Genomic DNA, 114,715 nt, shown 5'->3' on the forward strand with positions numbered 1-114,715 from the left:
TCGGGCGGCGCAGCTTCGGGCGGCGCAGCCGCCTTCGGATTACCGAAGCCGGCGAGGGCGCGCTCGAGGCGCGACAGCGCGGAGGGGGCCTCTTCGTCGTCGGGGGGAGTCATGGCTGCTCGCGGCGGGTTAACACGGCGCCACCAACGTAGTGGGGAGCCGGCCCGTCGCCGTGGCTACTTCTGATGCGACCCGGTCGGAGTCCGCTTTTCCTTGATCTTGGCGGCCTTCCCGATGCGGTCACGCAGGTAGTAGAGCTTTGCCCGGCGCACGTCGCCCCGGGTGACGACCTCGATCTGGGCGATAATCGGCGAGTGGACGGGGAACGTCCGCTCCACGCCCACGCCGAAGCTCACCTTGCGGACGGTGAAGGTCTCACGGACGCCCGAGCCCTGCCGGCGGATGACAGCTCCCTGGAACACCTGGACGCGCTCGCGGGTGCCTTCGACCACGCGGACGTGGACCTTCAGCGTGTCGCCGGGGAAGAACTCCGGGATGTCGTCGCGCAGATTGGCGCGGTCGACGAGATCGGTCGGATTCATGGCGTGAAGACTCCTGCGACAGGCGGGATACGGCGGACCGTCAATCGTACTCGCCGGGCGCCCACCGGTCCAAGAGCGACCGCTCGGCGTCGGTCAGCCCGCCCCGCCGCTCGATCAGATCGGGGCGGCGTCGCAGCGTGCGCACCAGCGCAGTCGCCTTGCGCCACGCGGCGATGGCGCCGTGATCGCCCGAGCGCAGCACGTCGGGAACATCCCAGCCCCGGAACGACGGCGGGCGCGTGTACTGCGGGTATTCGAGCAGCCCGTCGTCACCGAAGGACTCCTCGTCGGGCGACGCCGTGTTGCCCAGCACGCCCGGAACGAGCCGGGCAACAGCCTCGATGACGACGAACGCCGCCGGCTCGCCACCGGCGAGCACGAAGTCGCCAATGGACAGTTCACCGTCGACGAGGTGATCGGTGATGCGGGCGTCGAAGCCCTCGTAGCGGCCGCACAGCAGCGAGAAGCCGTCTCCGGTGGCCAGCGTGCGGGCAAGTGCCTGGTCGAACACGCGGCCCGACGGCGTGAGGGCGAACAGCGGCCGGGGCGGCGCAACCGCTTCGATGGCCGCGAACACCGGCTCGGGCATGAGCACCATGCCCGCTCCTCCGCCGTAAGGGGCGTCGTCGACCGATCGGTGCACGCCGCTGGCCTGGGCGCGCAGGTCGTGGACACGCAGGTCGAGGACGCCCTCGGCGCGGGCTTTGCCGATCAGGCTGGCGTCGAGGTACGCATCGACGACATCAGGGAAGAGGGTGAAGACGTCGACGCGCACTACAGCCCAGTGTGGTCGCTCCCGGCGCGCAGCCCAAACGAGAGGCCTTTGAGGAACAGATCGGCGTCGCGCTGGCGCGGAAAGCGGTTGGCCAGCTCGTAGAACTCGGCGCTGTGATCGCTGTGCACGAGGTGGGCCAGCTCGTGTACGAGGACGGCGTCGACCACGAACTGCGGCGCCCCCTGCAGCCGCGCACTGATGCGGATCGAGCCGTCCGCCGCGGTGCAACTCCCCCAGCGCGAGTTCTGCCGCGTCGACCACTGCACCGAGGTCGGACGCGCCGCGTTACGCAAGTACGTGCGTGACAGGTACACGGCCCGGGCGTGGAGTTCGGCGTCGGTTGGACGCGCCTTGGCGCGGCCGGCGATGAGCTTGGCTGCCAGTTCGTCGACGTAGACCTGCCGGTCGCGCTTGGGCACTCGCTGCGGGAACACGATCACGATGCGCTCGCCCTCCCAGTAGGCCGCCACCGTCTTGCGCCGTTTCGTCGAGACGCGCACCTCGATGTCAGGTCGCGGCGGTGGCTCTTCCTCGAAGAGCGACGCCTGCATTGCCTCCACGCCGTGAAGGTAGATGTACTGGCGGCCGCGAACGCGGATCGGTTAGGCGCAGGGTTTGCCGCCGACTCCAGGTGGGTTCTTGATGGTCGGGTCGTCGACTTCCATGTGCACGTGGGGCCACACGGGCGCCACGCTGTACTGCTCGACGTCGGAGACGAACGGGAGTCGGTGCGGGCTCTCGGCGACCTTCGTCTGGCCGGCGACGACGCGCTCGCCGGCGCGCACGTCGAGCCCGGCGACGTGGAGCAGCTTCACTTCCCAACCGGGGTGATCGTCGGGTGCGATCACGAGGAACGAATCGGTGTACTTGCAATACAGCGTGTAGGTGCCGCCGCGCTTGATCACGCCCGAGACGGGCGCGCGCACTTCACCATTGGGATCGGATTCGACGTCGGCGGCGCTCTGCGGATCGGTGTTGCGGTCCCGCGTCGGCATCACGACCGTGTCGGTGATGCCCGGCAGCGGGACGAGATGACGGGCGCCGGCGAGGTTCGACTGGTGGAAGCCCACGACCTCGACGCGCGCCGTCGGGAACGAGAGGGTGAGGCCCTGGGCGTCGAGGAACGGCCGGTATCCGGTGTCCAGCACATGGCGGACCGGTGCGGCGGTGGTGCTCGTCGTCGGCGGCAACGTGGTCGGCGGCAGTGTCGTGGTCGTCGCCTTCGGGGCGGCTACCGGCGCCGCGAGCGGCGCGGCGTTTGACCTCGCGGAACAACCTGCGCCCAGCGCAAGCACAACCAACAACCAACGGCGCATTGCACCGAGGAGGGTACAGGCTTATCCGGACGGGCAGCGCGCGGCGATCTGCGCGCGGTAGGCGTCGATCAGCGCCGCGTTGTCGTGCGCGCCGCTCATCAGTTCGTCCATCTTCGCGGCGGCGTCGAGTGTGCCGGCGAGGAAGGCCGTCAGGTCGTCGAGGAACTCGTGATAGCCGGCGCAGAAGCCAGGGCGCCACGCGGTACCGGGCGCCGGGAGGTCGCCGCCCGGATAGTCCATTGGCGCTTCGTCGGGCGCCGGCAGGAAATGCAGCGTGAACACCAAGCGGGTGCTGTCACCCTCGGACGAGAGGTCGAAGCGCATGAAACTGGCGTCGCCCTTGTGCGCGCTGGCGCCGTCGAAGGTGTACTGGACCGTGGTCGGCGGCTCGAAGACGGTGACGGTGCCACGCGTCGCCGCGGGATCGTCAGCGGGGCTGCCCCACCCGAACGCGCACGCGCCGCCCTCGAAACGCTCGACCCGCGACTCGGGCAGCATCCACGCGTCGAGGTGCTCGCCGGTCGAAACCGCCTCGAAGACCACCTCGATCGGGTGGGGGTAGCGACGCTCCCATACCAGCGTGTGGCGGTCGGCGAACTCGCCCAGCGGTTGATCAACGGGCACGGCGCTGCTCCTTCATACGATCCAAGTGGTCGCCGAGCGCGTCGAAGCGCGCTTCCCACGTGCGCCGGCAGCGATCGGTCCAGTCTGTGACGTCGTGCAGTGCCGCGGGGTTGAGTCGGTACACCCGAAGCTTGCCGTGCGCCTCGGACGCCACGACGCCGGCCTCGCGCAGCACCCGCAAGTGACGCGAGATCGCCGGCTGGCTGATGGGAAACAGGTCGACGAGTTCACCGACGGTGTGGTCGCGCGCCGCGAGCGCTTCGACGATGCCCATGCGGGTGTCGTCGGCGAGCGCGGCCAGCGTGTCGGAGGCGACGGCGGAGGCGGGCACGTGCACAACATATAACAGCACGGTTATACGTGCAACAAGTACCGTGCGTGGCGAGGCAGTACCTGACATCGGGGAGGGCGCATGACGCGGTCCACGAAGTACGCACGCACGGCAGCAGTCGCTGTCGTCGCTCTGCTCGGGGTGCTGCTGGCGCCCACCTCCAGCCGCGCCGACGGCGCGTCGACCCCGCTGATCATCACGTCGTCGCTCGGCGTGCCCGACCGCGGCGACACGGCACGCGCCATCGACAACGACCTGACGACGGAGACCTATACGACGCCGTCGAACAACACGCAGGAACCGAGCTACCTGGAATTCGGGTTCGCCAGCACGGCGATGAATCGCATTCGCTTCATCAAGGACAACTACGTCGGGCCGTTCGACCTCGCGATCCAGTACACGACCGACACCGCGAGCGACCTCTCGGCACGCACGTACACCAACGTGTCGGGCCTCACGAACGGGTTCCACGGCACGGAGTTGCTCAACGCGACATCCGTGAACAGCGACGGCACCGTCACCGGCGATGCGCAGAACGACTCGACGGCGTGGGCGTCCCTCAGCTTCAACCGGGTGACGGCCACAGGCGTGCGCATCGCGTTCACCAACACGAACCCGTGCTGCAACCACTACCACGTGTACGAGTTCGCCGCCTACAACGACATCGAGCCGTCGTCGATCACCGTCACGTCACCCAACGGTGGCGAGTCGTGGGGCGCCGGTTCGGTGCACTCCGTCACGTGGTCCTTCAACGGTGAGCCGAGCACCGCGACGGTGAAGATCGAATTGCTCAAGGGCACGTCCAGCGCATCGACGATCAAACCCAAGCGCGCCATCGGCAAGCACGGCGCGGGCTCGTACGCGTGGACGGTGCCGGACAAGCCGGGCACGCGCTACCGGATCCGCATCACCGTCAACGGCACGAGCGACACCGACACGAGCGACGCCAACTTCGCCATCACCTAGAGCGCGATGCGGTAGCGGACCTCGTCGAAGCTTGCGTTGCGCCACTCCTGATGCTTGCGGCCACCGTCGGCGCGCCAGCCGGCGATCTCGTAAAAGCGGCGCGCGCGGGGATTGGTGTCGAGCACCCACAACGTCGCCTCGGCAAAGCCCATCGCGCGTAACTCCTCGATGGCGCGCGCCATGAGCACACGCCCGACGCCGGTCCCCCACGCTTCGGGTGCGGCGTAGAACGTCATGACTTCACCGACATACGCCGGTGCATCGTCGTCACGGGACGCGCCCACGTAGATGAAACCCGCGGGCGCGTCCGACGGCGCGATGAACACCACACCGTCGTCTTCGGCCAGCACGCGGCGCCACAGCGCAATGCGCTCCTCGTCCACGATGGTTGCGAGGAACGCCTCGCCGAGTTGCGCGTATGCGACACGCCACGACGCGGCGTGCACGCGGCCGACAACGTCGGCGTCCGCCACCGTCGCCCGCCGAACGGCAATCAATCGAAGAGGCCCTCGGGTACTTCGACGGTCACGGTGTCGTCGGTGGTCGAGGTGACGAATCGCATCGGTACGAGCGCGCCGGACTCGAGCACCAGCAGATCGGATGCGGGATTGGCCTCGACGGCGGTGACCTCGCCCCGATCGGTGCCGGACTGGTCGAAAAGGCGCTTGCCCACCAGCTCGTGCACCCACAGGGCGTCGGGGTCGTCGAGGGGTTCGGCGAACAGGTCGCGATGCGCGATCGCCTCGGACGCGTTGCGGTCGAATACGCCGTCGAAGGCGACGATGTAGCGGTGGCCGAACGGGATCGACGTCAGCACGGTGAGCTCACGTCCGTTGTCGAGCGACAGCACCGCGCCCGGCGCGACGCGCTCGGCGCGGTTGGTCGTCAGCGAGACGACGACCTCGCCGCGCAAGCCGTGGGGCTTGTCGATTCGCCCGACGGCGAGCAGCATTTAGTCGACGATGTCGACGGAGGCTTCGACACCGGCGCGGGCGCCGGCGGCGCGTACGACGGTTCGAATCGCCTGGGCGTTGCGGCCGCGGCGACCGATTACGCGGCCCATGTCGTCGCTGCCGACGGAGAGGCGCAGGTCGACCGCGCCCTCGCGGGCATCGGCCTCGATCTCGACGGCTTCGGGATCGTCGACGAGCGCGTTGGCGATGTAGGTGAGGACGCGCTCGGGGGTGTCGGCGTCAGGCTGCGTCTCTTCCTGGGCCATCGCTACTTCGCGCCACCCTTGAATTCGTCCCACGCGCCCGAGATCTTCAGCAGCTTCTGGACGGTCTCGGTGGGCTGCGCACCCTTCTTCAACCAGTCGACCGCCTTGGCGTTGTCGAGGTTGATGACCGACGGTTCGGCCCGCGGGTCGTAGTTGCCGAGGATCTCGATGAAGCGGCCGTCGCGCGGCGAGCGCGCATCGGCGGCGACCACGCGGTAGGTCGGCTGCTTGGTCTTGCCCATCCGCATCAGGCGGAGCTTTACGGCCATTGGTCGGTTACTTCCTCTTCTTCTTTTTCTTGTTCATGCGGCGCTTCATTCCGGGAATGCCGCTCATTTGCTTCATCATCTTCTGCATCTCGTCGAATTGCTTGAGCAGAAGGTTGACGTCGCTGATCGTTGTGCCGCTCCCGTTGGCGATCCGCTGACGACGCGAACCGTTCACAAGCTGCGGTTTGGTGCGCTCCTCCCGGGTCATGCTGCGAATGATCGCCTCGACCTTGCCGACCTCGCGGTCGCCGATCTCGACGTTCTTCATCTCCTTGGGGAGCCCAGGCATCATACCGAGAACGCTGCTCAAAGGCCCCATCTTCTTGAGCTGCTGCATCTGGTCGAGGAAGTCGTCGAGGGTGAATTGGCCCTCTAGGAGCTTCTGCGCCGCAATCTCGGCCTCTTGCTCCTCGTAGACCGCTTCGGCCTTTTCGATGAGCGTGAGCACGTCGCCCATGCCCAGGATCCGCCCGGCCATGCGGTCGGGATGGAAGATGTCGAAGTCTTCGAGCTTCTCGCCGTTGGAGGCGAAGGCGATCGGGCGACCGACGACCTGCTTGACGGAGAGGGCGGCACCACCGCGGGCGTCGCCGTCGAGCTTGGTCAGGATGACGCCGTCGAGCTCGAGGGTCTGGTGGAACGCCTCGGCCGTCTCGACCGCCGACTGACCGGTCATGGCGTCGATGACGAGGAACGTGTACTTCGGCTCGACCGCGGCCGAGATGTTCTTGACCTCCTCCATCAACTCCTGGTCGATGGCGAGGCGGCCGGCGGTGTCGACGATCAGGACGTCTTTGCCAAGGCGCTGTGCTTCTTCGAGCCCGTGCTTGGCGACGGAGACCGGGTCGGTCTTCTCGCTGAACATGGTCACGCCGATCTGGCCGGCGAGCACGCCGAGCTGTTCGACCGCCGCGGGGCGCTGGAGGTCGGCACCGACGAGCATCGGGTTGCGGCCCTGCGCCTTGAACCAGCGCGCCAACTTGGCCGCGGTCGTCGTCTTACCGCCGCCCTGGAGGCCGGCGAGCAGGATGACCGTCGGCGGCCGCGACGCGTAGGTGATCTTGAGCGTCTCGCCGCCGAGGGTCTCGATCAGCTCCTCGTGGACGACCTTGATGACCTGCTGGGCCGGGTTGAGGCTCTGACTGAGATCGAGCCCGATCGTCTTTTCTTTGACCTTGGCGATGAACTCGCGGGCGACCGTGAAGTTGACGTCGGCTTCGAGCAGGGCCACGCGGATCTCGCGGCACACCTCGTCGACATCGGCCTCGCTCAGGCGACCGCGCCCGCGCAGGCGCGTGAATATGCCGTCGAAGCGGTCGCTCAGGCCCTCAAACACAGGGGTCCAAGGTTAAACCACCGAACTGGGCGCGCCCGATCTCGGGGCTACGGCGTCGTCGTGGCGACGGGCGGCGCCGGTTCGACGGAGCCCGGGTTACCGGTCGATCCACCGCCGCTGCCCGTGTCGCCCGGTTTGGTGTCACCCGTCGTCGGCTGCGTGGTCGTCGTCGGGAAGTACTTGTCGGCCGCCGCGGGCGTTTCTGCCGTGTTGTTGTCCTGATCCGTGGTGAAGATGTAGGCCGGCGTCAGCCACAATCGGTTGCCGTCTCTGTCGGGTTCGAGCGACAAGCCGACGCGCACCGCGGTGAGCAGGACCACCACCGGTTGCGCCGGAGCGGGCTCGTCAACGGCGATCGCGGGCTCGGGGCCGCCGCGCGCCGGGTACGCAATCTGCGCGTTCATGCGCTCCACCGCACGCGTCACCGTCGCCAATTCGTAGCTACCCACCAGCTTCGGGACGCCGAGGATCCCCGACGCGTAGGCGACCGTGTCGTTGGCACCGAACGCGACATACAGCGCGTACCCGTCGACCGTGCGGCCGTCGAAGATCGGCCGGTACATGGCAGTGACCGCTGACTCGTTCGCGTCGACGCTGCTCTTCATTCCACTTACGTCGATGCCGGCTTGCTTGAAGATCGCTTCGGCATGCGCGCGCGCCTCCGTGCCGGTGGGAAGGCCCGGCACCGTGGTCGTGGTCGTGGACGGGCAGGGCTCGCCGCCAGCCGGCGACGCACACGCCACGCCTGACGACACGCTCCCGGAGCCATTCACCGTGAACGAGCCGTCCCGGGATACGAACAGGCTCGGCGTGGCGGGCGCGAGATCCGGTGGCGTGGTGTCCGGCGAGACGTCGTTCGGTTTGGTTGCGGCGCCGGACGAACCACTCGAACCGCTGCTCGTGCCTTCTTGCACTCCGACGGACCACCCGGACTCGTTCGCCTTAACGTCGCCGGCGATCGCGAACGCCGCGGCGAGGCGCTTCACGTCGTCCGCTGTCGCTGCGGGGAATTGGTATGCGTCGGCGTGATCGCGATCGGCCGTTACTCCGTCGGCGAGCCTGTAGGTGATCTGGCGATACGGATACAGAGCGTCCGCAGCGCCCGCCTTCTGACCGGTGCCCGTGGCGTTCAGCGGCAGTTGTGGCAGCGCGTTCTTGCCGGAACCGCACGCAGCCATCAGCAAGCCGACAACGCTGGCGACTACGAGGCGACGCATGTCTTTTGGACGACTCCCATCGCGCCTTGGTTCCGCGCTTCTGTGAAGGATCGCCCGCGCTCTGTACGGAGCAACCTTCACAGAACGCATTAGTCGTCCGAGAAGAGGGCGTCGACGAACTCTTCGGGGTCGAAGTCGATGAGGTCGTCGGCGCCTTCGCCGACGCCGACCAACTTGATCGGGATGCCGAGCTCGTTCTGGATGGCGAGCGCGATGCCGCCCTTGGCGGTGCCGTCGAGCTTGGTGAGCACGACGCCCGTCACCCCGGCCGCCTCGGCGAACTCTTTGGCCTGGGCAAGGCCGTTGTTGCCGGTGGTGGCGTCGATGACGAGCAGCGTCTCGGTCAGCGTGGCCGGGCCCTTCTCGGCGATGCGGTGGACCTTCTTCAGCTCCTCCATCAGGTTGACCTTGTTGTGCAGGCGACCGGCGGTGTCGGCGAGCACGAGGTTGGCGCCCCGCGCCGCGCCCGCGGCGATGGCGTCGAAGACGACCGAGCCCGGATCCGCGCCCTCGGCGCCCCGGATGATGTCGGAGCCCGTGCGCTCCGCCCACATGGCGAGCTGATCGCCGGCAGCGGCGCGGAAGGTGTCGCCGGCGGCGAGCATCACCTTGTGGCCCTCGCTCACCTCGCGGCGGGCGAGCTTGCCGATCGTGGTGGTCTTGCCGACGCCGTTGACGCCGACCATCAACCAGACGCTCGGCCCGTCGGGCGCCTTGCGTAGCGTGCGGTCGGCCGCGAGGCGCGCCTTGAGGTCGTCCTTCAGCGCCGTGAGGAGGTCGTCGGCGGTCTTGATCTTCTCGGCCTTCGCTTGGCCGCGGAGATCGTCGAGGATCGCCATCGTCGTCTGCACGCCCAAGTCGGAGCGGATGAGCGCTTCTTCGAGTTCGTCCCACGTGGTGGCGTCGATCGAACGCGACTTGATGCCCCCGACGAGGCCTGACATCGCGGCGCGAGCGCGGCCGAGGCGGTCACGCAGGCGCGGCTTGACGACGGGCTCTTCGACCTCGACTTCGAGTTCGGCCTCGCGCTCGGCTTCGGCGACGACGGCTTCGGCCTCGGCGACGACCTCTTCGAGCACCTCCGGCTCGATCGGCGCCTCGATCGTTTCGGTCGTGGGCTCCTCGACCGGTGGCGCCTCCGCTTCCGGTTCGGCGGGCGTCGGCCGCGTGCGCTCGAGCGTCGGCGGCGGTTCCGCCAGCTTGACCTGGGCGGCGGGCGGGCCGACCTCGGGCTGCTTCTCGCCCCGGCGCGAGATCGACAGGCGCGCCAGCGAGACGACGAGGAGCAGAACCGTTGCGAGGATGAGGACGAGCAGTACGACTTGCATGACCGCTTCAGCCTACGGGGAGTCCTAGAGGACTGCGGCCTCCGGCGTTTCGGTTTTCACCGTCTCCAGCTTCTCCGACACGACCTTCGACGAACCGCCCGGCACCATCGTCACGCCGTAGAGGCAGTCGGCGGCTTCCATCGTCCGCTTCTGGTGGCTGACGATCACGAGCTGCGCCTCCTGGCGGAACTCGTGGATGAGGTCGATGAAGCGATGCAGGTTCACGTCGTCGAGCGCCGCCTCGACCTCGTCCATCAGGTAGAAGGGCGACGGCCGGCTGCGGAACACGGCGAAGAGGAACGCCAACGCGGTGAGCGAACGTTCGCCGCCCGACAGCAGCGACAGGCGCCGCACGTTCTTGCCCGACGGGCGGGCTTCGACCTCGATGCCGGTGTCGAGCGGGTGATCCGGATCGGTGAGGCGGAGGCGACCGGTGCCACCGGGGAACAGCGTCGAGAACAGCTTCTCGAAGTTGTCGGCCACGTCGACGTAGGCGGCGGCGAACAGGTCGATGATCTCGGTGTCGATCGCCTTGATGACCTTGGCGAGCTCGCGCCGCGAGTTCTTGACGTCTTCGAGCTGCGACTCGAGGAACTCGTGGCGCTCGGCGAGCGCCGCGTGTTCTTCGAGCGCCAGCGGGTTGATCGGACCCATCAGCTTCAGCTCGCGCTCGAGTTCGCGGGCGCGGTTGGCCGGGTTGACGCCCGGGGCGAGGTCGGGCAGCAGCGCTTCGACCACCTGCTCGGGCTCGAGGTTGTGCTCGGCGCGCACGCTTTCGATGACGGTGTCGAGCCGGACCCGCACTTCGGCGGCTTCGAGCTCGGCGCGCTGGGCCCGCTCGCGGGTCTCGTTGAGGCGGCGCTCGGCGTCGGTGCGCTCGCGGCGCAACGACTCGAGACGGTCCAGCGTCTCGCGCCGGCCCGCGGCGTACTGATCGCGCTCGCGCCGGAGTCGGTCGCGGTAGTCACTCAGCCACGCGGCGCGGTCGGCCATGCGCGCTGCGATGCGTTCGCACTTGGCGATGCGCTCCTCTATGGCTTCGCGCCGGCTGGCGACGGCCTCGCGGTCGCCGGCGAGGCGAGCGAGGCGCGCCTCGACGTCGGACTGGCGCGCGACCAGCGCCTTGCGCCGCGACGCCAGCGTGCTGCGCTCGACCTCGAACTCGCTGAAGAGCCGCTGCGATTCTTCGACGCGCCGCGCCGTTTCTTCGAGGGGCGTCAGCGCGGCGCGCAGGGCGGCGAGGCGTTGGGTGTCGCGCTCGATCGCGGCCGTTGCTTCGGCGTGCGTCGTGGTGGCCGCTGCTAGCTCCGCCTCGCGCGCGGCCACCTGGGCGCGCAGCGCATCGCGGGCGCGCTCGGCGTCGCCGACCTCCCGGCTGGCGTCGGCAAAGGCGCGTCGCGCGAGTTCGAGTTGGCGGCTGCCGGCGCGGAACGCTTCGTCGGCCGCGGCGAACGCCTGCGCCGCTGCGTGCTCGCCGACCGTTGCGGCGTCGGCTTCGACGGCGGCGGCTTCGAGCGCCGCGCCCGTCGCACCGACACCGCCGGCGCCGACGCGCCAACCGGCCGATGAGAACCGGTCGCCGTGACGGGTGACGGCGATGACGCCGGGATGCGCTAGCACGACGTCGAGCGCGGCGGTCCAGTCGCCGTCGACGGCGACGGCGACGGCCAGCAGCACGTCGAGCAGGCGCTCGACTTCCTCGTGACGGGAACGCACGTGGGCGCGGACGGCTTCGGCGCCGATGGCGCTCGCCGCCAGTCCGAGGCTGCCGGGCACGCTCGTGGCCGACAGCGCCAGCACGGCGCCGCCGACGGACGCGTCGTCGCTCGCCTGCGCCAGCTTCAGCAGCGCGGCGCGCCCGGCGGTCTCGCTGTCGACGACGACGGCGGTGATCGCCTCGCCGATGGCGGCTTCGAACGCCGCCTGCCAGCCGTCTTCGACGTCGACGAGGTCGAGCAGCGTGCCGAGCACGCCGTCGAGGCCTTCGAGTTGCGCCGCGCCCGCCCGCGCCCGCGCCGTGTCGAGGGCGGCGGCGAGCGCGTCGCGCCGGCCGTCGGCGCGCGCCTTGCGCTCCTGCGCGCTGCGGTGCTGCGCCAGGGCTGACTCGCGCGCCTCGGTGGCGGCGTCGTTGCCCACCTGGGCCTGCGCAACCGCAATCTCAGCGTCGGCGACGGCACCCGCGGCGTTGGTGGCGCGATCAGTAGCCGCAGTGAGCCGCTCCGTCAGCTGCGCGTGGGCGGCCGTCGCGCTCTCGAGCTTGGCCGCCGCCGACGCTGCCTTACCGTTGGCGGCCTCGAGGGCGGCGGCCAACGCCGTGGCTTCGCCGCGCATCTCGGCGACGCGGCGGGGCGCGTCGAGTTCGTCGTCGCTGGGCGCCGCTTCGTCACCCGCCGACGCCGGCAGCGCCGCGATCGCAGCGTCGACCTCCGTCAGTTCGGACGCGATGCGGGCGCTGTCGGCCTCGAGGGTGGCGACGACGGTCTGGTCGATGGCGGCGGCCAACTCGGCCGCGGCCGTACGTCCGCGTTCGGTGGCCGTCGTGCGCAGCGAGTTGGCTTTGGACAGCGCGGACTCGACGCGGACCGCGAGGTCGGCCAGTTCGTCGCCGCGGGCCGCGTCGAGTTCGGTCTCCGACGCCGTGACGAGCGCGTCGAGGCGGAACAGCTCGTCGCGCAGGTCGCGGTCGTCCTTGGCCTGCGTGCTGCGGGCCTCGTCGGCCGCCTTGAGGCGGGCGGTCAGCGTGGCCACCTCGCGCCCGGCGAGGAAGATCTTGAGCGCCTCGAGTTCTTCGGCGACCGCACCGTGGCGGCGCGCCGCGTCGGCCTGGCGCTCCAGCGGCTTGAGCTGCCGGCGCACTTCGCGCAGCAGGTCGTTGAGGCGCACGAGGTTGCCCTCGGTCGACTCGAGACGGCGCTGCGCCTTCTCGCGCCGGCGGCGGAACTTGAGCACGCCCGCCGCCTCTTCGATGATCGCCCGGCGATCCTCGGGGCGGGCGTTGAGGACGGCGTCGAGTTGACCCTGACTCACGATCACGTGCTGCTGGCGGCCGACGCCGGAGTCCGACAGCAACTCCTGGATGTCGAGCAGGCGGCAGGGCACGTCGTTGATGGCGTACTCCGACTCCCCCGACGCCCGGAACAGCGTGCGCGAGATCGTCACCTCGGCGAAGTCGATCGGCAGGATACCCGCCGAGTTGTCGATCGTCAGGGTGACCTCGGCGCGGCCGAGAGCGGGGCGCTTGGCCGAGCCGGCGAAGATGACGTCTTCCATCTTCGTGGAGCGCACGGTGCGGGGGCCCTGGGCGCCGAGCACCCAGGCCACGGCGTCGACCACGTTGGACTTGCCCGAGCCGTTCGGCCCGACGACAACGGTGATGCCGGGCTCGAACACCAGGGTCGTCGAGTCGGCGAACGACTTGAACCCCTTCAACGTCAGCGACTTGAGAAACATTCGAGAAAAACCGTACCTAGGCCGCCGCGCTAGTTGGGGGATGCTTGACAGGTTGGGCAGACGTGGGTACCGCGCTGGGCGACGACCAGCTTGACGATCGTCGTGCCGCAGCGAACACAGGGGCGCTCGGCCCGGCCGTAGATCTGGGGAACGAACCGGCCGCGGCGGCCATACGCGTCGACGTAGGCGAAGTCGTCGAAGGTCGTACCCCGCGAGGCGACCGCGGCGCGCAGGATCCGTTGCAGGTTCGTGCGCAGCGACGCGGCGTCACCGGCGGTGACCGACGTCACTGGCCGCTGCGGGTGGATCCGGGCGGCGAAGAGCGCCTCGTCGGCGTAGATGTTGCCCACGCCCGCGACCGTCGTCTGGTCGAGCAGCGCCGCCTTCACCGTCGACAGACGCCGCTGGCCCACCAGCCGCTCGTGAAAGGCGCGATCGGTGATGCGGGCGATCGCGTCGGGACCGAGGTGACTTAGCGAGCGCGGCCGGTCGCCCTCCAACTCGTCGACGTACAACTCGCCGAACGTGCGCGGGTCGACGAAACGCAGCTGTGAGCCGTCGTCGAGGTCGACCACGACGTGGGTGTGCTTCACGACTTCGTCGGCGGGCGACGCGATGCGCAGCTGTCCCGACATCCGCAGGTGCCCGACGATCGCGTCGCCGCCGCCAAGGTCGAAGATGAGGAACTTGCCGTGCCGGCGCACCTCGTCGATGGTGCGGGCCCGCACCATCGCCACGAACTCGGCGTGCGGTTGGCGGCGCACGGCGCGGTCACGGGTGACCGCGACCGACTCGATGCGCCGCCCCGTGAGCGCGGGCGCCAGCCCGCGCCGGACCGTCTCAACTTCAGGGAGTTCAGGCAAGACGGCGCAGCGACTCCCATGCGGCGCGCGCGGCGGCCTGCTCTGCTTGCTTCTTCGAGCGCCCTCTCCCCTCGCCCTGCTCGTCCGGGCCGATGAAGACCCGGGCGTGGAACGTCTTGGCGTGGTCGGGCCCGTCGTCCTCGACGACGTAGCGCGGCAAGTCCGGGTAGTGCTGCGCCGCCAGCTCCTGGAGCCGCGTCTTGTAGTCCTGCCCGCCGGGCCCCGCCGCGGCCTCTTCGATCAGCGACCCGAGCATGCGCAGTACGAACTCCGACGCGGCTTCCCACCCGCCGTCGAGGTAGATCGCCCCGATGACCGCTTCGAAGGCGTCGGACAGGATCGAGGGCTTCTCCCGGCCACCCGAAGCGTCTTCGCCCTTGCCGAGGCGCACGGCGGCGCCGAGGTCGAGGCTCAGCGCCGCGTCGGCCAGGGCTTGGGCGTTGACCACCGACGAGCGCACCTTCGCCAACTCGCCCTCGGGCAAATCGGGATACGTCAGGTAGATGTGGTCGGTGACGACAAGGCCGAGGACGGAGTCGCCGAGGAACTCGAGGCGCTCGTTCGAGCGGGCGCCCTCGTTCTCGGCGCACCACGACCGGTGGAACAGCGCGGCCTCGAGGCTCTCGCGCGAGCTGAACGTGTAGCCGAGGCGGACGCCGAAGGCGCCAACGGGATCCGACGCCGTCGGGTCAGGTTCCAAGGCGGGCGAGGATGTAGTCAACGGCATCTCCGACGGTGCGTAGGTCCTCCAGGTCCTCGTCATCGATGCGGAAGCCGACGGATCGCTCGCCGAGTTCTCCTTCGAGTGCTTCGACGAGCTCGATCAGCGCCAAAGAATCGGCACCGAGATCGTCGACGAACGCGGAGGTGAGCTCGACCCGGTCGGGATCGATCTCGAGGATTTCACTGAGCTGGTCGCGGATGAGGGCGATGACGTCCTCACGCGACACGGGGTTCGTGTGGGAATGCGTCTCAGCAGGCATTACCCGGCAGAGGTTACCGATGCCCCCAGGGCGTCGAGTACGCGGGCGTCGGCCAGTTCGTGGGCGATGCGCACGGCGTTGACGACGGCCTTGGCCGACGACGACCCGTGCCCGATGAGGGCGAGGCCCTTGAGACCGAGCAGAGCGGCCCCGCCGGTGGAGTCGGGATCGAGGGCGTCGGCCGTCGGCGCCAGCGCCGGCAGCAGGACCTTGCCCGCCTCTTTCGCCTCGTCGCTCGACATGATCGCCTCGAACACCTTGCCGATGAGGAACTTCATGGCGCCTTCGAGCGTCTTGAGGGCGACGTTGCCGGTGAAGCCATCGGTGACCACGACGTCGACGTCGTCGGTGAGGATGTCGCGGCCCTCGACGTTGCCGATGAAGTTGATACCCGGCGTCGCCTTGAGCAGCTTGTGCGTCTCCTTCACCAGCGGCGTGCCCTTGGTTTCCTCCTCGCCGATCGACAGCAGGCCGACGCGGGGGTTGTCGATCCCGTAGCGCACACGGGAGAACGCGGCGCCGAGCTGGCCGAACTGCACGAGCCACTCGGCCTGGCACTCGGCGTTGGCGCCGGCGTCGACGAGGATCGTCGGGGTGGCGCCCGGCACCGGGATGGGGGTGGCGATCGCGGGCCGGGCCACGCCGCTCAGGCGCCCGCAGCGCAAAAGGGCGGCGGCCATGCCGGCGCCGGTGTTACCGGCGCTGAACGCGGCGCACGCCTGACCGTCGCGGACGAGTTCCATGACGCGGACGAGCGAGCTGTCCTTCTTGGTGCGGACCGCCTTGCCGGGCTCGTCGTCCATGGCGATGACTTCGCTCGCCTCGACGACGGGGATGTCACCGACGTCACCGATGGCGTCGCGCCGGCCGACGAGCGCGACGGCATAACCCGCAGCCGCGGCTTGGCGCGCCCCTTCGACGATCTCGGCGGGCGCTTTGTCGCCGCCCATCGCGTCGATGGCGACCGGCAGCGCGCTCATGGCTTAGACGTCGATGGCCTGGCGGCCGTTGTACCAACCGCAGTTGTTGCACACGACGTGGGGCACCTTGGCCCGGCCGCACTGCGGGCAGAGGCTGCGCGCCGGGGCCTCGAGCTTCCAGGCCGACGCCCGACGGCTGCGGGTCTTGGCCTTGCTGGTCTTCTTCTTGGGGACTGCCATAACCGGTTTCTTTCCCTTGGCGCTCTCAGTTTTGCTCGCCGAGCTCGCGGAGGGCGGCCCATCGAGGATCTCCGACGTCGACCGCGTGGCCGCAGTCGACGGTGTTTCTGTCGGCCCCACACTCGGGGCACAAACCCTGGCAGTCCGCCATACACAGCGGTGCCTGGGGTAATTCGAGGTAAATAGCGTCGCGCACGAGCGGTTCGAGGTCCAACCGATCGGCCCCGAGAGGATAGATGTCCTCGGCCTCCGGCTCGCGTTCGAACAGTTCACTGACGTCGACGTCGAGGTCGCCGGCGGCGGGTCCGAGGCAGCGCCGGCACTCGCCGACCCAGCGCGTGTGCACGTGGCCGCGCACGCGCGCCGCGGCCCCGTCGAGCGACTCGACGACCCCGTCGAAGTCGGCCGGCGCGCCCGGGGCGACCCGGCTGGCCGTCACGCGAATGTCGCCCAGATCACCGGACGCGGCGACGTCGCGGCGGGCGCCGGGATGGCGCAACAGGTCGGCGACGGGCACGACCCAGGCGGTGGTGGTGCGTGACATGGGGACGTCCAGTGTACGGGACGTCCGAATCGGTACGCGATTCGCCGGGTTAGTCGATGTCCTGGTCGAACACGCCGATCTCGGTCGTGTCGGCCACGTAGTCGATGTCGCCCTCGATCGCCTCGGGCAGCGGCGTGACCTGGAGTTTCTCGCGGCCGCTCTGCACGGTCTTGAGGGTGCGCTGGAGCACGATCTCGAACTGCGCCAGCTTCTGGTCGCAGTAGTCCTCGGCCTCGTTGCGCAGGCGGCTCGCCTCTTCGGTGGCCTTGTCGACGGTGCGCTGCGCGTACATCTGCGCTTCCCGGACAATCTCGGTCTTCTGCACCATCCGGGCGGCCTGGGTGCGCGCCACCTCGATGATCTCGTCCGCCTCGCGCTGCGTGCGAGCCAGGAACTCCTCGCGCTCCTTGAGCAGCCAGCGCGCCTGGCGCAGCTCGTCGGGCAGACGCGCCAGCGCGTCCTCGAGCAGTTCGATGACTTCGTCTTTGTTGTTGAGCAGGTGCGAGCTCGACAGCGGCATCGGACGCGTGTTGTTGATCACGTCCATCACCCGGCGCAGCAACACCTCGGTCCCGGGACCGCTGGCAGTCACGGGCGGGTTCTGGAACCGCTCCTCGTCGTCTTCCCAGTTGGTCATGACGGGAACTTCTCGCGCAGCGCCTCGAGCACGGCCGGGGGCACGAACTCGGCCACGCGTTCGCAACCGCCGAACTTGGCGATGTCTTTCACCAACGACGACGCGATGAACGAGTTGGACGAACCGCAGGGAATGAACAGCGTCTGGATGCCCGAGATCGCCTTGTTCATCTGCGCCATCTGCAACTCGAACTCGAAGTCGGCCGCCACCCGCAGGCCCTTGACGATGACGTCGGCCCCGGCGTCGCGTGCCACGTCGACGGTGAGCGTCTTGACCGGCGCCACGACTTCGACGTTGCCGAGCGGCGCGACGGTCTTGCTGATCATCGCCTCGCGCTCTTCGAGATCGAACAGCGGTTGCTTGCCCGGATTGCGGATCGCACCGATCACCACGCGGTCGAACAGGCGCGACGCGATCTCGATGATGTCGACGTGTCCGTTGTGCAGCGGGTCGAACGATCCGGGGAAGAGTGCAGTTCTCAAGTCGGTCTCTTAGATGTCGCCTGAAGGAGCGTGATAACCGTAGTGCCGTAACGGTCGGAGCGAACTAACTGCCACCCTTCAGGCGCCTCGACGGCGTGGCGGGCCTCGCACACGACGATCGTGGCCGGCAGCCCCCTGACCAGGGATTCCCACCCGTCCCAGGTGTAGGGCGGGTCCACAAAGGCAATGTCGACGGGGCTGGCGGGGCGGTAGGTCGACGCGTCGGCCCGCACGATCGTGGACCGGTCGGCAAAGCCCAGCGCCTCGAGGTTTTCCTCGATGGCGCGCAGCGACGCCGGCGCATTGTCGACGAAAATCGCCCGGGCGGCGCCGCGGCTGAGCGCTTCGATGCCGAGCGCGCCCGTTCCGGCGAACAGGTCGAGCACCACGGCGTCGGGCAGCACGCCCATGCTGGTGAGGCGGTTACCGATGGCCTCGCGGGCGCGGTCGGTCGTGGGGCGCACGTCGAGCCCTTTGGGCGAGACAAGTTTGCGCCCGCGTGCGGTTCCCGCCACGACCCTCATGCCGTGCATGCTTACCGCAATGCCCTTCGACATCGACATGGAGTGGTCGCTGGAGCCCCCGGGCCTCGTCGCCCGCTTCACCCCCGGCCCGGCCCACCAGGGACCGCACAAGAACCTGCACGGCGGCGTCGCCGCCTACGTGCTCGACGAGACGATGGCGGGCCTCGGCCAGACGCTGTACAAGGTGCACCTGGTAACGGGCACGCTCACGCTCAAGTACCGCAAGCCGGTGCCCATCGACGGCCGCGAGGTGCGGGTCGAGGCGTGGCGCGAGGGCGACGCTCGCCGCGCCATGAAGGTCTTCGGACGGATCGTGACGGCCGACGACGTCGTCGCCGTGGAAGCCAGCGGCCTGTTCATCCGCGTCGATGATTGAGTCCGTCATCGACTGCATCGACTGTGGCGGGCGCTGCCGCCTGCAGGTGACGTGGGCGCCCGACGACCCGCCCCAGCCCCTCGACATCGTCGCCTACCGTTGCGAGGACTGCCGCGACGTCTGGTACATCGAGATTCCCGAAGACGCTGACGAATAAGTTCACGCTGTGCAACGCGTGTTGGTGCTGGGACCCGGGGGCGCGGGAAAAAGCGTGCTGTCGCGCGAGCTGGCGTCGATCACCGGACTGCCGCTCATTCACCTCGACCGGGAGTTCTGGAAACCCGGCTGGGTCCGGCCCGAACCCGACGAATGGCGGGCCAAGCTCGACGAGCTGCTCGCCGCCGACGGCTGGATCGTGGACGGCACCCACGTCGACACGATCGACCACCGGCTGGCGCGGGCCGACGGCGCCATCGTGCTCGACTACTCACGCTGGATCGCGGTGCGGGGAGTCGCCAGTCGGCTGCTGCACCGGACCGGACGCCGCCGGCCCGATCTGGCGCCCGGCTGCCGCAACCGCCTCGACCGCGCCTACACCTCGTGGGTGTGGACCTACGACCGCGTGACGAAGCCGTTGGTCGAAGCCGCACTGTCCAAGCACGCCGACCACGTGCGCGTCGCCCGCCTGACCAGCCGCCGTCACACCGAGCGCTGGCTATCCGAATTGCGCGCCCGCGCCACGAGAGGAGTCATCAATGTCTGAGATCGCCTACCACCCGCAGGCCCAGACGATCATCGACATGATCAACGCCGGCGCCGCCGCGCAGAGCGGCCCGGCCGAGATGTCGGTGGAGTCGAGCCGGGCGGGCTACACGGGCTGGTGGGCGCTCAACGGCCCAGGGCCCGAGATCAGCGAGGTGCGCGACGTCGCCATCCCGGCCGAGGGTCACCGCATCCCGGCACGCGTCTACCGGCCGACCGAGAACGACGACGCGCCGATCATCGTGTTCTTCCATGGCGGCGGCATGGTCGTGGGTTCGATGAACGACTACGACGGGGTGTGCCGCCTCATCTCGGACGCCACCGGCGCGGTCGTGGTCAACGTCGACTACCGCCTCGCCCCCGAGCACCCCTACCCCGCCGCCGCCGACGACGCGTGGGTGGCGGTGCAGTGGGTGGCGGCCAACGCCGCCGAGGTGGGCGGCAGCGCGCATCGCCTGATCGTCGCCGGCGACTCCGCCGGCGGGAACCTCGCAGCGCTCGTGGCCCTGCGCGCCCGCGACAACGGCGGCCCGGCGATCGCACTGCAGATGTTGCTCTACCCGGTGACGGACTGGGCGGGCACCTTCGCGTCGATGGAGTCGAACGGCACCGGCAACTTCCTCACCAAGCAAACCATGGAGTGGTTCCGCGCCACGTACTTCGGCGACGCCCCGCAGAGTGCGTGGACCGACCCGGCGGCGTCGCCGTATTACGCGGACGTCGCCGGCGTCTGCCCGGCGTGGGTGATGACCACGAGCCACGACCCGCTGCGCGACGAGGGCGAGGCCTACGCCGCCAAGCTCGAAGCCGCCGGCGTGCCGACGACGGCCATCCGCGTCGACGGCGTGTTCCATGCCTTCTTCGGCCAGACCAACCTGCTCGAACTCGCCGTACAGGCGCTGGCGGACTTCGCCGCCGCCGTCAAAGGCGTGTAGTCAGCCCATCTCGGCGTCGTCGAGCACGCGATGCAACGCGTTGGCGACGTCGCGCTGCAAGGCCTCACGGGAGTCGGCCTCGCCGCGGACACGCTGCAGCGTGCGCGACATCACGAGCCCACCGAGCCCGATGGGGATGAAGTCGCCGATGCTCACGTGGGCCATGCCGCCAACTCCCGCCGCGACGAGGATGGCGGCGAACAACGAGCCTCGCACGAGCCGGCCGCGCTTCCAGGCGTCACCTCGCTCCTCGAGGCCGGCCATGTCGGCGGCCAGGCACACGTCGACGGCGCTGCCTGCGGGGGCGAAGGTGACGAGCAGCGTGTCCTTGCCGCGGAACATGGCGTTTTCGGGCGCGTCACGCGCCGCCCGGAACAACACGCCGTCACCCTCGTGCGAACGGTCGACCTCGAGGCCGTGCTCGACGGCGAAGTCAGTCAGCGCGTCGTTGAGTGCGTCCTGGTCCGCGTCGACGATGCGTTGCACATAGACGGTTCGGTCATCGCGGTTGGCAGGCAGCATGGCGTCAACTCTTGAAGAGGAACTCGGCCTCTTCGTCGTCGATCAACAATCGCACCTCGTCTTCCAGAATCGGGTGATCCTGCAAACCCCGCACCGGGTCGACGAGTTCGAACGCCACCTCGCGCGCCGCTTCGACCAGCTTCACGTCGCGGCGCAGCGAGGCCAGCTTCAGGTCGTTGCGGCCCTTCTGGCGCGTGCCGAGCACCGTGCCCTCGCCGCGGATCTCGAGGTCGACCTCGGCGAGTTCGAAGCCGTCGGTGGTGCGCACCATGGCCGCCAGGCGCTCCTCTCCGTCGGGCGTCGTCGTCTCGCCCAGCAGGTAGCAGCGCGACGCCGCCGCGCCACGCCCGACGCGGCCGCGCAACTGGTGCAGCTGGGCGAGGCCGAACCGGTCGGCGTTGACGATGACCATCACGGTCGCGTTGGGCACGTCGACGCCGACTTCGATCACGGTCGTGGCCACCAGCACGTCGATGTCGCCGGCGCGGAACGACGCCATTGTCGCCTCGCGTTCCTTGGCCGGGACCTGGCCGTGCAACAGCGCCAGCCGCAGGCCGTGCAACTCCCCCGCCGCCAGCTCGTCGTAGGTCTCGATGGCGGAGGCCGCCTGGATCTTCTCGGAGCCTTCGATGAGCGGGCACACGACGTAGGCCTGCCGGCCCGCCGCCACCTCGTCACGCACCGCCTTCCACGCCGCGGTCTCTTCCAACTCGCCGCGCGCCCACGTGGTCACGATCGGCGTGCGTCCCGGCGGCAACTCGTCGAGCACGGCGACGTCGAGGTCGCCGTAGACGGTCATCGCGGCGGTGCGCGGGATCGGCGTGGCCGTCATGACGAGCACGTCGGGATCGCTGCCCTTGCCCCGCAGCGCGGCGCGCTGCTCGACGCCGAAGCGGTGCTGCTCGTCGATCACCGCAACGCCCAACTCGCGGAAGGCCACGCCCTCGGTGATCAGCGCGTGCGTCCCGATGACGATGTCGACGGCGCCCGACTCGAGCCCGGCGACGATCTCGCGTCGCTCCTTGGCCGTCGAGCGTCCGGTGAGCAGTTCGACGCGCAGTGGCCGGCTGGAGAAGAGCGTGCCTTCCTCTGACGGCACTTCGAGGTCACGCAGCAGGGCGCGCACGCCGAGGGCGTGCTGCTCGGCGAGCACTTCGGTCGGCGCCATCAACGCACCCTGATAGCCGCCGGCCACGGCCGTCAACAGCGCCGTGACGGCTACGACCGTCTTGCCCGACCCGACGTCGCCCTGCAGAAGGAGGTGCATCGGGTGCGGGCTGGCGAGGAAGCGGTTGATCTTGTCGATGACGCGCTGCTGGGCGCCGGTCAGCGGGAACGGCAGCGACTTGACGAACTGGCGCACCAATTCGGAGTCGACCACGTGCTGCACGCCCTTGGCCTCGGCCTCGTACCTGCGCTTGCGCGCCACGAGCACACACTGGAGCCGCAGCAACTCGTCGAAGGCCAGGCGTTTGCGCGCCGCTTGCGCCGCGGCCATCGACTCGGGCGCGTGGATGGCGTGCATGGCCCACGTGCGGTCGACGAGGTCGAGCCGATCGCGCATCGCTTCGGGCAACGGGTCGGCGAGGTCGCCGCCGCGCCGCAGCGCTTCGGCAACGTATTCGCCGAGCTCCCACGTCGTCAGCTGCGCCTTCTCCGACTGCGGATAGACGGGAATGATCTTGCCGGTCTTGTTACCGATCAGGTCGACCACCGGATTCGCCATCTGGCGCTTGCCGCGGTACGCCGTGACCTTGCCGAAGAACACCGCCTCGGTGCCCGCCGCCAGTTGCTTGGCCCGCCACGGCTGGTTGAAGAACGACAGCGACAGGTAGCTCGATCCGTCGAACACGTCGACTTCGACCAGCGACTTGCCGTTGCGGGTGCGCCGGCTCTGCACCCGCTTGACGGTGGCGAGCACCATCGACTCTTCGTCGAGCTTCAGGTCGCGGATCGACGACTGCTGGGTGCGGTCGATGTAGCGGCGCGGGTAGTGCGTCAGCAGGTCGAGCACGTTTTCGATCTCGAGGATCTGCAACGACTCGCGCTTCTTGTCACCGACGCCGTTGAGCTGGCGGACGTCGATCTCCTGCAACCGGCGCAGGCTGGTGCTCACTCGATAGAGAGTAAGTAGGGATACAGCGGCTGGCCGCCATGGTGGACCTCGACCGTCGCCTTGGGGCGGTGCTCGGTGATCCACTCGGTGAGCCGGCGGGTGCTGCCGGCGGTGGCGCCCTCGCCTTCGATCAGCGTGATGATCTCGTGGTCGTCGGTGGCGAGCTTGTCCACGAGGCCGCATACCGCGTCGTCGAGCGTCGAAGCGATCACCGCGATGCCGTCGCGGCTGATGCCGAGGTAGTCGCCTTCGGCGATCGTGCCGGCGTCGGCCTCGCTGTCGCGCACGGCGCGGGTCACCTCACCCGAGATCACGCGGTCGGCACAACTCGTCATCGCCTGGGCGTTCTCGTCGGCGCTGGCTTCGGGGTCGTACTCCATGAGGGCGGCGAAGCCTTCGGCCACGCCGACGGTCTTCACCACGCGCACGGTCTTGTCGGTCAGGTCCTGCACCTGCTCGGCCACCGCGATGATGTTCTTGTTGTTCGGCAACACGATGACGGCGTCGGCCGGCGCGGCTTCGACCGCTTCGAGGATCTGGGCGGTCGAGGGGTTCATCGACTGGCCGCCGGCGACGATCTGCTGCACACCGAGGCTGCGGAAGATGCGACGGATGCCTTCGCCGGTGGCCACGGCGACGACGGCCGTCGGCACCGGCGTCTGATCGCCTTCCTCTTCGGGCTCCGCCTCGCGCACCCAGCGCTCCTCTTCGACCTGCTCCATCAGGTCGGTGACGCGGATGTTCTTGGGGCGGCCGGCGTCGAGGGCCGCTTCGATGGCGGCGCCGATGTTGTCGGTGTGGATGTGGCAGTTCCAGATGCCGCCGCCGCCCACGACGACGATGGAATCGCCGATGCCGGCCCACACGTCCTTGAACGCCGGGATCGTGGCGTCGTCGGCTTCGAGGAAGTACATGACCTCGTAGCGCAGGTCGCCCACGCCGTGGTCGTCACCGTGGAGGTCGGCGAGCTCGGCGGCGTCGAAGGCGGGCGCGTCGCCGAGGTCTTCGGGCGCTTCGGGCAGCGGGCGACCGTCGACGACATGGAGGGCGGCGTCGAACAGCAGGAGGAGCCCGGCGCCGCCGGCGTCGACCACGCCCGCCTGTTTGAGGACGGGCAGCAACTCGGGTGTGTTGGCGAGCGCCACGTCGCCGCCGTCCTTGGCCGCTTCGACCGCCGCGAGCAGGTCGCCGCCCTCGCCGGCGCGGGTCGCCGACGCTTCGGCGGCCGCCCGGCACACGGTGAGGATCGTGCCCTCGACGGGCCGCATCACGGCGCCGTACGCGGCTTCGGCGGCACCCGTCATGGCGCGGGCGAACTCGAGGCCCCCGGCGCCGTCGGGCGGCGCCGCCTTGCAGCCGTCGGCGAGGGCGCGCAACACCTGGGACAGGATCACGCCCGAATTGCCGCGCGCGCCCATGAGCGCGCCGTGGCTGATCGCCTGGCACACCGCGGCCATGTCGTCGCCGTCGACCTCCGCGAGGTCCTGGCACACCGAATCGAGGGTGAGGGACATGTTCGTCCCGGTGTCGCCGTCGGGCACCGGGTACACGTTGAGCCGATTGACCCGTTCGCGGTGCTCCCGCAGCGCATCGCGAAAGGCGCGCATGACCTCGACGAGGTCGTTCGACGTCAGGCGGGTCAGAACCGGCATTGGCTCGCAATGTAGTGGCCTGCTAGCGTTGACCCCCCTATGGCAGCCGTATGCGAAGTCTGCGGGAAGCACCCGAACTTCGGTAAGTCCGTGTCGCACTCGCACCGTCGGACGAACCGTCGCTGGAATCCGAACATTCAGCGCATCCGAGCGCTCGTCAACGGCTCGCCGACGCGCCTGAACGTCTGCACGGGCTGCATCAAGTCGGGGAAGGTCACCAAGCCCCCCGTCAAGGTGCGCTCGGCCGGCTAACAAGCCGTCTTCCCTCGCTTTTGGTGATGCTCAGGCCGGGTCTTTCTCATTCAGCATCACCAGAACCGTTGAGGCCGAGCGTTTCGCGAACGATCTCGAGGAACTTGCGGGGCTTGTAGACCGGGATTTCCCACCAGACCCGTCGGACCGTCCAGCCGTAGTACCGGCGCAGGACGAAGTCGCGGGCTTCGTCGCTTTGGCTGACATCCGGGTCGAGGTGCACATCGCCGTCGATTTCGATGTTCGTCTTCCTCGCTACATCGGCGAGGTCCATGTCGGCGACGATCTCGCCGCGCTCGTCACGAATGATGTGGTGCGTCACCACATCGTCAAAGCCCGCCTCGCGCAGCACCGTGTACGCGATGAGTTCGCTGTCGGTCTCGGTGATCGCGTCGCGCTCCATGCCCGCGGCGACGAGTTCGCGCAGGCGGCGGATGCCGCGCCGCCCCCGGCGCGCGTGGACGGCGAGGCACACCAGCAGGTCCTGCCAGTCGACGAGTCCCTGGCGGCGCGCGCGGTTGACGGCATCGCGGCGTGCGATCGACGACTTCAGCTTGCTCCCGATGTCGAGCAGCGTCCGGGCGGCGTCGGTCACCGGTATTCCGTCGACGACGACGATCCTGCACTTGTGGAGATCGCGGCTCGTGTGCACGATGACGTCAGTAGGCCGAAAATGCGTATCGCGTGGAATCGTGATTTCGACGCTCGCCGTCGGGAAGCCCAGGCCGAGCAGTCTCGCCGCGCAGAAGAACGAAGCGGCGGCACCTTCGCCGGCCGCTTTGATCGCAGCGAGTACGCGCCCCTCGTAGGTCCAAGGAGAGCCGGCGAGTCGGTACACGCACTGGTGTACGCGAATCCAGCGGCCGGCGGCGACGCGAGCCTCAACGTGGTGCAACTTGCCGCCAGCGGCTCGCACGTCGGCCAGTGTGATCACCGAATGTTGCCGCGCGGCCACCGCCGCCATTGCCTCGTCGAACCGATGCACGGCCGCGCTCCCTTCAATCCGAGATCGAAGGGAAGAGAACTTCGACGGTGCCGCGCTGCGTCCGCTGCTGTCAAGAGCGAATTGGCGATGGTGAAGCAGAAAGACCCTGCCTCAGCATCACCAAAAGCGGTGGGGGTGGGCGGCGGGGACGCCGCCGCCGATTCGCACCCGGTGCTGAATCGCCGCCGTGACGGCGGCTTTGCCGCGGCGGCAGGCCGACACGATGTCGTCGCCGAGGGCGATGCCCGCGGCGATCGAGGCGCTCAGCACGCAGCCCGTCCCGTGGGTTTCGTCGGCGACAACGCGCGGTGACTCCAGCCACACCGGCCCGGGCTGGCCCTGCACCAGCACGCAGTCGCGCGCCGGCCCGTCGCCGACGTGGCCGCCCTTGACCAGCGCGGCGCCGACGCCCATCTCAAGCAGCGCCCGGGCGGCGCGCACCATCGAATCGTCGTCGACGACCTCGATCCCCGTGAGCGCCCGCGCCTCGTGGGCATTCGGTGTGACGAGCGCGGCCCGGGCCAGCAACGCGCCGTAGTCCGCCTCGCCGTCGAACAGCGACGCTCCGGTCGTGGCCACCAGCACCGGATCGACGACAACGGGGACGCCGACGGGCAACGCCGGGGCGATCGCCTGCATCATCTCGAGCGAACCGAGCATGCCGGTCTTGATCGCGCCGATCATCAGGTCCGAACACACGGCCTCGATCTGGGCGAGGACGATGTCGACGGAAACGAGCTCGACGGCGTCGACGCCGATTGTGTTCTGCGCCGTGACGGCCGTGACGGCGCACGCGCCCCACACGCCCTGCGCCGCGAACGCGGCGAGATCGGCGGTCACACCGGCACCACCCGACGAGTCGACGCCGGCGATCGTCATCGCGACCCTCACAGTTGATGCTCCCAACCGCGGCCGGCGATCGCGTCGCCGTGCAACGTGACGCCAGAGCCGGGGACGACCGCACCGATACGCGTCCATCCCTCGATCGGCACCGGCGAACACGCCACGAGTACGAAGTCCTCGCCGCCGTGCAGGGCGTCGTCGAGACTGGCGCCGTCCGCGACCGGCACGTCGTCGAGGGCCAGGCACACACCGGACGCGGCGGCGATGCGGCCGCAGTCGGTGATCAACCCGTCGGACACGTCGATCAGCGCCGTCGCGCCTTCGGGCCTCAGGCCGAGGTAGGCCGACGGGCGGCGGTGTGCCAAACCATGCCCGCCGGCACGCAGGTCCCGCGCCGCCGCACCAACCTCGCCGCTCACGTACACGCCGTCGCCGACGCGTGCGCCCGAACGCAGGATCGGCTGGTCGGTGTGACCGAGCACCGTGACGGTCACCACGGTGACCGGACCGCCCGACAGGTCGCCGCCGACCACCGGCGCGCCCACGACGTCGCACGCCTCCTGCACCCCGTCGAAGAAGCCTTCGACGTCGAAACCGGCCGCCACGACCAAGGAAACCAGGAACGCCGTCGACCGACCGCCCATCGCGGCGATGTCCGACGCGTTGACCATGATCGCCTTCCAGCCGACGTCGCCGGCGCTGCTCCACTCGGGGCGCCAGTCGACGCCCTCGACGAGCGTGTCGGTCGACGCCAGCAGCCCGCCCGGCAAGACGGCGGCGTCGTCGCCGACCGCCGGAAACCGCTGCGCGAGGCGCGCCAATACGGCGAATTCGCCCTGCGCTGGTTCGTCGCTCAGCGGGTGCCTCCGGTAGTTTGGGTGAGCTAGTTACCGCCGAGCGTAGGCACTGCGCCCGAGGGGTTCAGTCAGGAGGCGACGGAGTTGCAAGGCGTCATCAAGTCGTACGACCCGGACACTGGTCAGGGCACGGTCATCACCGACACCGACCGGACCGACTACGACCTCGCCGCCGACGCAATCGCCGGTTCGATCTTCCGCATGCTGCGCCCGGGCCAACGGGTCGTATTCGACCTGGATGGGGAGGGACACGCGACCCAGCTGCGCCTGGGGTCCGAAGTCGACATGGGCGCTCCGGCGCCCCCGCCGGGTATCAACCCTGATGCTGATGCACCAACCGAGGTCGAGGTCTGACAGACATGGGAGCCACACCCCTTTCCACCAACACGTCGCTGCTCAACTGGGTCAACGACATCGCCGCGCTCACCACGCCTGACCGCATCGAATGGTGCGACGGGTCGGCCGAGGAGTACGACCGGCTGTGCCAGGAGCTGGTGAACGCCGGCACCTTCACCCGGCTCTCCGACGCCAAGCGCCCCAACAGCTACCTCGCGCTGTCTGATCCGGGCGACGTCGCCCGCGTCGAAGACCGCACGTTCATCTGTTCCGAGAACGAGGCCGACGCCGGCCCCTCCAACAACTGGCGTGACCCGGCTGAGATGCGCTCGACGCTCAACGGCCTCTTCGCCGGCTGCATGAAGGGCCGCACGATGTACGTCGTGCCCTTCTCGATGGGGCCGCTCGGCTCGCCCATCGCCCACATCGGTGTCGAGCTCACCGACTCGCCTTACGTGGCGGTGTCGATGCGCATCATGACCCGCATGGGCCAGGCGGCCCTCGACGCGCTGGGCGACGGCCCGTTCGTGCCCTGCGTCCACTCGGTCGGTGCGCCGCTCGAGGCCGGCCAGGAGGACGTTGCGTGGCCGTGCAACGCCGACAACAAGTACATCGTCCACTTCCCCGAGACGCGCCAGATCTGGTCGTTCGGATCGGGCTACGGCGGCAACGCCCTCCTCGGCAAGAAGTGCTTCGCCCTGCGCATCGCGTCGGTGATGGCGCGCGACGAGGGTTGGCTCGCCGAACACATGCTCATCCTCAAGCTGACGAACCCCGAAGGCGTCGTGAAGTACATCTCGGCTGCCTTCCCCTCGGCGTGCGGCAAGACGAACCTCGCCATGCTCGTGCCGTCGCTGCCGGGCTGGAACGTCGAGACCGTCGGCGACGACATCTGCTGGATGAAGATCCGCGACGGCCAGCTCTACGCCATCAACCCCGAGGCCGGCTTCTTCGGCGTCGCTCCGGGCACGGGCCCCGACACCAACCCCAACGCCCTCGCCACGCTGACCGAGAACTGCATCTTCACCAACACCGCCGCCACCGACGACGGCGACGTGTGGTGGGAAGGCCTCACCGAAGAGCCCCCGGCGCACCTCACCGACTGGCTCGGCAACGACTGGACACCCGAATCGGGCACCAAGGCGGCGCATCCGAACTCGCGCTTCACCGCCCCCGCTGCGCAGTGCCCCACGATCGCGTCGGAGTGGGAAGACCCCGCCGGCGTGCCGATCTCGGCCGTGCTGTTCGGTGGCCGCCGCGCCAGCGTGGTGCCGCTCGTCCACGAAGCGTTCTCGTGGAACCACGGCGTGTTCCTCGGCTCGATCATGGCCTCGGAGACGACCGCGGCGCAGGCGGGTGCCGTCGGCAACCTGCGGCGTGACCCCTTCGCCATGCTGCCGTTCTGCGGCTACAACATGGCCGACTACTTCGCCCACTGGCTGAAGATGACGACGCTCGCCGATCCGGCGAAGCTGCCGAAGATCTTCTACGTCAACTGGTTCCGCCGCAACGCGGACGGCAAGTTCCTCTGGCCCGGCTACGGCGAGAACAGCCGGGTGCTGGCGTGGATCTTCGACCGCGTCAACGGTCAGGGCGAGGCCGTCAAAACGCCGATCGGCTACGTACCGGCCCCCGGCGCCATCAACGTCGACGGCGTCGACGTGACCGCCGAGGACATGGCGGAACTGCTTTCGGTCGATACCGAGGAGTGGCGCGCCGAGATCCCGTCGATCGAGGAGCACTACGCCACCTTCGGCGATCGGATCCCTGACGCGCTGCGTGACGAACTGGCTGGCCTGGAGAAGCGTCTTTCCGAGTAACTTTCGCGCCATGTCCGTCAGCGCGTTCATCTTGATTCAAACCGAAGTCGGCAAGGCGGCGAACGTCGCCGCGGAGGTCGGCAAGATCGAAGGTGTCGTTTCGGCCGAAGATGTCACCGGCCCCTACGACGTCATCGTGCGAGCCCAGGCCGGCGACATGAACGATCTGGGCAAGATGGTCGTGAGCAAGGTGCAGCTGATCGACGGGATCACCCGCACCCTCACGTGCCCGGTCGTCAACCTCTAGACCTCAGCGTCGCCGCCGAGCACTTCCGCACCCACGGCTGGGTGCTGGTCGACTCGCTCATCCCGGCCGCTGACCTCGCCGCGGCGCAGCCGGCGCTGGCGCGGGCGTATCCCCCGCCACCGGTTGGCGAGCCGAAGACCGGCGAGCGCTTGTTCCGGCCGGGGCAGTTCACCGGGCTGCGCGAGGCGCCGCTGGGTGAACCGGCGCTCGACAACCTGTGCGTGCACGACCGCGTGCTCGACCTCGTCGAGGCGTTGCTCGGCACCAGCGACATCCGGCTGTACCAAGCCGAGACGTTCGCCAAGTTCACCGGCGTCGAGAGCTACGAGCAACCGCTGCACATCGACGAGACGAACCACACGTTGTTGCCGCCACGCCGCGATGGCGCGTTCCGCCAGGTGCAGCTGTTCGTCTACCTCTCCGATGTGACCGAGGAACGCGGCGCGACGCACGTCGTCTCGCGCACCCGCACCGGCGAGATCCCCAAGGAGCAGCTGTACTTCGACCGCTCGGGCGCCGTCGTCATGGACGCCGACGAAGTCGCCGCCGAGGGACCGGCCGGATCCGTGCTGGCGTACTCCGCGGACACCGTCCATCGGGGCACCGACATGACCGAACCGGGCGCCAGTCGGTTCTTCTTCAACCTCGGGTATCGCATCGGCGGCACCGACTGGGTGGGCGCGCTCCCCTGGCCCCGCCGTGGCATCGACCCGCGCATCCCGGCGTGGCTCTCGCAGCTGTCGACGCGCCAACTCTGCGCGCTCGGGTTCCCACCGCCGGGCCACCCCTACTGGGACGACGAGACCCTCGCCGCCACCCAGGCCCGCTACCCCCAGATGGACCTCACCGGCTTTCGCTAGCGGGCGGTGCCGACGAGGACGGCGCGGATACCGAGGCCCATGATGAACAGGCCGAAGGCGCCGTACCAGAGGTAGACCTTCTGGAGTTGCTGGCGGTAGCTGTAGGCGAGGCCGACGGTGATGATGGCCACGAACCCGTAGAACATGTGGAACTTGGGCGGGTTGATGTGCTGGCCGCTGACGAGGCCCACCCCGAGGCCGACCTGGATGAACACGGCCACCTCGGCGAATGCGGTGAACCACCACAGGGCGCGCGTACGCAGGCCCGGCCAGCGGTGCGCGCCGAAGGCCCAGAGTCCGGCGAGGCCGTTGGACGTGATCGTCACCCACGCCCACGCGACGTGAACGTCGCGCAGGGTCGTCGCGAGCAACTAGCTGTTGTCTTGCGCGGCGCGGGCCATTTCGGCCATCGCCTGCGCTTCGGCCCGAGCCTCGGCGGCGACGTCGACGAGTTCGGTGATCTCGTCGTCGGTGAAGCCCGCCAGGTTGCGGAACTTGCGCGCCAGATGAATCGGTGCGTCCTCTTCCTCGCCGCGGAAGCCGCCGAAGCTGAACAGCTTGTCGACGGTGCGCTGGAAGTCGAGGGCCTGCTGCTGGCGCTCGGGGTCGTTGGCGGTGATGCGGCGCAGCCAGTCCGAGCCCATCTTCACGTGGGTGACCTCGTCAGCGAGCATCCAGTCTTCGCAGAAGTACAGGACCGGATCGTCGGTGCCGCCGCCGTACTCGCGCATCGTGTTGAACACGTCGATGGCGAGGCCCTCGAGGGCGCGGTTGACGCCGGTGAGACGCAGGACGGGGTCGGCGTTGCACGCCGCCTCGAACAGCAGCACCTGCTCGGCGAACTCGCCGATGTAGGTGCCCATGTGCTCACCGAGCTTGATGGAGATCTCGCAGTGCCGCGCCTCGTCCCAGCACTGGCGGGCCATGTCGAGCTTCAACTCGAAGGGCACTTCCTTGCCGACCTCGAAGTCGTAGCAGGTGCGCCCGGCGCCCTCGAGCGCCTGGATCTCGCCGACGAAGATGCTGTGCATCAGCTGACGGGCACCGTCGGGTGCCTCGGGATCCTTCGGATCGAAGCCCAGCGCCGGACGGCTCTCGTTGCCGTTGCGCGGGTCGAACACGACGTCTTCGATGCGGATCCGCTCGAATCGTTGGTCGCGCGCGAGATCGTCGACCGTCAACATCTTCTTCATGGACAAAAGTGTATGCCCGCTAGCCGTCTCGCGGTGAGAACGCGGCGGCCACCAACTCGCCGAACAACGCGTCGGGATCTGGCACCTCGGCCCCCTTCTTCTCGAACCAGCCGAGCAGGTTGCGGCAGTCCCGCTGGAGGAAGTCGAGGGCGTTGGCGTTGTACTGCGCGGCGCGGGTGACATCGGTCAGCTCGGCCGCCTGCGGCAGGTCGATCACGTAGAGCGTTTCGCCCCACACCAGCGTGTTGTAGGCCGAGAGGTCGCCGTGGACGATCCCTGCGCCGGCGAGGCCCCACAGGATGGCGACGGCCTGGTCGCGCAGGTGGTGCAACAGGTCGCGATCGGGGCGCGACTCGGCGAGTCGGGGTGCGGCGCCGTCGTCGTCGCCGAGGTACTCGAGCATCAGCTCGGTGCCCGAGAGTTGGACGGGATACGGCACGGGGAGGCCCGCGTCCCACAGGCGGCACATGGTCTCGAACTCGGCCTGGGCCCACACGCCGGCGCGGGCGGCCGAGCCAAAGTGCGTCTGCTTCTTGATGGCCCGCGCCGTGCGGCCGTCGCGGGGCTCCTTGCCCATGCGGTAGGCGGCGTCGTTGCGGAACGTGCGGTGGTCGGTGTCGCGGTAGCGCTTGGCGGCGAGCAAATTGCGCTGGTCGCCGAACGTGCGCTCGACGACGGCGACGTCGGCCTCTTTGCCCGACTTCAGGTCGCCGAGGTCCTCGTCGCGGGCGTCACCGCTGGTGATCACCCAGTCGGGCACCGGTTCGGGCCCGTGGGTCGCCGCCGGATACGACGTGGCGCCCGGGTCGGGCACGTCGTCGTCCCAGCGCTGGTTCGGGCGGCGGATGAGATAGACGAACTCGTCGTCCTTGGCGGTCTTGCGGAACGCGACCTTGTCGGGGGCCGCGTCATGGTGCATGCGAGGCAATGCAGGGGTCCTTTGAGAGCGGGATAGGAGCGGACGCAGCGCGTCCGGCGCCGGCTCTGTCAGGCGTGACGAGCGGAGGCGCGCGGTGCAGCGGTGGCTTCGGTGGTGATGGCAATCCGGGACATCAGCGCCTCCTTTCTTGTGACGTGGTGTGCAGCTTAAAGGTCGGGACCGCTCAGGTCGATGCCCATTTCCGGCAGGCCGGGGTCGAGCGGCGTCGACGAGGCGAGGTCGACGTCTTCGTACGGGTCCGCCGCGAAGGGGCGCGGCTGTGGTTCAGACTCGACGGCCGCCTCGAAGCCGTGCTCGGCCACGAAGCGCTCGTGGCGCTCGCGCTTGCGCCGCGCCCGCGCCGACTCCGCCGCCGCGGCCGCTTCGGCGGCCGCAGTCGACGTGACCGGAGCTGCGACCTCGGAGTCCCACAGCGGCGCCCAATCCGTGACCGGGGCCGGTTCGTACTCGGGCTCGTCGTCAAGGTCACCGAGTACTGGCACCGGCGGCAGGACCATCGTCGGGAAGGGGCCGTCGTAGGCGATGCGGCGCCGGCGCGTCGACCCGAAGCCGACGAGGGCGACCCCGCCGAGACCGAGGGCGCCGAGCACGAGGAGCAGCAGTTTGCCGGTCGAACTGCTGCCGTGGTGCGACGCCGGCAGGGCGGCGTGCGAGACGTCGGGCTCGGTGGAGGGCGGATCGGTGACGGCGGTGTCGTCGGGCAGCGTCTCGGTCGTCTCCGTCACTCCGGCCACGAGCGTCGTCGTGCCGGTGGAGTCGGTGGTCGTCGTGGAGTGCGTGCCGCGGCGGGTGGTCGTCGTGTGCTGCGACGGCTCCGGCGGCTGGTCCACGGAGATACCGGGCTGCGTGTCGGGCGGCACCGTGCCGACGGTCGTATCGGAACCGATGCGGCGCGTCGTCGACGTCGTGGGTGCGGTCGTACTCGGCGGCGACGTCGTCGGCGGAAGGGTGGTGGGCGCGGCGGTCGTCTCGGTGGTCGGCGGCGGGTCGTCGGCGCGGGCGGGCGACTGTCCGCCGACGCCGGTGAGTACCACCAGCGCGGCCAAACCTCCCCCGAGCAGCGCGCCCAGCCGGCGCGCGGACATCCGCATCACTACCGTGCAGACGCTAACAAAGCCTCGATCTCGTCGGGGGTCGCGGGCCGAACGTTGCTCTGTACCAGGAAGTTCTGGGGCGCCAGTTGGGCCACCGCGGCGATGTCGTCGTCGCTGACACCGGCCGCCGCCAGCCCGTCGGGCAGCCCGAGGCGAGCCCGCAGGCGATCGATTGCGCCCGCGGCGTCGTCCGGGTCGCCCAGCGCTTCGCCGATGCGGCGGATCGCCTCCGGCGCCGCCAACTCGTTGAACGCGACCACCTTGCTGAGGAGCACGGCGTTGGCCCGGCCGTGCGGGATGCCGCTGCGCCCGCCGACCATCTGGGCCAGGGCGTGGTGAATGCCCATCGACGAATTCTGTAGGCACCGGCCGGCGAGGGCGGCGCCGGCGAACATGTCGGTCCGGGCGTCGAGGTCGTCGGGGTCGTCGACCACGCGCGGAATCGCGTCGGCGATCCGGCGGATCGAATCGAGGGCGATGGCGGCGGCCTCGGGCGTGCAGCGCGGGGAGTACACCGCTTCGACCCCGTGGGCCAGCGCGTTCATGGCCGTCTCGGCCGAGATGTCGGGTGGCAGGTCAAGCGTGGCCTTCGGGTCGTAGATGGCGACGACCGGCGCGGTGGTCGGCCCGCCGGCGCCGGTCTTCTGGCGCGTGGCGTGGTCGGTCATGCCGAAGAAGGGCGTGAGCTCAGCGCCCGAATACGTCGTGGGGATCGACACGTGCGGCAGCACCGGGCGGTCGACGTGGCTCGTGCCCGGCACGCCCTCAGCTTGTTCGGCGAAGAAGGCGACGGCTTTGCCGGTGTCGGCGCACGAACCACCGCCGAAGCTCACGATGCCGTCGACGCGTTCGCGCCGGGCGATGTCGAGCGCTTCGTGGACCGTCTCGGTCGGCACGTGACTCTGCACGTCGTCGTAGATGGCGGTGGCGGTGCGGCCGAGCACGCGATGAAAGCGGATGCCGACGTCGCTCATCATGCGGCCCTGCGTCGTGACGACGAGAACGCGGCGCAGGCCGATGCTCTTGAGCGTGTCGGCGACGCGATCGATGCTGTCGACGCCGAAGATGATCTGCTGGGCGTAGCCCGTGTGCACCCAGGAGGACGGCGAATTCACGGCGTCGTGTCTAGTTCACGACCGTTGACGCCGCGTGGCCGAGTTCGACGACGCGCCACTCGTCGCGGGCAGCGTCGATGTCGACCGTGGTGCGCGAACAGTTGTCGACCGCTTGGCACACGACGCGGTCGTCACCCCACGCCTTGCCGATGGCGACGTTGATGGCGACGAAGTGACTCACGACCACCGACTCGTCGGGCAAAGCGCGCAAGGTGGCGAGCACGTCGTCGCGCCACGCGCAGTACGCGTCGCCCGCCTCGGTGTACGTGCCGGCGAGAAAGCCACGCAGCCAGTTGACGCGCGTGGCGACGTCGAACTCGTCGGGCGCCACCACCTCGCCCACGCGCGCCTCGACCGCCGCCGGCACGCCCCAAAGGCGCTCCAGCGCCGCCGCGGTTTCGCGGGTACGACGCAGCGGGCTGGTGAAGAGCGGGCGCGCCGATCCACCGATGGCGGCCGCCATGGCCTCGGCCTGCGCCCGCCCGGTGCCGTCGAGCGGCGGATCGGTGTCTTCCCAACCGGCCGCGGCTTTGCCGTGGCGGACGAGGGTTATGCGCGGCACGGTCTAGAGCCCTTCGAACAGGTCGTACTCGTGAATGCCGCTCGGCGCGCCGCGCCGGATGAACCACTCACGACCGAAGCCCTCACGGAACACTTCGTCGGGCATCGTGAGGAAGAACGAGTCCTCGGTCACCTGGCTGGCGTGAGCCCGCAACGCTCGCTTCTTGACCTCGACGAAGTCGCGCACGTCGATGGCCGTCGTGATGAATTCCTCTTCGACGCCGAGCGGCGACTCGATGGTGCGCGGGCCGTCCTCCGGTGGGTTGTCCATCTGCTGCGCCTGGCGCCGCCACGCGGTGCGGTTCACCGTCGTCTCGTAGACCTTCGGCGTGCCGGCAATCTCGGCGGCGCGCACGCCGACCTGCCACACCTTGATGTGATCCGGGTGGCCGTAGATGCCGTTCTCGTCGTAGACCGTGAGCACGTCGGCCTTTTCCTCTTCGAGGATGCCGGCCACGCGGCGGGCCGCCTCCTCGAGATCGGCTTGCCAGAACGATTCCGGCGCGTCGTTCTCGGGAGTCCCGATCATCCCGGAGTCGCGGTAGTCGAGGAACACGTGACGGGCGAGGCCGAGCACCTCGGCCGCCGCCGCCATCTCCTGCTCGCGCCGCTGGGCGAGGGATTCGCCCGGCGCCAGGAACCCCTCGGGATACTCGCCGTGTTCGCCGCGCGTGGCCGTGACGACGACCACGCGGTGTCCGTCTTTGACCGCCTTTGCGATCGTTCCGCCGGTGCCGATGGACTCGTCGTCGGGGTGGGCGTGGAAGCACACGAGGGTCGCCATGAGGAAGACGAGCCTAGACTTGCCCCGATGGTTCGCAGTGCTGGGGGGCGTCGGGTTTTCTTCGCCCTATGTGCGGTTCTGGTCGTCGTCGCCGCGACGACGCTCGCCATGCGCGGTGACCACGCGCAACGCGTCGTCGCCATCAAGCCACCGGGCACGACGCTGCCGACCACCACGACAACAGCTGCGACGGTCCCGACCACCGCGGCCACCAACCGCGCGGTGCAACACGTGCGCGTGCTGCCCGGCGAACGGCCGGCGCGCGCGCCGCGTGTCGCCAGCTACCGCGGGCCGACACCGACGGGTCGCATCATCATCCCGCGCATCGGCCTGAACCACCTGACGTACGAAGGCATCGACCTGTCGGTAATCGACTACGGCCCGTCGCACTGGCCAGGCACGGCGATGCCGGGCGACGTCGGCAACACCGTCTTTCCGGGGCACCGCGTGACCCACGATCACCCCTTCTACGACATCGACTTGATCCAGATCGGCGACCAGGTCATTTTCGAGAACGCGACCGGGCGTTACACGTACCAAGTGACCGACCACTTCGTCGTGAACGCCGACGAGACGTGGATCGCCGATCAGACCGACACGCCCACGTTCACCATCTTCGGCTGCCACCCGAAGCACTCGGCGAAGCAGCGCTATGTCGTCAAGGGCACGCTCGTCAACGCGCAGCGCGCCTACTCGTCAGCCCCCCAACCGAACGACGGCCACACCGCCCCCGGCGACGGCAACAGCTACACCCCGCCCACGACGGAACCACCCGCCACGACGACGACAACCGCGCCGCGGTCACTCCTCCCCCACCTGTAAGCGGCTACTTAACCGCTCCGGTTTCGTGGAGTTTGGTGATTTCGTCGGCAGCGAAGCCGTAGTCGGCGAGCACTTCGTCGGTGTTCTGACCGGCGTGGGCCGGCGGACCCTGCACCGCTGAGGGGGTGCGGCTGAACCGCGGTGCGGCGTTGGCCTGGACGATGCCGCCCACTTCGACGAAGACGTTGCGCGCCTTGTTGGCGGGGTGTTCGGGCGCTTCCCACAGCGACAGCACCGGGGCGAAGCACACGTCGGTGTGCTCCATGATCTCGCACCACTCGGCGCGGGTCTTCTGCTTGAAGCAGGCGGCGACCCTGTCCTTGAGCTTGGGCCACTCGGGACGGTTCATCTGCGCCGCCATCTCCGGGTCCTCGCCGAGGCCGCTGAGGCGCAGGAGTTCGGCGTAGAACTGCGGCTCGATCGAGCCGATCGAGATGTACTCGCCGTCGGCGCACTCGTAGGCGTCGTAGAAGTGAGCGCCGGAGTCGAGCAGGTTCGTGCCGCGCTCGGGCGTGTGCATGCCAATCGCCTTCATGCCGTGGAACATGTTGGTGAGCAGCGCCGCGCCGTCGACCATGGCCGCGTCGACGACCTGCCCCTGGCCCGAGCTGCGGGCTTCGAGGATGGCGCACACGACACCGAAGGCGAGGAACATGGCGCCGCCGCCGAAGTCGCCCACGAGATTGAGCGGCGGTACCGGCGGCCCGCCGGCCTTACCGATCGGGTGCAGCGCACCGGCGAGCGAGATGTAGTTGATGTCGTGGCCCGCGGCCTGGGCGTACGGGCCGTCCTGGCCCCAGCCCGTCATGCGGCCGTAGACCAGCTTCGGGTTGCGGGCGAAGCAGTCGTCGGGGCCGAGACCGAGGCGCTCGGTCACGCCGGGGCGGAAGCCTTCGATGATGGCGTCGGCCTTCTCCACCAGGCGCAGGATCGTCTCGACCCCGTCAGGGTTCTTGAGGTCCACACCGATCGACCGGCGGCCCCGCGCCAGCGGGTCGAAGGGCGGGCGCGCCGGATCGCCGCCGCTCACGTTGCTGCTGCGGTCGACGCGGATCACCTCCGCACCCATGTCGGAGAGGAGCATCGCGGCAAACGGGCCCGGCCCGATGCCTGCGAGTTCGATGATGCGGACGCCGTTGAGAGGACCCGAAGCCATAACGCTGACGCTAGCTTGCGGGCGTGACGATCTATGGGGTGCACACCGGGCTGCAGCACACGTCGATGGACGAGTTGCGTGACTTGTGGCACCGCATCGAGGCCGCCGGTTACGGCTGGATCTCGGTGTGGGACCACTTCTACGCCGCCGATCTCACCGGCGATCCGACGTGCCTCGAGGCAGTGGCCGCGCACGCCGCGCTGGCGTCCGAGACGTCACGTGTCACCGTCGGCTGCCTCGTGTACTGCGCGGGCTACCGCCACCCGGCCGTGCTGGCCAAGTCGATCACGACGATCGATCACATCTCGAATGGCCGTGCCGCGATGGGCCTCGGCGCCGGCTGGAGCCAGGTCGAATACGACGCCTACGGCATGGAGTTTCCGTCGGCCGGGGTGCGTCTCCAGATCCTCGACGAGTCGGCGGCGTGTATCCGCGGACTGCTGCGCGACGACAAGACGACGTTCACGGGCAAGCACTTCACCCTCACCGACGCGCAAAACGTCCCGCGACCCGTCAACCCGCGCCTGCCGTTGTGGATCGGCGGCGGTGGCGAGCGCAAGACGCTGCGCACCGTGGCGCAGTACGCCGACGGGTGGAACGTGCCGTTCATCTCGCCGGAGCAGTTCAAGGCGAAGCGCGCCGTGCTCGCCGAGCACTGCGAGGCGGTCGGACGCGACATCGCCGAAATTCGCTGCGCCATCAACGTCGGCTATTCACAGAGCGAAGAGGACTTCGAAAAGCAGTTCGGGCTGCTGCGCATGGGCGTGCGGCCCGGCGTGCTCATGGGGTCGGACCAGGAAATCATCGACCGCATCGGCGAGTACGTGGAGGCGGGCGCCGAACAGGTGAACATCGCGGTGCGGGCCCCGTGGGATCCCGAAGCCCTCGAACGCTTCGCCCAACTCGTCGGTCTCGCGTAATTGAGCGACGCCGAGCGCGACCCACTGACGGGGCGCGACGTCCGCATCGTCGGCCATCGCCAGGAGCGGCCGAACCTCCCGGTCGGCGGGTGCCCGTTCTGCCCGGGTGGCCTCGAAGCGCCGGCGCCCTACGACACCTACTGGTTCGTGAACCGCTGGCCGCCGCTGCCCAACGATCGCGCCGAGGTCTTGCTGTACACGCCGGACCACACCGCGTCGATGGCGTCGTTGTCACCGCCACAAGCACGCGCCGTCGTCGATCTGTGGGCCCACCGCACCATCGAACTCGGCGGGCGCGGGGATGTCGCCTACGTCCTGATTTTCGAGAACCGCGGCGCCGAGGTCGGTGCCACCATCGCCCACCCGCACGGGCAGGTCTACGCCTACGACTTCGTGCCGCCGGCCGCCCAACGCGAACTCGACGTCCACGAGTGCGTGCTGTGCGAACCCGTGCCCGACGGGCTGCTCGTCGACGGTGTCGGCGGCTGGCAGTGCTCCGTACCGGCGCTGGCCACGTGGCCCTATGAGTTGCTACTGGCGCCGCGGGACCACATCGCCGACATCCCCTCGCTCGACGGCGTTAGCCGCGACGCGCTGGCGACGCTGCTGCCCCGCGCCATCGGCGCGCTCGATGCGCATTTCGGGGCGGCAACGCCGTTGATGATGTGGATCCACCAGCGCCCCTACGACGGCGACGCGTGGCTCCAGGCGCACCTACACATTCACGTGGCACCGATCTGGCGCAGCCACGGAGTCGAACGGTTCGTCGCCGCCGCCGAACTCGGAAGCGAAGTCTTCTTCAACCCCATACCCCCGCCAGAGGCTGCTGCGAGCCTGCGCCTGGCCTTGCAGCGATGACGGTCGTCGTCGCGCCGGGACGCGTGAACCTGATCGGCGATCACGTCGACTACGTCGGCGGCCTGGCGCTGCCGTGCGCGATCGAATTGGCCGTCACCGCCACCGTCACGCGCGCCGGCGACGTCGTCGACCTGACATCGGATGCCACCGCAGAGCACGCCCGCTTCGCGCTCGGCGATGCCCGCGTCGCCGCGAACGCGTCGACGTGGGTCCGCCTCGTGCACGCCGTCGTCGGCGCGCTGCACCCGGCGACGGGCGTGACCGGTCGCCTCACCACCACGCTGCCGATCGGCAGCGGCCTGTCCTCGTCGGCGGCGTGCACTATCGCCCTGTGCTTGGCGTTCGGTTTCAACGGCGACGAACGCGCTCTCGTCCTGGCGGCGCAGGCGGCCGAGCAAGAAGCGACTGGCGTCCCGTGCGGCACGCTCGACCAATTGGCGATCGTGCACGGCCGCGCCGGTCACGCGCTCATCGTCGACGCCGCCGCCCTCACGGCTGACCCGGTGCCGGTGCCCTCCGGTGTCGCCATCGCCGTGATTCCGAGCGGCCACCACCGCGAGCTGAGCGATACCCCCTATGCGCAACGACGCGCCGAAGCCGAGGCGGCGGTCGCGGCAATGGGCGGCGTCGCCAACGCCACACTCGCCGATGCCGAAGCTCTGCCCGACGCCCTGTTGCGCCGACGGGCGCGCCACGTCATCACCGAAAACACGCGGGTGCGCGCTATGGCCGACGCCTTCGCGGCGAGCGACGCCCCCGCCGCCGGCGCGTTGATGCTCGAGAGCCACCGCTCGCTGCGGCGCGACGCCGAAGTGTCGACGCACGATCTCGACAGCCTGGTCGACGCGTTGTCGTCGCGCGCCGGCGTCTTCGGCGCCCGCCTGACCGGTGCCGGCTTCGGCGGCAGCGTCGTGGCGCTCGTGGCTGCCGACGCCGCCGCCGCGCTCGCCGAAACTTTCGGTGGTCGGGTTGTCACGCCGTCGGACGGCGCGCGCGTGGTCGCGCCTTAACTCAGCGGGCGCGTCAGGCGGATCGTCACCGCGCTGTTGTGGTCCGGCGACACGATGAGGTCGTCGTCACCGTCGCCGTCGACGTCGGCGCCCGCCATGTTCGTCCCGATGGCGAGGGCGGCGCCTAGGGGCTGGGGCTGCGCCATCACCGCGAACTCCTGCGGCGGATCGACAAGCTGCGCGATCAGGACGTACGACGACGACACCTGCGAGATCGCGAGATCGTCGACGGTGTCGAAGTCGAAGTCGCCGGCGGCCACGCGGTACCCCAGCGGGTCCGAGGAGCCGAACGCCATGAACTCACGCCTGACCGCACCGTTGCCGGCGAACACGCGCACGTGTGGGCCACCACCGGACGCGGGAACGGTCGCGATTTCGTCGAGCACGGGCTTCTCCGGGTCCTCGGCCACGAAGTTGCCGCCGGCGACGGCAACGCCGCCGCCGAAGGCCGGGTCATAGGCCATGAAGCCGGCGAGTTCGGTGAAGGACTTGCCGTCAGCGGCCAGCTTCCACACTCGCACGTGCGGACCGCCGCCGGCGCCCGCGCCGGTAATGATCTCGTCCTTGCCATCGCCGTTCACGTCGGCGGTGGCGACCCACACGCCGCCGCCGAAGGCCGGGTCGTAGGCGAAGAAGCCGTTGTAGGGCTCGGTGACGGACAGGTCGTTGTTGAGGTGGAAGATCCGCACGTGGGGGCCACCACCCGGACCGGCGCCGGTGACGATCTCCTCGCCGTTGGAGGTGTTGCCGTCGATGTTGCCGATGGCAACGTGCACGCCCCCACCGAAGTGCGGGTCGTAGGCCATGAAGCCGTCGCCCAGCTCTTGAATGTTCCCGTTCGCCGGGTTGACGCGGTAGGGCTTCACGTGCGGGCCGCCGCCGGCGTTGGCGCCGGTGATGAACTCGACGCCGTTGCTCGACACGCCGTCGAGGTTGCCGGCGGCGACGAACGCGCCGCCGTTGAAGTTCGGGTACGCCGTAACCCCACCGCCGAAGTAGGGCGACTGCTGGCCCTGCACGACCACGACGCAGGACTGGCACGTGCCCGACTGGTTGTCGGTGTTGGTGACGGTGATGTCGCGTGCGCCGAGGGCCGCCGTGTCCGACGCCGTGACCTTGACGTCAGCGGACGTGTTGCTCTTGCGCGTGACTTGGTCGACGGTGAGCCCGTCGCTGTTCGGGAACGTCACCTTCATGCCCGGCGAGAACGCCGTGCCGGTGAGCGTGATGGTCGTTTGCGCCTTCTGGGGCAGCCCTTCAGGGGTCACGTCGGTGACCGTCGGCGCGGCCTGCGTGACAGTGAACGCGTCGGTCTTCACATCGGTGCCACCGTCGGCGTTGGTCACGCGCACGCTCCAGTGACCCGGGGCGGCGTTGGTGAGGTCGAAGGTGCCCGAGATCGAGGTCGGCGGGCTGACCTGCGCTTCGGTCATAGGAATCGGCGGTTGGCCGGTCTGCTCGAGCGAGGCGGTGGCGCCATCGGCGATGTTCGTTCCCGTGATCGTGACCGTGGCGGGTCCTCCGCCGGTGGCGGCCGTCGGAGCGATCGACGCCACCGTCGGGTTCTTGCCCACGGTGAAGCAGCCGGTGCACGTCTGCGGGGTGCCGCTCTGCGTCACGGTGACGTCGCGGTGCGTCGTCGTATCGGCGTTCGCGGTGACGGTCGCCGTGAAGTGCAGCTTGGCCGGCGAATCGACGACCACGTTGCTCACCGTGACGTCGCTATTGGACGACGCGATGGTGACGCCGGGCGTACCGGTGAATCCGGAGCCGTTCACCACGACGACACCCGTCGAGTTCTGTGGCCGGCCCGGTGGCGTGACGCTGACGACGCGGAAATCGGTGTGGACGGCGAAGGCGGCGGTCTTGGTGGCCGAACCACCACCGTTCGGGTTCGTGACCGTGAGGTCGTAGTTGCCGGCGACGGCCGCGGTGGTCGTCGTCAGGCTGAGCGTGAGCTGGGTCGAGGAGTCGCGCGTGACAGTCGCGCTCACACCCGTCGACGGTGTGAAGCTGACCGTCGGGACGGGACCGGCGAAGTTCGTTCCGGTGACGGTCATCTGGAGGTTGGTGGCGCCTTGCCCCACGATCTGGGGCGACACGGTGCTGATCGACGGCGTTCCGCCGGTGGGCAGGTTGCAGTTGACGCAGATCGCATCGGTGTTGGTCGACGACTGGCCGTCGGCGTTGCGCAGCACCAGCGTCTGAGGACCGTTCGACGGCGACGCCGTCGACGACAGCTTCAACGTTGCCTTGGTCTGGTCGAGCTTGCCGCCAGGGAGTGCGCCGAGGGCGATCGCCGCGCTCTGCGTCACACCCGAACCCGACACCGTCGCCACCATCCCGCGGGCGAAGCCGGCGCCGGTCAGCGAGAACGTGGCGTTGGTCTGGTTGGGGTCGATGCGCGTCGGCGAGATGCTCGCCAGCGTCGGCTTGCTGCCGGTGACCTGCATGCCGGTGGTGATCCCGTCGCCGAAGGACGCGGTGCCGCCGTTGTCCTGCGAGATCGCCACCTTCCACCGGCCCGGGGCGCGCCCGAGCATGTTCACCGTTGCGTTGATCGACGTACCGTCGGCCGCAACGCTGACGGTCGTCGCGAGAATCGAGTCGGTCTCCGCGGCGTTGTAGCCGTATCCCGAACGCGACACGGTGACGGAGACCGGCGCCTTGAAGGCATGGCCGGTGATCGTGAAGGGCGCGGACTCGTTGGTATTCGCGATCGGACCGCTCACCGCGGTGATGTTCGGGCCCACCGTGAGACATTTCTGACACGTCGAGGGCGTGTTGAACAGGCCGCCGGTGACCGTGACGTCACGCGCGCTGTTGGGAGCATCGGCGGTGACGTTGACCGCCATCGTGATCGTTGTCATGTCACCGCTGATCGTCAGCGGCCCTGACTGTGCGATGCCGGTGTCGGGCGAGAAGCTGACCTTCGAGTTCGACGAGAAGTTGTCGCCGTGCAGCGTCAGGGTCTGGTTGTTGATCCCCGGGACGACCCGTGAGGGCGTGACCGAGGTGATCGTGGGTGACAGCAAAGCCGCATCCGCCGGTTGCGACACCAATACGTAGGCCGCGAGCACGCAAAGCACCCCAAGCAGCGCGGCGACACGTCGAAGACTCATGGCCGCAGAGGGTATAGGCCGCGGGGCTAGATGTCGGGCCAGTTGGCCTGCAAAACGTGCCATTGCTCGGGCGCGACCCGGATCAGGTTCTCGAATTCGTCCGTCATCGCCTGCGTGATGCGCTGGACGTCGTCGCGGAGGCTCCCCGTACGGCTCACGTCGAGCGGTGGGCGGACGACCCCGCGGTGCATCCCGTCGTCCTCGAAGTAGACGGCACACGGCAAGATCGCGGCCCCGGTTCGGAGCGCGAGCGTGGCCGGGCCGGCCGGAATCGTGGTCGGGTACCCGAAGAACTGCACTTCGGTGCCCGTGCCGGCGATGTCGCGATCGCACACGAGTCCGACGAGTCCGTTGGTGCGCAAGCGGCGCAGGATGGCGGCGCCCGCAGCCTCACCGAGTTCGACGACCTCGAGACCGAAGCCCTCGCGCAACGTCTTGAAGAACGCGAAGAGTTCGGGCGGTTCGAGCGACTCGGCGACCACCGTCGCGTCGTAGCCCGACGCGGCAAACCACGCGCCGCCCCAATCGAAACCGCCAATGTGCGGCATCGTAAGCATCGCGCCCTTCCCCGCTTGCAGGGCGCGCTCCACGTGGACGAGTCCTTCCCACTCCATACCGGCGTCGAGTTCGGCGCGACTCAATGTCGAGATGCGAAACGCCTCAGCCCAGTAGCGGCCGTAGACGGCGAAGCAGCGCTGCGCGGCGTCCTCGATCGCCTCTTCGCTCGCGCCCGGACCGAGCACGCGCCGCATGTGGGCGCGCACTACGTCGCTGCGCGAACCCAGGCGACTCGACGCAGCGCGCATGACACCCGCCGCGAGGCGATCGGCGATGGGTGCCGGGATGACGCGCGCCAACGTGTCGACGCTGCGGTAGCCGTAGAGCGGCGCGAGCCGTCGCCATTCCGCCAGACGAGTCACCGCGGCGCGCCGCTACGAACGCGGTGTGACGCGCCGGCGGCGCTCGACGCGCTCGCGTCGCGCACCCGTGCGCAAACGACCTTCGGTCGCGAGTTGCTCGCGCCACGCCCGCCAGCGCTCGGCGCGTTCAGCCCACGTGACGCGATCGACACGGGGCTGGCGCGAACGGCGCGACGGACGCGAGGACGCCGGCTTCGACGCCTGGCGCCATACCTTGACGAAGCGGTGCACGGCGGTGAAGGCGGTCAGCACCGTGAGCACCCACAGCACCGGGATCAGCACGACAGGAAAGACGAGGGCGGCGATGATCGCAATCGTGCGTTCGGCGCGCTCCATCAACCCGCCCTTGGCGGTGTAACCGAGCGACTCGGCGCGCGCACGCTCGTAGGACACGAGCGTTGCCATCGCCATCGCCGCCATCGGCAGCATGGCGGCGCGCCCACCGTCGCGGCCGGCGAGGAAAAACGCGATGCCGCCGAGGATCGCCATGTCGGTGACGCGATCGGACACCGAATCGAAAAACGCGCCGCGGGGCGACGCGGTGCCGTTGGCCTTGGCTACCGCACCGTCGAGCAGGTCCGGCAGCGCGGCGGCGGTGAAGAGCACTGCGCCGAGGAACAGGTGGCCCGAGCCCACCGCCACGGTTGCGGCCGCGGCAAAGCACAACCCGGTCGCGGTGAGATGGTCAGCACTGATGCCGGAACGGCCGACCGCTCGCCCGACGGGAATGGTGATCCGCTCAAGTTCGCTGCGGAAGCGGCCGTCGAACATCTGCGGACAGCGTACCAGCGGAGGTTCTATTGTCCGATCTCTCAGCCATACGCAGGAGGAACGCCTTGAAAACGTTCACGTCGGCCCAGATTCGCAACGTCGCCCTCGTCGGGCACGGTGGCGTCGGAAAGACAACGCTGGCTGAGGCGCTGTTGGCGGACGCCGGCGTCATCAACCGGATCGGGCGCGTCGAGGACGGCACCACGGTCACCGACACCGAGCCCGAGGAGATCAAACGGCACCTGTCCGTGTCCACGGCGCTCGCCGCGTTCGAGAGCCATGGGTGCAAGCTGAACCTGCTCGACTGCCCGGGCTACGCCGACTTCTTCGCCGAGGTCCAGGCCGGCCTGGCGATGGCCGACCTCGCCGTCATCGTCGTGAGCGCGGTCGAGGGCATCGAGGTCCAGACCGAGATCGCCTGGGAGGCCGCCGCCGCTCTTGGCCTGCCCCGCATGATCTTCATCAACAAGCTCGACCGCGAGCGCGCCAGCTTCGACCGCACGCTCGATCAGTTGCGCGAGACCTTCGGGGCCGGCGTGGCGCCCCTCGAACTGCCCGTCGGCGAAGAAGGTGACTTCCGCGGTGTGATCGACCTCCTCTCCGACAAGGCCTACATCTACGGCGACGACGGTGTCGGCCGCGAGCAGGACGTGCCGCCGGAACTCGCCAACACCGAACACGTCGTGCATGACGCGCTCGTCGAGGGCATCGTCGTCGCCGACGACGCACTGATGGAGCGCTACCTCGAAGGCGATATCCCGTCGTTCGGAGAGTTGGAGAAGACGCTGGCGCACGGCGTGGCCGACGCCACCGTGTTTCCGGTGGTGTGCGGGTCGGCGACGCGTCGCATCGGCGTCGACCGTCTCGCCCAGTTCCTCACCGAGATCGCACCGTCGCCGGTGCAGCGCCCGCCGATGAAGGTCGTCGCGGGTGACGACGAGACCGAGATCTCCTGCGATCCGAACGGTGACCCACTGGCCATCGTGGGCAAGACGATTGCCGACCCCTTCGTCGGCCGCGTTTCGTTGCTGAAGGTGTACAGCGGCACGCTCAAACCCGACGCGGTGTTGACCAACAGCCGCACCCGCGCCGACGAGAAGCTGCACGGCCTCTTCACGCTGCGGGGCAAGGAGCACGAACCCGTGAGCGACGTGCCCGCGGGCGACGTCGTCGCCGTCGCCAAGCTGAGCGACAGCGCAACCGGCGACACATTGGCGCCCAAGGGCACGCCGGTGCGCGCCCGCACCCCCGAGCCCGCTCCGCCGGCGCTGTGGGTGGCGATCAAGCCGAAGTCGCAGGGCGACGAAGACAAGCTGATGACGTCGTTGCACCGCTTGCAGGAAGAGGACCCCACGCTGATCGTCGAGCGCAACGAGGAGACGCATCAGACGTTGCTCGGCGGCGCGGGCGAAACGCACCTCGCCGTGATCAGCGAACGACTCACCCGCAAGTTCGGCGTGGAAGTGACCACCGAAGACGTCGCCGTCCCGTATCGGGAGACGATCACCAAGTCGGCGACGGCGGAGGGCAAGCACAAGAAGCAGAGCGGTGGCCACGGCCAGTTCGGTGTCTGCACGATCACCATCGCGCCGCTCGAGCGCGGGGAAGGCTTCAAGTTCGTCGACCGCATCGTCGGCGGCGCCATCCCCCGCCAATTCATTCCCGCTGTCGAGAAGGGCGTCCAGGAGGCGATGGCACAGGGAGGCCCCAACGGCCACCCCGTCGTCGACATCGAAGTGACGCTGACCGACGGCAAGTACCACACCGTCGACAGCTCGGAGATGAGCTTTAAGATGGCGGGAGCGCTCGCGCTGCGCGAAGCGATGGCCAACGCCGGGGTCGTCGTGCTCGAACCGCTGTCGTGTCTCCGGGTCACCGCCCCGACGGGCTACCAGGGCGACATCATGGGCGACTTGAACGCCCGCCGCGGCCGCGTTCAGGAGACCGATCAGTCCGCTGATGGCCACAAAGTCACGATTACGGCGCTCGTCCCCACTGCGGAGTTGCGGCGCTACGCCATCGATTTGCGTTCTCTCACCGGCGGACGCGGCACCTTCACCGTCGAGCACGATCATTACGACGTCGCGCCGCCCAACGTCGCGGCCGCGGCCGCCAAACCGGCGCCGCAGCACGCCGCACACTGACTAGTCATCAACGCCCCCCATCAAAACGTTGACTAGGCCCTCTGCCGGACCCTCATTTGGCGCAATTGGCCTGCCGATGAGTACGCCGTGGACCGCAAGAGCAATGGCGCGGCGCGCGGGCGATGGCTCGCGTGCGGGCACTCGGTCGAAACCGATGCATTCGTCGCGGGCGCGGCGGCGACGCGCCTCGCCGTGCAGGACCGTAACGACGCCCATCTCCTGATCGTCTTCTGCTCCGACGCCTACGACCTCGAACAACTCGCCAAGGGGATCGCGTCGGAAGCCCAGGACATCCCGATGATCGGCTGCTCGACCGCCGGCGAGATCGCCACATCGGGCCCCCACGACGCCAGCGTGGTCGTGACGGCGCTCGGCGGCGACGGTTTTTCCGTCGTGACGGGCGTGGCGCGGGACACATCGTCTCGCCTACGCGCCGCCGGCGGTGATGCCGTGCGCGCCTGCGTCGCCAACCTCGACGAGCGTGAGCACGCCGTGGTGCTGTTGTTGACGGATGGGCTCGGTGGCGACCAGATGGAGGTCATCCGCGGCGCGTACGACGTGGTCGGGGCGCAGATCCCCCTCGTCGGTGGCTGCGCCGGCGACGACCTCAAAATGGACGCGACCTACCAGCTGTACAACGGCGAGGTCCTGCGCGACGCGGTCGTCGCGGCCGCGATCTCCTCGGACGCACCGATCGGCATCGGGGTGCAACACGGGTGGCGTCCCGTCGGTGACGCGATGCTCGTGTCGAGCAGCACCGGCGTGCGCGTCGACCAACTCGACGACCAGCCGGCGCTCGACGTGTATCTCCGGCGGCTCAACGCTCCCGACGAGGTACGCGATGACCCTGAAGCGTTTACGCGCTTCGCCATGACGCACCCGCTCGGCATCACGCGACGCAGCGGAGCGGAAGTGCGCTACGTCGCCGAAGCGGACTTCGAAACGCGTTCGCTCGTGTGCATCGCCGGCGTCCCCCAAGGCGGGCTCGCCTGGATCATGGAAGGCGACGAAGACTCGGTGCTCGAGGCAACCGACGGCGCATGTAGCGAGGCACTTGCGGGCCTCGGGGGCCAGCCGCCGCTCGGCCTCGTCGCCTTCGACTGCATTGCCCGGCGCGGCGTGCTGGGTGAAGCCGGCATCGGCCGTGAGATCAACCGCATCGCGACATTTGCCGACGGAGCTCCCGTCGCCGGCTTCTACACCTACGGCGAAATCGCCCGTACGACGGGCCGCCAGGGTTTTCACAACCAGACGCTCGTCGTACTCGCGCTGGGATAAGGATGCTCACCCCCGAAGGCCGATCGGTGCAGCAGCTCGCTGAGGTTCTCGCGTCGCTGGGCGCGTCGTCGACCGCGCAAGCGGCGCGGCAAGCCGGCCTCGAGCGCATCGCCGAGGGCTTCGAGTGCGAAGTCGCGCTCCTCGCGGAGGAGGGCGCGGCCGTCGCGGCGTTCGGCTTCCGCGCCGACCAGCCCGTTCCCGGCGAGTTCGTCGCCCTGACGGCGGCCGAGAGCGGCGACGTCGACATCGTCGGTGTCGGCTCGTGCAGCGTGATCGTCGTCGACGTGCCCTTTGGCACCGAGAGCCGACTGCTCCTCGCCCGATCCGGGACTGAGGGCTTCAATCTCGAGGAGAGGAGTCTGCTGCGCAGCCTGGCGCGCGTGCTGGCGACCGTGCTCGAGGCGCTGCGCCTGCGCGACGCCGCGGCGAGCAACGAACGTCAACTGGCCGAGGCGCAGCGCGTCGCCCGCCTAGGCAGCTTCGAGTGGGACCTCAAGACACTCCACGGCAGCTGGTCCGACGGCCTGTACCGCCTGTTCGGCTACGAGAACGAAGCGGACCGACCAGAGCCCGAACTCGGCCTCTTCTTCTCCTTCCTCCACGCTGACGACCAGCGCCGTGTGCGCGACCGCGTGCGGCACGCGCTCGCCGGCCAGCCCGTCGAAGACATCGAGTACCGCCTCGTGCGCATCGACGGCGGCATCGTGTGGGTGCGCGCCAGTTCTGAGGTCGTGCGCGACGAGTCCGGCCAGCCGCTGCTCTTCCGCGGCACCGTGCTCGACATCAACAAGGCCAAGGCGGTCGACGAAACGCTGCGTTCCACGACCGCCCGTCTCCAACTGTTCGAAGCGATGGCGACGGCGGCCAACGAAGCGTCCGAGATCAACGACGTGCTCGACCTCGCCATCGAACAGATCTGCACCTACACGGGGTGGGCACGCGGGCAGGCGTTCGTGCTCGACAGTTTCAGCCCCGAGCAACCCGAGGGCCTCGTGGGGTTGGCGGTGAAGCGCAAGGAGTCGGTGTGGGCCGACAATGCCTTTGCCTTCCCGGTGCGCATCGGCAACGACGTCAGCTGCGTGCTCACGTTCAGTGCCGACGCTCCCATCGACCCGAGTGAAGAAGTTCTCGAGGCAATTGCCCACGTGGCCACGCAGCTCGGCCGCGTCGCCGAACGTGAGCGCTCCAACGCCGAGTTGGCGGCCGCGCGCGACGCGGCGATGGAGTCGTCGCGCATGAAGTCGGAGTTCCTCGCGACGATGAGCCATGAGATCCGCACGCCGATGAACGGCGTGATCGGCCTCACGGGCCTGTTGCTGAGTACGGACCTCGACGAACGGCAGCTGCAGTACGCGGAGGGCGTCGAGTCCGCCGGCGAAGCACTGCTGGCGATCATCAACGACATCCTCGACTTCTCCAAGATCGAAGCGGGCAAGCTCGAACTCGACGAGTGCGATTTCGACCTCGTCCAAGTGATGGAAGAAGCCGTCGGGTTGGTGGCGCTGACGGCGCACCGCAAAGGCCTCGAGTTGGTGTGCGCCCCGGAGCTCAACTTGCCGAGCGACGTGCGCGGCGACCCCGCGCATTTGCGTCAAGTTCTGCTCAACCTGACGTCGAACGCCGCCAAGTTCACGTCCCACGGTGAAGTCGTCGTGCGGGCGTCGCTGGACGCCGAACTCGACTCGTCCGTGATCGTGCGTTTCGACATCACCGACACCGGGATCGGCATCGCCGAGGACGTGCGCTCGAAGTTGTTCTTGCCGTTTTCGCAGGCGGACCCGTCGACGACCCGAAAGTACGGTGGCACCGGACTCGGGCTCGCCATCTGTCGGCGGTTGGTCGACGCCATGGGCGGCGAGATTGGCGTCGAGAGCACTCTCGGTCACGGGTCGGACTTCTGGTTCACGGTTCCGCTGCGACGCCAGGCGCGCCGCAATGGTCCGCCGTTGACCCTCGCACGTGACCTCAAGGTGCTCGTCGCCGACCCAAGCCGGACGGCGCGCGACACCCTGTGCGCCCGACTCTCGTCGTGGGGTGTCGAGTGCGAGACCGCGGCCGACGGCGCAACGACGCTGGAGATCCTGCGAGCAGCCGCCGCCAACGACGCGGGCTTCGATCTGCTGTTCGCCGACGAGTCACTCCAGAACGCCGAAGGCGCGCCCCTCGCCGACGCCATCGACGTCGACCGCACCCTGACCGGCTTGCGGGTGGTGATCCTCACCCGCGATGCACTTGGCACCCGCGCCGCATCGGCCACCGATCGCGTTGCCATGACACTGAATAAGCCGGTGCGCGTCGGCCAATTGCGCGAAGCGCTGGTATCGCCGACGGCCGTGCGACCAACGCCGCCGAAGACGACGCCCCTGGCGAGCCGCACCGAGTCGAAGGGTCACGTGCTCGTCGTCGAGGACAACGCCACCAACCAGCTCGTCGCCGTGGGCATCCTGCGCTTCCTCGGGTACCGCGCCGACGTCGCCGCCAACGGTTTCGAGGCGCTCGAAGCCATGGAGCGCACCGTCTACGACGCCGTCCTGATGGACTGCCAGATGCCCGAGATGGACGGCTACACGACGACCGAAGTCATCCGCAAGAACGAGGGCTCGACGCGCCACACGCCCGTCATCGCCATGACGGCCGGGGCGACCGAGATCGACCGCGAGCGGTGCCTCGCCGCCGGCATGGACGACTACCTGGCCAAGCCGGTCAAGACGGAGCACATCGACGCGGCGCTCCGGAAGTGGGCGCTCCCCCGCGAGTCCGCCGTCGCGGTCCGCTAGGAGTTCGACCAGATCTTGGGGTCTTCGGGGTTGTCCTCGACGTAATCGCCGAGGACGGCAGCGCTGCGGCCGTCGATGAGGACCATGCCCCGTTTACGCGGTGGGTTCTCCGCCGAATACAGCAGAATGCGCCACGTCGGGCGGGCCAGGAGTCCTTGGAACCCGAGTTGCGCCGACGCGTGACCGATCGGAAAGCCGACCTGCTTGGACGCGATGGCCAACGCGTCGGTTTCCCGGATCGACAAGCCCGTGCCGGCGACGAGGTGGTACAGCCCGATCACGCCCGCTCCTATGGCGAAGAACGCCAGACCCTTGTTGACGAGCACGCCGTCGGTGCCCTGCGTCGCCACGATCGCGCCGGCGACGGCGGCGACGGCGAGCCACAGCACGCCGACGAAGCGGCGACGACCGGGATCAGGAAACGTCGTGACGCCGACGTACTTGTCGAGGTCGAGATCGGCCGGCAGCTCGTCGTGGGTTGCGTCGCTCACGCCGGCCACGCCTCCAGGATCTTGTCGTAGGTGGTCGCCAGGTCTTCGGGGATGACCCGCGTCTCGAACAGTGACGTCATGAAGTTCGTGTCGCCGCCCCAGCGCGGCAGCGCGTGAAAGTGGAGGTGACCCGGCACGCCGGCGCCGGCGGCGCGCCCGAGATTGGCACCGACGTTCATTCCGTCGGGCGCGTAGGCCTTGGTGAGCGCCTGGGTGGTCTCGACGACCAAGGCGAAGAACTCCACGCGCTCGGCGTCGTCGAGTTCGTCGAGTCCCGCGACGTGGCGCAACGGCATCACGAGCACGTGACCCGAACCGTAGGGGTACAGGTTGAGTACCACCACGCAGCGCTCACCACGATGCACGACGAGTCGTTCGCGGTCAGTGGCGTCGGCGGCGAACAGCGCGCAGAACACGCAGTCACCTTCCACCGGCTCGACTTGCGCCACGCCGCTCACGTACGTATTGCGCCAACCGGCGAAGATGCGATCGAGACTCATACCTAGGCGTGCGTGTCTACTTCGCGGTGCAGCCGCGCGACGAACTCGTCGATCGCCACGTCACGCTCCGGGCGCTCTGACCCGCGGGCGTTGACGCCGACGGTGCCCGCCGCGGCGTCGTCGGCGCCGACCACCAGCACGTAGGGCAGCTTCTGCAACTTCGCCTTACGGATGCGCGCTCCGAGCGGCTCGTCGGCCGCGTGCAGCTCGACGCGGAACCCGGCGGCCCGCAGCTGGTCGTAGACGGTGCCGGCGTAGTCGACGTGGTCCTGGCCGACGGGCAAGACCGCCACCTGCACCGGCGCCAGCCAAGCCGGGAACGCGCCGGCGTAGTGCTCGACGAGCACGCCGAAGAACCGCTCGACGGAACCGAACAGGGCGCGGTGGATCATCACCGGCGTCTGGCGGGACCCGTCGGGGGCGTCGTAGGTGAGCTCGAAGCGCACCGGCGTGTTGAAGTCGAGCTGGATCGTCGACATCTGCCAGGTGCGGCCGATGGCGTCGCGGGCCTGCACCGAGATCTTCGGGCCGTAGAAGGCGCCGCCGCCTTCGTCCATCACCAACTCGAGGCCCTCGCCGAGGGCAACCGTGCGCAGCACGTCGATCGCCTCGTCCCACTGCTCGTCGGTGCCCGCTGCCTTCCCTTCGGGCTTGGTCGACAGCTCGAGGTAGAAGTCGTCGAGGCCGTAATCGCGCAACAGGTCGAGCACGAACTGGAGGAGCGACTTGAGCTCGTCGCGCATCTGCTCGCGCGTGCAGTAGATGTGCGAGTCGTCCTGGGTGAAGCCGCGGGCGCGGGTAAGGCCCTGCACCACGCCGGACTTCTCGTAGCGGTACACCGTGCCGAACTCGAAGAGCCGCAGCGGCAGCTCGCGGTACGAACGCCCGCGCGACCGGAAGATCAGGCAGTGCATGGGGCAGTTCATCGGCTTGGCGTAGTAGGTGGCGCCGTCCATCTCCATCGGCGGGAACATGCCTTCGGCGAACCACTGCAAGTGGCCCGAGGTCTCGAACAAACCGGCCTTGGTGAGGTGCGGCGTGTAGACGAACTCGTAGCCCGCCTCTTCGTGGCGCTTCCGTGAGTAGTCCTCCATGATGCGGCGCACGGTGCCGCCCTTGGGGTGGAACACCGCCAACCCGCTGCCAATCTCGTTGGGGAACGAGAAGAGGTCGAGCTCGTGGCCCAACTTGCGGTGGTCGCGTTTCTCGGCCTCTTCGAGGCGGTGGAGGTGTTCCTCGAGCGCCTTCTTCGACTCCCACGCGGTGCCGTAGATGCGCTGGAGCTGCTGGTTGTGCTCGTCCCCGCGCCAGTACGCGCCGGCGACGCGCATCAGCTTGAAGTGGCCGAGCTTGCCGGTCGACGGAACGTGCGGGCCGCGGCACAAGTCCACGAAGTCGTCGCTGTTGCGATACGCGGTGACGACACCGTTGCCCGCACCCTCGGCGGCGTCGACGCCCTGGATGATCTCGCACTTGTACGGCTGGTCCTTGAACAGCGCCAGGCCTTCGTCGACAGAGTGCACCTCGCGCACGAACGGCTGGTCAGCCTTCACGATCTCGCGCATACGGTCTTCGATGCGCGTCAGGTCTTCTTCGGAGAAGTGCGCGCCGCCGGGCAACTCGAAGTCGTAATAGAAGCCGTCCTGGATCGGCGGACCGATAGCGAACTTGGCCCCGGGCCACAGCTGCGTGACGGCCTGGGCCAACACGTGCGCGGTCGAGTGCCGCAGCACGTGGCGGCCCTCGTCGGTGCCGGCGGTGATGATCTCGACGGTGGCGCCGTCTTCGAGCGGAACGCTCAGGTCGACTTCGTTGCCGTTGACCTTGGCGGCGACCGCGTCGGCCGCCAGCTTCTTGCCGATCGAACTGGCCAGATCAGACGTCGTCGTCCCGTTCTCCAGGGTCCGGGTGGAACCGTCTGGGAGCGAGATGGTGATCTGGTCGGGCATCGCCCAAGATTAGGGAACGCGTCGCGACGCCAAGAATCGATTACGCGCCGGCGCTAGCGCCCACCGACCCAGTCGTTCTCGAGACCGGCGAGGCCGCCGCTGACACCGACGTGGGTCAGCTCCTGGTCGACGACGTAGGACTGCGCCCCAGGGCGCACCTTGTCCTTACCGAGCCCGACGAACAGGTCGAAGGGCGAGTTCGCGCCGGCGACGCGCGACAGCGTGGCGATCAGCGACTGGGCGTCCCTGTACGCCTGGACGATCTGGCCTTGCGTGCCCGCGCCGAACTGGTCGTCGCGTGGCGCGTGATCGCCGGCACCCGGCGAGCGTGGGTCGCGGCTCTGCGGCCCGCCGCGGATCCATTCCGCCAATCCCTCGTGGACCCACGAGGGGATGAAACTGCTGGCATAGGCCGAGCCGGCGGCGTGGGTGAACTCATGGACCAGCGTCTCGGTCTGGTCACCCGCCGGGTAACGCGACAGGTTGCGATCCTGCACGTACAGCCGCGGCACCGTGCCAGCGAGCGTGTCGGGGTTGTAGCCGTAGGCCACGAAGGCCACGAACTTGGTGACGTCGACGCTCGCTTGGATCAGATCGCTCAACTCGTCGGGGCTGCTCGGCACGAATCCGACGAGCTTCTCCGACCACGGCAGCTGCCAGCGACCTTTGAGAGTCGTCAAGGCGTTCTCGGCCAGGCCGAGCAGATCGCGGGCGCGCGCCGCCTGGTCTGGATGCGCGATCAGCTGGAAGTGGTCACTCTGCTCGACGACGACGGGGCTGGTGTCCCACATCGAGACGTTCGTCTCGAGGCCGAGGTCGGCGACGTCGTCGTCGCCGCCGACGTACCAGTGCGTGCCGCGCTTGACGAAGGTCCAGAACAGCGAGTCGAGCGAGGAGCGGGCGTCGTAGGTGAATCGGAGCGCCCGGGTCGTCGCCACGAGCGCGACCGGAGCGTTGGCGTACTTGCTGGGGTCGACGCCGCGCGTGAGGTCGACCCCCTTTGCGTCGATGGAGTAGTTGATGCGGGCGACGGGCAACGACGCCAGCCCGTCGAACGACTTGAGCTGCGCGTCGCGGAACGTCGCCGGTGCTTGCGGGTCGATGGTGGCGGCGTAGGCGTCACGGTTCTTGTCGCGCTGCGCGTCGCTGCGCGCCTTGAGCACGGCGCGCAGTGCGCTCAGCGGCAGCGTTGACGATTGCTTGGCGCGCGTAACGGGCGTGCCGACCCACACCAACGCCAGCGCGGCGACGACGAGGACCAGCGCGGCGCGGCGCATGCGCGCTACAGGGAAACGCCGAGCAACGCCGCCGCAGCGGATACGCCGTGGCCGGCCTTGGCGGCCGCGTCGACCGCCGCGATCGCGCCGGGAGTGTCGAGGTCGTCGTCGAGGCAGGCGCGCACGTCGTCGAGCGCGGCGTCACCCGGACCCGCGGTCGCCCATGCGGCGAGGCGCGCCGCGTTGTCCGGCATCAGTTGGTCGTGCCAGTCCCATCCCGGGCGGTAGTGATTCGACAGGCACGCCAGCCGGATCGCCCGCGGGTCCCACTCCTTGCACAGGTGCTCGGCGAACACGAGGTTGCCCAGCGACTTGCTCATCTTCTCGCCGTCGAGGCGAACCATGCCCTGGTGCATCCAGTGACGCACGAACGGCGCACCGGTGGCCGCTTCGGACTGCGCCGCCTCACACTCGTGGTGCGGGAAGATCAAATCGCCGCCGCCGCCGTGCAGGTCGATCGTCTCGCCGAGTTCTCGCATGGCCAGCGCCGAGCATTCGATGTGCCACCCCGGCCGGCCACGACCCCACAGCGACTCCCACCACGGCTCCCCCTCGGCCGACGGCTGCCACAGCACGAAGTCGAGCGGGTCTTTCTTGTTCGGGTCGTCGACGTTGCCGCCGCGTTCGCGGGCGTACTCCAGCATCTGCTCGCGCGAATAGTGGCTCACCTCGCCGAATCGGGGCCACGACTCGACCGAGAAGTACACCGCCCCGCCCGCCTGATACGCGTGGCCCGACTCGAGCACCATGCCGATGAACCCGAGGATGTCGGGGATGGCCGAGGTGGCGCGCGGCTCGGAGAAACACGGCACCACGTCGAGCGCGGTCATCGCCGCGTCGAACTTCGCCATCTCTTCAGCCGCCAGGTCGAGGTAGTACACGCCGACCTCGCGCGCCTTGCGCAGGATGTCGTCGTCGACGTCGGTGACGTTGCGCACGCACTGCGTCTCGTGGCCCATGTCGCGCAGGCGCCGCTGCAACACGTCGTAGGTGAGGTAGGTGGCAACGTGGCCGATGTGGGCGGAGTCGTACGGCGTGATGCCGCACGTGTACATCTTGACGGTCGGCCCCGGCTCGAACGGCACCACCGCCTGGCGGGCGGTGTCGTAGAGCTTCATCGACACGACGGGTTACGCGTTGATGCCGGTGACGCGCACCGCAGTACGCGTCTTGTAACGAACGTTGAGCTGCAGGATGACGGCGGCGAACGACTCGATCGGTGCCGCGTTCGAGAGCTTGCCGGCGTCGAGGGCGCGGCAGCCCGGGATCAGCGCCACGATCTCGCTCGTCGTGGCGGTGGCCTCAGGATGATCGGAGCAGATCAGCACGTCGCTCTCGACGGGGTGCTCGATGTCGGCGAGCTCGCGCGCCGGCAGGTGGTGGAACGCGGCGGCAACCTGGGACGCCGGCAGGATCGCCTGGACCGACGCGGCCACCGAACCGCGCGGCGGAATCAGCGGTTGGAACTCGTCGCCGACCTTGGCGAGGGCGTTCGCCATCGAGATGACGACCTTGCCCGCGAGCTGCGGGGCGACGCTCTTGGCCGTGGCCGCCGCGGCGTCCCACGGCGTGGCCAACACCACGACGTCGGCCGACGCGGCGCGCTTGTTGTCGCCGGCGTCGAGGAGGAAGGTGCGATCCGGATACCGGGCGCACAGCGCCTCGACCGTCTCCTGCGCACGATCCTTCGTGCGCGAACCAACCGTCACCTCGAAGCCCACCGACGCGAGTCGGATGGCCAACCCCTTACCAGCCGGCCCCGTTCCACCAAGAACACCTACGTGCATCCGCTCAGCCTGCCAGATAACGCGACGGTCGGCTCACTCGCGCGGTGGATGACCCGCTTCGATGTCGGTCACGTCGCCCGACTGGAGGTTGGCGGGGCGCGCCTCCTGGACGGCGACGGGCTCGAGCACGTGCCCGACGTGATCGCCGAGCTCGACGCGTTCGATGATCCGCCCCACGAACCACGCGTCGACGGCGTCGAGAATCGGCATCGCGCTCGGACCGGTGTGCCAGGCACAGCGGACGAACTTGTCGACCTCGTCGCCCGTCTCGCCGCCGAAGAGGTCGGCGAGTTCCTTGTCGTCCTTGCCGATCACGTGGACGGCGAGGTGGGACGCGCCACGCGCCACTCGGTAGGTGTGGTTCTTGACCGAGAGCCCGGCGAGAAAGCGCGGTGGCTCGATGCTGCACTGCGTGGCGAACCCGATGAGACATCCGCCGCGCTGGCCGTCAGCGTCGGCGGTCGTGACGATGAACATGGGGTACTCCATGGCCGCCGCCAGGCGGTTGAACTTTTCGATGGTCTCGGCGTCGCTCACGCCCGATGGGTTACCCGTTGGCGTAGTCGGGATGCGCGACGGCCAGCTTGTCGGCGACCGTGGCGCGCACGACGGCTACGACCTCGTCGAGGCGGTCGTCGAGCGTCCCTGCCGCGATGGCGGCGCACAGTTCGGCTTCCGATGCCACCCCGAGCGTGGCGAGTCGCGACGCGTGCGCATCCGCCTGTTGCTCCCCGAGCGCCAGCTCGCGCTCGACCATCTTCAGCACGTTGACCGCCACGCGCGCGTGGAACTGCACCCGACCCTGCGTGTTGGTCATCACGTCGCGCTCGAGGTACTCGCGCACGGCTTCGACCAGTTCACCCGCGGTCGGAACGTCATGCGGATTGCCATCGCTTCTCATGAATGCCAGCCCGCCTGCGCGAAGTTGCCCAGCAAGTCCCACTCCGTTTCACACACGCGGCGACCGATCGCCGCCAGCTCCACCGAACGCACGGCGCCGCTGCGGTGGGTGTTCGCCTGCGCGATGCAGATCACGCCCCACGACAGGTTCGCCGCGGCCTCCCACCAGTTGAGCGCGGCGCGGTCGACCGTCTCGCCCGACGCCAACTCGTAACCCGCGATGAGGTCGTCGTAGGTGCCGAAGCCGCCGACGGGCAATTCGCCCCCGAAACGCCACGCGTTGGCGCACAGCCACCCGAGGTCCTCGATCGGATCGCCGATGTGGGTCAGTTCCCAGTCGAGCACGGCCCGCACGCCTTCGGGCCCGACGATGAGGTTGCCGTTGCGGAAGTCGCCGTGCACGATCGTGCGGCGAGTCGTCGACGGGCGACGCTCGCGCAGGAACTTCAACGCCAGCTCGAAAGTGGGGTGCGGTTGACCGAAGAGCTTGTAGACGTTGGCGTACTTCTCGAGCGGGTCGTCGTCGGGCAAACCCTCGACGACGTCGAGCGGGATCCGGTGGATGTTGGCCAGGATCTCGCCGCACTGGCGCGCCATGAGTGGACGGGCCGACGCATACTCGTCGTCGCGCAGGATACGCCGGGCGATCGTTTCGCCGTCGATGTGATTCATCACGATGTAGGGCGAGCCGACGCCGTCGCGGCCGTCGCCGTGGGCGATCACCTCGGGGACGGGAACGCCGACGCCCGCCGCGCCCCGGAGCAGCCCCGCCTCACGCGCCAGGCCGCCGGAGGCTGCGCCCGGAGGATCCATCCGCAGGATCAGTGCTCGCCCGTCGGCTTTGAACGACCACGTGGCGCGCGACGCGCCCCCCGACAGACGATGCAAGTCGTCGATCGCGTTCGCGTCAAGCACGACGCGCAGCGCATCGGCGAGTTCAGCAGTCACGCCCGCAGAACATAAAGGAATCGGTACGCGCTTCATGCCCTTGGAGGGCACAAAGCGCGTACCGATTCGGGGTTAGAGCTGGAGGCTCTTCACTTCGAGGAACTCTTCGAGGCCGAAGGTGCCGGCTTCGCGGCCGAGACCGGACTGCTTGTAGCCACCGAACGGGGCGTTCAGGTTGAACGAACCGCCGTTGACCTCGACCTGGCCGGTGCGCAGTTGGAGCGCCACCTGCTTGGCGTGCTCCTTGTCGCCCGACCACACACCGCCGGCGAGGCCGTAGATGGTGTCGTTGGCGATCTCGATCGCCTCTTCCTCGGTGTCGTAGGCGATGATCGACAGCACAGGGCCGAAGATCTCCTCCTGCGCGATCGTCATCTTGTTGTCGACGTTCGAGAACACCGTCGGCTTGACGTAGTAGCCCTTATCCAGGCCTTCGGGAGCCTCGGCGCCACCGGTAAGCAACGTCGCACCCTCCTCGATGCCCTTCTGGATGTAGCTGCGCACGCGCTCGCGCTGCGCCGCCGACACGAGCGGGCCGAGCTTGGCCTCGCCGCCGAAGGGATCGCCGACGGTGTAGGTCTCGGCCGCTTCCACGGCGATGCGCTCGACTTCGGCGAGCTTGTCGCGGGGCACGACCATGCGGGTGAGCGCCGAGCACGTCTGGCCGGAGTTGAGGAACGCCTTGCCCACGCCGTCGGTCACCGCCGTCTGCAGGTCGGCGTCGGGCAGGATCACGTTGGCCGACTTGCCGCCGAGCTCGAGGGCGACGCGGGCGACGCGCTGCGCGCACAGTTCGGCGACGCGCTTGCCGGCGCGAGTAGAGCCGGTGAACGACACCATGTCGACGTCGGGGTGCGACGCGATGGCTTCGCCGACGATCGGGCCGACGCCGGTCACGAGGTTGAACACGCCGGCGGGCAGGCCGACCTCGTCGATGATCTCGGCGAGGATGAATGCGTTGAGCGGCGCCACTTCGGACGGCTTGAGCACGACGGTGCAGCCCGCGGCGAGCGCCGGTGCGACCTTCAGCGTGATCTGGTGCAGCGGGTAGTTCCACGGCGTGATGGCGCCGACGACGCCGACGGGCTCGCGCACGACGAGCGAGTTACCGACCTGCGTCTCGAACTCGTAGCTGTCGAGCACGCCGGCGATCGAGCCCCAGTTGGCGGCGGGCAGGCCGGCCTGGATGAGCATGGCGAGGTTCAGCGGCATGCCGAGCTCACCGGCGACGACCTGGGCGATCTCACCCATGCGGGCGCCGAGGCCCTCGGCGATGCGCTGGATGTACTTGCCCCGCTCTTCTCGCGGCGTTGCCGCCCACGCCGGGAACGCGGCTTTGGCGGCCGCGACCGCCTTCTGTACGTCTTCGGGCGTCCCTTCCGGGATCGTTCCCATGACCTCTTCGGTCGAAGAGTTGATCACCGAGAGCGTCTGCGCACCCGTCGACGGCACCCAGGCGCCGTCGATATAGATCTTGTCGCGAACCTGCATTGCCGACTCCTTGTGTTTGCCTGTCGTAGCAACGTTACTTAAGTAAGTTGGGCGTCGTGCTGCCGGAGCCAGTGGAGCGGGGCGAGCGCCTCCAGCGCGTCGCCCGAACGGCCTTCATCGTGCACGCCCGCGCCTACGTCGTCGTCAACGCGTTCCTCGTGGCGGTGTGGGCACTCGCCGGCGGCGGCTACTTCTGGCCGGCCTGGGTCATCCTCGGTTGGGGCCTCGCGGTGGTGTTGCAGGCCATGGCGACGTTCACCCGATCGTCCAACGACTGACGTGTCCGACGCGCTCCCTGAGGGCGTCGTCACCTTTCTGTTCACCGACATCGAAGGCTCGACGCATCTCATCCAGAAACACGGCGACGCCTGGCCGGATCTGCTGACGACCCACTACGCACTCCTCGACGAACCCTTGACCCGCAACGGCGGCCGCCAGGTGGGCACCCGCGGCGACGCCGTATTCGTCGCTTTCGAGTCGGCCGACAACGCCCTCGCCGGTGCGCTCGAAGCCCAGGCGGCGGTGTCGAACTTCCCGTGGCCCGATCCCCCGCTGCGCGTGCGCATGGGGCTGCACACCGGCGAGGCCGTCGTGCGCAACGGCGACTACGTGGGCCTGGCGGTGCACGAGGCGGCGCGGATCTGTAGCGCTGGCCACGGCGGCCAGGTCTTGTGCTCGGCGTCGACGCTGCACTTCGCCGGTGGCCCACCCGAAGGCGCCACCCTCGTCGACCTCGGCCGTCATCGCCTGAAGGATCTGCCGTCGCCGACGCACCTGTGGCAACTCGGGCGCGCCGATCTGCGCGCCCACTTCCCCGGCGTGCGCGCCGACGCCGTCCCCGGCAACCTGCCCAAGCCGATCACCTCGTTCATCGGCCGCATGGACGAGCGCACCGATGCCGCCGAACGGATCCGCAGCGGCGCCAAGCTCGTCACCGTCACCGGCACCGGCGGCTCGGGCAAGACCCGGCTCGCCCTGCAGGTCGCTTCGGACGTCGTCGACGGATTCCCGCAGGGCGCCTGGCTCGTCGAACTCGCCGGGATCGCCGATCCCGACGACGTGCCCGACGCCGTCGCCAACGCCCTCGACCTGCTCGACCATCACGCGCCGACGAACGAGTCGCTCGCCGAAGCGCTCGCCAGCCGGCACTTGCTTCTTGTGCTCGACAACTGCGAGCACCAGCTCGCACCGGTCGCCGCGCTGGTGGAGCAGCTGTGCACCCACTGCCCGCAGCTCGTGGTGCTCGCCACCAGCCAGGAGGCCCTCGGCATCCCGGGTGAGAGCGTGCTGCCGATCGGCGCCATGGTCGACGCCGAAGCGTTGCAACTCTTCGCCGACCGCGCCGCCGAACGCCGGCCGGGCTTCGCCCTCACCGACGCCAACTTCGCCACGGTGTCGGCCATTTGCCGCCGCCTCGACGGCATCCCGCTCGCCATCGAACTCGCCGCCGGCCGCGTCGCCGCCCTGTCCGTCGACGAGATCAACGCCCGCCTCAACGACCAGTTCCGCTTGTTGACCGGCGGGTCACGCGCGGCGATGGCGCGCCAACAGACGCTGCGCGCCACCGTCGACTGGAGTTACAACCTGCTCGAGCCGATGGAGCAGACGCTGTTCGCCCGCCTGGCCGCGTTCTCCGGCAGCTGGAACCTCGACGCCGCAGTCGCGGTGTGCGCCTTCGGCGAGCTGTCGGAACTCGACGTGGTCGACGGCCTGGCCCGCCTCGTGGCCCGCAGCCTCGTCGTGGTGGAGGAACAGGACAACGCGTCGCGCTACCGCATGCTCGCCACCATCAAGCAGTACGCGCTCGAGCAGTTGAAGGACGGCAACGAACTTGTCACCGTGCGCGACCGCCACGCCACGTTCTTCCGCGCCCTGGCGCTGTCGGCCGACGCGGAGCTCACCGGCCTCAAGCAGTCCGAATGGTTGCGTCGCCTGGCGGTCGACGAGGCCAACGTGCGCGCCTGTCTCGACTGGCTCGGCGCCGCCGCGCTCGAGCCCGCGGTGGCGCTGTGGCGCTACTGGTTGGTGCGCGGCGACTGGGCCGGCGGCCGGCGCTGGATCGAGCAGGGCCTCGAACACATCGACGGCGTCGAGCCGCACCTCGTCGCCCGCGCCCTCGACGCCGCCGGCGCCCTCGCCACCGAGCAGGGCGACAACGAAGCGGCCGAGCGGTTCCTCAACGCCGCGCTCGTGCGCTGGCGCTCGCTCGACGACCCCGCCGGAACGGCCCGCACGCTGAACCACCTCGGCGCGCTGGCCCGCAACCGCTTCGCCTACGAAGAAGCGCGTGCGCTGCTCAACGAAGCGCTCGGCACCGCCACCGACGCCAACGACGACCGTCAGCGGGCGGTAGCGCTGCGCAACCTCGGGTTGCTGTCGTCGCAACAGAACGACCAGGAGACAGCGGGCCCGCTGTTCGAGGAGGCGCTGGAGCTGGCACGCGTCGAAGGCGACAAGCGCGTGATCGCCACCCTCACCCACCAGCTGTCCCGCGTCGCCTTCGACGACGGCAATCGTGGTCTGGCGCGCAGCTTGGCCGACGAAGGTCACGCCTTGGCGCGCGAACTCGGCGACGGCCGGATGCTCGCCGAGCACCTCACCGTGCTCGCCGGCCTCGCCACCGCCGACGGCGACGCCGCCGCCGCCAGCGCACGGCTCGAAGAAGCCTTGGCGCTGTGGCACCGCTTGGGATCTCCGAACGCCGTCGCCTGGCTGCACATGACCCTCGGTGAGATGGCGTTGACCGACGGCGACGCCGAATCGGCACGTCGTCACTTCGACCAGGCCGCCGATGCGTGGCGCCAGACCGGTGACGAGCCGGCGCTGGCTCGGGCCCTCAACCTCGCCGGCTGGTCTGCGCTCGAGGACGGTGACTACGCCATCGCCGAGGAGGTCCTTGACGAGGCCGTCGCCCGCGCGCGGGCGGTCGGCGACGAGGCGATGGTGTCGGGCACGCTGCACAGCCGGGGCGAGCTCGCCCGCCGCACCGGCGATCTGGAAGGCGCCCGGCACTACCTCGACGAAGCCCTCGTGCTCGCCCGCTCGTCGGGCTGGCGCAACCTCTTGTGGTGGCCGACGTGGAGTCTCGCGGCTGTCGCCCGGGCTGAGGGCCGTCTCGACGACGCCGAGGACTTGCTCGCCCAGGCCGAGGCGCTCTCGCCCAAGATCGGCCGCGCCCCCCGCCTCGCCGACTGCCGCGACGAGGCCGCCTTGATCGCCGAGGCGCGGGGCGACGCCGAAGCCGCCAGGACGCTGCGCGCCGAGGCCGAGAAACTCCGCGCGTCCGGATAACCTCTGTCCCCCGAACACCGGGCGTATGGCTCAGTTGGTTAGAGCGCAGCCTTCACACGGCTGAGGTCACAGGTTCGAGTCCTGTTACGCCCACTAACAGATGTAGCTGTCGACGATGTCGTCGTAGAACGGAATGCTGGAGTCGGTATCGACGTCGGTGTAGCCACCGCAGTTTCCGGGGTTGTCGATGGAGTCGATGCCGCGTACCCAGATGAGCCGGTCTGCCGCCCAGAACTCCTGCCCCGGCCGCCCGAAGGTGTACGTGTCGAAGATGCCGTTGAACGGGCGATGCGACGGCAGCCTCACCGTCGCCCGCAACGGCAGCTGGCGGGTGTCGACGAAGAAGAACGGATCGTCCACGTTGGTGCACGTCGGCTGGCCAACCGCGAACGGGAAGGGCGCCTCGTCGTCGTCGATGCACAGCAGTTGCTCACCGTCGGGCGTGACGGGGTACTGCCGCGGGTCATAACACTGGAAGGGACAGTCGAAGACGTGGCCGGCCGTGAGGTCGCTGCCGCCGTTGTGGAATTCGAAACGCTGGATGGAGAGATTGTCCACGTAGACGTAGGGCTCCGAGACTCCACCCGGTGGGATGGTGTCGATGTGCACCGAAGCGTCGTGGAGGGCGTTCGGGAACGACGCGAACACCGACAACCGGTCCGTCGGCCGGTTCAACAGGTCGTAGTCGCTGTTCTGGTGCTCGAGTGTGCGATTGACGTCGGTGTTGCAGTCGGGTCCGGCTTGGAAGCAGAGGTCACCCGGCGAGGTCAGTTCGGGTGTTGTCGCCGTCAACACCTTGGCCGCTGTGCCCACGCCGATCGGGATGCGAAGCGTGAGGCTCGGCCCGAGCGTTACCGGCGCATTGTGCTCTTCATGGACCCGCATGGCGCCGCTGGTGGGTGCGGTGTCGGTGGTGAGCGACACGTTGAGCGTCGACGGCACCTTCGTCATGGCGACGTTGACGGCTCCGTAGTCCTGGCGCGGATCGGGATCTCGTACCGGCGTGTCCGGATCGAGACGCAGGGCGAGTTGAAGTTGAGACAACACGGTGCTCGCCAGGTATTGGGGCGGCGCGCCGGGGACCGAATAGTGGACGCCTTGGGTCACGAATCGGCCGTCGACCGTCTGGTCGATCACGGCTCCGAGGACACCGCGCCCGTTGACGGTTGGCAGCCCGGAGACGAGCGCGTCGATGCTCCCGATCGTGTGCGCTGTGTGCACACCGCCAACCGTCACCGGCTTGCGGTTGCCGAGTTGCATGCCGTAGGTGGCGTTGGCGGGGACAACGTCGCTCAGGCTCACGTTGAACAGCGGCGTTGTCTTGGGCGCCGGCTTGGCGCAGAGCCCACCGAACCGGGCCTTGATCGGCGACAGGGTGCACACGGGCGTCTTGCCCAGCGACGAGGGCAGGCCACCGATGAGCTTGGACGGCACCCCGATCTGCGGCCGCGGGGTTCCGGCAGCGAGTTGATCGTCGCTCGTCGCCGGTGGCGGCTGCACGACGGTCGCATGCAACGAGAAGTTTGTCGGGGTACGAGCTGTGACCGTGAGGTCGCCGTCAGTGGCGCGGGTGGTGCGATCCGTGAACGAGAACACCGGATTGAGCCGGCCGGCGCCACCCAGGCAGCTCGTCTGCGACTCGAGGACACCGTCGAAGCCGTGGTCGGCGTTGTACACCGTCGCTTCGAAGATGCGCGGCACGGCCGCAGCGTCGCGGAACCCGAACGAGACGACGTTCGACGTGAACGGAATGTCCAGGAAGAGTTCGACGCCCGTGTGCGGCGCGGCAGAGCCGCGAGGATCACATGTCTCATCGGCGTGGAACACGTCCCTCAGAGGCTGCGTGAGCTGGGTCAGCAGTTCGTCGGCGTTGAAGTTCGCGCCGACGCCGCTCAGGGCCAGGTTCACGAGTCCCGTGAGTGCCGTGAGGCCGGCGGTGACGGCTTCGTCGAACGTGCACTGGTTGGCGCCACCGGGGGCGAACTTCAGGAGGCCGATTTGGAGGGGGAACACGGGAGGGATGGTCCCGGCGGCGAGCGCGGCGGGTGTGAGCACGACGCCGCCGCCGACGCCGAAGACGACGCACATGTCGTAGAGCGCTCGTCCTTGCGCGTCCCGGATCGTGAACACCGGATTCAGCAACAAATTGCCGTGCACCGGCGTGACGGTGGTTCCGTTGTCGACGTATGCCGTGAAGTCCAGTGGCAGTCCGGCGCTCGGCGGGACCGGGTCGACCGCGTAGTCGGCGGCCTGAGCCGGCGGGCTGGTGACACCGCTGAGGACGAGCCCCGCGAGCAACACGACGACCAACGCTCCTGCAATTCGCTTCCCCATCACGGCCCCCTTGTTCACTGGGAAGGACCGTATGGATGTCGCCTTGCCGCGACCTTGCCGCGGGCTACTTCACGGCTGCGGCGAAGTCGAAGGCTTGCTCGTGGAAGTCGTCGAAACCTTGCGCGGCGTTGGCCTCGGCGACGTCGTCGGCCGACATCGGATCGGCGCACAGCTCGACGATCGGCTCGGCGTCGGCCACCAGCGCCGCACCGACGCCCTTGGCGTGGTCGGCGTGCTGCACGGCTGACTCGAACCGCGGCTGGTCCCGGAAGACGGCCTTGCAGGCGGCGTCCAACCGCTCGGGGTCGCGTTGGTCGGGCAGGAACTCGATCTGGTAGTTGACGGCGTCGAGGTCGTCGCCGAAGTTGAACACGGCGTCGGCGGGGTCGCCGACCTTTGCCGCTGTTTTCACGGCCGGCCGGGCGGGTGAAGACGACGCCAGCGCCGTGCTAGTTCCGATGCCACCGAACGTGGTCGTGAGGACGACGGCGACGGCGACGGCTTGACGTCCCATGAGGCCACTCACTGTCTCCCAGCTGATGTTGCTCACGTCCGCCAACTACCCACAGTGGCGCGCGGCCACTCATATCAGCGGCTGTTCCGTCGATGGGTCGACATGATCCTTATCTGGGGCTTGCGCGTGCGCGCCAAGCAACTGGCGACGGGCACGTTCTGTTGCCCGTCGTGCGGCGTCGACCGCCGCTACAGCCACAAGCAGGCGCGGCGATGGTTCACCGCCTTCTTCATCCCGCTGATCCCGCTCAAGGTCGTCGGCGAGTACGTGCAGTGCACAACCTGCAACTCGACCTACAAGCCTTCAGTCCTGACCTTGCCGACGACCGAGTCGCTACGGACGAACCTCCTGCTCGCCATGCGCGAGGCGATCGTGACGGTGCTCGGCCGCACACCGACGCCGTCGGAGATGCACGAGGCGCTGCTGGTGCTGTCGGCGTTCGCCGACGCCGAATGGCACGAGGACGACCTCATCGACGACATCGCCCACCTCGACGTCTCAGGCCTGCAAGGTCACCTCGCCACCTTGAGCGACGGGCTCAACGAGCACGGCAAGGAGCGCATCGTCGCCGGCTGCGCCCGCGTCGCCTCGACGGGCGGCACCATCGACGCCGGCCACCGCGAGATCGTCTTACGGATCGCGTCCGACATCGGCATGACGCCGGCCCACGCCCGCGGTGTCATCGACGAGGTCATCGAACAGCAGCACGCTTGAAGCGCTGGACGACTCAGGGCTGCGGGTCGCGGCCTTCGAGGACGTCGCCGAGCTCGGCGGTCTTGTCCGCCAGCATGCGCTCCATGCGATCAGTGTGGGACCGGTGCTCGATCTCGCGGCACCGGCGCTGCCCGGCGTTGGCGACGGCCACGAGCACGTCCGTGTCCCGGAACGGCTTGACGACGTAGCCGTACGCGCCGCTGTCGAGTGCGAGCTGCGCGATCGCCGGCTCGTCGACGCCCGTCACCATGACCACGGCGAGATCGCGGTGCTTGGCGACCAGATCTGCCGCGAGTTCAAGGCCCGACTGGCCCGGCATCATCACGTCGACGAGCGCCAGCGCGAACTCGCGCTGCTCGAGCAGCGCCCGCGCCTGGGCGGCGTCGGTGGCGATCTCGCAGCGGTAGCCCTCGGGCGACAGGATGCTCTCGAGCACGGTGGCGACCACCGGATCGTCGTCGACGATGAGCGTGGCCGCCGTGTCGCCGAACAGCGGCGGCATCAAGCCAGGACGGAACCGCATTTCGCCATGGCGTCCGGCTCCCTCGGTGTCGCTCATGCGTTGCCTCCCCTCGCCCCGTGGCGATGGTATGCCCGATTCAGTCCTCTTGCGCGCACGGGAATTCGTCCATGCGCAGCGGCAACAAGGTTGCGGCGTAGCCCACCAGCAAGGGGACGAGCGCGACCCACGGCACCACGAAGGCCATCACCGTGGCGAGACCGAAGCCCACGAGCGCGGCCAGCATCAGGCGCGCCAGCCATTCGTAGTGGTCCTGGTGGTACTCGTCGATCATGAGGCCGACCTTCCACGCGTGCTGGGTCGCCGCCGCCAGCGTCACGGTCGACGCGAAGCCGAGTCCGGCCACGAGCGCCACGGCCACCTTGAGGTTGGCGTTGTCGCCGAACGAGTCGGCGAGGACGGCCGTCGAGAACGGGATCAGCGACACGAACGCCAACCCGATGCCGAGGCTCAGGATCATCCACTGGTTGATGCCGCGCAGCCGCGCCGACAGGCGGTGCGACACCGACCATCCGCCGAAGGTCTGCAGGAAGCCGATGGCGTAGGCGCCGAATTCGGGCAACTGCCGGCGCAGGACGTGGGCCAGTTGCCCGTGCGCGATGGCGCTTTTGTCGACGTGCAACTCGAGCACGAGCAGCGTTGTCGCGATGGCAAAAACACCGTCGACGAGCGCGAAGAACCGCGTCTTGGAGTGACGCTTGTGCCGAGAAGCCCGGAATGAGAACAACCGCGTATCCGCCACGAGCGCATTCTGCTGCCATCATCGGGGGTCATGCGGATCGCAGTCATCTCTCCCCCGTGGGCGCCCGTGCCCCCCAAGCTGTACGGGGGCATCGAATTGGTCGTCGACCGCCTGTGCGTGGGCTTCCAAGCGGCCGGTCACGAGGTGCTGCTCTACGCCACCGGCGACTCCACCTGTCCCGTCCCGACGCAGTGGGCGCTCGAGCAATCCGAGGGCCAGCGCATCGGCATGGCGGTACCCGAGCAGCGCCACGTCATCCACGCCTACGAGGCGATCGCCGAATGGGGCGCCGACGTCGTCCACGACCACAGCATCATCGGGCCGTTCCACGCGGCGGACCGCTACCCCGACCTGCCCGTCGCCACGACGATTCACGGCCCGTTCAACGAAGAGCTCACCGACCTCTACGAGCACCTGAACAAGGACGGCACGCCGATCATCGCGATCTCGCACGCGCAGGCCACCTCCGCGCCGACCGTCCAGGTCGAGCGCGTCATCCACCACGGCATCGACGCCGCTGACTTCCCCGTCGGAGCGGGCGATGGCGGCTATTTCCTCTTCCTCGGCCGCATGGCGGCTGACAAGGGGCCGCACCGCGCCATCGAGGCCGCCGAGCGAGCCGGGGTGCCGCTGCTCATGGCAGCCAAGATGCGCGAGGCATGGGAGATCCAGTTCTTCGAAGAGCACGTCAAGCCGCACCTGAGCGACACCATCCGCTACTTGGGTGAGGTCCCGCACGAGCAGAAGCTCGAGTTGCTCGCCGGCGCCACTGGTCTGCTGAATCCGATCCGCTGGAACGAGCCGTTCGGTCTCGTGATGATCGAAGCGCTCGCCTGCGGTACGCCGGTGCTGGCGTTTCCCGAAGGCGCGGCGCCCGAGATCGTCGAGGACGGCGTGACGGGCTTCCTGTGTAGCGACGAAGCCGACATGGCCCACAAGATCGAGCGGGCGGCCGACCTCGATCGTGGCGCGTGCCGCCGCGCCGTCGAGGAGTACTTCTCCACGACGCGCATGGTGAACGAGCACGTCGACTTGTTCACCACCATGCTCGAACGCGCATGAGCGACGGGCTGCCCGCCAAGCTCGACCACGTCGCGTTCGCCGCCGAGTCCTGGGACGAACTATGGCCGCGCTACCGCGGCGACCTCGGCGGCGTGTGGGTCTCCGGCGGCCCCACCGTCGGTTTCGCGTCGGCGCAGTTGCGCTACGCCAACGGGATGAAGATGGAAGCGCTGATGCCCGTCGACTGGGAGCGCAACGACTTCCTGCGCCGCTTCCTCGATCACCGCGGTCCCGGCGCCCACCACATGACGTTCAAGGTTCCCGACCTCAAGGGCGCGCTGGTCACGATCGAGGCCGCGGGCTATCACCCCGTCGGCGTCGACGTCTCGGATCCCGGGTGGATGGAAGCGTTCCTCCACCCGAAGGACGCACCCGGCGTGGTGATCCAGATCGCGCAGTCGGCCGGCGAGTGGGAATCGCCTGCGCCGGCGCACCTGCCGACGCCGCGCACCGAGCCCGCGACCCTCGACTACGTGGGCCACGTGGTCGGCGACGCCGACGACGCCGTGCGCCTCTATCGCGACTTGCTGTCAGGTGAGGAGACCGCCCGCGGTCACGACGACCTGCTCGACGCCGACTGGGTGGAGTACGCGTGGTCGACGGGTGGTGTCGTGCGGGTGTTCGTCACCGGCGCGTTCGCCCAGGGCGTGCACCACGTCGCCTTCACGACGGTCGACGCCGCCGCCGTGCGCGACGCGAAGCCGACCGGCGAGGGCCGCTACGAGATCGCGCCGGAGGCCAACCTCGGCGTGCGGCTACTTCTTCGCGACGCCGCCGCGTAGGCGGTCGAGGATTCGCAGCCGCAGCTCGCGGGCAACCGCGAATTGATCGCCGGCACTGGTGGTGGCGGTCACGCGCAAGACGGGACCCTCGGCCGGCAGGATCGTCTGGACGCCGAGCATCTGGGGCGCCTGCGTGATGCGGTCCGGCCACTCCTCGCCGAGTTTCGTCGCGACGTCGTTGACCGCAGCGAGGCTGGCCAGGACATCCGCGTCCTTGCCGATCGGGACGTCGACCACGGCGCGCGAGAAGTCCATCGACGCGTTGCCGACCCGTGCGATGCCGCCGTTGGGCATGAAGAACACCGTCCCGTCCGCGGCGCGCACGCGCGTCGTGCGCAGGTTCAGTTCCTCCACGACACCCACGACGTCGCCGCCGAGGTCGATCGTGTCGCCCACGCCGTACTGATCCTCGAGAAGGATGAACAGCCCCGAGAGGAAGTCGCGCACCAGGGCCTGCGCACCGAAGCCGATCGCCACGCCCGCGATGCCGGCGCCGGCGATGAGCGGAGCGAGGTTGAGACCGAGTTGGCCGAGCGCCATCAGGAAACCGAGCGCAAGGATGGCGCTGCGGGCCAGGCTGCCCACGACGTCGCCCACGGTGTCGGCGCGTTGCTCGGCGCGCGCCGAGCTCGCCCGCAGCGGCGAGCGGCGCTGGGCGGTGCCGATGACGCGCCGCAACGCGCGGGCGGTGAGGCGCGCCACGATGATCGCCAGCACGATGATGAGCGCGATCTTGAGCGGGCGCACCAACAGGAACTCGCCCGTCGACGCCTGGAACGTCGACAGGCCGAGCTTGCGCAGCAGTTCGTAGATGTAGCCGTGCGAGGCGTTCGTCACGCAATAAGCATGTCGCGACAGCCGTCGAGACCAACGATCTCGATGTCACTACGCCGCTGCGGCTCCCACTGCTCACGGGTGAGCAGGAGGTGGACGAGGCGGTCGGGTGTGTCGCGTCGCAGGCGGATTTCCGAGCCGTTCTCCGTGTAGCCGAGCGCCCGGGACACGCCGAGCGACGACGGATTGTCGTGCCACGCGCCGCTGATCGCGCGCGCAGCGTCGAGACCGGCGAAGAGGAAGTGCAGGATCGCGGCGCGCATCTCCTTACCGATCCCCTGGCCCTGGAAGTCGCGGCCGAGCCACGAGCCGGTCTCGGCCTGGCGGAGCTTGCCGAAGTTCGAGGCGGTGGCGCCTTGTGAACCGACGACGTCCCCGTCGACCAGGACCACGAAGTTCAGGTTCCAGCTGTCCGGCGTGTGCTCAACCCGGTTGCGCCACCAGTGCTTGAGCGAGTTGCGCTCGAATTCAGGCGACTTGGCGTCGGTCCACGGGAAGCCGAACGGCATCGTGGCCGGGTCGTGAATGCCCTTGCCGGCGAGCTCGACCGTGCGCAACACCAGGTCGTCGTCTGGGTACCGCAGCTCGACGCGCGGCGTTCGGATCGAAAGGTCGAATAGCGGCCAATACGTGGAAGCGGACGACTGCGCCATCACCCATTCTCACGCGTCATCGGATTTGCGGGCATCTGATTTACGATGGAGCGGTGCGCCGAAGTCTTTGGGTCTGGTTGGGCGCGCTCGCGATCTGTTCGGGGATCACCGCTACCGGTGTGCGGGCGCAGGTGCTCGACCCCACCACGACGGCGCCACCACCCGCACCGACGACCACGACGCCGCCGTCGACGACCGCGCCCCCTGAGGTGACCACCACGACCACGGCCCGCAGCAGCACGACCACCACGGGCCGCGGCGCCACGACCGCCACCACGACGAAGAAGAGCACGGCGCCGGTTCCGCCGCCGGCGTCGGGCCCGTCCCAGACCCTCGTGCCCGACCTGATCGGTTCGCCCGTCGAGATCACGACGACCACCGGCGTACCGCCATCGACAACGGCACCGACCACGGTGCTCGGCACAACCCACACCGAGACGGCCACCCCGATCGCGGCTCACCACGACTCGCCGTCGGGCGCCACGTTGATCCTTGCGACCGTGGCGTGGCTGGCGTCCCTCGGCGGGCTCTTGCTCTACGCCGAGGAGCGCCGCGCCCAACGATGGAAGCATCTGGCCCGATGAGCGACGTCGAACCCGAAGCGGTGACGGAACCCGCGGCGCCACCCGACCCGGTCGAGCCGGCGACGGAATTGCGCGTCGGCCCACCGGCGCGCACCGCCGCCGACGGCTACGCGTTCGCCGCCGTGGTCTGTGCTGCCGCCGGCCTGCTCCTCCCGATCGGGCTCAGCCTCATCGGGGGCCGCCGGGCGTTCCCATCCTTCGCCCTTGTGCTGTTCAGCGCGCCGGCCGCGCTCCTGCTCGCCCGAGCCACCGAAGAACCGATCACCGACGAACCGGTATCGGACGGCGTCGCCCGCGTCGCCGGAGTCGCACAGGTGCTCGCCTACGCCAGCCTCGCCCTCGTCGTCACCTTCTGCGTCGCGCTGCTGCTCGGCATCCTCGGCCGCGTCGTCACCAACTAGTCGACGAGTCGTCGGCCGCACGGGCCGGCGTGGGGCGAGCGCAGCGAGGGGCCCCACGCTCGGGAGGAGGACGGGGATGGGGCCCCGTCCGGGCAGCGCCGAAGGCGCCAGAGATACCGCGACGGGCATCGACTCACGTAGTGAGTCGTAGGCCCGTCGGGGCGATAGATCCGTCCGAGACCTCGACGTTGGGGAGCTCGACGACGAACTCGCTGCGGTGCGCCGGAAAGACGTGCTCGCTCACGAGGACGGGTATCCGATCGACATCGTGTGTGACGCGTTCGCAGCGCAGGACCGGCGACCCCACGGGGATCTGGAGCAGTTCGGCGTCGTCGGCCGACGCCGCGGCAGCACCGATCGTCTGCACGGCGCCGCCCAGTTCGACGGGCAGCAACTCGTAGAGGCTGCGGCGGGCAACGTCGTCGCGCGAGAGGGCTCGGCCGAACCGTTCCGGGATCCACACCGTGACGCGGGCGAACGGTTCGCCGTCGGCCAGATTGAGCCGACGCACCCGCAGCACCGGCCCGGCGCCGAGATGGGCGCGCACGCGCGCCGGTGCTTGCACGAACGCGAAGTCGAGGATGCGCCGCTCGGCCTGCGCCCCAATCGCTTCGAGCTGGCCTTCGATGGTGGCGAGGCGCCCGAGCGTCTGTCGCACCGGGTCGGCGGCGACGAACCACCCGAACCCCTGGCGAGCGTCGACCAGGCCGTCGTGGCGCAGCGCCTCCAGGGCCTTGCGTACGGTGACCCGACTGGCGTCGTAGCCTCGCGACAGCTCAGCCTCGCTCGGCAGCAAGCGGCCGGCCGCGAACTCACCCGCCTCGACCCGACGGCGGACGTCGGCCGCGATCTCCAGGTAGCGGTGCATGACTGACTTGTATTATACTTGTATCACGCCGAGAAGACGAGGAGCCTGACATGGCCGTTGCAGCGAACACGCCGATCGAACTCGTGAACGAGGTCTACAGCCGACTCGACGAGCGCGTCGCCATCGCCCGCCGGCGGCTCGGCCGGCCGCTGAGCCTGGCCGAGAAGATCCTGATCAATCACCTCGCCGACCCCGAGGGCCAGGACCTCACCAAGGGCGTTGCCTACTCCGAGTTGTATCCCGATCGCGTCGCCATGCAGGACGCCACCGCGCAGATGGCGCTGCTCCAGTTCATGACGGCGGGCCTGCCCCAGGTCGCCGTGCCAACCACCGTCCACTGCGACCACCTGATCCAGGCACACTTCGGTGCCGACCAGGACCTCAAGTTCGCCGAGGACGTCAACAGCGAGGTGTACGCGTTCCTGCGCACGGTGTCGGAGAAGTACGGCATCGGCTTCTGGAAGCCGGGCAGCGGCATCATCCACCAGGTCGTGCTCGAGCAGTACGCGTTCCCCGGCGGGATGATGATCGGCACCGACAGCCACACGCCCAACGCTGGTGGCCTCGGCATGATCGCCATCGGTGTCGGAGGCGCCGACGCGGTCGACGTGATGGTCGGCTCCACCTTCGGCGTGCGCTGGCCCAAGGTCATCGGCGTGCACCTGACCGGTCGGCTGAGCGGCTGGTCGTCGCCGAAGGACGTGATCTTGAAGGTCGCCGAAGTGCTGACGGTCAAGGGCGGCACCGGTGCCATCGTCGAGTACTTCGGTCCGGGCGCGGAAACCATCAGCGCCACGGGTCGAGCCACGATCTGCAACATGGGCGCCGAGATCGGCGCCACCACGTCGATCTTCGGCTACGACGATCACGCCGCGGGTTACCTCAAGGCGACGGGCCGCGAGGCGATCGCGGACGCCGCCGCCAAGGTGCTGCCGCACCTGCAAACCGACCCCGACGCCTACGCGCACGCGTCGGAGGTCTTCGACCAGCTGATCGAGATCAACCTCGACGAGTTGGCGCCGATGATCAACGGCCCCCACTCCCCCGACCTCGCCCACGACGTGTCGAAGCTGGGCGACGACGCGCGCGCCGCCGGGTGGCCCCTCGAGATCTCCAGCGCGCTCATCGGATCGTGCACGAACTCGTCGTACGAAGACATCACCCGCACGGCGTCGATCGCCCGCCAAGCCGCGGCGGCGGGCTTGCGCGTGAAGACGCCGCTGCTCGTCACGCCGGGCTCCGAGCGCGTGCGGGCCACCATCGAGCGCGACGGCCTGCTCGCCGACCTCGAAGCCATCGGGGCGACGGTGCTCGCCAACGCGTGTGGTCCCTGCATCGGTCAGTGGCAGCGCGACGACGTGACGCCCGAAGACGTCAACGTGATCGTCACGAGCTACAACCGCAACTTCCCGAAGCGCAACGACGGCTCGGCCAACACGCTGTGCTTCGTCACGTCACCCGAGACGGTGATGGCATTCGCGCTCAACGGCACGCTCGACTTCGACCCGCGCAGCGACGCCATCGACGGCGTCGTGCTCGATGAGCCCGTCGGCGTCGAGTTGCCCAGCGCCGGGTTCGAAGACGGCGAAGCCGGATTCATCGCGCCGCCCGTCGACAGCAGCGGTGTCACCATCGCCGTCGACCCGAACAGCGACCGGCTGCAGCTGCTCGCCCCGTTCCCGGCGTGGGACGGTAAGGACTTCGTGGAGTTGCCCATCCTGCTCAAGGCCAAGGGCAAGTGCACGACCGACCACATCTCGGCGGCCGGCCCGTGGCTCAAGTACCGCGGTCACCTCGAGAACATCTCGGGCAACCTCTTCCTCGGCGCCATCAACGCCTACACCGGCGAGGCGGGCGAGGGCGTGTCGTTCGTCGACGGCCAGGTGCACTCGTTCCCCGACATCGCCAAGCAGGCGTCCGAAGCCGGCATCGGCTGGATCGCGGTGGGCGACGAGAACTACGGCGAAGGCTCGTCGCGTGAGCACGCGGCGATGGAGCCGCGCTACCGCGGCGCCAAGGCGATCCTCGTGCGCAGCTTCGCCCGCATCCACGAGACGAACCTGAAGAAGCAGGGCGTGTTGCCGCTGACCTTCGCCGACCCGTCGGTGTACGACCGCATCCGCGTCGACGACAAGATCTCCGTGCTCGGCCTCTCCGACCTCGCGCCCGACAAGCCCGTCCACTGCGTGCTGGTGCACGCGGATGGCACCACCGAGGACTTCGAGGCCAACCACACGATGAGCGAGGAGCACATCGGCTGGTTCCGCGCCGGCGGCGCCCTCAACGTGATCCGCCAGAAGTACCACTCGGCCCCCTAGTCGTTAGGAGGGCGGTTTCGACAGGCGGAGTTCTTCGTCCGTCGGCGTGTGCGGCTCGCGGGCTTCGGGCGGGAGCAGGTCGACGATCGCCGCCATGACGCGTTCGACGTCGGCCGCTTCGTCGTCGTAGGACAGGTCGACGGGGTCGCCGACGCGCACCGTGATCTTCGGCGGGCGCAACACGTTCCACACCCGCGGGACACGCTCGGCGCGGGGCCACACCTTCTCCGTCCCCCACAAACCGACGGGGATCACCGGCGCGTGGGTCATCGCCGCGAGCCGCGCCACGCCGTAGCGGCCCTTGAGGACGGGGTCGAAGAACGCCTCGCCGCGCGGGATCGTGCCCTGCGGCATCAACGCCACGGCCTCACCCGCCTCGAGCGCTTCCGCGGCGCGCCGCAGCGGTTCGGCCGAACCTGTCCCCCGATCGACGCGGATACCACCGAGCGCGCTCGCCATCTGACCGACGACCGGTGCGTCGAACACTTCCTTCTTGCCCAGGAACCGCGGCGCCCGCCCGGCGCGCAGGATCGTCATGCCGAGGGCGACGGTGTCGAAGTACGAGCGGTGGTTGGCCACGATGATGGCCGGGCCGGTACGCGGGATCTTCTCCGTGCCGCCGATGTCGAAGCGGGCAAACCGGATGAGTTCGGGCCGCGCCGTGAGCTTGAGCACATCAGCGGGTTCGAGGCCCATGAGCTTCGGGATCCCGGCCGGCACGTCGAGATGCAGGACGGGCCAGCGCCGCACCGCGGCGAACAGCGCCAGGCGCGGATCGGGGTTGACCGCAAACGGGTGACCGACCGCGGACAGCAACGGCGTGTCGTAGATCGAGTCGGAGTAGGCGTAACTGTCGGCCAGGTCGACGCCGTGCTCGTCGGCCCAAGCCCGCACGGCCGCCAGCTTCCCCTGCGACCACACGAAACCGCCGTCGAGCGCGCCCGTCAGCACGCCATCGGCGTGGGCGTACCGAGTGGCGATGACGTCGTCGAAGGCCAGCAGCTCGGCGAGGGGCCGGATCAGTTCATACGGCGTGGTGGTGGCCAGGACGAGTTGGCGCCCGGCGGCCCGATGCTCGTCGATGATCGGGCGGGCATACGGCGCCACGATGGCGTCGAGGCGCTCGGCCGCCGCCTTGCCCGCATCGCGCATCGCGGCGACCGGCCAGCCCTTTGCCGCCGCGGCCGCGGCGCGCGCCAACGCGATCGACGGCAGTGTCTCGCCCACGATGTCGAAGACGCGGTAGATCGCCTGCTGCGGTGCGAGCGTGCGCTCGTTCACGAGACCCGCCTGGATCAGCGCCTCGGTGATCAACGGGCCGCTCGCACCGCGCAACAAGGTGCGGTCCAGGTCGAAGAATGCAGCACCTGGCATGCATTCGACGGTAGACGCGAAAGAAGGGCCGGTGGGGGGGATACCGGCCCTTCCTTTCGACTTGCTGCGACCATTTTGCCGAGCGGGCTGCTATCTGTCCAGCAGTTATTGCTGATAGTTGCTATCGTTGCCAGCGATGGACCTGCGTCAGCTTTCCGCCCTCGTTGCCGTGGCCGACGAGGGCAGTTTCTCGGCCGCGGCCACCGCCCTGCACACGGTGCAGTCGAACGTGTCGACCCACATCGCGCGGCTCGAACGCGAGCTCAACGCCGTGCTCGTGGACCGCGGCGCCGGCCGGCTGACCGAAGAGGGCGAAGCCGTCGCCAACCGCGCCCGGCGCATCAGGGCCGAACTCGACGCGCTCGTGGCCGACGTGGCCGCGCTGCACGACGTCGTATCCGGCACCGTGCACGTCGGCGTCATCGGCACGACGGCGCGCTGGCTTGTCCCCCGCCTGCTCCAAGCGATGGGCGAACACCACCCGCACGTGCAGCTGTTCATCGTGGAGGCGACCACCAACAGCCTCGAGCCGCAGCTCGCCAACGGCCAGCTCGACTTGATGATCATCAACCTGCCCCTCGTCGTGCCCGACCTCATCGCCCGGCCGCTCTTCGACGAGGATCTCGTGCTCGTGGTGCCGTCGGACCACCCGCTGTCGGCCCACGACCACGTCACCCTCAAGGACCTCGACGGCCTGGAGTTGTTGATGGCGGCGCCGAACACCGCGTATCGCCAAGAGCTCGATCTCGCCAGCGCGGCGGCCGGCATCACGTTGGTGCCCAAGGCGCAGCTCGACGGCGTGCGCCTGATGGCGTCGCTGACCTTCGAAGGCCACGGCCCGGCGATCCTGCCGGCAACCGCCATCCCGCAGTGGTTGCCGCAGGGCATGTGGAAACCGGTGACGGTCGAAGGGCTTCCCCGCCGCCGCGTCGGTGTCGCCACCCGCCGCCGGGGTCTGCCCGCCGCTCCGGCGCGGGCGTTGCTCGACGTCCTGCGTGGCGTCATCGACGACGCCACGCGCACGCAGCCTGGCGTTTACCCGCCCGCTTAGCCCACGAGGGTGCGGGGCTTGGCGAGGATCTCTTCGGCCTCGCTCACCATCGACCGCACGATGTCGCCCGCGGGAACGAGTTCGTGGATCGCACCCGCGCCCTGACCGGCGGGGAAGAACTCGCGCTCGGGATCAACGCCTTCGGTCGTGAGGTCGCCACCCATGTGGAACACGCCGTCGCGCATGGCGCGCCCGATCTGGCCCGGGAACGTCTGCAGTTCGTCCTTGTGCTCTTCGAAGTACTCGGTGTAGCTGTTGCGCACGACGCGACACGTCTTGCCCGTGTAGGCCCGCGAGACGGTGGTGCCGTCTTCGCCCATCGCCACGAGCTTGTCCTTGTAGCCCTTCACCGCCTGCGCCTCCGGCGTGGCGATGAAGCGCGTACCGACCCAGATGCCATCCGCACCGAGGCACAGCGCCGCGGCGAGGCCGCGCCCGTCGAAGATGCCGCCGGCGGCGACCACGAGCGCCCGCCCGTCGACGGCGTCGACGATCTGGGGCACGAGCGGCAGCGTCGCCACCTGGCCGGTGTGGCCGCCGGCTTCGGTGCCCTGCGCCACGACGATGTCGCAGCCGGCTTCGACGGCGAGCAGCGCGTGGTGCACCTTGCCGCACATGTTGACCACGAGCACGCCGTTGCGGTGGCACAGCTCGACGACGTCGCGGGGCACGCCGAGGCCGGCGACGAACACGCGGCAGCCTTCCTTGATGATCTGTTCGACCTGCGGCGTGAGGTCGCCCGCGGCGGTAAGCAGGTCGACGCCGAAGGGCTTGTCGGTCAGCGCCTTGGTCGCCCGGATCTCTTCGACCATCCGATCGGCGCCCATGGCGGACGCGCCCAGACACCCGAAGCCACCCGCGTTCGACACGGCCGCGACGAGTTCGTGGTAGGAGACGCCGCCCATGCCGGCGAGCATTACGGGGTGCTCGATGTCGAGCAGATCGGTCAGGCGAGTACGCATAAGCGCAAGCTAGTAGCGCCAATGCCGTCACACCCTCGGCGTACCGTCGATTGCGATGACAACACGGGCTCGGGCATTTCAATACGCGCCTCGTCCAACGGTGAAGCAGCAGCGCCTTCTGTGCCCGTTCCGCCCACGCGCTAGCGACGGCGCAGAGGGTCGCAAACGGCCGACAGCAAGGGTCACGCCGGCAAGCCAAACGGCGTTCAACTGCGTCCGCTGCGGGCGCCGCGACCATGCAGACGTCAATGCCGCTATCAACACCCTTCGGGCCGGGCTGGCCCTGCGCCGCGAGCGCGAAGCGAACTCCGAGAGCACCGCGTCACCGGCGATTTCGCACCTCGCAAGTCACTAGAGCGCTTGCTCGACCTCCGAGAAGCGCTGAGGTTTAGTGGGCGGTACAAGACTTGAACTTGTGGCCTCTTGCGTGTCGAGCAAGCGCTCTGCCAACTGAGCTAACCGCCCTAATGGGATTAGGGAAGGTAGCAGGTCGGCCTCTCGTTAGAGGAAGTGCAGGCCCTTGGGCTTGGCGGCGACGCTCACGTCGTCGGTCTGGAAGAAAGCGATCGTCGGGTCCTGGTCATCCGGCACGCCGTTGTCGTTGATGTCGGCGTCGTGGGGCTCGTTGGCCGCGCCGTCGCCGTCTTGCACGGCCTTCGCCAAGGCCTCGGCGCGCGTCGCGTTCGATCGCACGGCTTCTTGTCCCTTTGCCCCAGCGGTGCAAGCCCCAGCTCGCCCCAGAAACGCCGACGCTAGCGCACCCACGGCGCTCGACGACCGAAACACCGCCGTGAGCGGCCAAAACGTCCCAAAAAGGACCACACGCCCAGGCCGAAGCCTGGGCGCATGGGGTTTCCCGGGGGCGGGATGTGTCCTTTTTAGCGCAAACCGGCTTACAAGCACAGGCATTCGATGCGCTTACGATGTTTCCCATCGAAAAGACGCTGGTTCCATGCGAAGGCGGCCCGTGCTCGGGCCTCGGACTGCTCGTCGAGCAGCCCATTCCCCGCGAGGTGCGCCACGAAGGTGGCGGCTCCTACGTGCTCGAGGAGCGGGGCGACGAGCGCGAGCCCGAGCTCGTGTACGTCTACGTCGAAACTTGACAATAACGGGAACAAGTTTCCGTAGGTAGTCGTTATAGGGGGCATGACAACGCTCACCCTGCCCGTCCTGCCTCTGGGAACGGGTGTCCTGCTGCCCGAGATGATGGTGACGATCGCCCTCGAAACGGGCGAAGCCAAGGCAGCCGCCGAAGCCGCCGGTGACGACGGGCAAGTGCTCGTCGTCCCTCGGGTCGGCACCACATACGCCACCATCGGCACCGTCGCCCACATCGAAGAGTCGGGTGATCTGCCGAACGGTCGCCGGGCGATCATCGTCCGGGGCCTCTACCGCGCGCAGATCGGCGTCGGCGTGCCCGGCAGCGGCTCCGCGCTGTGGGTCCAGGCGACCCGCGCCGACGAAACGAACGGCGACACCGAACGCGCCCACGACCTCGCCCGTGAATACAAGGCCGCAGTCGCCAACATCCTCGAGGCCCGTGGCATCGGAGCCCTCGTCGCCGCCATTCGCGAGATGACCGACCCGAGCGCGGTGGCCGACCTCGCCGGCTACTCCCCCGACCTCTCGGTCGACCAAAAGCAACAGGTGCTCGAGACCCTCGACGTCGAGGCACGCCTCGAACTCGTCGTCGCCTTTGCCAAGGACATCCTGGCCGAGCAGTCGGTGCGCGAGTCGATCCGCCGCGACGTCAACGAAGGCATGGAGAAGACCCAGCGCGAGTACCTCTTGCGCCAGCAGCTCGCCGCGATCAAGAAAGAGCTGGGCGAGAACGAACTGGGCGACGACGAGCTGGCGCGCTTCGAAGCCATCGTCGACGACGACCTCGTACCCGAGCAGGTGCGCAAGGCCGTCGAGCGTGAGCTCGGCCGCCTCGAGCGCACGTCGGAGCAGAGCCCGGAGCACGGCTGGATCCGCACGTGGCTCGACACCGTCGCCGACATCCCGTGGACACAGCGCGCCGAGGACCAGCTCGACGTCGCCGAGGCGCGTCGCGTGCTCGACGCCGACCACAACGGTCTCGACGACGTGAAGGACCGCATCGTCGAGCACCTCGCCATCCGCAAGCGGCGCAGCGAGCGCGGCCTCGCCCTCGTGGGCGAACGCGGCGCCGGGGCGATCATCACCTTGGTCGGTCCGCCGGGTGTGGGCAAGACCTCCCTGGGCGAATCGGTGGCGCGCGCCATGGGACGCCCGTTCGTGCGCGTGGCCCTCGGCGGTGTGCGCGACGAAGCCGAGATCCGCGGTCACCGGCGCACCTACGTCGGCGCCATGCCGGGGCGCATCGCGCGGGCGATCAAGGAAGCCGGCGTGATGAACCCCGTCGTGATGCTCGACGAGGTCGACAAGTTGGGCAGCGACTGGCGCGGCGATCCGTCGTCGGCGTTGCTCGAAGTGCTCGACCCGGCGCAGAACCACACGTTCCGTGATCACTACCTCGAGGTCGACCTCGACCTGTCCGACGTGATGTTCATCGTCACGGCGAACGTCGTGGAGACAATCCCCGGCCCGCTGCTCGACCGCATGGAGGTCGTGCGCCTCGACGGCTACACCGAAGACGAGAAGGTCGCCATCGCCCGTGACCACCTGCTCGCCCGCCAACTCGAGCGCAACGCGCTCGACGCCGGCGAGGTGCAAGTGACCGACGACGCGCTGCGGGTGATCGTGTCGGATTACACCCGTGAGGCCGGCGTGCGGAACCTCGAGCGCGAGATCGGCAAGTTGCTGCGCAAGGTCGCGACGGCGATCTCGTCCGGGAAGGAGACGGCGCCCGTGGTAATCGCAGACGCGCCAGCGGTCCGCACCTGGCTTGGTCGCCAGAAGTTCTTCTTCGAGGCCCCCGAGCGGACGTCGGTGCCCGGCGTCGCAACCGGTCTCGCCGTGACGGGCGTGGGCGGCGACGTGTTGTTCGTCGAAGCCACCGCGATGGACGGCGACGGCGGCCTGACGCTCACCGGCCAACTCGGCGACGTGATGAAGGAATCGGCGTCGATCGCGCTTTCCTACGTGCGTTCACACGCAACCGAACTCGGCATCGAGCCGAAGGCCTTCGACGGCAAGCGCTTCCACGTGCACGTGCCCGCGGGCGCCGTGCCCAAGGACGGTCCGTCGGCGGGCGTCACCATGACGACCGCGCTGGTGTCGCTGCTCACCGGTCAGCCGGTGCGCGGCGTGGTCGGCATGACAGGCGAGGTCACGCTCCAGGGCAAGGTGCTGCCAATTGGCGGCGTCAAGCAGAAGGTGCTCGCCGCGCACCGGGCCGGACTCACCGAGGTGATCCTGCCCGAGCGCAACGGCCCCGACCTCGCGGATGTCCCGGAGGCCGTGCGGGAGCAGATGACGTTCCACCTCGCCAAGGAGATCGGCGACGTGCTGGCCGTGGCCCTCGGGTCCTCGGCCGCACCCGCTACCGCCGCGGCATAACGGCTTTTGGTGATGCTGAGCCAGGGTCTTTCTGTTTCAGCATCACCAAAAGCACGTAGCGTCGACAGTGCATGGCGCTCGAGGACGAACTCGTCAACAAGGTCACGTGGCGGATCCCCAACGCACTGGCGTTGGTCGGATCCGCCGCGGACGGCACGCGCAACGCGATGACGGCGAGTTGGGTGACGCAGCTGTCGATGGAGCCGGTGTTGATCGGCGTGGGCATCGACAACTCGTCGGTCACCCACCGCCTCATTACCGCTGGGCGCGCCTTCAGCGTCAACCTGTGGCGGTCCGACGACACCAAGGTCTTCATCAAGTTCTCGAAGCCGGCCAACGACGACGGTGAGACGCTCAACGGCTGGCGCGTGCACGCGGCGACCACCGGCGCCCCGGTGTTCGACGACGCCCTGGCGTGGCTCGACTGCGCGGTGCGCGATTCGATCGACTTCGGCACCCACACCCTGTTCGTCGGCGAACTCGTCGATGCCGCGCTGGCCGACGAGTCGGCGCGGGCCGCGGCCGTGAGCGATACCCGCATGAAGTACGGCGGTGTCAAGCGCGGCGGGCACGGGTGACGACCGATTACGGCGACGGGCGGTTCCACGCGCGCCCCGTTCCGCCGTCGCGCGACATCCTCGAACCGGGACTGCATCCCTTGGGTCTTGCGGAGGGTCCACGCGACGGGCTCATCTACGTCCCCGATGCCGACGGGCCGCGGCCGCTGATGCTCGTGCTCCACGGCGCCACGATGATGGCCAAGTGGATGGCGCGGCCGCTGGTGGCGGCGGCCGACGACGCCGAGCTGATCCTCGTCATCCCCGACTCGCGCGAGATCGGCACCACCTGGGACGTCCTGCGCGGCGGCTACGGCCCCGACGTCGAATATTGCGACGCCGCGCTGGCCTTCGCCTTCGCGCACTGCAACGTCGACCCGGACAACGTCTCGATCGGCGGCATCTCCGACGGCGCGTCGTACGCACTGTCGCTCGGCGTGATGAACGGCGACCTGTTCGGCGCCATCGTCGCGTGGTCCCCCGGCTTCATCGCGCCGAAGTCCGTCACCGAGCAGAAGCCGCGCGTGTTCCTGAGTCACGGCACCAAGGACGCCATCCTGCCGATCGACCGCTGTGGCCGGCCGATCGCCTACTCGCTGCACGAGAACGGGTACGCCGTCGAGTACATCGAATTCGACGGGGGTCACGACATGCCTGATCCGATCATCCGCGCGTCGTTCAGCTGGGTCGTCGGCGCGTGAACAAGCCGGCGCGTGTCGTGCTGGCGGTCGTGGTGGCGGCGCTGCTGGCGGGCGACGTCGCGGGCTACAGGCACGCGACCCGGAGCCAGTACCCGTCGCACTGGGACGCCCGCGTCGCCGACTTGGTCAAGTTCGTCGAGGGCGCGCGCCACCTTCGCTACGACCATCCGGTACCGGTGGAGTTTTTGAGCGAAGCTGAGTACAAGAAGCAGAACGGGACGAGCCCGGATCAGCTCAGCGCCGCCGACAAGCGCGACCTGCGCACCTTCGAAGGCGAGGCGCACGCGCTCGGCCTGCTCGGCCGCGACGTCGACCTCGTCAAGCAGCTCAACACCCTCGGCTCGAGCGGAACGCTCGCCTACTACGACGACCAAGCGGAGAAGGTGGTGGTCCGCGGCACGAAGATCGACGTCGCGACGCGGGTGACCCTCGCGCACGAGTTGACCCACGCGCTCCAGGACCAAAACTTCGACATCAGCCGCAAGTTCTCCACCGACGGCGCCAACTCGTTCTTCGACGCATTGATCGAAGGCGACGCGGTGCGCATCGAGAACCAGTACGTCGACAGTCTCAGCCGCAGCGAGCAGAACGAGTACTACAGGGAAGACGACGCCGAGCGCAGCAAGGCGCAGGACGAACTCGCTGGCGTACCGCCGTCGCTGTTGCAACTCTTCGGCGCGCCGTACGACCTGGGCGAACCGCTCACGCGTTTCGTCGTGGAGCAGCAGGGCGTCGCCGGCTTGAACAAGCTGTTCCGTCATCCGGCCGACAGCGACGAAGGCCTGCTCGACGCGCTGGCGGCCACGAGTGGTGAGCATCGCCAGAAGGTCGCAGTCCCGGCCCTTCAGCCGGGCGAGACCCGTACGGACAAGGGCGACTTCGGCGTCGTGCCGTGGTACGTCGTGCTGTCGTCGTTCGTCGACCAACCCACGGCGCTCGCCGCGGTCGACGGCTGGGGCGGCGACTCCTACGTCGGCTACCGCAAGAACAACCGGCCCTGCATCCGCATCGCCTTCCAGGGCGACACACCGAACGACAACGCGGAAATGACCAACGCGCTCAACCAGTGGAAGGCGGCGTTCACCGAGAACACCGTGCAGGTCGTCGCGATGGCCAACGGCGTGCAGCTCGACGCCTGCGAGCCCAACGTGGTGCCCACGCCGCGGGCGGACGCTGCAAACTCCATGGAGCTGCCGGCGACGCGCCTGGAGCTGCTCGACGTCTTCGTGCAGAGCAACGTCCCGGCCAAGACCGCCGACTGCATGGCCCGCCACATCGTCACGACGATCCCGCTCGACAAGCTCAACAGCGATAGCAACGCCGACCAGCAGCAGCTGTTCAACATCGGCCAGCAGATCGGACGGGCCTGCGCGTCGGGCCAGCTCAGCTAACTCGGCAAAGGAGCATTGTGTTCAACGCCTTCGATCTGACGCGCGTGCCTCACGGCGTCGAGTCGCGCGCCGTGACCTTCGAGAACCCCACCGGCGCCCGCGGCGCCGGCGGCACCGTCGCCAACGGGCGCAAGGGCGCACCGTTCCGGTTGGTCGACGTCGGCGAGCGCGTCGTGCTCGCCGACATCGAGGGTCCGGGCGTCGTGCGCCATATCTGGATGACCTTCCCGCTGGCGCCCCCCGAGGTGATGCGGGCAAAGATCATCGAGGTCTTCTACGACGGCGCCACCGAGCCGAGCATCAGCGTGCCGGCGATCGACTTCTTCGGCGTGCCGTGGGGCCGTCCGGTGGCGCTCAACAGTGCGCTGGCGATCATCGGCGAGGGGCGGGGCTACAACTCCTTCATACCCATGCCGTTCAAGCGCTCGATCCGCGTCGAGTACGTCAACGCGTCGGAGAAGCGGGCACCGCTGTACTTCCAAGTCGACTACACGCTCGAGCCCGAACTGGCCTCCGACGTGACCTACCTGCACGCCACCTACCGCCGTGAGAACCCCACGACCACGAAACGGGACTTCGTGATCTGCGACGGCTTGCACGGCCCCGGGCGCTTCCTCGGCTGCGTCGTCGGCGTGCGCGTCATCGACGGCATGATTTGGTACGGCGAGGGTGAGGTGAAGATGTTCCTCGACGGCGATACGTCCCACCCGACGATCTGTGGAACCGGTCTCGAGGACTACGTCGGCACGGCGTGGGGCATGGGGCCCCACCAGGGGTTGTACATGGGCGCGCCGCTCGACGTGCGCCCGCCGGGCACGCCCACCGGCGCCAACCCGGACTTCGTCGGCTTCTACCGCTGGCACGTACCCGACCCGGTGTTCTTCGCCGAGTCCCTCAAGATCACCATCCAGCAGATCGGCGCCAACATCTACCTCGCGGGCATGGAGGACCAGATGGCCGAAGTCGAGGTCGCGGGCAACGGCTGGATGAAGTTCACGAACGCGCCCGGCGTCGCCGGCTTCGGCATCGTCGAGCGGGTCGACGACTACTGCGCGACGGCCTTCGTGATGTGCGCCCAACCCCAGCCCGTCCCGCGCGTGCAACTCCCCGACGTGATCGCCGACATCGAGCGGAGGGACTACGAAGGACCCTTGCCGATGGAAAACGACCTGCTGTCCGAACTCGACCCGGAGTCGGTCTAAGCCGGCGGGCCGGGGTCGACGCCCGTCGCGACGTGGGCGGCAACCCGGGCGCGATTGGCGACGATGTCGACTGTGGCGGGGTGCGTCGGCCCGAGCATCGCCTCGAGGTCGTCCGCCGCCCGATCGAGCAGCGGCAACGCTTCGGCCGGGCGACCAGTCGCATTGAGCAGCATCGCCAGGTTGTTGCGCACGGTCGCCGTGTCGGGGTGATCGGCGCCGCGCTCGGCCTCGACGTCGTGTAACGCGACACGAAACAGCGCTTCGGCGTCATCGGTCCGTCCGCTGAAGCGCAAAACGGCGGCCAACCCATTGCGGGTCATCGCCGCTTCGTACGCGTCGCCGGCCGCCTCCCATCGTTCGAGCGCCTCGGTGAAGAGCGCCTCGGCTTCGGGCCAGCGCTCGAGGTGCTCGAGGATGGCGGCGAGAGCGGCGGCGTCAGCCGCGACCGCCTCGTTGTCGTCGCCGCACTCGGCCCGCCGCAACTCGAGGCCGCGGCGGGCGATGGGTTCGGCCTCCTCGTAGTTTCCGCGTGAATGCGCCAGGCCGCCGAGGTTGTGCAGCAAGGTGGCCAGCAGGTCGGGTTCGCCCGCCGCCGCGAGCTGCTCACCCACCGGAAGGGCGCGGGCGTAAGCGGCTGCCGCCTCGTCATAGGCGCCGGCGAACTTGCACGCCACCCCGAGTTGGTTCGCCGCCACCGCCGCCTCGAACGACGCCGCGCCGAATTCGGCCACGGCGCGGTCGAGGGCGGCGCGCAGGTGCGGCCGCGCCTCGTCGTAACGACCGGCCTCGACGAAGTCCCAAGGATCGTCGGTCACCGACCGACGGTAGAACGCCTAGACGGTGTGGCGCGACTCGCAGTGGTTCATGGCGATCCGCTTCGTCTGGCGCGACTCGTTGCGGTTGCCGGCGTACAGGCGCTTGGTTTCACGCGACTCGGCGCGCTCGGCGTCGGCCTTCTTCGCTTCGGGCTTCGCCGCCGGCTTCTTCGGTGTGATCGCCATCGTTCCCCTCCGTATCCGCTCCGCGTCGTCATTCTCCGAGTCGCGGCCGCCCAGGTCAACCACCGATCGTGTGGCATCGGTCACGTCGCCCGGTAGCGTCGAGCCGTGCTGACGGCGCTCGAAGCGGTTCTCGACCCGGCCGCCGAACGCCCATGTTTGCGCGCCGACGCCGAGATCGGCGCCCGGGTGACGCGTTGGGGTGAACGCGACGCCGTCGTGCACGCCGCCGGCACGCCCTATCTGCGCCTGCACGGCGACGAGGTCGACGTCGTGGAGCGCCTCGACGGCAGCGTGTCGGTGGGCGCGCTAGCGGCCGACGCCATGGCGGGCGACGGCGGCGCCTCGATCGACGACGTCGTCGGACTCGTCGCCGATCTGTACGCCGGCGGGCTGCTCACCCGCCCACCGGTAGACGTCTACCAGGCCCTCGGTGAGCGCCTGCAAGCGAGGCAGGCCCGGCGGCGCCGGTGGTGGTCGGCGCTGCGCTCCCAGTCCGTGTCGTGGGGCGGCGCCGATCGATTCGTCGACGCCGTGTACCGCGGCGGCGGTCGGCTGCTCTACACGTGGCCGGCCGTCGTCGTCAGCGCCGCGGTCATCGTCGGCGGCGTCGCCGCGCTGGCGGCGTCGTCGCACGGCGCGCACGGATCACTGGTGGCCTCGGTTTCGGGGCACAGCGCGCTCGTGGTGTTCGGCTTCATCCTCGTCGCCATGTTCTGTCACGAGATGGCGCACGCGTTGGCCGTCAAGCGCGCCGGGCGGCGGGTGATCAACGCCGGCTTCCGCCTCTACCTCGGGCATCCGGCGTTCTTCGTCGACTCGACCGACCTGGTGTTCGCCACACCGCAGCAGCGCGCCTACAACGCGATCGCCGGGCCGTGGATGGAAGCCACGCTCGCGGGGGCCGCGGCCATCGGCGTCTGGCTGGCGCCTCACGTCGCCCTCGGAGCTGAACTGCGACGGTTCGCGGCCGTCGCCTACCTGAACGTTGCGCTCAACCTCATTCCGTTCATCGAGCTCGACGGCTACTGGTTGCTGAGCGATCTGCTCGACGTCCCGCAATTGCGGAAGCGCTCGCTGGCGATCGTGCGCCACGAATTGCCGGCGCGCCTGCGCGGCCGGCGCTCGCCGTTGCGACCCTCCGAACGGGCGATGGCGCTGTTCGCCGTAGTCGGACTGCTGACCTCCACCGTCGCCGTCGCCTTCGCCCTGCGGCTCTGGTGGCCGTTGGCGACCTCACTCGTAGCTGCGGCCTGGCGCACCGGGTTCTTCGGACGCGTGGGCGTGGTCCTCGTCCTCGCCTTCGCCGCCGGCCCGCTGACCGAGCCGTTGCTGGCGCTCGCCCGCGCCGTGGCCCGCGGCGCCGCGTCGCTGGTCGACGCCGCGCGCTTCCGCGCCGAGTCGAGCTGGCGCATCGAGGCCGCCGGCTTACTCAAGACGGTGCCCGGTCTCGTCGATCTCGACGACGACACGCTGTCGGACCTCGCCGGTCGCGTGACGCGCCGACGCGTCCCCGCGGGCACCGCCGTCGTTCGCCAGGGCGACGCCGCCACCTCGTTCTTCCTGATCCGACGTGGCCGCTTCGACGTGACCGAGCGTGATACCGCCGGCGAACCGCGCGTGTTGCGCCGTCTCGGCGACGGCGACAGCTTCGGGGAGCTGGCGCTGCTCGACCGCCGGGCGCGCACCGCCACCGTCACTGCCGCGGTCGACAGCGAGGTGTTCGAGTTCGACGCCGGCAGCTTCGAGCGCGTGCTCGCCCCTTCGATCGCGCCCCGTGACCTTGCTCCGGCCATCGGTCCCGCTCTCGAGATCCGCGAACTGGCGTTGTTCCGCCACCTGTCCCTCGCCGAGGCGGACCTGTTGGCGACGCGCGCCGAACGGGTCAACGCCCAACCGGGTGAGGCGATCGTGACGCAGGGCGACGCCGCCGACGCGTTCTACGCCGTCGTCGCCGGGCAGCTCGAAGTCGCGCGAGACGGCGCGGCGGTGGCCACACTGCGCGCCGGTGACCACTTCGGCGAGACCGGACTGCTCGACGAGCACGTCCGTACGGCCACGGTGCGGGCGATCGCCCCGGCACAGTTGTTGCGCTTCGACGCCGAGACATTTCGGGCTCTGATCGCGCACGGGTTCGCGCGCTACCGCACCAGTACGGCCGACCGGAGCGTGGGAGGAGAGTTCGGGTGAATTGTTGGCACTGTCGCCAGGTCGCCGTCGGGACGTGTCGCTTCTGCGGGCGCGGGCTGTGCGAGAACCACGTGGAGACGAAGCCGTTCGTGCTGACGCTCGACCGTACGACCGCCGGCGTGAGCCGCGCCCTCGTCGTCGAAGACGCGCTCTACTGCGGCGCGTGCCGGCCGCGACCGGCGCCGGTGGAGTTGCCCGAGCTCGACGCCTGAGGCCTCAGCGGTTCAGGTGCAGACGCAAGGCGAACACGCAGCCCGACGCGTCGCAGTTGGCGAGGAACACGTCACCGCCGTGGGCGCGGGCAATCTCGCGGGAGATGTAAAGACCGAGGCCGGGGCCCGCCGCTTCCCGCTCGCCGGGGCCGAACTTCGTAAACAACCGATCCCGATGCTCCGCGGACAGGCCGCCGCAGAAATCGCGCACCCGCACTTCGAAGGCGGCGTCGTCGGTGGCCGTCGTGACTTCGATCGGCGTGTGCAACGGCGAGAACTTGGCGGCGTTCGACAGCAATGACATGAGGACGTGGCGGATGCGCGTCGGGTCGACGTTGACGACCACGTGTTCGTCGACGTCGACGTTGACGGGATGCGACGCCGTGATCTCCGTCAACTCGTCGAGCAACTCGCGCAGCAGCTGCGGTACGTCGGTCGGCACGAGCGTGAGGTCGAGCCCGCCGACTTCGAGCTTGCCCGCGTCGGAGAAGGTGTCGAGCAGCAACTGCAGCCGGCGCGCCTCGCGCGTGATCGCCTGCATCGCGCTGTGCACCGCTTCGGGTGGGAGTTCCTCGGCGCGCAAGAGGCGCGACGCCAGCGCGTGCAAGACGGTCAACGGCCGTGACACGTCGCGCAGCAGCAAAGCAAACAGATCACCGCTGGTGGTCGGCGGACCGGACGTGTCGGTGGGGCGCGGCGACGGAGCCACGCGGAAGGGCACGAGCTCACGCAGCCGCGGGCCGAGCTTGCCGACGATGCCGCCCTTCTCCATGTACCCGGCGGCGCCGAGACGGATGGCTTCGTCGCCCATCTCGCCGGCGGTGAACCCCGATAGGACCAACACCTTTGACTCGGGCGACGCCACCAGGATCTCCGGGAGGGCTTCGAGCCCGTCCATGATAGGCATCGACAGATCGAGCAACACGATGTCGGGCTTGAGGCGCGCGGCTTCGGCGATGGCGAACTGACCGTCGCCGGCCTCGCCGACAACGTCGAAAGGACCAACGCGTTCGAGCGTCATGCGAATGAGCTTGCGAATGTCAGGCACGTCGTCGACGACGAGGACGCGGACGGTGGCCGTGAGTTCACGCTGACCGGCTTCGAAGTCAGCGAGGGTCAACGCTGGCCGCCTTCGTTCGTCGCAGATCGCCGGGGCCGAGCCGAACCTCGGTGCCTGCCTCCCCGAGCAAGTCACTGATGATCTGTCGCGCCGCGGCCAGCGTCGACTCGAGCGCGGCACGAGACTGCTCGTGCTCGTCAAGCGCCAGGGCGGTCTCGGCCACCACCAACCCCTGCACGATGTTGTCGTTGATCTCGAGCGCTTGCCGCTGCTTCTCCTTCATGTCCTGGAAGAGCGATGCGCCTTTCATCAGCGAGCCGTACGTCTTGCGCAGCGACACGTAGTAGAGGCCGACGATCGCGGTGAACGAGTCCCAGAGCACGATGTGCCACTCGGTCGACACGCGGGCGGCCTGGCCCACGGTCTCGCCGACCCCGATCGACGGCCCGATCAGGTGGAAGAGGTGCTCGCCGTGGCCGATGCCGCATGAGAAGAAGATCAGCGCCGTCGCGGTACCGAGGTGATTCGTACGCAACTGATCGGTTCGCAGCAGGGGTACGAGGATCGACAACGAGATCACCATGTAGGACGCGAACAGCACGCCGTTCGCCAGGGCTCCTAGCTGCCACCACATTTTGTCTCCCCTTCCGACATATTCACTATTGGTTGGGAAAGGCGGCGGCGCCATGGCGCGGCGGAGCCATCTATGCGTAGGCAGGAACCTCTACGGCTTGAGACTTTCCAGCACGTCCCAATCGACGAAGCCGAGGCGATTCTCGGGATCGAGAGGCTGAACGCACACCTGATCGGCGCCGGCGTCGATGTGCTCCTGGATGCGCGCCTTGATCTGATCGGTCGTGCCCCAGGCGACGACCGCGTCGAGGAAGCGCGCGGCGTTGGCGTCGATTTCTTCGTCCGTGAATCCCAGACGCAGCCAGTTGTTCCGGTAGTTCGGCAGCGTCCGGTACATGTTGACGGCCCCGATGGCGGCCGCGTGCGCCTTGTCCGCGTCCGTCGTCCCGACGACCTTCTGCTCGACGAGCAACAGCTTGTCGGGGCCCAGGATCTTGCGTGCCAGCGCGGTGTGGTCGGGCGTCGTCCAGTACGGGTGGGCGCCGTCGGCCTTATCCCGCGCCAGCTCGAGCATCTTGGGCCCGAGGGCGGCGAGGACGCGCTTGGGCGGTTCGGCCGGCGGGAACGCCATGTACGGCGACGCGTCGTAGCCGTCGAGGTACGCCGACATCGACGCCAGCGGCTTCGAGTAGTCGAGGCCCCGCAGGCCGGCGACCATCGGACCGTGCGATACACCGATGCCGAGGATGAACCGGCCGCCCGATTGTTCGGCGAGCGTCATCGCCGCCTGCTTCATCACCCCGGGGTGACGGTGGAAGATGTTGGCGATTCCGGTGGCGAAGCGCAGTTCGGTGGTGTTGGCGGCAAGCATCCCGATGAGCGCGAATGGATCTTTGCCCGCGGTCTCGGGCAGCCAGAGCGTGGAGTACCCGAGTGCCTCAATTCGTTGGGCGAGTGCGACGGCATCGGCACCCGACATCGTCTCGGTGTGGGTCCAAACGCCGGTTGTCGTGATTTCGCGCATTCCAAACGCTAATCCTCGGCCGTTGACAGCCGACAGGACTCTGGAGTTCCCGCGTTGGGATTGCGTTGGGATTGCTCTTTGAAATCAGTGGGCCCTGTTCATGGAGGAGCTGGTCCAGTTTGCACACCGTCTTATTCGTCGGAATCGACCAGGCAACGATCGATGCTTGCCGGGCTGCCCTCGACGGCGACGGCCAGGTGTGGGAACTGGCGAGCGCCGCGACCGGCCCTGACGCGTTCCGCTTTCTGAGCGATCGCTCTGCCGACGTCGTCGTCAGCGACTTCATCACCCCTGGCCTCGCCGACGGCCAGTTCCTGGCGCAGACCCGCGTGCGCTTTCCCGGCGCCGCCCGCGTCGTGCTGTCGGCCTGCCGCGACATCGAACACGTCGACATGGTCGTGAACTGCGCCCACCAGTTCGTCGCCGCGCCCTGCCAAGCGTGGGAGTTGCGCGACGCGATCTACCGCGCGACGGCCCTGCGCGACGCCATCGCCCTCGAGTCGGTGCGCGACGACATGATGAGCCTGTCGGTCCTGCCGACGCCGCCACGCGCCTTCCTCGACGTCGTCAGCGTCCTCGACAACCCCAACAGTGACGCCCGCCAAGTCGCGACCGCCATCGAACGCGACGTTGCCCTTTCGGCCAAGGTCCTCCAGCTCACGAACTCGTCGTTCTTTGCGCCGCGATCGCGTGTGACGTCGCTCAACCAGGCCGTCGTCCTGATGGGCCGCGACGTGCTGCGCAGCGTGATGCTGCTCGACACCGTCGGGCGCGGCACGGTGCAGGACGGCCCGGTGCGCAGGTGGCTCGTCGAAGTCAACCAGCGCTCGTGGGAGACGGCGGCGCTCGCCCGGCGCCTGGCGCACCCGTCGGTCGCCGAGGACGCGTTCTGTGCCGGCCTACTCCTCGAGTGCGGCCAGCTGGCCTTCGCCGCCTGCCGGCCCGAGCTGTTCGCCGAGCTGCTGCGGCAAGCCGAGTACGAGCACCGTCACCTCGACGAACTGGAATACAACGCCTTCGGCGTCTCGCACTCGACCGTCGGCGGTTTTCTCCTCAGCCTCTGGGGCTTTCCCGAAGAGGTCGTCGACATCGTCGTGACCCACGCCGACCTGCCGGTCCTCGGACCGTGCGAGCCCGAAGCGTCGCGCGTGGTCCAAGCGGCGCATCAGATGGTGGTGCCCGAGGGCGACCACCATCTGTGCGCCAACCGTCATCGGGTCAACATGAGTGACCTGTCGGACTGGGGTGTCCTGACAGCGCTGGCCGAGTGGAAGGGTGAGCGCCATCCCGACCGCCTGGGACGCACGTCCGCCGGGCCCTCGACGTTGATGGCATCCGCCATCTCCTAAGGGCTACTTCGTCGAGATCGTGACGCCGGTCGCCGCGACCGACGTGAGCGAGTCGTCACCGAAGTTCACCGCGTCGGAGCCGATGGCGCGGATCGAATTCAGCATCGTCGCAAAGTTGCCGGCGATCATCGTCTCGTTGACGGCGTGCTGGACCTTGCCGTCCTCGACGTAAAACGAATTCTTGGCGACGCCCGAAAAGTCGAGTTGCTGGTTGGGCTGGCCGCCGGAGAAGCGGCCGAGCACGATGCCGCGCTCGGTGGTGGCGATGATGTCGTCGAGCGTCTGATCGCCCGGCGTCACGTCGATCGAGTACACGTTGGCGCTGGCGGGCTTGCCGAGCTTGTGCGACGTGTACCAGTCGATCATGAAGTTGGCGAGCACGCCGCGCTCCACGATCGGCATGTCGGCGGAGGGCATGCCGTAGGTGTCGAACGTCGCCGCCAACGGAAAGGCTGCCGACTGGGGACGATTGACGATCGACAGACGCGGGTCGGCAACCGCCTGGCCCAGGGCGTCCTGGAACGGGCTCGTACCGCGCATGAGCGAGTAGCCGGTGAGCGCACCCATGAAGCTGTTGAGCAGAGTCGAGACGCTGTGGGGGGTGAAGATCACGTCGCCCACGAACGTGGCGGGCACGGGCCGCGGGTCGAACGACGCCATGGTGCCGTCGAGCAGCCGCGGCAGCATGGCGGCGTCGCGCACCTCGGCGAACGGTGTCACCGAGGACGCACCCGTGTAGTTGAACGACGTGCCCCGGTCGCCGTCACGCCCACTGAAGATCGTGCTGACGGTGTAGCTCCCGCGCCGCTCTTGCCGGGTAAGCCCGGTGCTGCTGGCGAACGAGCGCCACCGGTTGCGGAAGTGGTACGTCGAGTCGCGGATGATGATCTTCGGATAGTTCTGGGCGACGTACTGCTGATGGCGCAGGACGGCGTCGATCATGGCGTCGGACTGCGGCTCGGTGTCGCCGAGCTCCACGAGACCGCTCGACGCGCCGTCGAACAAGGTGTTGGCGGGATCGGCGACGCCGGCGCGTGCCGCCGCCACCGCTTCGGCCGCCGCCTGCTTCACGAGGTCGTGGGAACGACCCGTCAATGACGCCGAGCCCTTGGCGCCGCCGACGAAGACCGTCATCGACACCTGGTCGTCGACCGTGGTGCGGACCATGCTCACGTCGGTGTTGTCGAAGGTGATCTCGAACAACTCGTCGTAGACGTGCACGACGACGGCGTCGTCGGCGCCGGCATCCTTGGCCGCCTGCACTGCGAACGACGCGACGTCGACGCCGGCGGTCGCGTCCAAGACGCTGGTCACGACCGGCCACCGATCGTGATGCGGCACTTCACCGCCGGGCCGCCCATGCCCACCGGGATCATCTGCTTCTTGCCGCACATCCCGCCCTTGCCCCACGTCATGTCGTCGCTCACGTGGGTGACGGTCTTGAGCATGTCGAAGGCCACGCCCGAGATGGTCGTGTCACGAATGGCCCGGGTGATCTTGCCGCCCTCGATCTCGTAGCCCATGCCGATGCCGAACATGAACTCGCTCGTCGAATCGGCCTGCCCGTTCGTCGGACGGGTCAGGTAGTAGCCGTGGTCGACCGAAGCGATCATGTCTTCGAGCTTGTCGGCGCCCGGGGCGATGGTGGTGTTGCGCATGCGTACGAGCGGTTCGTCGTCGAAGGCGTAGGCGCGGGCGTTGCCCGTCGGCTCGGCGCCCATCTCGCGCGCCGTCTCCTTGTTGTGCAGGAACGTCTTGAGCACGCCCTTGTCGATGATCGTGACGTCCCGGCACTCGACGCCCTCGTCGTCGACGTGAATGGCGATGCCGCCGTTGCCATCGGGCCCGCGCTCGGCGTAGTCGACGAGTGTCACTTTCTCCGACGCCACCACGTCACCGACGTGATCGCCGGCGACGGAACCGCCGAGCACGAGATCGGCTTCGCACGTGTGGCCGATCGCCTCGTGGGCGAGGATGCCGGCGAGGCGGCTGTCCATGATCACGTCGTGCTCGCCGGGTTTGGCGAACACACCGGCGGCCTTGTCGCGCACGCGCTGGTACAGCTCGTCGAGTTCGGGATACATCAGCGACACATCAGTGAGGTGCTCCTGCGGATCGCCGAACCCGCCGAACGCGTCGTAGACCTCGACGGCGCCGTCGTCGGCCATGTAGCTGATGCGGGCCACCACGATCGTGCGCGGGATATAGCTGTAGGTGAGCGCGCCCGCGGAGGTGGCGAGACCTTTCTCCATCGCGAGGAAGCTCAACGAAACGTCGATGTTGGCCAGGTCGGGATACGTCGAGCGCAGGTAATCGTCGATGGCGCGCATCGCGTCGAGCTGCTCGGCGTCGGTCAGCGCTGGCTTCGTCGAGCGGTAGTCGAAGACCCCACGACCCACGGTCCCCACCGGCAGGTCACCTTTGCCCATCGGCGCCCGGCGCTGGAGCAGCGCCACGTTGCTGCCGGCGGCCTTGAGCGCGCCGGGAATGGCGTCGTCGCTCATCGACGGGAACGACGCGAACCCGAAGGCGCCGTCCTCGTATCTACGGGCCGAAGCACCACCCCGCGATGAGGAGCTGTTGGCCACGACGTTGCCGCCGATCAGCTGCACGTTCTTGGCGTGGTTCGTGTGCAATCGCAGCTCGGTGTAGTGGTCGAGGTGGTCTGCGTAGCGTTCGAGTTGGTCGAGCAAGGCGGTTCCCCTTCGCCGGTGTTTCCCGGTCGTGCCGGGGGACGCTCAGTCTGCCTCAGTCGACGAAGTTGGGGTCGCGCTTTTCGAAGTAGGCCATGACGGCTTCGACCTGGTTCGGGCTGCCGATGAGTGAACCGATCGTGGCGCGCTCGTCGGCGAACTGCTCGGCGACGCCGCGGTAGGGCGAGGCGTTGAGCAGCTTCTTGGCGCCGCGCACCGCCGTCGGGCTCTTGGACGCGATCTCGCGGGCGAGCGCCAGCGCGTCGTCGAGCGGCGACTCACTGACGCGCGTCGCGAGTCCTATCTGCGCAGCTTCGGTGCCCGACACCATGCGGCCGGTGAAGGTCAACTCCTTGGCGCGGTCGAGCCCCACGAGCAGCGGGAGCATGGCCGTTCCCGTCATGTCCGGGATGAGACCCCAGCGGATTTCGAGGATCGAGATCTGTGCATCCGGGGCGACGATGCGCATGTCGGCACCGAGGGCAATCTGCGCGCCGCCACCGAGAGCGACGCCGTGCACGGCGGCGATCACCGGGCAGGGCATCTCCTGCCACACGTAACACGCCTGCTGTCCGAGGTGGGTAATGCGGCCTTCGAGGTCCATGATCCCGCGCCGGGGTCGGGGCGACGCCTCCGGCTTTTCGCCCCCACCGCCACCGCCACCGGCCATGGCTTGGAAGCTCGAGAAGTCGAGCCCGGCGCAGAAGCCGCGCCCGTTGCCCGACAGCACGACGGCGCGCACGTCGGGGTTGGCCTTGAGTTCCTCACCGGCGTCGACGATGGCGGCGAACTGTTCCCCGTCCAGCGCGTTGATCTTGTCGGGCCGGTTGAACCGCACGTCGGCGACGTGGTCTTCGATGGTGACGGTGACGCGCTGTTCGCTCATGGCGAACACCGTAACTAGAGCGCCGGAGTCGCCACCGAGTCGGCGGATACGGCGACGAGCGGGAGTTCGACCCAGAAGGTGCTGCCCTGACCGGGTTCGCTCGTGACGCCGCACGTGCCACCCATCAACTCCGCCAGCGCCTTGGTGATCGTGAGACCGAGACCGGTGCCGCCGAAGCGCCGCGCCGTCGAGCGGTCGGCCTGCACGAAGGGTCGGAACAGTGACGCGATCGTCGCTTCGTCCATTCCGATTCCCGTGTCGATGACTTCGAAGCGCGTCAGACCCGGGCGCGCCGACACGTGGACCGCCACCCCGCCGTCGCTGGTGAACTTGACGGCGTTGGCCACCAGGTTCGTCAGGATCTGGCGCAGGCGCGCGGGGTCTCCGGCGACGCGGCGGGCAACGTCGGTGTCGATGTCGACGTCGAGGCGCAGGCCCTTGGTTTGCGCAGCGACGCGCAACATGTCGGCGACGCTCTTGAGCACCTGGCCGAGGTCGAACTCGACGACTTCGATCTCGAGTCGACCGGCCTCGATCTTGGAGAAGTCGAGGATGTCGTTAACGACCGCCAGCAGTGAATGCGCCGAGTCGCGCGCCACGGTTGCGAACTCGCGCTGCTCGGGGTCGAGGTCGGTGTCCATCAGCAAGTCGGTCATGCCGATGACGCCGTTCATCGGCGTACGGATCTCATGGCTCATATTGGCGAGAAAGGCCGATTTCTGATCGGTGGCCGCCATCGCTTCGTCACGGGCGTCGGCCGCCTCGCGGGTCCGGCGCGCCAGGCGCAGCACGAGCCACGCGATCACGCAGGCGAAGCCGAACACGATGCTGGCGAGCACGCGCATGGCGAGGTTGCCCCCGGCGATGGGCGAGTACAGCCCGGCAGTCGGTACCGCCAGTGTCAAGCGCCACGGCGTGCCCTTGACCGGTTGGGTGACAAAGAACCAGCGCGCGCCGTCCTCGCGGAAGAATCCGCTGCCGCCGCGCCGCAGGGCGCCGGCCAGGCTCCCGTCGAGGTCGGTCAGCGCGCGGGGTGCGCCGGCCGCGGTCGTGGCCACAACGGCCCCGGTGTCGTCGACGATGAGGGAACGGTTCGGCTCGATCGAGGTGGCGTTGCGCAGGAACGAGGTCAGCGGCGTCGACGACAGGTCGAAACCGCCGCTGAACACCCGCCGGCCCGACGGCGTGTCGAAAGGCAGCGCGAAGGCGACGATCGGTAGCCCGGTGGCGGCGGAGGGCACCACTGTGGAAATCGCCCGGTTCCCGCGCAGGGCGGCGCGCAGGTGGGCGTACTGCGACGCCAGGTCGTAGCCCACGACGGCGGAATTCGGTGGGTACACCTCCAGCGCCTTGCCGTCGGCATCGAGCAGGACGGCGGCGGGGAAACCGAGCGAGTCGACGGCCTGCTTGAAGTCGGCGTCCGACACCACGTCGCCCGACAACGCCTGGGTGGCCTGTGACCGCTCGCGTTGAAAGAGGTCGTCGACGTAGCTCTGGACGAACTGCGCGCCGATGGCCGTGCGCAGCTTCGTGCGCTGCTCGATCACGCGGCGCGACGACGCGTCGGTGGCCCGGACGCTCAGCAATCCAGCGGCCGCTACAAGGACGAGCGCAGCGGCGACGGCGCCCCGAAACCGGCCGGGCGAGGCTGGGCGGCCCGTGGAACGGCGGCCAGGGACAAACTGCACCCTGCCCCATCGGTTGAATTGTCTATGTGTTGAGAATTCGTTGGGATTTCCGACCGGCGTTCTGGCGGGCCGATATTGTCCCTTCGGAAGTTGGTGGCGTGGTTGGGGGACGTCGCCCACTAACGACAACGGGGGGAAAACTGAAATGGTCTGGGACCGGGGCGCCCCGCGGCGTCCTGACTCGGCTCGTGGTCGGCCGCGGCCGGCGCGAGTCGTTGCGACCGTCGCGGCCGTCACCGCGGCGATCGCTGCCTTCGTCGCCGTCGCGCCTGCGTCGAAGGCGGACGACAGCGACTTCACCTACGGGAGCGGCTTCGCCGCTGCGAGCCTGCTCACCCCCGCGCTCAACGCCGGCGAACTCAGCGTGCCCGTCATCCTCGGCGAGGCGGCCGCCGGGTTTCAGGACGAGACCGGTCGGGCGACCTCGACCATGGCGGCGGTGCCGTTGCTCGGCGCCAGCACCGGCGGCGGCACGACCTGCGGCGTGAAGGGCGGCGGCACCAACCTGCCGTTGCCGCCGCCGCTGTCGGCCGACACCAGCAGCACCAACAACAAGAGCGACGTCAGCCACTCGAAGGACACCGGTGAAGGCCTCGTCGTGCAGGACGTGCTGGCGCAGCCGCGTTCGAACGGAAAGAGCCACACCCAGATCGGGTCGTTCGAACTGCCGGGCCTCGTGAAGATCGGCGGCGCAACGGCCATCGCCCAGACGACGGCTGCCGCGTCGAAGGACCATCGCGAGTCGACGGCCACGACATCGGTTGCCGACGTCGACCTCGTCGGCGGACTCGTACACCTCAAGGGCATGCACTGGACGCTGGACCAGGTGGTCGACGGCGCCGACTCGCGCACCAGCCAGGCCAAGAACACGTGGTCGTTCAGCCTCGACGGCATCACGGTCAATCCCCCCGGCGCTGCACCGGCGGTCAAGATTCCGATCACCAGCCCGGCGGGGACGGCGGCGGCCATCGCAACGGCCAACGCGCTGCTGGAACGGTTCGGGCTCACCATCGTGCCGCCGGTGTTCACCGACAACGGCAAGGGCCGCCTCACCGTCTCGCCACTGCAGGTTCACGTCGGCGGACCGAAGTGGATCCTCGCACCCCTATTCGGCACCGCTCTCAGCCAGCAGGAGGCGGTGACGCTGCAGAAGCAACTGCTCGCCTTCCTCGTCGATCCGACGAACTGTGAAGAACTGCTCGGGTTGCTCAAGCCCTTCCCGCCGATCAACGCCAAGTACACGTCGCTCGCCGCCACGGCGCCGCTGCTGGCCGCGGCCTCGGTCGGCGTGCTCAGCGGCGGAAACGCCAGCCTGTCGATCGGCGGTGTGCAGGCCGCGCTCGATGACACGTATTACGCCCCGCTGAACTTCGGCGGGCCGAACTTCTTCACCCCGGCGGGCACGAGCGAACCGCCGTCGGTTGTCGCCGGATCGACGGAGTTGCCACCGGCCCACTTTGCGACGCAACCCACCGCCGCGCACGAGTCGACGAAGTGCTCGAGTCTCAGCCCGGCCGGCGCCGGCTGCTGGCGCGGCCTCGCTCCCCTCGCCGCCGGCATCGCGGCGGGTGTCGCGGTGGCGACGCTCGCCGCGGACCACGCCTCCACGCGCCGGCGCGTCGCCCGGCTCGCCCGAAACGAGATCGCATGAGTACGACCGACGAAACCCCTCAACCGGCGCCCGTCCTCGACGTCCGCCGCCGTTCCGAAAGCCGCATGCTGTTCGGCTACGGCCCGCTGATCGGCTGGATCACGGCCTTCCTGGTGATGATCCTGCTGGCACCGACCGTTGCGCCGGAGCGCATCGTCACGTCGCGCAGCGGCGGCGCGCAGGCGCAGCAGCAAGGCGACGAGACCGCGGTGACGAGCCTGGGTTCGAGCACCGCCGGTAGCGCCACCGGGCCCGGTGTCACGACGTGTCCCGGCCCGCAGATCTCCGGCGACCCGTACTCGCCGCCGTGCCGCGGCTGGAGTGGCGGCAACAACGGCGGCGCCACCGCGAAGGGCGTCACCAAGGACACGATCACGCTGGCGTGGCGCGACAGCGGCGGCCCCTACGACATCGGGTCGACCGTCAGTTCGCTCACCGGCAAGCGCATCAACACCGGCAACGCGACGCGCGACGACCTGATCCGGACGTACACGACCCTGATCGACTACTTCAACAAGCACTTCCAGTTCTACGGCCGCAAGCTGCAGCTGAAGGTGTACAAGGCGACGGGTTCGCCGACCGACGAGTTGCTCGGCGGCGGCCAGTCCGGCGCCAACGCCGACGCCATCATCGAGTCGCAGCAGATCAACGCGTTCGCCGACCTCGGCGCGCAGGCGCCGCCGTTCGCCGACGCGCTGGCGCACCAGGGCGTCATCGCGACGAACCCGATCTATCCCTCGCTCAACGCCTTCAAGCAGAACGCCCCTTACAACTGGGGCCTCACCCCGGACTGCGACAAGGTGGCCGAGTACGGCAGTGACTTCGTGCTCAAGGAGATCATCGACAACCCGGTGCTCGCCGGCCAGTACAAGGGTCAGAAGCGCAAGCTCGGCCTGGTGTATCCGGAGTCGCCGGCGTACAGCCCGTGCGCCGACCACGCCCGCGAGATCTTCAAGGCGGCCGGGAAGGCCTTCCCCGAGGCGCGCACGTACCGCCTGTCGCTCGACGGCATCCCGCCGGACTCCCGCGACATCGCGGCCGCGTTCGCCAACGACGGCATCACCACGGTGCTGCTGTTCACCGATCCGCTCACGCCGTACTTCATGACGGCGACGGCCGAGCAGAGCAACTGGCACCCCGAATGGATCGAGATGGGTGTCGCCTACCTCGACACCGACTTCGCCGGCCAGCTTTACGAGCCCGACCAATGGAAGAACTCTTTCGGCGTGTCGCTCAACGGCGAGACGCTGCCGTCGCGCTCGACCTACGGCTACGCCGCCTACCGGTCGATGGACTCGTCGACGTCTCCCGTCGACCTCGCCGTCGACCTCATGTATTACAACCTGTATCTCGTCGCCATCGGCGTGCAGATGGCTGGCCCGAACCTCACGCCCCAGAGCTTCGCCCAGGGCATGCACGCCTACAAGGAGGCGTCGGACGACGGCGCGGCGGGCGCGTGGGCCTTCCCCGACGGCCAGTACACGGCGCCGGTCGACGGCCGCGTCGTGTGGTGGGACCCGAACGCGGTGTCGAACTACAACGGCCAAGCGGGCGCGTACAAGGACAACGGCAAGCGCTACCCGCTCGGCCAGGTGCCGGCCGGTCCGCCTGACGTGCACGTCGGCCAATGAGCGTGCTGCTCGAGCCGCGTTATCGCCGCCCCGGCATCGTCGTGCTCACGACGGTGCTGGTGCTGCTGGCGACCCAGGTCTTCCCCCACAGCTACCCGCTCGGCGTGCTCGCCAAGGGTGCCATCCTCGGCATCTCGTCGGGCTTGCTGGCCCTCGGCCTCGTCCTCGTCTACCGCACGAGCCGCGTCATGAACTTCGCCTACGGCGCCATGGGGTCCTGCGCCGCCGAGTTCGGAATCGCGGCGTTCGACGTGTGGCACTGGTCGTGGCTGGCCTGTGTCGCCGTCGCGCTGGTCGCCGGCGCCGTCGTGGGCCTCGTCGTGGACCGCGTGATGCGTCGCTTCGCCAACGCGCCGCGCCTCGTCGTCACCGTCGCCACCATCGGCCTGCTCCAGATTCTCGTCGGCATCCAGTTCGCCATCGCGTTCTGGTCCCACGCCCGCCTGGTGGTGGCGCCGTTCAAGACAAACCTGTCGGCGCACAGCTTCACCATCGGCACGTCGCTGTTCGACTTCAACGACGTCATGCTCGTCGTGCTCGCGCCGATCGCGCTCGGCGGCCTCGCCTGGTTCCTGCTGCGCACGGACTCGGGCAGCGCCGTGCGCGCCGTCGCCGACAACAGCGAGCGCGCCGCGCTCCTCGGCATCCCGATCTGGCGCCTGACACGCATCGTGTGGATCCTCGTCGGCGCGCTGGCGGCGGTCGTGATGATCCTGTCCGCTCCGGCGAACGGCTTGCCGGTGAACCCGTTCGTCGGCGTCGGCGGTCTGTTCATGCCGGCGCTGGCGGCGGCGATCATCGCCAAGATGGACGACATGCCCCTCGCCGTCACGGCGGGCACGGGCCTCGGCGTGTTCCACTCGATTGTCGCCTACAACGTCCACAAGGCTTCGGTGTCAACCGTGGCGCTGCTCGTCATCGTGCTGGTGGCGCTGCTCGGGCGCCGCTGGGACGTGAGCCGCGCCGAGGCAGCGGAGTCGTCGTGGTCGCTGTCGGGCGCGGCGCGTCCCTTGCGGCCCGACGCCGCGCGCCTGCCCGAGGTTCGCATCGGGCGCGCCGTGCTGCTGGCGGTGCTGGTCGCCGTCGCGATCGTGTTCCCGCTCGTGGCCGCGCCGGCGCGCACCCACACCGTGTCGGGCTATCTCGTCTACGGGATCGTCGTCGTGTCTCTGGTTGTGCTGTCGGGATGGGCCGGGACGATCAGCCTCGGTCAGGTCGCCATCGTCGGCGTCGGCGCCGTCGTGGCCGGCGACGCCATCGTGAAGCTCAACCTCGACCTGTTTGCGGCGATCGTGCTCGCCGGCGTCTGCGGTGCGGTCGTCTCCGTGCTGATCGGCTTGCCGGCGCTGCGGGTGCGGCCGTTGTTCCTCGCGGTCACCACGTTGCTGTTCGCCGCCGCCATGGACAACTTCGTGCTCAACCCCGCCAACTTCCCGAAGTGGATTCCCGGCAACATCGTGCGACCAGTGCTGTGGAAGCGCTACCCGATGGGGTCGGAACGCACGATGTACTTCGTCATCCTCGCCGTGCTCGGCGTGGCGATCGTGTTGGCGCGCGTGCTGCGCGCCGGCCGGCCCGGACGCCTGCTGCTGGCGACGCGCGACAACGCCCGCGCCGCCACCGCCATGGCGATCCCCGTCGTGCGCACGCGCGTCGCCGGTATGGCCGTGGCCGGGGCCATCGCCGGCGTCGCCGGCGCGCTGGCCGCGGTGCTCGAAACGGGCGTGGGCGCGTCGAGCTTCCCGACCCAGACGAGCGTGCTCGTGTTCTCGATGGCGGTGGTCGGCGGGTTGTCGAGCGTCGCCGGCGCCCTCGCTGGGGTCGCCGCCGTGGAGTTGTTGATCTTTGCCATCGGGCTGACGACGTCGGCTGGTGCCGCGTTCGGTGGCCTCGGCACCGGCGCGTTGATGTTGTTCGTGCTGCTCGCCTTCCCCGGCGGCATCGGCCAGTTCATGGAGCGCGTGCGCGATCGCTACGTCAGCGTCGTGGCGCGGCGCCGGGGTTTGACGTTCAGCGTCGGCGCGGCCGCCGGCTCCGTCGCCGTCGACACCACTTCTGTGAAGGACGAGCGCCCCATAGGGGCGCCGACCCTTCACAGAAGTGAAGGGGCCAAGCTGGCGTGCCGCGGGATCACGGCGTCGTACGGCCCGTTGCAGGTCCTCTTCGGCGTCGATCTCGACGTCCACGAGCAGGAAGTCGTCGCCCTGCTCGGCACCAACGGCGCCGGCAAGTCGACGGTGTTCCGCGTGATCACCGGGTTGTTGCCGGCGACGGGCGGCGAGGTCGAACTCAACGGGCAACGCATCACCGGCCTGGCCACCGACGAGATCGCCCGGCGCGGCTTGGCGATGATGCCCGGCGGTCGGGGCGTGTTCCCGACGATGTCGGTGCGGGAGAACCTGCGCCTGGCGTGCTGGCAGATCCGCAAGGACACGGCCCGCGCCGACGCCGCCACCGAAGAGATGCTCGGCATGTTCCCGATCCTGCGCGAGCGCGGCGACCAGTTGGCCGGCAACCTGTCCGGTGGTGAGCAGCAGCAGTTGTCGCTGGCGATGGCCTTCATCACGAAACCCTCGGTGCTACTGATCGACGAGTTGTCGCTCGGCTTGGCGCCGACGATCGTGGCGATGCTGTGCGAGAAGGTGCGCGCGGTGCACGAAGCCGGCACGACGATCGTGGCCGTCGAGCAGTCCGTCAACGTGGCGCTCGAACTCGCCGGCCGGGCCGTGTTCCTCGAGAAGGGCGCGGTGCGCTTCGTCGGCAACACCCTCGACCTCTTCGACCGGCCCGACATCCTGCGCTCGGTCTTCATCGGCGACACGGCGGCCGCTCCGGCGACCGCACACGACCGCGACGACGAGGCACCGTCGCGCGACGTCGGCCTAACCGTGCAGGAGATCACCAAGACGTTCGGCGGCATCCGCGCCCTCGACGGCGCCAGCCTCGAAGTGCGACCCGGCACGATCGTCGGGCTCATCGGTCACAACGGCGCCGGCAAGACGACGTTGTTCGACGTCATCTCCGGCTTCCACTCTCCCGACGCCGGCCGGATCTCACTGGGCGACGAGGACGTCACCGACACGCCAGCGGCGCAGCGGGCCATCCGCGGGTTGGGCCGGTCGTTCCAAGAGGCTCGGCTGTTCCCCTCGCTCACGGTGACCGAGACGATCGCCGTCGCCCACGACCGGCATCGCAAGAATCACGACTGGGTGGCGGCGTCGTTCGCGCTGCCGGCGGCGGTCAACGCCGATGCCGATTCCTTCGAGCGGGCCAACCAACTGATCTCGCTGCTCGGTCTGGACAACTTCGCGTCCACGCCGATCGCCGACCTGTCGACGGGCACGCGCCGCATCGTCGAGTTGGCGTGCGCACTGGCGATGGACCCGGCGGTGTTGCTCCTCGACGAGCCCTCGGCGGGCATCGCCCAGAAGGACACCGAGGCGCTCGGACCGCTGCTGCGTCAGATCCGTGCCGAGACCGGCGCGGCGATCGTGATCATCGAGCACGACATGTCGCTGCTGAGCGAGCTGTGCGACGAACTCGTCGCCATGGAGAACGGCAGCGTGATCTTCAGCGGTACGCCCGCAGAAGTGCTGGCCCACCCGCGGGTGATCGAGAGCTACCTGGGCGTGGACGAATCAGCCATCCGCCGTTCGGGAACGCGGGCGCGGGTCAAAGCCGGCGCCCGGCGTTAGAGGCAGCCCGCGCGCGCCTCGATCTCCAACGTCAGGCGCGTTGTCGTGCAACACCGACCTAGGGTGAGCTTCGTGCGGGACCTGCCCGGCGGCGAAGTGACGTTCTGCTTTACCGACATCGAAGGCTCGACCCGCCTCGCCCGTCGCCTTGGCGAGAGGTGGCTGGGTGTGCTGCAGCAGCACAACCACATCCTGCGCGAGGTGTGGGCCGAACACGATGGCGTCGAGGTGATGACGGAGGGCGACGCGTTCTTCGTCGTGTTCCGCGACCCGGCCGCGGCCGTGGTTGCCGCCATCGACGCGCACGCACGGCTGGCGGGCGCGGCGTGGCCCGAGGACGGCGCCGTGCGCGTCCGCATCGGACTTCACACCGGCGTGGCCGACGTCGCCGACGACGACTACGTCGGCGTCGAGGTGCACAAGGCGGCTCGGGTCGCGGCCGCGGCCCATGGCGCGCAGGTACTCGTGTCCGGCCGGACCCGAGACCTGGCGGCCGCGGCGCTTCCGGCCACTATCCACCTGCGCTCGCTCGGCGCGTTCGCACTCAAGGACTTCGAAGACGGCGTCGAACTCGTCCGGGTCGAGCACGAAACGCTGGCACCCGGCCCCGCACCGAAGGCGCTGCCCGTCGCGGCGCACAACCTGCCGCTGCTGCGCACGCCGTTCTTCGGCCGCGACGTCGAGCGGATCGAGGTCGCGAAACTGAGCGAGCAGCCCGGAGTGACGACCGTGGTCGGCCCCGGCGGGGCGGGCAAGACGCGACTCGTGTTCGAGGTCGGGCGCGCCGTGTCGGCCGACCGTCCCCACGGCGTGTGGGCGGTGCTCCTCGCGGGCGAACCCGCGGACGGCGACGTCACGCCGGCGGTGGCGCGCGCGCTCGGGATCCCCGACGCCGCCGGCGTCGCACTCGTCGATGCGGTTGCCGAGGCGCTCCGCGATCGCGATGCCCTCCTGGTCCTCGACAACTGCGAGCACGTCTTGGACTCGGCGGCGCGGGTGATCGACCAGCTGCAGCAGTCGTGCCCGGCGTTGTCGATACTCGTCACCAGCCGCCAGCCGCTCGGCCTGCCCGGCGAGCGGGTGTGGGCGATGCCCTCACTCAGCGTGCCGCCCGCCGGCGCTACGGCGGCCGACGTCCTCGCGAGCGACGCCGGGCAGTTGTTCGTCGACCGCGCGGGCGCCGCGAATCCCGCGTTCGCGCTCACCGACGCCACGGCGCCCGCCGTGGCGATGATCTGCCGGGGCGTCGACGGCCTGCCGCTCGCGGTCGAACTCGCGGCTGCCGCGACGCGCTCCGTCCCGCTCGACGCGCTGGCTCGTCGCGTCGAGGCCGGCACGATGCCGCTGCGGTCGACGGGTGCGGCGGCCGCGCCGCGCCAGCGGTCGGTCGACGAACTCATCAGCTGGTCCTACGACATGCTCGACGAGACACAAGCCGCTGTGTTCCGCCGCCTCGCGGTCTTTCGGGGCGGCTGGACCCTCGAGGCCGCCGAAGCCGTCTGCGCTGACGACGCAATTGACGCCACCGACGTCGTCATCGCGTTAGGCGATCTCGTCGACCGCTCACTGGTCGTCCTCGAGGTCGACGGCCGGTACCGGATGCTCGTGCTGATCCGCGCCTTCGCGGAGCAACGCCTGCAGGCGAGCGGTGAAGCCGACGACGTCGGCGCGCGGCACCGCGCCTATTTCACCGAGGCGACACTCGCGCTGCGCGCCCAAGGCGCGGGCGCCGCATCGTTTGCCGCCGTCGACGCCGACCTCGACAACTTCCGCGCTGCGTTCGACCGCGCGATCGCGGCCGGAGATGCGACGAACGCACACACGCTCTCGTTCTTCGTCACGCTGCTGGTGGCGCGGGGCCACCACCGTGACGCCGACGCGACCGTCGCGCGCCTGCAGGCCGCGGCGCCACCGGAGTCCGACATATTCGTGAGCGCCCTGACCATGCGAGCGCATTTCGCGGCCGCCTTCGGCGACCCCGAGGAGGCATGCGAGCTCGCGGCCGCGGCGTTGCGCGGCGCCGAGCGTTTAGGCGACTCCGACTTCGCGATCACATGCGCCGGTCTGCTGGCGTGGCACCAGGCGAACAACGGCGACGTCGAGGGATCGCTGGCGACCGTCGACCGGTTCCTCACCGACGACGTGACCGGCCCGGCGCGGGCCCGATTGCTCGAGGCCCGCGGCGGCGCACTCTTCGCGCTCGGCCGGACCGCCGAGGCCGCCGCATGCCACCTCGAAGCCGCCGATCTCGCGGCGCTGGACGGCGACGAGTTGGCCGCGGTGGAGACTCGCCTGATGACCATCGAGACGCTGTACGACGCGCAGCGACGGAGCGAGGCGCTCGGCTTCGTGCGAGCGGCGATCGACTTTGCCGACGCCGCCGACGCCGCCGCAGTCAGGTGCCACGCGATTTTCTACGCGACGCGGTTGGGCTGGTGCGCGGCGGAAGATCCGGCGTTTCTCGCCGACCTGCGCAAGATCGTCGACGTCCCCGCAGCCCTCGAAGAGGCGCTGGCCGTCGCCGACAGCATCGGCGATTCGGCCTTCGCCGTCGTGTGCCGAGTGGAGCGCGTGACGGGTTACATCTTCACTGGCGACTTCGGCGCCGCAACCGAGGAGCTGCGCTGGGTGTTCTCCCACCGCAACCTGACCCCCCAACGTGGGCTGATGACCTCCCTCGTCGAGCTCGCCGCGATCGTGCTCGACGCCCGCGGCGACCCACTGGCGTCGGCCCTCGCCCACACGTCTCTCGCCGACGACAACTCCCCGTGGCTGCGCGATCGCCTCGTCGCCATCGCCCAGCCCGGCGATGCGCCGCTCGACCTTGCCGCCGCGGTCGACCTCGCCGCCGACCGGTTACAGATGAACTTCAGCGGTTAACGAACGGCGCGCGACGCGTTGCGGTTGGACTGGAGACCCTTGGTCTGGCGCGACTCGTTGCGGTTGGGGATGAGCCCCTTCGTTTCCCGCTTCGCCTCGCGCTCGGTATCGCCGGTCTTCGCGCTGGTCTCGGCGGCCTTGCCCGGCTTCTTCGGCTTGATGCCCACGGCTACTCCTTCGGTGCAACTACGAGGCCATTGTGTTGGTCGCGTCGGGGCTGGTCAACTACTGGCATGAACACGCACATTGCGGTCATCAACCAGAGCACCGTCGTGACCGACGACGATGTCGCCGCCGCCGTGCCTGCACTGCAGAAACAGGTCCACGACGACTTCGCCCCGGCCTGGGGAGCGGACGCCACCGTCACCTTCGTGCCGCAGAACAAGAAGCCGCCCGCCGGAGCATGGTGGCTCGTCATCCTCGACGACTCCGACCAGGCCGGCGCCCTCGGCTATCACGACCTCACCAACGACGGGCTGCCGCTGAGCAAGGTGTTCGCCAAGAGCGACCAGCAGTACGGATTTCGCTGGACCGTGACGACGAGCCACGAAATGCTCGAGATGCTCGCTGACCCCGACATCAACCTCACGGTGTTCGTGCAGACCGGCAGCACCGCCGGCACGCTGTATGCCCGCGAGGTGTGCGACGCCTGCGAGGCCGACGCGCTCGGCTACGAGGTCGACGACGTCCTGCTGTCGGACTTCGTGTACCCGGCGTGGTTCGAGTCGTTCCGCAAGGCCAAGTCGACCAAGTTCGACCACAAGGGCCACCTGACCAAGCCCTTCGAGTTGGCGACGGGCGGCTACATCGGCGCCTTCGACATCTCCGCCGGGAGCGGCTGGCACCAGATCCAGGCGTCGAGCGCCACCGCTCGCTACGCCGATCGCGCGCCTGTGGGCAGCCGCCGCGAGCGCCGCCGCACGCCGCGCGACCAGTGGCAACGCAGCCACGTACGCTTTGGCCGAGGGTAACCAACAAAGGGGTACGAACAACCACACGACAACAGCGAGGTAAATGTGTCCGAGAGCGAAAACCCAGCGATCCCGTCCCCCGAACCCCAAGCGCACCGCCCGCGCACCAACCGCGACTGGTGGCCCAATCAGCTCGACCTGAGCGTGCTGCACGCCCACTCGCCCAAGGCCGATCCGCTGGGCGTGGACTTCAACTACGCAGAGGAGTTCGAGCAGCTCGACGTCGAGGAGCTCAAGCGCGACATCTTCGCCGTGATGACCGACTCGCAGGACTGGTGGCCGGCGGACTGGGGCAACTACGGCCCACTGTTCATCCGCATGGCGTGGCACTCGGCGGGGACATACCGCATCGAGGACGGGCGCGGCGGTGGCGGTGAGGGCGCGCAGCGCTTCGCCCCGCTCAACAGCTGGCCCGACAACGCCAACCTCGACAAGGCGCGCCGTCTGCTGTGGCCGGTCAAGCAGAAGCACGGCAACGCCATTTCGTGGGCCGACCTGATCGTGTTCGCGGGCAACTGCGCCCTCGAGCAGATGGGATTCACGACCTTCGGCTTCGGCTTCGGTCGTCCCGACACGTGGGAGCCCGAGGACATCTTCTGGGGACCGGAGGACACGTGGCTCGGAGACGAGCGCTACAGCGGCGAGCGCGAGTTGTCGGGCCCGCTCGGCGCCGTCCAGATGGGCCTCATCTACGTCAACCCCGAAGGCCCCAACGGCAACCCCGACCCGCTGCAGTCGGCCCGCGACATCCGCGAGACGTTTCGGCGCATGGCGATGGACGACGAGGAAACCGTCGCCCTGATCGCCGGCGGCCACACCTTCGGCAAGACCCACGGCGCCGGCGACCCCGATCTCGTCGGGCCCGAGCCCGAAGGCTGCCCGGTGCACGCCGTCGGCCTCGGCTGGAAGAGCAGCTTCGGGACCGGCAAGGGGAAGGACGCCATCACGTCGGGCCTCGAAGGCACGTGGACGCCGACGCCGACGCAGTGGGACAACAGCTTCTTCGAGACGCTCTACGGGTTCGAGTGGGAGCTGACCAAGAGCCCCGCCGGAGCGCACCAGTGGCAGCCAAAGGACGGCGCCGGCACCGACTTGGTGCCCGACGCCCACGTGGAGGGCGTCACCCATCCGCCGATCATGTTGACCTCGGACCTCGCGCTGCGGATGGACCCGGAGTACGACAAGATCTCGCGCCGCTTCAAGGACAACCCTGACCAGTTCGCCGACGCCTTCGCCCGCGCCTGGTTCAAGCTCCTCCATCGCGACATGGGCCCGCTGAGCCGCTACCTCGGCCCGTGGGTGCCCGAGCCCCAGCTGTGGCAGGACCCGGTGCCGCCGTCGACGACGTCACTGAGCGACGCCGACGTCGCCGCCCTCAAGCAGGAGGTGCTGGCGTCGGGCCTGTCGGTGGGCGACCTCGTCACCGCCGCGTGGGCGTCGGCGTCGACCTTCCGTCGGACCGACAAGCGCGGCGGCGCCAACGGGGCCCGCATTCGCCTCGCGCCGCAGAAGGACTGGGAGGTCAACGCCGGCGTCGACGCCACGGTCGCCAAACTCGACGAGCTGCGCCAAGGCAAGAACATCTCGCTCGCCGATCTCATCGTGCTCGCCGGTTGCGCGGCGGTCGAGCAGGCGGCGCGTGACGCGGGCGTCGCCGTCTCCGTGCCGTTCACCCCGGGCCGGGGCGACGCCACGCAGGAGCTCACCGACATCGAATCCTTCGCCGTCCTCCAACCGAAGGCCGATGGGTTCCGCAACTACCAGCGCCCAGAGGACAAGGCGCCGACCGAGCGGCGCCTGCTCGACCGCGCCAACCTGCTGAGCTTGAGCGCGCCCGAGATGACGGTGCTCGTCGGCGGCATGCGCGTGCTTGGCACGAACTTCGCCGGCAGCAACCTCGGCGTGTTCACCGACCGACCCGGCGTGCTCAGCAACGACTGGTTCGTCAACCTGCTCGACAACAACCTCGAGTGGACCACGAGCGCTTCGGAAGCCAACGCCTACGACGGCCGCGATCGCACCAGCGGCGAAACGAAGTGGACGGCGACGGCCGCCGACCTCGTGTTCGCGTCGCACTCGCAGCTGCGCGCCATCGCCGAGGTCTACGCCCAGGCCGACGGCGCCGAGAAGTTCGTCCGCGACTTCGTAACGGCATGGGACAAGGTCATGAACCTCGACCGCTTCGACGTGCGGCGTTAAACCCGAACTGGTCCTGTCAGATACCGGATCCCGGTTCCTGACAGGACCAGTTCGCCAGCATGTGGAGGCGGCGACCGGAATCGAACCGGTGTACAGGGCTTTGCAGGCCCTTGCCTAAGCCACTCGGCCACGCCGCCGTTGAGCAGAACGTGCAGGTTACTCGGGCGGTTCCGCGGAACCGTTTTTCGCCGTCAGCGGCGGGCGAACAGGTTCACCAGGATCGTCAGCACGACCGAGGCCAGCAGCATCGACCGCCACGGAAAGAACACGCGCACGTGCGTGCGGGGGCCGTCGTCGGGCGCGGCGACCCACTCGTCGACCCGGCGCGCCGCCCGGTGCGCGCCGCCGGGGAAGGCGCGCACCAAGACGTTGAGCACGATCGTCAGGATGACGGACAACGCGATCGACGGGAGGAGCCACTGCATGCAGGACCTATACCCTCACGGCTGACGGGGCGCGATGACCATCTGGGTGCAGCGGAACATCGCCATCTTCTTGCCGGTCGTCTCGTTCTCGACGACGGCGTCCCACACGTGGGTCTGGCGGCCGAGGTGGACGGGCGTGCACGTGCAGACGACGCGCTCACCCACGCGCGCCGACGACAAGAAGTTGGTCTTCAGCTCGACGGTCGTGAACGAGGAGCCGTCGGGAATGTTGCGCCCGCAACCGACGGCCGCTGCGCCGTCGGCCAGCGCGATCACGGCGGGCGCGAACAGGAAGCCGGTGCCGGCGATGAGGTTCTCGCTGACGTCGATGTGGCCGCGCACGAGGTCCGGGGCGACGTGGTCGAACACGACGCC

The 114,715-nt window shown here is 69.0% G+C and carries 113 protein-coding genes and 3 tRNA genes (1 of these 116 cut by a window edge); 42 read left to right on the top strand and 74 right to left on the bottom strand.

Translation table 11 applies throughout. The features are described from left to right. Positions 1 to 176 precede the first annotated feature (176 nt). The 6 genes from rplS to VHC63_17670 are packed head-to-tail and all read right to left on the bottom strand — an operon-like array spanning position 177 to position 3,588. Positions 177 to 542 (bottom strand): 50S ribosomal protein L19, encoded by a 366-nt coding sequence (gene rplS / locus VHC63_17645; GenBank protein ID HVV38438.1) that lies wholly within the window; start codon positions 540 to 542, stop codon positions 177 to 179. Positions 543 to 582: 40 nt separating this feature from the next. Then, positions 583 to 1,317: a tRNA (guanosine(37)-N1)-methyltransferase TrmD gene (gene trmD / locus VHC63_17650; protein HVV38439.1), complete on the bottom strand. Its 735-nt coding sequence runs from the start codon at positions 1,315 to 1,317 to the stop codon at positions 583 to 585. Next, entirely contained in the window at positions 1,317 to 1,868 is a 552-nt protein-coding gene (locus tag VHC63_17655; GenBank protein ID HVV38440.1) for a SprT-like domain-containing protein, read from the bottom strand. The genes trmD and VHC63_17655 overlap by 1 nt, the downstream gene beginning before the upstream one ends. Positions 1,869 to 1,919: 51 nt before the next feature. Beyond that, positions 1,920 to 2,633: a hypothetical protein gene (locus VHC63_17660; protein ID HVV38441.1), complete on the bottom strand. Its 714-nt coding sequence runs from the start codon at positions 2,631 to 2,633 to the stop codon at positions 1,920 to 1,922. 21 nt (positions 2,634 to 2,654) lie between these two features. After that, a complete protein-coding gene (locus VHC63_17665; GenBank protein ID HVV38442.1) occupies positions 2,655 to 3,257 on the bottom strand; it encodes an SRPBCC domain-containing protein in 603 nt (200 codons plus the stop codon). After that, positions 3,247 to 3,588: a metalloregulator ArsR/SmtB family transcription factor gene (locus tag VHC63_17670; GenBank protein HVV38443.1), complete on the bottom strand. Its 342-nt coding sequence runs from the start codon at positions 3,586 to 3,588 to the stop codon at positions 3,247 to 3,249. The genes VHC63_17665 and VHC63_17670 overlap by 11 nt, the downstream gene beginning before the upstream one ends. An 81-nt stretch (positions 3,589 to 3,669) precedes the next feature. Here VHC63_17670 and VHC63_17675 point away from each other — a divergent pair, with 81 nt between their 5' ends. Beyond that, a complete protein-coding gene (locus VHC63_17675) occupies positions 3,670 to 4,554 on the top strand; it encodes a Ser-Thr-rich GPI-anchored membrane family protein (protein ID HVV38444.1) in 885 nt (294 codons plus the stop codon). On the opposite strand, the gene VHC63_17680 is transcribed toward VHC63_17675, so the two are convergent. The 17 genes from VHC63_17680 to VHC63_17760 all read right to left on the bottom strand — a co-directional run bounded on the left by VHC63_17680 (position 4,551) and on the right by VHC63_17760 (position 18,566). After that, positions 4,551 to 5,027, bottom strand: coding sequence for a GNAT family N-acetyltransferase (locus VHC63_17680; protein ID HVV38445.1), 477 nt, complete (start codon positions 5,025 to 5,027; stop codon positions 4,551 to 4,553). The genes VHC63_17675 and VHC63_17680 overlap by 4 nt on opposite strands. 20 nt (positions 5,028 to 5,047) lie before the next feature. Continuing rightward, a complete protein-coding gene (locus tag VHC63_17685; GenBank protein ID HVV38446.1) occupies positions 5,048 to 5,506 on the bottom strand; it encodes a hypothetical protein in 459 nt (152 codons plus the stop codon). Further along, positions 5,507 to 5,806, bottom strand: coding sequence for a KH domain-containing protein (locus VHC63_17690; GenBank protein HVV38447.1), 300 nt, complete (start codon positions 5,804 to 5,806; stop codon positions 5,507 to 5,509). Next, a complete protein-coding gene (gene rpsP, locus VHC63_17695) occupies positions 5,776 to 6,042 on the bottom strand; it encodes a 30S ribosomal protein S16 (protein ID HVV38448.1) in 267 nt (88 codons plus the stop codon). Before rpsP ends, VHC63_17690 begins: the two co-directional genes overlap by 31 nt. 7 nt (positions 6,043 to 6,049) lie before the next feature. After that, positions 6,050 to 7,378, bottom strand: coding sequence for a signal recognition particle protein (gene ffh, locus VHC63_17700; GenBank protein ID HVV38449.1), 1,329 nt, complete (start codon positions 7,376 to 7,378; stop codon positions 6,050 to 6,052). A gap of 47 nt (positions 7,379 to 7,425) precedes the next feature. Next, on the bottom strand, positions 7,426 to 8,595 hold the full coding sequence (locus VHC63_17705) for a hypothetical protein (protein ID HVV38450.1): 1,170 nt from the start codon (positions 8,593 to 8,595) through the stop codon (positions 7,426 to 7,428). 89 nt (positions 8,596 to 8,684) lie between these two features. Then, positions 8,685 to 9,923, bottom strand: a complete 1,239-nt coding sequence (gene ftsY, locus VHC63_17710; GenBank protein HVV38451.1) for a signal recognition particle-docking protein FtsY — start codon at positions 9,921 to 9,923, stop codon at positions 8,685 to 8,687. Positions 9,924 to 9,947: 24 nt separating this feature from the next. Continuing rightward, a complete protein-coding gene (gene smc, locus VHC63_17715) occupies positions 9,948 to 13,373 on the bottom strand; it encodes a chromosome segregation protein SMC (GenBank protein ID HVV38452.1) in 3,426 nt (1,141 codons plus the stop codon). A 29-nt stretch (positions 13,374 to 13,402) separates the two neighbouring features. After that, the gene (mutM, locus tag VHC63_17720) at positions 13,403 to 14,236 is read right to left on the bottom strand and encodes a bifunctional DNA-formamidopyrimidine glycosylase/DNA-(apurinic or apyrimidinic site) lyase (GenBank protein ID HVV38453.1); all 834 of its coding nucleotides are present in this window, start codon (positions 14,234 to 14,236) and stop codon (positions 13,403 to 13,405) included. Then, positions 14,229 to 14,936: a ribonuclease III gene (gene rnc / locus VHC63_17725; GenBank protein ID HVV38454.1), complete on the bottom strand. Its 708-nt coding sequence runs from the start codon at positions 14,934 to 14,936 to the stop codon at positions 14,229 to 14,231. The genes mutM and rnc overlap by 8 nt, the downstream gene beginning before the upstream one ends. After that, positions 14,926 to 15,219, bottom strand: a complete 294-nt coding sequence (locus tag VHC63_17730) for an acyl carrier protein (protein ID HVV38455.1) — start codon at positions 15,217 to 15,219, stop codon at positions 14,926 to 14,928. The genes rnc and VHC63_17730 overlap by 11 nt, the downstream gene beginning before the upstream one ends. Then, the gene (gene plsX, locus VHC63_17735; protein ID HVV38456.1) at positions 15,219 to 16,199 is read right to left on the bottom strand and encodes a phosphate acyltransferase PlsX; all 981 of its coding nucleotides are present in this window, start codon (positions 16,197 to 16,199) and stop codon (positions 15,219 to 15,221) included. The genes VHC63_17730 and plsX overlap by 1 nt, the downstream gene beginning before the upstream one ends. 3 nt (positions 16,200 to 16,202) lie before the next feature. Next, complete coding sequence (gene rpmF, locus VHC63_17740; protein HVV38457.1) at positions 16,203 to 16,379, bottom strand: 50S ribosomal protein L32; 177 nt, start codon at positions 16,377 to 16,379, stop codon at positions 16,203 to 16,205. 25 nt (positions 16,380 to 16,404) lie between these two features. Continuing rightward, complete coding sequence (locus VHC63_17745; protein HVV38458.1) at positions 16,405 to 16,923, bottom strand: DUF177 domain-containing protein; 519 nt, start codon at positions 16,921 to 16,923, stop codon at positions 16,405 to 16,407. Between the two features lie 49 nt (positions 16,924 to 16,972). Further along, entirely contained in the window at positions 16,973 to 17,560 is a 588-nt protein-coding gene (locus VHC63_17750) for an ATP synthase F0 subunit B (GenBank protein HVV38459.1), read from the bottom strand. After that, entirely contained in the window at positions 17,557 to 18,042 is a 486-nt protein-coding gene (gene coaD / locus VHC63_17755) for a pantetheine-phosphate adenylyltransferase (protein ID HVV38460.1), read from the bottom strand. The genes VHC63_17750 and coaD overlap by 4 nt, the downstream gene beginning before the upstream one ends. After that, a complete protein-coding gene (locus tag VHC63_17760; GenBank protein ID HVV38461.1) occupies positions 18,039 to 18,566 on the bottom strand; it encodes an RsmD family RNA methyltransferase in 528 nt (175 codons plus the stop codon). The genes coaD and VHC63_17760 overlap by 4 nt, the downstream gene beginning before the upstream one ends. Positions 18,567 to 18,585: 19 nt before the next feature. Between VHC63_17760 and VHC63_17765 the strand changes: the two genes are divergently transcribed. Genes VHC63_17765 through VHC63_17780 form a run of 4 tightly spaced genes read left to right on the top strand, consistent with a single transcriptional unit; the run spans position 18,586 to position 20,579 of the window. Next, positions 18,586 to 18,942, top strand: coding sequence for a PaaI family thioesterase (locus tag VHC63_17765; protein ID HVV38462.1), 357 nt, complete (start codon positions 18,586 to 18,588; stop codon positions 18,940 to 18,942). Next, positions 18,935 to 19,099 (top strand): hypothetical protein, encoded by a 165-nt coding sequence (locus VHC63_17770; protein HVV38463.1) that lies wholly within the window; start codon positions 18,935 to 18,937, stop codon positions 19,097 to 19,099. The genes VHC63_17765 and VHC63_17770 overlap by 8 nt, the downstream gene beginning before the upstream one ends. Before the next feature lie 9 nt (positions 19,100 to 19,108). Beyond that, positions 19,109 to 19,645: a hypothetical protein gene (locus tag VHC63_17775; protein ID HVV38464.1), complete on the top strand. Its 537-nt coding sequence runs from the start codon at positions 19,109 to 19,111 to the stop codon at positions 19,643 to 19,645. Beyond that, positions 19,638 to 20,579: an alpha/beta hydrolase gene (locus VHC63_17780; GenBank protein ID HVV38465.1), complete on the top strand. Its 942-nt coding sequence runs from the start codon at positions 19,638 to 19,640 to the stop codon at positions 20,577 to 20,579. The genes VHC63_17775 and VHC63_17780 overlap by 8 nt, the downstream gene beginning before the upstream one ends. Here VHC63_17780 and VHC63_17785 read toward each other — a convergent pair whose 3' ends face one another. The 3 genes from VHC63_17785 to VHC63_17795 are packed head-to-tail and all read right to left on the bottom strand — an operon-like array spanning position 20,580 to position 24,869. Beyond that, on the bottom strand, positions 20,580 to 21,101 hold the full coding sequence (locus VHC63_17785) for a hypothetical protein (GenBank protein HVV38466.1): 522 nt from the start codon (positions 21,099 to 21,101) through the stop codon (positions 20,580 to 20,582). Between the two features lie 4 nt (positions 21,102 to 21,105). After that, complete coding sequence (gene recG / locus VHC63_17790) at positions 21,106 to 23,217, bottom strand: ATP-dependent DNA helicase RecG (protein HVV38467.1); 2,112 nt, start codon at positions 23,215 to 23,217, stop codon at positions 21,106 to 21,108. Next, positions 23,214 to 24,869, bottom strand: a complete 1,656-nt coding sequence (locus tag VHC63_17795) for a DAK2 domain-containing protein (protein HVV38468.1) — start codon at positions 24,867 to 24,869, stop codon at positions 23,214 to 23,216. Before VHC63_17795 ends, recG begins: the two co-directional genes overlap by 4 nt. Before the next feature lie 39 nt (positions 24,870 to 24,908). Here VHC63_17795 and rpmB point away from each other — a divergent pair, with 39 nt between their 5' ends. After that, positions 24,909 to 25,121, top strand: a complete 213-nt coding sequence (rpmB, locus tag VHC63_17800) for a 50S ribosomal protein L28 (GenBank protein ID HVV38469.1) — start codon at positions 24,909 to 24,911, stop codon at positions 25,119 to 25,121. A gap of 46 nt (positions 25,122 to 25,167) precedes the next feature. On the opposite strand, the gene VHC63_17805 is transcribed toward rpmB, so the two are convergent. The 3 genes from VHC63_17805 to VHC63_17815 form a co-directional block, all read right to left on the bottom strand. Further along, positions 25,168 to 26,106, bottom strand: coding sequence for a hypothetical protein (locus tag VHC63_17805; protein ID HVV38470.1), 939 nt, complete (start codon positions 26,104 to 26,106; stop codon positions 25,168 to 25,170). 117 nt (positions 26,107 to 26,223) lie between these two features. After that, on the bottom strand, positions 26,224 to 26,997 hold the full coding sequence (gene thiD / locus VHC63_17810; GenBank protein ID HVV38471.1) for a bifunctional hydroxymethylpyrimidine kinase/phosphomethylpyrimidine kinase: 774 nt from the start codon (positions 26,995 to 26,997) through the stop codon (positions 26,224 to 26,226). Next, a complete protein-coding gene (locus VHC63_17815) occupies positions 26,994 to 27,770 on the bottom strand; it encodes an AIR synthase related protein (GenBank protein ID HVV38472.1) in 777 nt (258 codons plus the stop codon). The genes thiD and VHC63_17815 overlap by 4 nt, the downstream gene beginning before the upstream one ends. Before the next feature lie 120 nt (positions 27,771 to 27,890). On the opposite strand from VHC63_17815, the gene VHC63_17820 reads away from it, so the two are divergent. Genes VHC63_17820 through VHC63_17835 form a run of 4 tightly spaced genes read left to right on the top strand, consistent with a single transcriptional unit; the run spans position 27,891 to position 31,069 of the window. After that, on the top strand, positions 27,891 to 28,160 hold the full coding sequence (locus VHC63_17820; protein HVV38473.1) for a hypothetical protein: 270 nt from the start codon (positions 27,891 to 27,893) through the stop codon (positions 28,158 to 28,160). 5 nt (positions 28,161 to 28,165) lie between these two features. Continuing rightward, positions 28,166 to 29,962 (top strand): phosphoenolpyruvate carboxykinase (GTP), encoded by a 1,797-nt coding sequence (locus tag VHC63_17825; GenBank protein ID HVV38474.1) that lies wholly within the window; start codon positions 28,166 to 28,168, stop codon positions 29,960 to 29,962. Between the two features lie 10 nt (positions 29,963 to 29,972). Next, on the top strand, positions 29,973 to 30,209 hold the full coding sequence (locus VHC63_17830) for an Lrp/AsnC ligand binding domain-containing protein (GenBank protein HVV38475.1): 237 nt from the start codon (positions 29,973 to 29,975) through the stop codon (positions 30,207 to 30,209). Continuing rightward, positions 30,188 to 31,069, top strand: a complete 882-nt coding sequence (locus VHC63_17835; GenBank protein ID HVV38476.1) for a phytanoyl-CoA dioxygenase family protein — start codon at positions 30,188 to 30,190, stop codon at positions 31,067 to 31,069. Before VHC63_17830 ends, VHC63_17835 begins: the two co-directional genes overlap by 22 nt. Here VHC63_17835 and VHC63_17840 read toward each other — a convergent pair. The 7 genes from VHC63_17840 to VHC63_17870 all read right to left on the bottom strand — a co-directional run bounded on the left by VHC63_17840 (position 31,066) and on the right by VHC63_17870 (position 36,756). Then, on the bottom strand, positions 31,066 to 31,440 hold the full coding sequence (locus VHC63_17840) for a hypothetical protein (protein ID HVV38477.1): 375 nt from the start codon (positions 31,438 to 31,440) through the stop codon (positions 31,066 to 31,068). The genes VHC63_17835 and VHC63_17840 overlap by 4 nt on opposite strands. Further along, a complete protein-coding gene (locus VHC63_17845; GenBank protein HVV38478.1) occupies positions 31,441 to 32,262 on the bottom strand; it encodes a DUF455 family protein in 822 nt (273 codons plus the stop codon). It lies immediately after the preceding gene. Between the two features lie 19 nt (positions 32,263 to 32,281). Then, positions 32,282 to 33,181: an RIO1 family regulatory kinase/ATPase gene (locus VHC63_17850; protein ID HVV38479.1), complete on the bottom strand. Its 900-nt coding sequence runs from the start codon at positions 33,179 to 33,181 to the stop codon at positions 32,282 to 32,284. Positions 33,182 to 33,348: 167 nt separating this feature from the next. Continuing rightward, on the bottom strand, positions 33,349 to 34,296 hold the full coding sequence (locus tag VHC63_17855; protein HVV38480.1) for a hypothetical protein: 948 nt from the start codon (positions 34,294 to 34,296) through the stop codon (positions 33,349 to 33,351). Then, the gene (locus VHC63_17860; protein HVV38481.1) at positions 34,296 to 35,411 is read right to left on the bottom strand and encodes an iron-containing alcohol dehydrogenase; all 1,116 of its coding nucleotides are present in this window, start codon (positions 35,409 to 35,411) and stop codon (positions 34,296 to 34,298) included. The genes VHC63_17855 and VHC63_17860 overlap by 1 nt, the downstream gene beginning before the upstream one ends. 10 nt (positions 35,412 to 35,421) lie before the next feature. Next, the gene (locus VHC63_17865; GenBank protein ID HVV38482.1) at positions 35,422 to 35,973 is read right to left on the bottom strand and encodes a histidine phosphatase family protein; all 552 of its coding nucleotides are present in this window, start codon (positions 35,971 to 35,973) and stop codon (positions 35,422 to 35,424) included. A gap of 3 nt (positions 35,974 to 35,976) precedes the next feature. After that, positions 35,977 to 36,756 carry a PIG-L family deacetylase gene (locus VHC63_17870; GenBank protein HVV38483.1) on the bottom strand — a complete coding sequence of 260 codons (780 nt, stop codon included), beginning with the start codon at positions 36,754 to 36,756 and terminating at the stop codon, positions 35,977 to 35,979. Between the two features lie 27 nt (positions 36,757 to 36,783). On the opposite strand from VHC63_17870, the gene VHC63_17875 reads away from it, so the two are divergent. Then, positions 36,784 to 37,578: a class E sortase gene (locus tag VHC63_17875; protein ID HVV38484.1), complete on the top strand. Its 795-nt coding sequence runs from the start codon at positions 36,784 to 36,786 to the stop codon at positions 37,576 to 37,578. A 4-nt stretch (positions 37,579 to 37,582) separates the two neighbouring features. Here VHC63_17875 and VHC63_17880 read toward each other — a convergent pair whose 3' ends face one another. Beyond that, positions 37,583 to 38,734 (bottom strand): CaiB/BaiF CoA-transferase family protein, encoded by a 1,152-nt coding sequence (locus VHC63_17880; protein HVV38485.1) that lies wholly within the window; start codon positions 38,732 to 38,734, stop codon positions 37,583 to 37,585. Between the two features lie 23 nt (positions 38,735 to 38,757). Here VHC63_17880 and VHC63_17885 point away from each other — a divergent pair, with 23 nt between their 5' ends. The 3 genes from VHC63_17885 to VHC63_17895 are packed head-to-tail and all read left to right on the top strand — an operon-like array spanning position 38,758 to position 41,522. Beyond that, positions 38,758 to 39,654 (top strand): TIGR03560 family F420-dependent LLM class oxidoreductase, encoded by an 897-nt coding sequence (locus VHC63_17885; protein HVV38486.1) that lies wholly within the window; start codon positions 38,758 to 38,760, stop codon positions 39,652 to 39,654. Continuing rightward, a complete protein-coding gene (locus VHC63_17890; GenBank protein HVV38487.1) occupies positions 39,655 to 40,512 on the top strand; it encodes a hypothetical protein in 858 nt (285 codons plus the stop codon). Next, positions 40,509 to 41,522, top strand: a complete 1,014-nt coding sequence (locus VHC63_17895; GenBank protein HVV38488.1) for a galactokinase family protein — start codon at positions 40,509 to 40,511, stop codon at positions 41,520 to 41,522. Before VHC63_17890 ends, VHC63_17895 begins: the two co-directional genes overlap by 4 nt. Here VHC63_17895 and VHC63_17900 read toward each other — a convergent pair. From VHC63_17900 to VHC63_17910, 3 genes are read right to left on the bottom strand one after another with little or no spacing between them, the layout of a single operon-like run. After that, positions 41,519 to 44,644 carry a hypothetical protein gene (locus VHC63_17900; protein ID HVV38489.1) on the bottom strand — a complete coding sequence of 1,042 codons (3,126 nt, stop codon included), beginning with the start codon at positions 44,642 to 44,644 and terminating at the stop codon, positions 41,519 to 41,521. The two genes, VHC63_17895 and VHC63_17900, sit on opposite strands and share 4 nt — an antisense overlap. A gap of 26 nt (positions 44,645 to 44,670) precedes the next feature. Then, the gene (locus VHC63_17905) at positions 44,671 to 45,564 is read right to left on the bottom strand and encodes a phosphatidylinositol mannoside acyltransferase (GenBank protein ID HVV38490.1); all 894 of its coding nucleotides are present in this window, start codon (positions 45,562 to 45,564) and stop codon (positions 44,671 to 44,673) included. 12 nt (positions 45,565 to 45,576) lie between these two features. Next, positions 45,577 to 46,335 (bottom strand): CDP-alcohol phosphatidyltransferase family protein, encoded by a 759-nt coding sequence (locus tag VHC63_17910; protein ID HVV38491.1) that lies wholly within the window; start codon positions 46,333 to 46,335, stop codon positions 45,577 to 45,579. Between the two features lie 65 nt (positions 46,336 to 46,400). Between VHC63_17910 and fusA the strand changes: the two genes are divergently transcribed. The 3 genes from fusA to VHC63_17925 all read left to right on the top strand — a co-directional run bounded on the left by fusA (position 46,401) and on the right by VHC63_17925 (position 52,534). Next, positions 46,401 to 48,479 carry an elongation factor G gene (gene fusA / locus VHC63_17915; GenBank protein ID HVV38492.1) on the top strand — a complete coding sequence of 693 codons (2,079 nt, stop codon included), beginning with the start codon at positions 46,401 to 46,403 and terminating at the stop codon, positions 48,477 to 48,479. Positions 48,480 to 48,566: 87 nt separating this feature from the next. Next, complete coding sequence (locus VHC63_17920) at positions 48,567 to 49,757, top strand: FIST N-terminal domain-containing protein (GenBank protein ID HVV38493.1); 1,191 nt, start codon at positions 48,567 to 48,569, stop codon at positions 49,755 to 49,757. A gap of 2 nt (positions 49,758 to 49,759) precedes the next feature. Further along, complete coding sequence (locus tag VHC63_17925) at positions 49,760 to 52,534, top strand: response regulator (GenBank protein ID HVV38494.1); 2,775 nt, start codon at positions 49,760 to 49,762, stop codon at positions 52,532 to 52,534. On the opposite strand, the gene VHC63_17930 is transcribed toward VHC63_17925, so the two are convergent. The 10 genes from VHC63_17930 to VHC63_17975 form a co-directional block, all read right to left on the bottom strand. Then, positions 52,531 to 53,025: a hypothetical protein gene (locus tag VHC63_17930; protein HVV38495.1), complete on the bottom strand. Its 495-nt coding sequence runs from the start codon at positions 53,023 to 53,025 to the stop codon at positions 52,531 to 52,533. The two genes, VHC63_17925 and VHC63_17930, sit on opposite strands and share 4 nt — an antisense overlap. After that, complete coding sequence (locus tag VHC63_17935) at positions 53,022 to 53,525, bottom strand: HIT domain-containing protein (protein HVV38496.1); 504 nt, start codon at positions 53,523 to 53,525, stop codon at positions 53,022 to 53,024. Before VHC63_17935 ends, VHC63_17930 begins: the two co-directional genes overlap by 4 nt. A 2-nt stretch (positions 53,526 to 53,527) precedes the next feature. Then, positions 53,528 to 55,474: a threonine--tRNA ligase gene (gene thrS, locus VHC63_17940; protein ID HVV38497.1), complete on the bottom strand. Its 1,947-nt coding sequence runs from the start codon at positions 55,472 to 55,474 to the stop codon at positions 53,528 to 53,530. Between the two features lie 53 nt (positions 55,475 to 55,527). After that, positions 55,528 to 56,751, bottom strand: coding sequence for a hypothetical protein (locus VHC63_17945; protein HVV38498.1), 1,224 nt, complete (start codon positions 56,749 to 56,751; stop codon positions 55,528 to 55,530). 5 nt (positions 56,752 to 56,756) lie between these two features. Beyond that, positions 56,757 to 57,869: a cysteine--tRNA ligase gene (cysS, locus tag VHC63_17950; GenBank protein HVV38499.1), complete on the bottom strand. Its 1,113-nt coding sequence runs from the start codon at positions 57,867 to 57,869 to the stop codon at positions 56,757 to 56,759. Between the two features lie 12 nt (positions 57,870 to 57,881). After that, entirely contained in the window at positions 57,882 to 58,538 is a 657-nt protein-coding gene (npdG, locus tag VHC63_17955; protein ID HVV38500.1) for an NADPH-dependent F420 reductase, read from the bottom strand. Positions 58,539 to 58,571: 33 nt separating this feature from the next. After that, the gene (locus VHC63_17960) at positions 58,572 to 59,075 is read right to left on the bottom strand and encodes a flavin reductase family protein (GenBank protein HVV38501.1); all 504 of its coding nucleotides are present in this window, start codon (positions 59,073 to 59,075) and stop codon (positions 58,572 to 58,574) included. A gap of 10 nt (positions 59,076 to 59,085) precedes the next feature. Continuing rightward, positions 59,086 to 59,439, bottom strand: a complete 354-nt coding sequence (locus VHC63_17965) for a DUF6285 domain-containing protein (protein HVV38502.1) — start codon at positions 59,437 to 59,439, stop codon at positions 59,086 to 59,088. Beyond that, positions 59,436 to 60,386, bottom strand: a complete 951-nt coding sequence (locus VHC63_17970) for a phosphotransferase family protein (protein ID HVV38503.1) — start codon at positions 60,384 to 60,386, stop codon at positions 59,436 to 59,438. The genes VHC63_17965 and VHC63_17970 overlap by 4 nt, the downstream gene beginning before the upstream one ends. A 72-nt stretch (positions 60,387 to 60,458) precedes the next feature. Then, the gene (locus VHC63_17975) at positions 60,459 to 61,877 is read right to left on the bottom strand and encodes an aldehyde dehydrogenase family protein (GenBank protein ID HVV38504.1); all 1,419 of its coding nucleotides are present in this window, start codon (positions 61,875 to 61,877) and stop codon (positions 60,459 to 60,461) included. Between the two features lie 56 nt (positions 61,878 to 61,933). Here VHC63_17975 and VHC63_17980 point away from each other — a divergent pair, with 56 nt between their 5' ends. From VHC63_17980 to VHC63_17990, 3 genes are all read left to right on the top strand, one after another. Further along, positions 61,934 to 62,155: a 2TM domain-containing protein gene (locus VHC63_17980; GenBank protein HVV38505.1), complete on the top strand. Its 222-nt coding sequence runs from the start codon at positions 61,934 to 61,936 to the stop codon at positions 62,153 to 62,155. A gap of 1 nt (position 62,156) precedes the next feature. Beyond that, positions 62,157 to 65,168: a tetratricopeptide repeat protein gene (locus tag VHC63_17985; GenBank protein HVV38506.1), complete on the top strand. Its 3,012-nt coding sequence runs from the start codon at positions 62,157 to 62,159 to the stop codon at positions 65,166 to 65,168. Between the two features lie 19 nt (positions 65,169 to 65,187). Continuing rightward, positions 65,188 to 65,261: transfer RNA gene (locus VHC63_17990), tRNA-Val, on the top strand. Here the strand turns inward: VHC63_17990 and VHC63_17995 are convergent. After that, positions 65,262 to 67,520: a hypothetical protein gene (locus tag VHC63_17995; GenBank protein HVV38507.1), complete on the bottom strand. Its 2,259-nt coding sequence runs from the start codon at positions 67,518 to 67,520 to the stop codon at positions 65,262 to 65,264. Between the two features lie 46 nt (positions 67,521 to 67,566). Next, entirely contained in the window at positions 67,567 to 68,016 is a 450-nt protein-coding gene (locus tag VHC63_18000) for a hypothetical protein (GenBank protein ID HVV38508.1), read from the bottom strand. A 102-nt stretch (positions 68,017 to 68,118) separates the two neighbouring features. Between VHC63_18000 and VHC63_18005 the strand changes: the two genes are divergently transcribed. After that, entirely contained in the window at positions 68,119 to 68,730 is a 612-nt protein-coding gene (locus VHC63_18005; protein ID HVV38509.1) for a zinc ribbon domain-containing protein, read from the top strand. Positions 68,731 to 68,743: 13 nt separating this feature from the next. Here the strand turns inward: VHC63_18005 and VHC63_18010 are convergent, their stop codons facing one another. Together VHC63_18010 and VHC63_18015 are read right to left on the bottom strand one after the other, a co-directional pair. Next, positions 68,744 to 69,289, bottom strand: coding sequence for a response regulator (locus VHC63_18010; GenBank protein HVV38510.1), 546 nt, complete (start codon positions 69,287 to 69,289; stop codon positions 68,744 to 68,746). Positions 69,290 to 69,329: 40 nt separating this feature from the next. Further along, positions 69,330 to 69,992, bottom strand: coding sequence for a TMEM175 family protein (locus tag VHC63_18015; GenBank protein HVV38511.1), 663 nt, complete (start codon positions 69,990 to 69,992; stop codon positions 69,330 to 69,332). Between the two features lie 30 nt (positions 69,993 to 70,022). On the opposite strand from VHC63_18015, the gene VHC63_18020 reads away from it, so the two are divergent. Both VHC63_18020 and VHC63_18025 read left to right on the top strand, forming a co-directional pair. Further along, a complete protein-coding gene (locus VHC63_18020) occupies positions 70,023 to 71,054 on the top strand; it encodes a glycosyltransferase family 4 protein (protein ID HVV38512.1) in 1,032 nt (343 codons plus the stop codon). Continuing rightward, the gene (locus VHC63_18025) at positions 71,051 to 71,836 is read left to right on the top strand and encodes a VOC family protein (GenBank protein ID HVV38513.1); all 786 of its coding nucleotides are present in this window, start codon (positions 71,051 to 71,053) and stop codon (positions 71,834 to 71,836) included. Before VHC63_18020 ends, VHC63_18025 begins: the two co-directional genes overlap by 4 nt. Here VHC63_18025 and VHC63_18030 read toward each other — a convergent pair. Then, on the bottom strand, positions 71,810 to 72,673 hold the full coding sequence (locus VHC63_18030) for a mechanosensitive ion channel domain-containing protein (GenBank protein HVV38514.1): 864 nt from the start codon (positions 72,671 to 72,673) through the stop codon (positions 71,810 to 71,812). The genes VHC63_18025 and VHC63_18030 overlap by 27 nt on opposite strands. After that, positions 72,670 to 73,323 (bottom strand): GNAT family protein, encoded by a 654-nt coding sequence (locus VHC63_18035; protein HVV38515.1) that lies wholly within the window; start codon positions 73,321 to 73,323, stop codon positions 72,670 to 72,672. The genes VHC63_18030 and VHC63_18035 overlap by 4 nt, the downstream gene beginning before the upstream one ends. Before the next feature lie 53 nt (positions 73,324 to 73,376). Between VHC63_18035 and VHC63_18040 the strand changes: the two genes are divergently transcribed. Continuing rightward, a complete protein-coding gene (locus tag VHC63_18040) occupies positions 73,377 to 73,907 on the top strand; it encodes a hypothetical protein (protein ID HVV38516.1) in 531 nt (176 codons plus the stop codon). Further along, a complete protein-coding gene (locus tag VHC63_18045; protein ID HVV38517.1) occupies positions 73,904 to 74,308 on the top strand; it encodes a hypothetical protein in 405 nt (134 codons plus the stop codon). Before VHC63_18040 ends, VHC63_18045 begins: the two co-directional genes overlap by 4 nt. A gap of 133 nt (positions 74,309 to 74,441) precedes the next feature. Here VHC63_18045 and VHC63_18050 read toward each other — a convergent pair whose 3' ends face one another. Then, positions 74,442 to 75,176, bottom strand: coding sequence for a GntR family transcriptional regulator (locus tag VHC63_18050; GenBank protein HVV38518.1), 735 nt, complete (start codon positions 75,174 to 75,176; stop codon positions 74,442 to 74,444). A gap of 50 nt (positions 75,177 to 75,226) precedes the next feature. Between VHC63_18050 and VHC63_18055 the strand changes: the two genes are divergently transcribed. After that, on the top strand, positions 75,227 to 77,494 hold the full coding sequence (locus VHC63_18055) for an aconitate hydratase (GenBank protein ID HVV38519.1): 2,268 nt from the start codon (positions 75,227 to 75,229) through the stop codon (positions 77,492 to 77,494). 3 nt (positions 77,495 to 77,497) lie between these two features. Here VHC63_18055 and VHC63_18060 read toward each other — a convergent pair whose 3' ends face one another. Next, positions 77,498 to 78,868, bottom strand: coding sequence for an HAD-IB family hydrolase (locus VHC63_18060; GenBank protein HVV38520.1), 1,371 nt, complete (start codon positions 78,866 to 78,868; stop codon positions 77,498 to 77,500). 136 nt (positions 78,869 to 79,004) lie between these two features. On the opposite strand from VHC63_18060, the gene VHC63_18065 reads away from it, so the two are divergent. Beyond that, complete coding sequence (locus tag VHC63_18065; GenBank protein HVV38521.1) at positions 79,005 to 79,919, top strand: LysR family transcriptional regulator; 915 nt, start codon at positions 79,005 to 79,007, stop codon at positions 79,917 to 79,919. On the opposite strand, the gene VHC63_18070 is transcribed toward VHC63_18065, so the two are convergent. From VHC63_18070 to VHC63_18080, 3 genes are all read right to left on the bottom strand, one after another. Beyond that, entirely contained in the window at positions 79,916 to 80,881 is a 966-nt protein-coding gene (locus tag VHC63_18070; protein ID HVV38522.1) for a nitronate monooxygenase, read from the bottom strand. The two genes, VHC63_18065 and VHC63_18070, sit on opposite strands and share 4 nt — an antisense overlap. 392 nt (positions 80,882 to 81,273) lie before the next feature. Further along, positions 81,274 to 81,346: transfer RNA gene (locus tag VHC63_18075), tRNA-Val, on the bottom strand. A 36-nt stretch (positions 81,347 to 81,382) separates the two neighbouring features. Continuing rightward, entirely contained in the window at positions 81,383 to 81,574 is a 192-nt protein-coding gene (locus tag VHC63_18080; GenBank protein ID HVV38523.1) for a hypothetical protein, read from the bottom strand. A 230-nt stretch (positions 81,575 to 81,804) separates the two neighbouring features. Here VHC63_18080 and VHC63_18085 point away from each other — a divergent pair, with 230 nt between their 5' ends. The 6 genes from VHC63_18085 (at position 81,805) to VHC63_18110 (ending at position 88,215) form a co-directional block, all read left to right on the top strand. Beyond that, positions 81,805 to 81,984 (top strand): hypothetical protein, encoded by a 180-nt coding sequence (locus VHC63_18085; protein HVV38524.1) that lies wholly within the window; start codon positions 81,805 to 81,807, stop codon positions 81,982 to 81,984. 43 nt (positions 81,985 to 82,027) lie between these two features. After that, complete coding sequence (lon, locus tag VHC63_18090) at positions 82,028 to 84,364, top strand: endopeptidase La (protein ID HVV38525.1); 2,337 nt, start codon at positions 82,028 to 82,030, stop codon at positions 84,362 to 84,364. A gap of 71 nt (positions 84,365 to 84,435) precedes the next feature. Continuing rightward, positions 84,436 to 84,942 (top strand): flavin reductase family protein, encoded by a 507-nt coding sequence (locus VHC63_18095; GenBank protein HVV38526.1) that lies wholly within the window; start codon positions 84,436 to 84,438, stop codon positions 84,940 to 84,942. Continuing rightward, on the top strand, positions 84,939 to 85,622 hold the full coding sequence (locus tag VHC63_18100) for a hypothetical protein (GenBank protein HVV38527.1): 684 nt from the start codon (positions 84,939 to 84,941) through the stop codon (positions 85,620 to 85,622). Before VHC63_18095 ends, VHC63_18100 begins: the two co-directional genes overlap by 4 nt. Further along, positions 85,619 to 87,013 (top strand): hypothetical protein, encoded by a 1,395-nt coding sequence (locus VHC63_18105; protein ID HVV38528.1) that lies wholly within the window; start codon positions 85,619 to 85,621, stop codon positions 87,011 to 87,013. The genes VHC63_18100 and VHC63_18105 overlap by 4 nt, the downstream gene beginning before the upstream one ends. A gap of 17 nt (positions 87,014 to 87,030) precedes the next feature. Beyond that, on the top strand, positions 87,031 to 88,215 hold the full coding sequence (locus VHC63_18110; protein HVV38529.1) for a glycoside hydrolase family 172 protein: 1,185 nt from the start codon (positions 87,031 to 87,033) through the stop codon (positions 88,213 to 88,215). On the opposite strand, the gene VHC63_18115 is transcribed toward VHC63_18110, so the two are convergent. Both VHC63_18115 and VHC63_18120 read right to left on the bottom strand, forming a co-directional pair. Beyond that, positions 88,212 to 89,030 carry a tetratricopeptide repeat protein gene (locus tag VHC63_18115; protein HVV38530.1) on the bottom strand — a complete coding sequence of 273 codons (819 nt, stop codon included), beginning with the start codon at positions 89,028 to 89,030 and terminating at the stop codon, positions 88,212 to 88,214. The genes VHC63_18110 and VHC63_18115 overlap by 4 nt on opposite strands. Before the next feature lie 18 nt (positions 89,031 to 89,048). Continuing rightward, positions 89,049 to 89,216: a hypothetical protein gene (locus VHC63_18120; protein HVV38531.1), complete on the bottom strand. Its 168-nt coding sequence runs from the start codon at positions 89,214 to 89,216 to the stop codon at positions 89,049 to 89,051. Positions 89,217 to 89,321: 105 nt separating this feature from the next. Here VHC63_18120 and VHC63_18125 point away from each other — a divergent pair, with 105 nt between their 5' ends. Together VHC63_18125 and VHC63_18130 are read left to right on the top strand one after the other, a co-directional pair. Then, complete coding sequence (locus VHC63_18125; GenBank protein ID HVV38532.1) at positions 89,322 to 91,403, top strand: cyclic nucleotide-binding domain-containing protein; 2,082 nt, start codon at positions 89,322 to 89,324, stop codon at positions 91,401 to 91,403. Positions 91,404 to 91,474: 71 nt separating this feature from the next. Next, the gene (locus tag VHC63_18130) at positions 91,475 to 91,615 is read left to right on the top strand and encodes a hypothetical protein (protein HVV38533.1); all 141 of its coding nucleotides are present in this window, start codon (positions 91,475 to 91,477) and stop codon (positions 91,613 to 91,615) included. Between the two features lie 4 nt (positions 91,616 to 91,619). Here VHC63_18130 and VHC63_18135 read toward each other — a convergent pair whose 3' ends face one another. From VHC63_18135 to VHC63_18145, 3 genes are all read right to left on the bottom strand, one after another. Continuing rightward, positions 91,620 to 92,735 (bottom strand): response regulator, encoded by a 1,116-nt coding sequence (locus tag VHC63_18135; protein ID HVV38534.1) that lies wholly within the window; start codon positions 92,733 to 92,735, stop codon positions 91,620 to 91,622. Then, entirely contained in the window at positions 92,722 to 93,309 is a 588-nt protein-coding gene (locus VHC63_18140) for a hypothetical protein (protein ID HVV38535.1), read from the bottom strand. Before VHC63_18140 ends, VHC63_18135 begins: the two co-directional genes overlap by 14 nt. 90 nt (positions 93,310 to 93,399) lie before the next feature. Next, a complete protein-coding gene (locus tag VHC63_18145; protein HVV38536.1) occupies positions 93,400 to 94,272 on the bottom strand; it encodes a TIGR03620 family F420-dependent LLM class oxidoreductase in 873 nt (290 codons plus the stop codon). Between the two features lie 119 nt (positions 94,273 to 94,391). Between VHC63_18145 and VHC63_18150 the strand changes: the two genes are divergently transcribed. After that, positions 94,392 to 95,621, top strand: a complete 1,230-nt coding sequence (locus tag VHC63_18150) for a response regulator (GenBank protein ID HVV38537.1) — start codon at positions 94,392 to 94,394, stop codon at positions 95,619 to 95,621. A gap of 3 nt (positions 95,622 to 95,624) precedes the next feature. On the opposite strand, the gene VHC63_18155 is transcribed toward VHC63_18150, so the two are convergent. From VHC63_18155 to VHC63_18170, 4 genes are read right to left on the bottom strand one after another with little or no spacing between them, the layout of a single operon-like run. Next, positions 95,625 to 96,935, bottom strand: a complete 1,311-nt coding sequence (locus VHC63_18155; GenBank protein ID HVV38538.1) for a TldD/PmbA family protein — start codon at positions 96,933 to 96,935, stop codon at positions 95,625 to 95,627. After that, entirely contained in the window at positions 96,932 to 98,314 is a 1,383-nt protein-coding gene (locus VHC63_18160; protein HVV38539.1) for a TldD/PmbA family protein, read from the bottom strand. The genes VHC63_18155 and VHC63_18160 overlap by 4 nt, the downstream gene beginning before the upstream one ends. Positions 98,315 to 98,369: 55 nt before the next feature. Beyond that, a complete protein-coding gene (locus VHC63_18165) occupies positions 98,370 to 99,200 on the bottom strand; it encodes a crotonase/enoyl-CoA hydratase family protein (GenBank protein ID HVV38540.1) in 831 nt (276 codons plus the stop codon). A gap of 14 nt (positions 99,201 to 99,214) precedes the next feature. Continuing rightward, positions 99,215 to 100,786 (bottom strand): ATP-binding protein, encoded by a 1,572-nt coding sequence (locus tag VHC63_18170; protein ID HVV38541.1) that lies wholly within the window; start codon positions 100,784 to 100,786, stop codon positions 99,215 to 99,217. Positions 100,787 to 101,033: 247 nt separating this feature from the next. Here VHC63_18170 and VHC63_18175 point away from each other — a divergent pair, with 247 nt between their 5' ends. The 4 genes from VHC63_18175 (at position 101,034) to VHC63_18190 (ending at position 110,745) form a co-directional block, all read left to right on the top strand. Then, positions 101,034 to 102,539 carry a hypothetical protein gene (locus VHC63_18175; GenBank protein ID HVV38542.1) on the top strand — a complete coding sequence of 502 codons (1,506 nt, stop codon included), beginning with the start codon at positions 101,034 to 101,036 and terminating at the stop codon, positions 102,537 to 102,539. Next, positions 102,536 to 104,170, top strand: a complete 1,635-nt coding sequence (locus tag VHC63_18180; protein HVV38543.1) for a hypothetical protein — start codon at positions 102,536 to 102,538, stop codon at positions 104,168 to 104,170. The genes VHC63_18175 and VHC63_18180 overlap by 4 nt, the downstream gene beginning before the upstream one ends. Further along, entirely contained in the window at positions 104,167 to 107,865 is a 3,699-nt protein-coding gene (locus VHC63_18185; GenBank protein ID HVV38544.1) for an ATP-binding cassette domain-containing protein, read from the top strand. The genes VHC63_18180 and VHC63_18185 overlap by 4 nt, the downstream gene beginning before the upstream one ends. A 63-nt stretch (positions 107,866 to 107,928) precedes the next feature. Beyond that, positions 107,929 to 110,745 (top strand): adenylate/guanylate cyclase domain-containing protein, encoded by a 2,817-nt coding sequence (locus tag VHC63_18190; protein ID HVV38545.1) that lies wholly within the window; start codon positions 107,929 to 107,931, stop codon positions 110,743 to 110,745. Here VHC63_18190 and VHC63_18195 read toward each other — a convergent pair. Further along, positions 110,742 to 110,912 carry a hypothetical protein gene (locus VHC63_18195; protein ID HVV38546.1) on the bottom strand — a complete coding sequence of 57 codons (171 nt, stop codon included), beginning with the start codon at positions 110,910 to 110,912 and terminating at the stop codon, positions 110,742 to 110,744. The two genes, VHC63_18190 and VHC63_18195, sit on opposite strands and share 4 nt — an antisense overlap. Before the next feature lie 66 nt (positions 110,913 to 110,978). Here VHC63_18195 and VHC63_18200 point away from each other — a divergent pair, with 66 nt between their 5' ends. Both VHC63_18200 and katG read left to right on the top strand, forming a co-directional pair. Continuing rightward, a complete protein-coding gene (locus VHC63_18200; protein ID HVV38547.1) occupies positions 110,979 to 111,716 on the top strand; it encodes a hypothetical protein in 738 nt (245 codons plus the stop codon). Positions 111,717 to 111,761: 45 nt separating this feature from the next. Beyond that, positions 111,762 to 113,915, top strand: coding sequence for a catalase/peroxidase HPI (katG, locus tag VHC63_18205; GenBank protein HVV38548.1), 2,154 nt, complete (start codon positions 111,762 to 111,764; stop codon positions 113,913 to 113,915). 62 nt (positions 113,916 to 113,977) lie between these two features. Here katG and VHC63_18210 read toward each other — a convergent pair. The 3 genes from VHC63_18210 to VHC63_18220 form a co-directional block, all read right to left on the bottom strand. Further along, a tRNA-Cys gene (locus VHC63_18210) sits at positions 113,978 to 114,052 on the bottom strand. Between the two features lie 54 nt (positions 114,053 to 114,106). After that, positions 114,107 to 114,340: a DUF2905 family protein gene (locus VHC63_18215; protein ID HVV38549.1), complete on the bottom strand. Its 234-nt coding sequence runs from the start codon at positions 114,338 to 114,340 to the stop codon at positions 114,107 to 114,109. A 15-nt stretch (positions 114,341 to 114,355) separates the two neighbouring features. Next, positions 114,356 to 114,715: the 3' portion of a PaaI family thioesterase gene (locus VHC63_18220; protein ID HVV38550.1), read on the bottom strand. The gene runs 78 nt beyond the window's last position; the window shows 360 of its 438 coding nt (coding positions 79-438); the start codon falls outside the window, past its right edge; it ends in the stop codon at positions 114,356 to 114,358.

It is taken from the genome of Acidimicrobiales bacterium, assembly GCA_035546775.1.
Lineage (GTDB): Bacteria > Actinomycetota > Acidimicrobiia > Acidimicrobiales > JACCXE01 > JACCXE01.

Coding starts and splice junctions, on each gene's coding strand:
- VHC63_18005 (HVV38509.1), top strand. CDS start 68,119: ATGATCCTTATCTGGGGCTTGCGCGTGCGCGCCAAGCAACTGGCGACG.
- VHC63_18000 (HVV38508.1), bottom strand. CDS start 68,016: ATGGGACGTCAAGCCGTCGCCGTCGCCGTCGTCCTCACGACCACGTTC.
- VHC63_18200 (HVV38547.1), top strand. CDS start 110,979: ATGAACACGCACATTGCGGTCATCAACCAGAGCACCGTCGTGACCGAC.
- VHC63_17765 (HVV38462.1), top strand. CDS start 18,586: ATGCCCTTCGACATCGACATGGAGTGGTCGCTGGAGCCCCCGGGCCTC.
- VHC63_17845 (HVV38478.1), bottom strand. CDS start 32,262: ATGAAGAAGATGTTGACGGTCGACGATCTCGCGCGCGACCAACGATTC.
- VHC63_17675 (HVV38444.1), top strand. CDS start 3,670: ATGACGCGGTCCACGAAGTACGCACGCACGGCAGCAGTCGCTGTCGTC.
- VHC63_18070 (HVV38522.1), bottom strand. CDS start 80,881: ATGCGTACTCGCCTGACCGATCTGCTCGACATCGAGCACCCCGTAATG.
- VHC63_18065 (HVV38521.1), top strand. CDS start 79,005: ATGGACCTGCGTCAGCTTTCCGCCCTCGTTGCCGTGGCCGACGAGGGC.
- VHC63_17965 (HVV38502.1), bottom strand. CDS start 59,439: ATGAGAAGCGATGGCAATCCGCATGACGTTCCGACCGCGGGTGAACTG.
- VHC63_18145 (HVV38536.1), bottom strand. CDS start 94,272: ATGCGCGAAATCACGACAACCGGCGTTTGGACCCACACCGAGACGATG.
- VHC63_17880 (HVV38485.1), bottom strand. CDS start 38,734: ATGGCTTCGGGTCCTCTCAACGGCGTCCGCATCATCGAACTCGCAGGC.
- VHC63_18045 (HVV38517.1), top strand. CDS start 73,904: ATGAGCGACGTCGAACCCGAAGCGGTGACGGAACCCGCGGCGCCACCC.
- VHC63_17945 (HVV38498.1), bottom strand. CDS start 56,751: ATGCGCCGCGCCGCGCTGGTCCTCGTCGTCGCCGCGCTGGCGTTGGTG.
- VHC63_18055 (HVV38519.1), top strand. CDS start 75,227: ATGGCCGTTGCAGCGAACACGCCGATCGAACTCGTGAACGAGGTCTAC.
- VHC63_17770 (HVV38463.1), top strand. CDS start 18,935: ATGATTGAGTCCGTCATCGACTGCATCGACTGTGGCGGGCGCTGCCGC.
- npdG (HVV38500.1), bottom strand. CDS start 58,538: ATGCACGTAGGTGTTCTTGGTGGAACGGGGCCGGCTGGTAAGGGGTTG.
- VHC63_17660 (HVV38441.1), bottom strand. CDS start 2,633: ATGCGCCGTTGGTTGTTGGTTGTGCTTGCGCTGGGCGCAGGTTGTTCC.
- VHC63_18215 (HVV38549.1), bottom strand. CDS start 114,340: ATGCAGTGGCTCCTCCCGTCGATCGCGTTGTCCGTCATCCTGACGATC.
- VHC63_17825 (HVV38474.1), top strand. CDS start 28,166: ATGGGAGCCACACCCCTTTCCACCAACACGTCGCTGCTCAACTGGGTC.
- VHC63_18085 (HVV38524.1), top strand. CDS start 81,805: ATGTTTCCCATCGAAAAGACGCTGGTTCCATGCGAAGGCGGCCCGTGC.
- VHC63_17875 (HVV38484.1), top strand. CDS start 36,784: ATGGTTCGCAGTGCTGGGGGGCGTCGGGTTTTCTTCGCCCTATGTGCG.
- VHC63_17685 (HVV38446.1), bottom strand. CDS start 5,506: ATGCTGCTCGCCGTCGGGCGAATCGACAAGCCCCACGGCTTGCGCGGC.
- rpsP (HVV38448.1), bottom strand. CDS start 6,042: ATGGCCGTAAAGCTCCGCCTGATGCGGATGGGCAAGACCAAGCAGCCG.
- VHC63_17785 (HVV38466.1), bottom strand. CDS start 21,101: ATGCTGCCTGCCAACCGCGATGACCGAACCGTCTATGTGCAACGCATC.
- VHC63_18010 (HVV38510.1), bottom strand. CDS start 69,289: ATGAGCGACACCGAGGGAGCCGGACGCCATGGCGAAATGCGGTTCCGT.
- VHC63_17830 (HVV38475.1), top strand. CDS start 29,973: ATGTCCGTCAGCGCGTTCATCTTGATTCAAACCGAAGTCGGCAAGGCG.
- VHC63_18120 (HVV38531.1), bottom strand. CDS start 89,216: ATGGCGATCACACCGAAGAAGCCGGCGGCGAAGCCCGAAGCGAAGAAG.
- smc (HVV38452.1), bottom strand. CDS start 13,373: ATGTTTCTCAAGTCGCTGACGTTGAAGGGGTTCAAGTCGTTCGCCGAC.
- VHC63_17655 (HVV38440.1), bottom strand. CDS start 1,868: ATGCAGGCGTCGCTCTTCGAGGAAGAGCCACCGCCGCGACCTGACATC.
- VHC63_18020 (HVV38512.1), top strand. CDS start 70,023: ATGCGGATCGCAGTCATCTCTCCCCCGTGGGCGCCCGTGCCCCCCAAG.
- VHC63_18175 (HVV38542.1), top strand. CDS start 101,034: ATGGTCTGGGACCGGGGCGCCCCGCGGCGTCCTGACTCGGCTCGTGGT.
- VHC63_17935 (HVV38496.1), bottom strand. CDS start 53,525: ATGAGTCTCGATCGCATCTTCGCCGGTTGGCGCAATACGTACGTGAGC.
- cysS (HVV38499.1), bottom strand. CDS start 57,869: ATGAAGCTCTACGACACCGCCCGCCAGGCGGTGGTGCCGTTCGAGCCG.
- ftsY (HVV38451.1), bottom strand. CDS start 9,923: ATGCAAGTCGTACTGCTCGTCCTCATCCTCGCAACGGTTCTGCTCCTC.
- VHC63_18035 (HVV38515.1), bottom strand. CDS start 73,323: ATGGCGCAGTCGTCCGCTTCCACGTATTGGCCGCTATTCGACCTTTCG.
- VHC63_18095 (HVV38526.1), top strand. CDS start 84,436: ATGGCGCTCGAGGACGAACTCGTCAACAAGGTCACGTGGCGGATCCCC.
- rpmB (HVV38469.1), top strand. CDS start 24,909: ATGGCAGCCGTATGCGAAGTCTGCGGGAAGCACCCGAACTTCGGTAAG.
- VHC63_17975 (HVV38504.1), bottom strand. CDS start 61,877: ATGCAGGTTCGCGACAAGATCTATATCGACGGCGCCTGGGTGCCGTCG.
- VHC63_17850 (HVV38479.1), bottom strand. CDS start 33,181: ATGCACCATGACGCGGCCCCCGACAAGGTCGCGTTCCGCAAGACCGCC.
- thrS (HVV38497.1), bottom strand. CDS start 55,474: ATGCCCGACCAGATCACCATCTCGCTCCCAGACGGTTCCACCCGGACC.
- VHC63_17750 (HVV38459.1), bottom strand. CDS start 17,560: ATGACCAACTGGGAAGACGACGAGGAGCGGTTCCAGAACCCGCCCGTG.
- VHC63_17900 (HVV38489.1), bottom strand. CDS start 44,644: ATGAGTCTTCGACGTGTCGCCGCGCTGCTTGGGGTGCTTTGCGTGCTC.
- VHC63_18180 (HVV38543.1), top strand. CDS start 102,536: ATGAGTACGACCGACGAAACCCCTCAACCGGCGCCCGTCCTCGACGTC.
- VHC63_17925 (HVV38494.1), top strand. CDS start 49,760: ATGCTCACCCCCGAAGGCCGATCGGTGCAGCAGCTCGCTGAGGTTCTC.
- VHC63_18050 (HVV38518.1), bottom strand. CDS start 75,176: ATGCACCGCTACCTGGAGATCGCGGCCGACGTCCGCCGTCGGGTCGAG.
- lon (HVV38525.1), top strand. CDS start 82,028: ATGACAACGCTCACCCTGCCCGTCCTGCCTCTGGGAACGGGTGTCCTG.
- VHC63_18060 (HVV38520.1), bottom strand. CDS start 78,868: ATGCCAGGTGCTGCATTCTTCGACCTGGACCGCACCTTGTTGCGCGGT.
- VHC63_17760 (HVV38461.1), bottom strand. CDS start 18,566: ATGAGGGTCGTGGCGGGAACCGCACGCGGGCGCAAACTTGTCTCGCCC.
- VHC63_17730 (HVV38455.1), bottom strand. CDS start 15,219: ATGCCTGCTGAGACGCATTCCCACACGAACCCCGTGTCGCGTGAGGAC.
- VHC63_17745 (HVV38458.1), bottom strand. CDS start 16,923: ATGTCACGCACCACCACCGCCTGGGTCGTGCCCGTCGCCGACCTGTTG.
- VHC63_18140 (HVV38535.1), bottom strand. CDS start 93,309: ATGTGGTGGCAGCTAGGAGCCCTGGCGAACGGCGTGCTGTTCGCGTCC.
- VHC63_18185 (HVV38544.1), top strand. CDS start 104,167: ATGAGCGTGCTGCTCGAGCCGCGTTATCGCCGCCCCGGCATCGTCGTG.
- rpmF (HVV38457.1), bottom strand. CDS start 16,379: ATGGCAGTCCCCAAGAAGAAGACCAGCAAGGCCAAGACCCGCAGCCGT.
- VHC63_17910 (HVV38491.1), bottom strand. CDS start 46,335: ATGTTCGACGGCCGCTTCCGCAGCGAACTTGAGCGGATCACCATTCCC.
- VHC63_18165 (HVV38540.1), bottom strand. CDS start 99,200: ATGAGCGAACAGCGCGTCACCGTCACCATCGAAGACCACGTCGCCGAC.
- VHC63_17780 (HVV38465.1), top strand. CDS start 19,638: ATGTCTGAGATCGCCTACCACCCGCAGGCCCAGACGATCATCGACATG.
- VHC63_17795 (HVV38468.1), bottom strand. CDS start 24,869: ATGCCGGTTCTGACCCGCCTGACGTCGAACGACCTCGTCGAGGTCATG.
- VHC63_17705 (HVV38450.1), bottom strand. CDS start 8,595: ATGCGTCGCCTCGTAGTCGCCAGCGTTGTCGGCTTGCTGATGGCTGCG.
- VHC63_17870 (HVV38483.1), bottom strand. CDS start 36,756: ATGGCGACCCTCGTGTGCTTCCACGCCCACCCCGACGACGAGTCCATC.
- rplS (HVV38438.1), bottom strand. CDS start 542: ATGAATCCGACCGATCTCGTCGACCGCGCCAATCTGCGCGACGACATC.
- VHC63_18025 (HVV38513.1), top strand. CDS start 71,051: ATGAGCGACGGGCTGCCCGCCAAGCTCGACCACGTCGCGTTCGCCGCC.
- VHC63_17895 (HVV38488.1), top strand. CDS start 40,509: ATGACGGTCGTCGTCGCGCCGGGACGCGTGAACCTGATCGGCGATCAC.
- plsX (HVV38456.1), bottom strand. CDS start 16,199: ATGAGCGCGCTGCCGGTCGCCATCGACGCGATGGGCGGCGACAAAGCG.